At 40.8% G+C, this 115,343-nt stretch carries 104 protein-coding genes, 3 pseudogenes and 1 riboswitch (2 of these 108 running past the window's edge); of the genes and pseudogenes, 96 read left to right on the forward strand and 11 right to left on the reverse strand.

Annotated features, from left to right (window positions below):
* From V514_RS0100895 to V514_RS0100915, 5 genes are all read left to right on the forward strand, one after another.
* A protein-coding gene (locus V514_RS0100895; RefSeq protein ID WP_029497768.1) for a uracil-DNA glycosylase crosses the window boundary here: on the forward strand, positions 1-209 show its end. Its footprint begins 472 nt before the window's first position; only the last 209 of its 681 coding nucleotides appear in the window; the start codon falls outside the window, past its left edge; its stop codon occupies positions 207-209.
* 11 nt (positions 210-220) lie between these two features.
* Entirely contained in the window at positions 221-388 is a 168-nt protein-coding gene (locus V514_RS0100900) for a hypothetical protein (RefSeq protein ID WP_029497769.1), read from the forward strand.
* A gap of 4 nt (positions 389-392) precedes the next feature.
* Entirely contained in the window at positions 393-671 is a 279-nt protein-coding gene (locus tag V514_RS0100905; protein ID WP_029497770.1) for a YwdI family protein, read from the forward strand.
* Between the two features lie 17 nt (positions 672-688).
* Positions 689-1,072 carry a DUF423 domain-containing protein gene (locus V514_RS0100910; protein WP_029497771.1) on the forward strand — a complete coding sequence of 128 codons (384 nt, stop codon included), beginning with the start codon at positions 689-691 and terminating at the stop codon, positions 1,070-1,072.
* A gap of 206 nt (positions 1,073-1,278) precedes the next feature.
* Positions 1,279-2,028: an HAD hydrolase family protein gene (locus tag V514_RS0100915; protein WP_029497772.1), complete on the forward strand. Its 750-nt coding sequence runs from the start codon at positions 1,279-1,281 to the stop codon at positions 2,026-2,028.
* A 167-nt stretch (positions 2,029-2,195) separates the two neighbouring features.
* On the opposite strand, the gene hemQ is transcribed toward V514_RS0100915, so the two are convergent.
* Positions 2,196-2,960 carry a hydrogen peroxide-dependent heme synthase gene (hemQ, locus tag V514_RS0100920; protein ID WP_029497773.1) on the reverse strand — a complete coding sequence of 255 codons (765 nt, stop codon included), beginning with the start codon at positions 2,958-2,960 and terminating at the stop codon, positions 2,196-2,198.
* A gap of 154 nt (positions 2,961-3,114) precedes the next feature.
* Between hemQ and V514_RS0100925 the strand changes: the two genes are divergently transcribed.
* From V514_RS0100925 to abc-f, 5 genes and pseudogenes are all read left to right on the forward strand, one after another.
* A complete protein-coding gene (locus tag V514_RS0100925; RefSeq protein WP_029497774.1) occupies positions 3,115-3,948 on the forward strand; it encodes a lipoate--protein ligase family protein in 834 nt (277 codons plus the stop codon).
* 87 nt (positions 3,949-4,035) lie between these two features.
* Positions 4,036-4,254: pseudogene (locus V514_RS18645) on the forward strand (DUF1450 domain-containing protein); the annotation flags it as partial.
* A 184-nt stretch (positions 4,255-4,438) separates the two neighbouring features.
* Positions 4,439-5,737 (forward strand): HD domain-containing protein, encoded by a 1,299-nt coding sequence (locus V514_RS0100935; protein ID WP_029497776.1) that lies wholly within the window; start codon positions 4,439-4,441, stop codon positions 5,735-5,737.
* Positions 5,738-5,757: 20 nt separating this feature from the next.
* Complete coding sequence (locus V514_RS0100940) at positions 5,758-6,276, forward strand: YwgA family protein (protein ID WP_029497777.1); 519 nt, start codon at positions 5,758-5,760, stop codon at positions 6,274-6,276.
* Between the two features lie 274 nt (positions 6,277-6,550).
* Entirely contained in the window at positions 6,551-8,146 is a 1,596-nt protein-coding gene (gene abc-f / locus V514_RS0100945) for a ribosomal protection-like ABC-F family protein (RefSeq protein WP_029497778.1), read from the forward strand.
* A gap of 43 nt (positions 8,147-8,189) precedes the next feature.
* On the opposite strand, the gene V514_RS0100950 is transcribed toward abc-f, so the two are convergent.
* Positions 8,190-8,423, reverse strand: coding sequence for a 2-hydroxymuconate tautomerase (locus V514_RS0100950; protein WP_081714966.1), 234 nt, complete (start codon positions 8,421-8,423; stop codon positions 8,190-8,192).
* A 22-nt stretch (positions 8,424-8,445) separates the two neighbouring features.
* On the opposite strand from V514_RS0100950, the gene V514_RS0100955 reads away from it, so the two are divergent.
* On the forward strand, positions 8,446-8,946 hold the full coding sequence (locus tag V514_RS0100955) for a YwhD family protein (RefSeq protein WP_029497780.1): 501 nt from the start codon (positions 8,446-8,448) through the stop codon (positions 8,944-8,946).
* A gap of 231 nt (positions 8,947-9,177) precedes the next feature.
* Here V514_RS0100955 and V514_RS0100960 read toward each other — a convergent pair whose 3' ends face one another.
* Positions 9,178-10,275: a diguanylate cyclase gene (locus tag V514_RS0100960; protein WP_029497781.1), complete on the reverse strand. Its 1,098-nt coding sequence runs from the start codon at positions 10,273-10,275 to the stop codon at positions 9,178-9,180.
* Between the two features lie 149 nt (positions 10,276-10,424).
* On the opposite strand from V514_RS0100960, the gene V514_RS0100965 reads away from it, so the two are divergent.
* From V514_RS0100965 to V514_RS0101075, 23 genes are all read left to right on the forward strand, one after another.
* Positions 10,425-10,865 carry a DUF1934 domain-containing protein gene (locus V514_RS0100965; protein WP_029497782.1) on the forward strand — a complete coding sequence of 147 codons (441 nt, stop codon included), beginning with the start codon at positions 10,425-10,427 and terminating at the stop codon, positions 10,863-10,865.
* Entirely contained in the window at positions 10,865-12,532 is a 1,668-nt protein-coding gene (gene argS, locus V514_RS0100970) for an arginine--tRNA ligase (RefSeq protein WP_029497783.1), read from the forward strand. The genes V514_RS0100965 and argS overlap by 1 nt, the downstream gene beginning before the upstream one ends.
* Positions 12,533-12,664: 132 nt before the next feature.
* Positions 12,665-12,794: riboswitch (adenosylcobalamin (AdoCbl) riboswitch) on the forward strand.
* Between the two features lie 61 nt (positions 12,795-12,855).
* Entirely contained in the window at positions 12,856-13,818 is a 963-nt protein-coding gene (locus tag V514_RS0100975; RefSeq protein WP_029497784.1) for an ABC transporter substrate-binding protein, read from the forward strand.
* Positions 13,819-13,853: 35 nt separating this feature from the next.
* Complete coding sequence (locus tag V514_RS0100980; RefSeq protein WP_407636637.1) at positions 13,854-14,813, forward strand: FecCD family ABC transporter permease; 960 nt, start codon at positions 13,854-13,856, stop codon at positions 14,811-14,813.
* 2 nt (positions 14,814-14,815) lie between these two features.
* Entirely contained in the window at positions 14,816-16,282 is a 1,467-nt protein-coding gene (locus V514_RS0100985; RefSeq protein WP_029497786.1) for an adenosylcobinamide amidohydrolase, read from the forward strand.
* Positions 16,279-17,235 (forward strand): adenosylcobinamide-phosphate synthase CbiB, encoded by a 957-nt coding sequence (gene cbiB, locus V514_RS0100990; RefSeq protein ID WP_035944054.1) that lies wholly within the window; start codon positions 16,279-16,281, stop codon positions 17,233-17,235. Before V514_RS0100985 ends, cbiB begins: the two co-directional genes overlap by 4 nt.
* Positions 17,225-18,304 (forward strand): pyridoxal phosphate-dependent aminotransferase, encoded by a 1,080-nt coding sequence (locus tag V514_RS0100995; protein WP_029497788.1) that lies wholly within the window; start codon positions 17,225-17,227, stop codon positions 18,302-18,304. The genes cbiB and V514_RS0100995 overlap by 11 nt, the downstream gene beginning before the upstream one ends.
* Positions 18,277-18,858 (forward strand): bifunctional adenosylcobinamide kinase/adenosylcobinamide-phosphate guanylyltransferase, encoded by a 582-nt coding sequence (locus V514_RS0101000; protein WP_029497789.1) that lies wholly within the window; start codon positions 18,277-18,279, stop codon positions 18,856-18,858. Before V514_RS0100995 ends, V514_RS0101000 begins: the two co-directional genes overlap by 28 nt.
* Positions 18,839-19,609: an adenosylcobinamide-GDP ribazoletransferase gene (cobS, locus tag V514_RS0101005; protein WP_029497790.1), complete on the forward strand. Its 771-nt coding sequence runs from the start codon at positions 18,839-18,841 to the stop codon at positions 19,607-19,609. The genes V514_RS0101000 and cobS overlap by 20 nt, the downstream gene beginning before the upstream one ends.
* On the forward strand, positions 19,582-20,184 hold the full coding sequence (locus V514_RS0101010; protein ID WP_029497791.1) for a histidine phosphatase family protein: 603 nt from the start codon (positions 19,582-19,584) through the stop codon (positions 20,182-20,184). Before cobS ends, V514_RS0101010 begins: the two co-directional genes overlap by 28 nt.
* The gene (locus tag V514_RS0101015) at positions 20,127-20,519 is read left to right on the forward strand and encodes a bifunctional adenosylcobinamide kinase/adenosylcobinamide-phosphate guanylyltransferase (protein WP_029497792.1); all 393 of its coding nucleotides are present in this window, start codon (positions 20,127-20,129) and stop codon (positions 20,517-20,519) included. The genes V514_RS0101010 and V514_RS0101015 overlap by 58 nt, the downstream gene beginning before the upstream one ends.
* Entirely contained in the window at positions 20,519-21,109 is a 591-nt protein-coding gene (locus V514_RS0101020; protein WP_029497793.1) for a cob(I)yrinic acid a,c-diamide adenosyltransferase, read from the forward strand. Before V514_RS0101015 ends, V514_RS0101020 begins: the two co-directional genes overlap by 1 nt.
* Before the next feature lie 286 nt (positions 21,110-21,395).
* Positions 21,396-23,576 (forward strand): (Fe-S)-binding protein, encoded by a 2,181-nt coding sequence (locus tag V514_RS0101025; protein ID WP_029497794.1) that lies wholly within the window; start codon positions 21,396-21,398, stop codon positions 23,574-23,576.
* Positions 23,577-23,666: 90 nt separating this feature from the next.
* Positions 23,667-24,854, forward strand: coding sequence for an acetyl-CoA C-acetyltransferase (locus V514_RS0101030; RefSeq protein WP_029497795.1), 1,188 nt, complete (start codon positions 23,667-23,669; stop codon positions 24,852-24,854).
* 81 nt (positions 24,855-24,935) lie between these two features.
* Positions 24,936-26,093: an acyl-CoA dehydrogenase gene (locus V514_RS0101035; RefSeq protein WP_029497796.1), complete on the forward strand. Its 1,158-nt coding sequence runs from the start codon at positions 24,936-24,938 to the stop codon at positions 26,091-26,093.
* A 128-nt stretch (positions 26,094-26,221) separates the two neighbouring features.
* Entirely contained in the window at positions 26,222-29,446 is a 3,225-nt protein-coding gene (icmF, locus tag V514_RS0101040; RefSeq protein WP_035944056.1) for a fused isobutyryl-CoA mutase/GTPase IcmF, read from the forward strand.
* A gap of 302 nt (positions 29,447-29,748) precedes the next feature.
* On the forward strand, positions 29,749-30,297 hold the full coding sequence (gene rpoE, locus V514_RS0101045; RefSeq protein ID WP_235072996.1) for a DNA-directed RNA polymerase subunit delta: 549 nt from the start codon (positions 29,749-29,751) through the stop codon (positions 30,295-30,297).
* Between the two features lie 193 nt (positions 30,298-30,490).
* Positions 30,491-32,080, forward strand: a complete 1,590-nt coding sequence (locus tag V514_RS0101050; protein ID WP_029497799.1) for a CTP synthase — start codon at positions 30,491-30,493, stop codon at positions 32,078-32,080.
* Between the two features lie 217 nt (positions 32,081-32,297).
* On the forward strand, positions 32,298-33,773 hold the full coding sequence (locus V514_RS0101055; protein WP_029497800.1) for a DUF6583 family protein: 1,476 nt from the start codon (positions 32,298-32,300) through the stop codon (positions 33,771-33,773).
* A 188-nt stretch (positions 33,774-33,961) separates the two neighbouring features.
* A complete protein-coding gene (gene tnpB / locus V514_RS0101060) occupies positions 33,962-35,107 on the forward strand; it encodes an IS200/IS605 family element RNA-guided endonuclease TnpB (protein WP_029497801.1) in 1,146 nt (381 codons plus the stop codon).
* 127 nt (positions 35,108-35,234) lie between these two features.
* Positions 35,235-36,347, forward strand: a complete 1,113-nt coding sequence (locus V514_RS0101065; RefSeq protein ID WP_029497802.1) for an ABC transporter permease — start codon at positions 35,235-35,237, stop codon at positions 36,345-36,347.
* A complete protein-coding gene (locus V514_RS0101070; RefSeq protein ID WP_029497804.1) occupies positions 36,344-37,270 on the forward strand; it encodes an ABC transporter permease in 927 nt (308 codons plus the stop codon). Before V514_RS0101065 ends, V514_RS0101070 begins: the two co-directional genes overlap by 4 nt.
* Positions 37,267-37,929 (forward strand): ABC transporter ATP-binding protein, encoded by a 663-nt coding sequence (locus V514_RS0101075; protein WP_029497805.1) that lies wholly within the window; start codon positions 37,267-37,269, stop codon positions 37,927-37,929. The genes V514_RS0101070 and V514_RS0101075 overlap by 4 nt, the downstream gene beginning before the upstream one ends.
* Before the next feature lie 629 nt (positions 37,930-38,558).
* Here V514_RS0101075 and V514_RS0101080 read toward each other — a convergent pair.
* The gene (locus tag V514_RS0101080) at positions 38,559-39,083 is read right to left on the reverse strand and encodes a DUF2529 family protein (protein ID WP_029497806.1); all 525 of its coding nucleotides are present in this window, start codon (positions 39,081-39,083) and stop codon (positions 38,559-38,561) included.
* 94 nt (positions 39,084-39,177) lie between these two features.
* On the opposite strand from V514_RS0101080, the gene V514_RS0101085 reads away from it, so the two are divergent.
* The 34 genes from V514_RS0101085 (at position 39,178) to fabZ (ending at position 69,861) form a co-directional block, all read left to right on the forward strand.
* The gene (locus V514_RS0101085; protein ID WP_029497808.1) at positions 39,178-39,543 is read left to right on the forward strand and encodes a response regulator; all 366 of its coding nucleotides are present in this window, start codon (positions 39,178-39,180) and stop codon (positions 39,541-39,543) included.
* A gap of 91 nt (positions 39,544-39,634) precedes the next feature.
* Complete coding sequence (gene fba / locus V514_RS0101090; protein WP_029497809.1) at positions 39,635-40,489, forward strand: class II fructose-1,6-bisphosphate aldolase; 855 nt, start codon at positions 39,635-39,637, stop codon at positions 40,487-40,489.
* 44 nt (positions 40,490-40,533) lie between these two features.
* On the forward strand, positions 40,534-41,181 hold the full coding sequence (gene fsa / locus V514_RS0101095; protein ID WP_029497810.1) for a fructose-6-phosphate aldolase: 648 nt from the start codon (positions 40,534-40,536) through the stop codon (positions 41,179-41,181).
* 97 nt (positions 41,182-41,278) lie between these two features.
* Positions 41,279-42,538: a UDP-N-acetylglucosamine 1-carboxyvinyltransferase gene (locus tag V514_RS0101100; protein ID WP_029497811.1), complete on the forward strand. Its 1,260-nt coding sequence runs from the start codon at positions 41,279-41,281 to the stop codon at positions 42,536-42,538.
* 129 nt (positions 42,539-42,667) lie between these two features.
* Positions 42,668-43,636, forward strand: a complete 969-nt coding sequence (gene glpX, locus V514_RS0101105; protein ID WP_029497812.1) for a class II fructose-bisphosphatase — start codon at positions 42,668-42,670, stop codon at positions 43,634-43,636.
* A 192-nt stretch (positions 43,637-43,828) separates the two neighbouring features.
* The gene (gene rho, locus V514_RS0101110; RefSeq protein ID WP_029497813.1) at positions 43,829-45,112 is read left to right on the forward strand and encodes a transcription termination factor Rho; all 1,284 of its coding nucleotides are present in this window, start codon (positions 43,829-43,831) and stop codon (positions 45,110-45,112) included.
* 184 nt (positions 45,113-45,296) lie between these two features.
* On the forward strand, positions 45,297-45,497 hold the full coding sequence (gene rpmE / locus V514_RS0101115; protein WP_029497814.1) for a 50S ribosomal protein L31: 201 nt from the start codon (positions 45,297-45,299) through the stop codon (positions 45,495-45,497).
* A gap of 212 nt (positions 45,498-45,709) precedes the next feature.
* Entirely contained in the window at positions 45,710-46,312 is a 603-nt protein-coding gene (locus tag V514_RS0101120) for a thymidine kinase (protein ID WP_029497815.1), read from the forward strand.
* Between the two features lie 158 nt (positions 46,313-46,470).
* On the forward strand, positions 46,471-47,550 hold the full coding sequence (gene prfA, locus V514_RS0101125) for a peptide chain release factor 1 (RefSeq protein ID WP_029497817.1): 1,080 nt from the start codon (positions 46,471-46,473) through the stop codon (positions 47,548-47,550).
* Positions 47,534-48,397 (forward strand): peptide chain release factor N(5)-glutamine methyltransferase, encoded by an 864-nt coding sequence (gene prmC, locus V514_RS0101130; RefSeq protein ID WP_029497818.1) that lies wholly within the window; start codon positions 47,534-47,536, stop codon positions 48,395-48,397. The genes prfA and prmC overlap by 17 nt, the downstream gene beginning before the upstream one ends.
* 16 nt (positions 48,398-48,413) lie before the next feature.
* Complete coding sequence (locus tag V514_RS0101135; RefSeq protein ID WP_029497819.1) at positions 48,414-49,439, forward strand: L-threonylcarbamoyladenylate synthase; 1,026 nt, start codon at positions 48,414-48,416, stop codon at positions 49,437-49,439.
* 142 nt (positions 49,440-49,581) lie between these two features.
* The gene (locus V514_RS0101140) at positions 49,582-50,013 is read left to right on the forward strand and encodes a low molecular weight protein arginine phosphatase (protein WP_029497820.1); all 432 of its coding nucleotides are present in this window, start codon (positions 49,582-49,584) and stop codon (positions 50,011-50,013) included.
* A gap of 10 nt (positions 50,014-50,023) precedes the next feature.
* On the forward strand, positions 50,024-51,310 hold the full coding sequence (locus V514_RS0101145) for a methyl-accepting chemotaxis protein (RefSeq protein WP_029497821.1): 1,287 nt from the start codon (positions 50,024-50,026) through the stop codon (positions 51,308-51,310).
* A gap of 308 nt (positions 51,311-51,618) precedes the next feature.
* On the forward strand, positions 51,619-52,062 hold the full coding sequence (rpiB, locus tag V514_RS0101150; protein WP_029497822.1) for a ribose 5-phosphate isomerase B: 444 nt from the start codon (positions 51,619-51,621) through the stop codon (positions 52,060-52,062).
* A gap of 12 nt (positions 52,063-52,074) precedes the next feature.
* Positions 52,075-52,632, forward strand: coding sequence for a TIGR01440 family protein (locus V514_RS0101155; RefSeq protein ID WP_029497823.1), 558 nt, complete (start codon positions 52,075-52,077; stop codon positions 52,630-52,632).
* Between the two features lie 42 nt (positions 52,633-52,674).
* Positions 52,675-53,928 carry a serine hydroxymethyltransferase gene (glyA, locus tag V514_RS0101160; RefSeq protein ID WP_029497825.1) on the forward strand — a complete coding sequence of 418 codons (1,254 nt, stop codon included), beginning with the start codon at positions 52,675-52,677 and terminating at the stop codon, positions 53,926-53,928.
* A gap of 358 nt (positions 53,929-54,286) precedes the next feature.
* Positions 54,287-54,916 carry a uracil phosphoribosyltransferase gene (upp, locus tag V514_RS0101165; RefSeq protein ID WP_020189098.1) on the forward strand — a complete coding sequence of 210 codons (630 nt, stop codon included), beginning with the start codon at positions 54,287-54,289 and terminating at the stop codon, positions 54,914-54,916.
* 18 nt (positions 54,917-54,934) lie between these two features.
* Entirely contained in the window at positions 54,935-56,041 is a 1,107-nt protein-coding gene (gene wecB, locus V514_RS0101170; RefSeq protein ID WP_029497827.1) for a non-hydrolyzing UDP-N-acetylglucosamine 2-epimerase, read from the forward strand.
* Between the two features lie 485 nt (positions 56,042-56,526).
* On the forward strand, positions 56,527-56,898 hold the full coding sequence (locus V514_RS0101175; RefSeq protein WP_029497828.1) for an ATP synthase subunit I: 372 nt from the start codon (positions 56,527-56,529) through the stop codon (positions 56,896-56,898).
* 36 nt (positions 56,899-56,934) lie between these two features.
* Positions 56,935-57,648 (forward strand): F0F1 ATP synthase subunit A, encoded by a 714-nt coding sequence (gene atpB, locus V514_RS0101180; RefSeq protein WP_029497829.1) that lies wholly within the window; start codon positions 56,935-56,937, stop codon positions 57,646-57,648.
* A 75-nt stretch (positions 57,649-57,723) separates the two neighbouring features.
* Positions 57,724-57,945 carry a F0F1 ATP synthase subunit C gene (gene atpE, locus V514_RS0101185; protein WP_010287050.1) on the forward strand — a complete coding sequence of 74 codons (222 nt, stop codon included), beginning with the start codon at positions 57,724-57,726 and terminating at the stop codon, positions 57,943-57,945.
* A 207-nt stretch (positions 57,946-58,152) separates the two neighbouring features.
* Entirely contained in the window at positions 58,153-58,677 is a 525-nt protein-coding gene (locus V514_RS0101190; protein ID WP_029497830.1) for a F0F1 ATP synthase subunit B, read from the forward strand.
* A complete protein-coding gene (locus tag V514_RS0101195; RefSeq protein ID WP_029497831.1) occupies positions 58,674-59,210 on the forward strand; it encodes a F0F1 ATP synthase subunit delta in 537 nt (178 codons plus the stop codon). The genes V514_RS0101190 and V514_RS0101195 overlap by 4 nt, the downstream gene beginning before the upstream one ends.
* A gap of 29 nt (positions 59,211-59,239) precedes the next feature.
* On the forward strand, positions 59,240-60,760 hold the full coding sequence (atpA, locus tag V514_RS0101200; RefSeq protein ID WP_029497832.1) for a F0F1 ATP synthase subunit alpha: 1,521 nt from the start codon (positions 59,240-59,242) through the stop codon (positions 60,758-60,760).
* Between the two features lie 44 nt (positions 60,761-60,804).
* Complete coding sequence (atpG, locus tag V514_RS0101205) at positions 60,805-61,659, forward strand: ATP synthase F1 subunit gamma (protein ID WP_029497833.1); 855 nt, start codon at positions 60,805-60,807, stop codon at positions 61,657-61,659.
* 51 nt (positions 61,660-61,710) lie between these two features.
* The gene (gene atpD, locus V514_RS0101210; protein WP_029497834.1) at positions 61,711-63,135 is read left to right on the forward strand and encodes a F0F1 ATP synthase subunit beta; all 1,425 of its coding nucleotides are present in this window, start codon (positions 61,711-61,713) and stop codon (positions 63,133-63,135) included.
* Between the two features lie 25 nt (positions 63,136-63,160).
* Positions 63,161-63,568, forward strand: a complete 408-nt coding sequence (locus V514_RS0101215; RefSeq protein ID WP_029497835.1) for a F0F1 ATP synthase subunit epsilon — start codon at positions 63,161-63,163, stop codon at positions 63,566-63,568.
* Positions 63,569-64,160: 592 nt separating this feature from the next.
* Positions 64,161-64,409: a DUF1146 family protein gene (locus tag V514_RS0101220; protein ID WP_029497836.1), complete on the forward strand. Its 249-nt coding sequence runs from the start codon at positions 64,161-64,163 to the stop codon at positions 64,407-64,409.
* A gap of 312 nt (positions 64,410-64,721) precedes the next feature.
* A complete protein-coding gene (gene murA / locus V514_RS0101225; RefSeq protein ID WP_029497837.1) occupies positions 64,722-66,029 on the forward strand; it encodes a UDP-N-acetylglucosamine 1-carboxyvinyltransferase in 1,308 nt (435 codons plus the stop codon).
* 308 nt (positions 66,030-66,337) lie between these two features.
* Positions 66,338-67,351 carry a rod shape-determining protein MreB gene (gene mreB / locus V514_RS0101230; RefSeq protein ID WP_029497838.1) on the forward strand — a complete coding sequence of 338 codons (1,014 nt, stop codon included), beginning with the start codon at positions 66,338-66,340 and terminating at the stop codon, positions 67,349-67,351.
* Between the two features lie 19 nt (positions 67,352-67,370).
* Entirely contained in the window at positions 67,371-68,207 is an 837-nt protein-coding gene (locus V514_RS0101235) for a flagellar hook-basal body protein (RefSeq protein ID WP_029497839.1), read from the forward strand.
* A gap of 13 nt (positions 68,208-68,220) precedes the next feature.
* Positions 68,221-69,072, forward strand: coding sequence for a flagellar hook-basal body protein (locus V514_RS0101240; RefSeq protein WP_029497840.1), 852 nt, complete (start codon positions 68,221-68,223; stop codon positions 69,070-69,072).
* Between the two features lie 21 nt (positions 69,073-69,093).
* Positions 69,094-69,372: a DNA-directed RNA polymerase subunit beta gene (locus V514_RS0101245; RefSeq protein ID WP_029497842.1), complete on the forward strand. Its 279-nt coding sequence runs from the start codon at positions 69,094-69,096 to the stop codon at positions 69,370-69,372.
* Between the two features lie 54 nt (positions 69,373-69,426).
* Positions 69,427-69,861, forward strand: coding sequence for a 3-hydroxyacyl-ACP dehydratase FabZ (gene fabZ / locus V514_RS0101250; protein WP_029497843.1), 435 nt, complete (start codon positions 69,427-69,429; stop codon positions 69,859-69,861).
* A gap of 453 nt (positions 69,862-70,314) precedes the next feature.
* On the opposite strand, the gene V514_RS0101260 is transcribed toward fabZ, so the two are convergent.
* Positions 70,315-70,743, reverse strand: a complete 429-nt coding sequence (locus V514_RS0101260; RefSeq protein WP_029497847.1) for a YwpF family protein — start codon at positions 70,741-70,743, stop codon at positions 70,315-70,317.
* A 179-nt stretch (positions 70,744-70,922) separates the two neighbouring features.
* Between V514_RS0101260 and V514_RS0101265 the strand changes: the two genes are divergently transcribed.
* Positions 70,923-71,333, forward strand: coding sequence for a single-stranded DNA-binding protein (locus tag V514_RS0101265; RefSeq protein ID WP_035944094.1), 411 nt, complete (start codon positions 70,923-70,925; stop codon positions 71,331-71,333).
* Between the two features lie 39 nt (positions 71,334-71,372).
* Here V514_RS0101265 and V514_RS0101270 read toward each other — a convergent pair whose 3' ends face one another.
* Positions 71,373-74,138 carry a DEAD/DEAH box helicase gene (locus V514_RS0101270; protein WP_029497851.1) on the reverse strand — a complete coding sequence of 922 codons (2,766 nt, stop codon included), beginning with the start codon at positions 74,136-74,138 and terminating at the stop codon, positions 71,373-71,375.
* Complete coding sequence (locus V514_RS0101275; protein ID WP_029497852.1) at positions 74,135-75,706, reverse strand: SWIM zinc finger family protein; 1,572 nt, start codon at positions 75,704-75,706, stop codon at positions 74,135-74,137. The genes V514_RS0101270 and V514_RS0101275 overlap by 4 nt, the downstream gene beginning before the upstream one ends.
* Before the next feature lie 295 nt (positions 75,707-76,001).
* Here V514_RS0101275 and V514_RS18650 point away from each other — a divergent pair, with 295 nt between their 5' ends.
* From V514_RS18650 to V514_RS0101360, 18 genes and pseudogenes are all read left to right on the forward strand, one after another.
* On the forward strand, positions 76,002-76,448 hold the full coding sequence (locus V514_RS18650) for a hypothetical protein (protein WP_035944062.1): 447 nt from the start codon (positions 76,002-76,004) through the stop codon (positions 76,446-76,448).
* A gap of 93 nt (positions 76,449-76,541) precedes the next feature.
* Positions 76,542-76,664 (forward strand): annotated as a pseudogene (locus tag V514_RS20820) (helix-turn-helix domain-containing protein); the annotation flags it as partial.
* A 15-nt stretch (positions 76,665-76,679) separates the two neighbouring features.
* A pseudogene (locus tag V514_RS19570) lies at positions 76,680-77,045 on the forward strand (RNA-guided endonuclease InsQ/TnpB family protein); the annotation flags it as partial.
* A gap of 274 nt (positions 77,046-77,319) precedes the next feature.
* On the forward strand, positions 77,320-78,147 hold the full coding sequence (locus V514_RS0101290) for a flagellin N-terminal helical domain-containing protein (protein ID WP_029497854.1): 828 nt from the start codon (positions 77,320-77,322) through the stop codon (positions 78,145-78,147).
* Positions 78,148-78,525: 378 nt separating this feature from the next.
* Complete coding sequence (locus V514_RS0101295; RefSeq protein WP_029497855.1) at positions 78,526-79,344, forward strand: transporter substrate-binding domain-containing protein; 819 nt, start codon at positions 78,526-78,528, stop codon at positions 79,342-79,344.
* Positions 79,345-79,439: 95 nt separating this feature from the next.
* A complete protein-coding gene (locus V514_RS0101300) occupies positions 79,440-80,105 on the forward strand; it encodes an amino acid ABC transporter permease (RefSeq protein WP_029497856.1) in 666 nt (221 codons plus the stop codon).
* Positions 80,106-80,119: 14 nt separating this feature from the next.
* Positions 80,120-80,848, forward strand: coding sequence for an amino acid ABC transporter ATP-binding protein (locus V514_RS0101305; protein ID WP_029497857.1), 729 nt, complete (start codon positions 80,120-80,122; stop codon positions 80,846-80,848).
* Positions 80,849-81,039: 191 nt separating this feature from the next.
* Positions 81,040-82,206, forward strand: coding sequence for an aminotransferase class I/II-fold pyridoxal phosphate-dependent enzyme (locus tag V514_RS0101310; protein ID WP_029497859.1), 1,167 nt, complete (start codon positions 81,040-81,042; stop codon positions 82,204-82,206).
* A gap of 231 nt (positions 82,207-82,437) precedes the next feature.
* On the forward strand, positions 82,438-82,842 hold the full coding sequence (gene tnpA, locus V514_RS0101315; protein ID WP_029497860.1) for an IS200/IS605 family transposase: 405 nt from the start codon (positions 82,438-82,440) through the stop codon (positions 82,840-82,842).
* A 15-nt stretch (positions 82,843-82,857) separates the two neighbouring features.
* Complete coding sequence (gene tnpB / locus V514_RS0101320) at positions 82,858-83,994, forward strand: IS200/IS605 family element RNA-guided endonuclease TnpB (protein WP_029497861.1); 1,137 nt, start codon at positions 82,858-82,860, stop codon at positions 83,992-83,994.
* A gap of 235 nt (positions 83,995-84,229) precedes the next feature.
* A complete protein-coding gene (locus tag V514_RS0101325; RefSeq protein ID WP_029497862.1) occupies positions 84,230-84,943 on the forward strand; it encodes an IspD/TarI family cytidylyltransferase in 714 nt (237 codons plus the stop codon).
* Positions 84,943-85,968: a ribitol-5-phosphate dehydrogenase gene (locus V514_RS0101330; protein WP_029497863.1), complete on the forward strand. Its 1,026-nt coding sequence runs from the start codon at positions 84,943-84,945 to the stop codon at positions 85,966-85,968. The genes V514_RS0101325 and V514_RS0101330 overlap by 1 nt, the downstream gene beginning before the upstream one ends.
* On the forward strand, positions 85,956-87,089 hold the full coding sequence (locus V514_RS0101335) for a CDP-glycerol glycerophosphotransferase family protein (protein ID WP_029497864.1): 1,134 nt from the start codon (positions 85,956-85,958) through the stop codon (positions 87,087-87,089). The genes V514_RS0101330 and V514_RS0101335 overlap by 13 nt, the downstream gene beginning before the upstream one ends.
* A 31-nt stretch (positions 87,090-87,120) precedes the next feature.
* A complete protein-coding gene (locus V514_RS0101340) occupies positions 87,121-88,296 on the forward strand; it encodes a CDP-glycerol--glycerophosphate glycerophosphotransferase (RefSeq protein ID WP_029497865.1) in 1,176 nt (391 codons plus the stop codon).
* A 12-nt stretch (positions 88,297-88,308) separates the two neighbouring features.
* Positions 88,309-89,847 carry a glycosyltransferase gene (locus V514_RS0101345; protein ID WP_029497866.1) on the forward strand — a complete coding sequence of 513 codons (1,539 nt, stop codon included), beginning with the start codon at positions 88,309-88,311 and terminating at the stop codon, positions 89,845-89,847.
* A gap of 393 nt (positions 89,848-90,240) precedes the next feature.
* Complete coding sequence (locus V514_RS0101350; protein WP_029497867.1) at positions 90,241-90,810, forward strand: TetR/AcrR family transcriptional regulator; 570 nt, start codon at positions 90,241-90,243, stop codon at positions 90,808-90,810.
* A gap of 96 nt (positions 90,811-90,906) precedes the next feature.
* The gene (locus V514_RS0101355) at positions 90,907-94,017 is read left to right on the forward strand and encodes a YhgE/Pip domain-containing protein (protein WP_029497868.1); all 3,111 of its coding nucleotides are present in this window, start codon (positions 90,907-90,909) and stop codon (positions 94,015-94,017) included.
* A 139-nt stretch (positions 94,018-94,156) separates the two neighbouring features.
* Complete coding sequence (locus V514_RS0101360; RefSeq protein ID WP_029497870.1) at positions 94,157-94,984, forward strand: methyl-accepting chemotaxis protein; 828 nt, start codon at positions 94,157-94,159, stop codon at positions 94,982-94,984.
* Positions 94,985-95,034: 50 nt separating this feature from the next.
* Here V514_RS0101360 and tagD read toward each other — a convergent pair whose 3' ends face one another.
* The gene (gene tagD / locus V514_RS0101365; protein ID WP_029497875.1) at positions 95,035-95,424 is read right to left on the reverse strand and encodes a glycerol-3-phosphate cytidylyltransferase; all 390 of its coding nucleotides are present in this window, start codon (positions 95,422-95,424) and stop codon (positions 95,035-95,037) included.
* A gap of 7 nt (positions 95,425-95,431) precedes the next feature.
* Positions 95,432-96,589, reverse strand: coding sequence for a CDP-glycerol--glycerophosphate glycerophosphotransferase (locus tag V514_RS0101370; RefSeq protein WP_029497876.1), 1,158 nt, complete (start codon positions 96,587-96,589; stop codon positions 95,432-95,434).
* A 278-nt stretch (positions 96,590-96,867) separates the two neighbouring features.
* Here V514_RS0101370 and V514_RS0101375 point away from each other — a divergent pair, with 278 nt between their 5' ends.
* From V514_RS0101375 to V514_RS0101385, 3 genes are read left to right on the forward strand one after another with little or no spacing between them, the layout of a single operon-like run.
* Entirely contained in the window at positions 96,868-97,677 is an 810-nt protein-coding gene (locus tag V514_RS0101375) for an ABC transporter permease (RefSeq protein ID WP_029497877.1), read from the forward strand.
* 11 nt (positions 97,678-97,688) lie between these two features.
* The gene (gene tagH, locus V514_RS0101380) at positions 97,689-98,486 is read left to right on the forward strand and encodes a teichoic acids export ABC transporter ATP-binding subunit TagH (protein ID WP_029497878.1); all 798 of its coding nucleotides are present in this window, start codon (positions 97,689-97,691) and stop codon (positions 98,484-98,486) included.
* Between the two features lie 51 nt (positions 98,487-98,537).
* Entirely contained in the window at positions 98,538-100,082 is a 1,545-nt protein-coding gene (locus V514_RS0101385) for a glycosyltransferase (RefSeq protein WP_029497879.1), read from the forward strand.
* A gap of 114 nt (positions 100,083-100,196) precedes the next feature.
* On the opposite strand, the gene V514_RS0101390 is transcribed toward V514_RS0101385, so the two are convergent.
* Positions 100,197-100,751, reverse strand: coding sequence for a thioredoxin family protein (locus V514_RS0101390; RefSeq protein ID WP_029497880.1), 555 nt, complete (start codon positions 100,749-100,751; stop codon positions 100,197-100,199).
* Between the two features lie 119 nt (positions 100,752-100,870).
* On the opposite strand from V514_RS0101390, the gene V514_RS19575 reads away from it, so the two are divergent.
* From V514_RS19575 to V514_RS18670, 6 genes are all read left to right on the forward strand, one after another.
* On the forward strand, positions 100,871-102,397 hold the full coding sequence (locus tag V514_RS19575) for a glucosaminidase domain-containing protein (RefSeq protein WP_029497881.1): 1,527 nt from the start codon (positions 100,871-100,873) through the stop codon (positions 102,395-102,397).
* 343 nt (positions 102,398-102,740) lie between these two features.
* On the forward strand, positions 102,741-105,791 hold the full coding sequence (locus V514_RS19580; RefSeq protein ID WP_029497882.1) for a GW dipeptide domain-containing protein: 3,051 nt from the start codon (positions 102,741-102,743) through the stop codon (positions 105,789-105,791).
* A 360-nt stretch (positions 105,792-106,151) separates the two neighbouring features.
* Complete coding sequence (locus V514_RS0101405; RefSeq protein WP_029497883.1) at positions 106,152-107,690, forward strand: GW dipeptide domain-containing protein; 1,539 nt, start codon at positions 106,152-106,154, stop codon at positions 107,688-107,690.
* Between the two features lie 603 nt (positions 107,691-108,293).
* The gene (locus V514_RS0101410) at positions 108,294-111,407 is read left to right on the forward strand and encodes a hypothetical protein (RefSeq protein ID WP_029497884.1); all 3,114 of its coding nucleotides are present in this window, start codon (positions 108,294-108,296) and stop codon (positions 111,405-111,407) included.
* A gap of 181 nt (positions 111,408-111,588) precedes the next feature.
* Positions 111,589-114,072, forward strand: coding sequence for a hypothetical protein (locus V514_RS0101415; protein WP_029497885.1), 2,484 nt, complete (start codon positions 111,589-111,591; stop codon positions 114,070-114,072).
* Between the two features lie 187 nt (positions 114,073-114,259).
* Positions 114,260-114,634, forward strand: a complete 375-nt coding sequence (locus V514_RS18670; RefSeq protein WP_235072998.1) for a JAB domain-containing protein — start codon at positions 114,260-114,262, stop codon at positions 114,632-114,634.
* 49 nt (positions 114,635-114,683) lie between these two features.
* On the opposite strand, the gene istB is transcribed toward V514_RS18670, so the two are convergent.
* Positions 114,684-115,343 carry the 3' portion of an IS21-like element helper ATPase IstB gene (istB, locus tag V514_RS0101425; protein WP_029497886.1) on the reverse strand. The gene runs 105 nt beyond the window's last position, so the window shows 660 of its 765 coding nt (coding positions 106-765); its start codon lies beyond the right edge, outside the window; it ends in the stop codon at positions 114,684-114,686.

Below are 115,343 nucleotides of genomic sequence, written 5' to 3' on the forward strand. Positions count from 1 at the left end.
AGCCGATTATTTTCGTATTATGGGGACGTCCTGCACAGCAAAAAGAGCGCCTGATTGATATGTCGCGTCATGCGATTATTAAAGCGCCACATCCAAGTCCATTAAGTGCGCATCGAGGTTTTTTTGGAAGCCGACCATTTTCACAAATTAATGCGCAACTAGCCGCATGGGGTAAGGCACCAATCGATTTTGACTTAACGAAGCCATAGGAGGAAGTTCAATGAAACCTGATTGTTTTAAATGCCAATACTTTCAAATTACGTGGGATCAAGCGTCACCGCGCGCTTGCCGGGCATATGGCTTTAAATCGAGAGCAGTGCCGTCGGTTGTCGTTAAAAATTCTTCGGGTATGGATTGTTTAAAATTCGTACCAAAGCAGAAGGGGTAATTACATGATTTCATATGAAACGATTGTTGCAGAAATTCAAAAACACGCCAGCGCCGCAGTAGGTAGTGATGCCAAAATTCGCGAGGAGTTGGCGGCGATTCGTGCCTTATGTGATGTAGCATTAGGCTCAACTGCAGATGTGCCTGTACAGCCATTACCACAAGCCGTACAGCAACCTATCATGAAAGCGCCGCCTGTAGTCATGCAACAGGCGGCACCAACATTACCAACAAAAAAAATAAATGAAGAAGATGCGAATGGTGATTCATTGTTTGATTTTTAACTAAGGGGAGAATAATAATGAAAAAGAATATTATAATCGGTGCGGTACTTGGCTTTTTAGCCGTAGCACTTGGCGCGTTTGGCGCACATGCATTAGAAGATTTATTAGTGAAAAACGATTATCAAGCCGTTTGGGAAACCGGTGTACAATATCAAATGTTCCATGCGGTAGCCATTTTAGTAATCGGTGTATTAATGAGTAAAAATGTAATCGGCAATGTAAAATCATTACGCGTTGCTGCAACAGCGATGTTAATCGGTACGATTTTATTCTCTGGTAGCTTATATGTAATGGCTGTTACAAAAATTACAGTACTTGGTGCGATTACACCAATCGGCGGCGTAGCCTTTTTAATCGGTTGGGTTGCACTTATGATGGCTGCTAAACAGGTGAAAAATTAACGAACGAGGAAAGATTTAGACAAGCGTCTAAGTCTTTCTTTTTTTTATGTTTATGCCTTAAATTTATCGTATTTTCTATGAAAAATATTAAAATGACGTAATGATTCTCATGCTATTGTCGTTAATCGTATAAAAAACGCTTGTTTTCATTGTTCAAAGGGTAGTAATACACTAGGACAATTTTAATAAAGAAAGAAGTGGAGCTTATGCAGTTTGTCTTTAATTTAGACCAAACCATTTCTTACGATAACCAACCAGTCTCATTGAATTTACAATATATGTTTGATTTTTTGAAGGATAATGGTCACCAGTTAATTTTCACGTCAACTGGAGCAGTACGCAATATGTTGTTAAAGCTAGATCGACGCTTTCATAATGAGGCGATGATTGGCTTAGAAGGCGCGGTTATTTGTAAGGAAGGTGCGCTAGAGCAATTATCAACATTCAATCAAGCAGATTTTACAACAATACAACAATTAATTGAAAAATATGATGCGACGTTTCTAATGGAGAGCGAGTGGGACTACTGCTATACGGGAGGTCCTTACAATACGCTAGCTGCGGAAATTGATTCTGCAAAATTAGCGCAAAACGTCTCGTTAAAAAAAATTGACCCGATTTCACATATTACGATTTTAGCAGCAGATGGTCTTGAAAACTTACAGGCCGAGCTGTCGGAAAGTGGGTTTAATGTTCAGCTACAACAACAAGAACGTCGTTTAGCGATTACACCGAAGCGTATTAATAAATGGCATGCGCTACAAAGATTAGGTGTTTATGAAAAAGATTATGTAGCGATTGGCTCTGATTTAACGGACTTGGCTGTGCTTGAACATGCAGAATATGCATCGATGATTAATACGGATTATACGAAGTCGCGTTTGCCGAACGATGACAAGGTAGAAAAACATATTATTGATACGTGTTATGAGTTATCGAAGAAATATGCAATTTAAAAAAAGAGGCTGAGACAAAAGAAAAAATGTGGGGCGATTTTCAAAATCGCCTCACATTTTTTTGCTTTCAAGCGCATTAAATGATTCATTTAGACAAGAAAATTACGACTCAAATTTTATATTTTTCCTAAAAATCGAGTTATGTTCCAGCCTCTTTTTGTATACGCTTAAATGGCTAATAAGGCGCGTAATTTTTCTTCATTTAAAATATTCCCGACGAAGAACTCGCCGAAGTCCGCATAGCGCGCAGATACTTCATCAAAGCGCATTTCGTAAATTAATTTTTTGAATTGCAGTACGTCATTCGCGAATAATGTAACGCCCCATTCGTGGTCATCGAAGCCGATTGAACCAGAGATGATTTGTTTTACTTTCCCAGCATAGCTGCGACCAATCATACCGTGAGAGCGCATCATTGCTTGACGTGCTTCCATTTCTAGCATGTACCAATTTGCACCTTTTTCACGGCGTTTATCCATTGGGTAGAAGCAAATATGTTCCCAACGAGGTAACTCAGGGTAAAGGCGAGCGCGGACATGTTCATTTTGGTATGGGTCTTGTGCGGGTTCATCGCCCGCTTTTGCTTTTGCAAGATAGTTTGAAAGCTCAACAACAGACACGTAAGAATACGTTGGAATCGTGAAATCAGCAATTGCGAGTTTCGCAAATTTTGTTTCGATGTCGTTTAATTCGTCCATTGTTTCGCGTAATGTCATTAAAACGAAATCAGCTTTTTGGCCAACGATTGAATAAAATGCGTGTGAGCCCGTTTTTGCTTCATCGGCTTTATTTAATTCGGCAAGGAAGGCGATGAATTCATCGGTTGCTTCTTTGCGGAAGTCTTCGTCCATTTGTTTCCACATTGGCCAGTTCATTGCGCGAAAATCGTGCAATACGTACCAACCATCTAATGTTTGTGCTGCTTCAATCATGTTCTAACACTCCTTATTAATTGAGAATCTTCTTCCATGCAATTTTAGCACAACTTCTCGTATCCGTCCGTTGAACAGCTAACGACATTTTCAAAAAATGACGAATTCGTGTACACTAAATAAGGATTAGATTATGAGTACGGGAGCTAAGATTATGAACGAATTTTTAACGCGCAAAACATGGCGCTATATTGACCAATCTGTTAGTGGTATTGGTCGCTCACCATTAGAATCATTTGCGGCCGATGATACGTTATGTCATTTAATTGGTGCTGGCCTGTCGCCGGCGACCGTTCGCACATGGGTTCATAGTGCATCGGTTGTCATGGGCATTCAAGATCACCGTCTACCATTCGTGCAAGCAGGTATGGACTTATTAGAAGAGCGCGGCTATCATCCGATTGTACGCAACTCTGGTGGTTTAGCGGTTGTGTTAGATGAAGGTATTTTAAATATTTCGATTGTTGTCAGCGAAAAAGATGGTCACCTCGATATTAATGCGGGCTATGACATGATGGTTGAGTTGGTTAAAGCGCTGTTTCCGGAAATTGCGGAGCGTATTGAGGCGTATGAAATTGTCGGCTCGTATTGCCCGGGGTCGTATGATTTGAGCGTTGACGGTAAAAAATTTGCCGGTATCGCGCAGCGCCGCATTCGCGGTGGTATTGCCGTGCAAATTTATTTATCGGTTGAAGGAAGCGGCGGGGCACGTGCAGAATTAGTGCGGGACTTTTATGAGCGCTCATTGCAGCAAGAGCCAACGAAGTTTGATTATCCGAACGTACGCCCGGAAGTGATGGCGTCGCTTTCTGAAATTATCGGTGAGCCACTGAGCGTGCCAGGTGTGAATGCGCGCTTGCAACAATTTTTATACGCCCATTCAGAGGAAATGCGTATGGGGCCTTTCGTTGAAGATGAGATGGAACAATATACGTATTATTTAACGCGTGTCTTTGAGCGTAATAAAAAGTTATTGCTTGAATCGTAAATTTTTAGACACTTGAATGTCACTATGTATTTCCGCTACACTTAAGTGTATGCATTTATTTAAGAAGAAAGAGGGTTGCATTTCACAATGGCAAATGAATTTCGTGTTTGCGATGAATGTCAGGCCGTTAATTTAAAAACGTTAATTCCGAAATTAAAAGAAATCGATCCGGATGCAGAGATTGATATTAAATGCCACTCATACTGTGGGCCAGGTCTTCGTAAAACGTTTACGATTGTTAATAACCGTCCATGTGCGGCACATACAGAAGAAGAATTAATGCCGAAAATCATCAAAAAATTAAAATCACAAAAAAAGCTTCCGGAAGGTTTTGTCGATAAATGGACGCCGGTAGAAGCCGAAGAAAAATAAGTATTTTAGCAGGTTGCACAGTCGACCTGCTCTATTTTTTGCTCTAAAAAAGCAAGGACCAAAGCCATGTTGTGTCAAAAATGAGCGTGGTCGTACAATAGAAAGAGGGGGAATGCGTGTGAGTTATGCAACGAAAAAACTAGCAGAAGAAAAGGTGTTTAAAGACCCGGTACATCGCTATGTGCATGTGCGTGACCAAGTCATTTGGGATTTAGTCGCTACACGCGAATTTCAGCGTCTACGCCGAATTAAACAGCTTGGTACGACATATTTAGTGTTCCACGGGGCCGAACATAGTCGCTTTAGTCATTCATTAGGCGTCTATGAAATTACGCGCCGCGTTGTCGATGATGTCTTTGTTAATTATCCGGAATGGGATAAATCGGAGCGCCTTGTCGCATTGTGTGCCGCGTTACTTCACGACTTAGGGCATGGCCCATTTTCACATGCGTTCGAGCATGTTTTTAATTTAGATCATGAAGCGTATACGCGCGCAATTATTTTAGGCGATACTGAGGTCAATGCGGTACTGCGCCGCGTGTCCGAGGATTTTCCGCAAAAAGTGTCGGACGTCATTGAAAAAACGTATGACAATCAACAAGTCGTCAGTTTAATTTCAAGTCAAATTGATGCAGACCGTATGGATTATTTACAGCGTGATGCGTATTTTACCGGCGTTAGTTATGGTCATTTTGATATGGAGCGTATTTTACGTGTTATGCGCCCGCGCGAAGACCAAATCGTCATTAAATCGAGTGGGATGCATGCGGTAGAGGATTATATTATGAGTCGCTACCAAATGTATTGGCAAGTTTATTTCCACCCGGTATCGCGCAGCGCCGAAGTGATTTTACGCAAGACGCTTGAGCGTGCGCAAGAGCTTTATCGTGCTGGCTATATGTTTAACGTTGCACCGACGCCATTTCAATCATTTTTCGACGGCAATATTTCGCTCGAACAATATATTGAGCTTGATGAAAACATTATTATGACGTACTTCCATTTTTGGACGCACGAAGAAGATGCGATTTTGAGTGATTTAAGCAGTCGCTTTTTAAACCGTCGTTTATTTAAATATATCGAATATGATCCGGGAGCAGACTTTAAAAAAGTGTTGGAATTAGAGGAGCTTTATAAAAAAGCGGGGCTTAATGCCAACTATTATTTAGTTCACGATTCCACATCGGATTTACCATATGATTTTTATCGTCCTGGCGAAGAAGAAGGACGTTTACCGATTCATTTATTGCGCTCAAATGGAGAGCTATCTGAGCTATCTCGCAGCTCAGAAGTCGTTGAGGCGATTTCTGGGAAGCGTCGCTTTGATCATAAAATTTATTTTCCAGAGGACGTGTTATTGGAAAATGGCAAAAAGCGTATGCTGCGCAAACAAATATTAGAAGTGTTAAATCGATAGTGTAGAAAGGGGAGCGACTTGTGTTAGAAGAACATGCCAATGTCGTACGTTTTGTGTCGTTAGCTGGTGAAGTAACAGGCCGAAAAAAATTGCAGAAGATGGTGTATATCGCCAAAAAATTCGATTTTCCATTCCATGAAAAATATCATTTTCATATGTATGGCCCATATTCAGAAGAGTTGACGATGCGCGTCGAAGAATTATGCACGATGGGTTTTTTAACGGAGCGTAAAGAAGATAAAGGGTCGTATAAGCAGTATTGCTATGAAGTGACCGACAAAGGAAATACATTTAGCGACAGCTTTTGCAAGGAAGCGGCAGGACTGCCACAAATCATTGATGAGCTGAATACGCAAAGTGCGCGTTTTTTAGAATTAGTGTCGACATTACTCTATTTTGATGAACTAGCGCGCGACGAACAAATTATAAAAGTGCGCACAGTCAAAGCAAAATTAAACTTCACCGATGAAGAAATGACGCGCGCTTTCCAATTTATCGCACAACTAAATCCGTTTAAAAATAATGAAAACGGTGTATAATAACATTATCATGTAAACGAAAGGGATGAGGGTGGCCGATGAAGTAGTCTTATTTTTTAACGAACGAAGTGCACAAAACTTTGCGTGAAAAATAGGATTAGTCTGCCCAAATTCAATCTATACGGAGAAATGTCATCAGCATGGCTTTCTTATACAACCGCTAGAGTGGCGGAGTATGCCTGAAGCTCAGGAATCACTCTCTGACTAATCCTTCCAAAATTTTTTGGAGGGATTTTTGTGTTAGATGAAAAGTCCCTCTTTAGGAGGAACAAACATGACAGAACTATGTACAATGAATAACGTTTCATATAAAGAAATTTTAACGGATGTGAATGTTTCGATGAAAGCGGGCGGGCGCATTGGCATTGTCGGTGCAAATGGCGCCGGGAAATCGACATTACTTCAATTATTAGCAGAAAAGCTACAGCCGACAGATGGTCATATTGAATGGTTTAAAAGAGCGTCGACATTTTTTGTTGAGCAGGAGCAGCAGGTGTTTGAGCGTGCGATTTCAAAAGGTGCTAAAGCGACGTGGCACGTGCCTGAGCGCGCTTATGAGCAATTAAGTGGCGGTGAGAAATTGAAATTGCGTTTAGCCGAAGCATTCGCCGAAAAAGCACAATTATTATTATTAGATGAACCGACCAATCACTTGGATGCGGCGAGTCTAGCCTTGCTGACAAAACAGCTGAAACGCTACCGCGGAACGGTTGTTGTCGTGTCGCATAATCGTGCTTTTTTAAATGATGTCGTAAATGAAATTTGGCATATTGAACATGGTCAAATTGAGCGTTACAATGGCAACTACGAGGCCTATCGTACGCAATATGAGGCAAAGCTTCTGCGACAACAAAGAGAGTTTGACAAGCAGCAACAAGAAGTTGCGCGTATCGAACATCAGATGGCGACCATTACATCGTGGAGTGAGCGCGCTCATGCAGAGTCAACGAAGCATGAGTTTCCGAAGGAGTTTTACCGTGCCAAAGCTAAGCGTATGGATGCCCAAGTAAAATCGAAGCACCAGCGTTTAGAAAAAGAGCTTCAGAAGCATACGATTGAGCAACCGAAAAAAGACGATGCTGTGCAGTTTGAGTTTCAACAAAGCGAGGCGACCGGCAAACATTTACTAGAGCTCAAACATGTATCGAAAAAATTTGGTGAGCACGTTCTTTTTGATGATGTGAATGCGACGATTAGTTATGGCGACCGCATCGCACTAATCGGCAATAATGGTGCTGGCAAGACGACATTATTACGCATGTTGCTCGACCAAGAAAGCTATGACGGTGAAATTTGGCGCTCACCAGCAGCAAATATTGGCTATTTGACGCAACAAGTATTTGATTTACCGGAGGACAAGACGCCAAGCGAGCTGTTTGAACGTCCGACATTTAAAGAGCGCGGCCTCGTACAAACGCTGATGATTCACCTTGGCTTTACGAGTGAGCAGTGGCACGAGCCGATTGCGCTAATGAGTATGGGCGAGCGTGTGAAATGTAAATTGATGGAGCTTATTTTAGCACAGAAAAATGTCTTGATATTAGATGAGCCGACGAATCATTTAGATTTAGCATCACGCGAGCAGCTAGAAAAGGTGCTCGGTGATTACAACGGGACGATTATCGTCGTGTCGCATGATGCGTATTTTGTTGAAAAGACGACGACAATGCAGTTTACGATTGCGCAGCACAAACTTGTGACACCGCTGTTTGAAACTGAAACAGCAGCGGATAAAGAGCGAATGCAACTAGAGAATCGCCTGCAGGATGTGCTCGGGAAGCTGAGTTTTTTAACAGCGAAAGATGCACACTATGCGGCGCTTGATGAGGAGTTTCATGAATTGACGAAAAAATTACGCACATTAAAATAGAAAAAAGAGGCGCAATTATGCAGCCTCTTTTTGATTATTCACACTATTTATCAGACGCACGTACGCCACTGTTTGCATAATGTTCTTTTTTCATTTCTTCGATGATGATCGTAATGTTTTCTTTCGGCGCATTTACTGTACGTGAAATCGCATCTGTAACTTCTGTTACAAGTGCGCGCTTTTGGTCATCATTACGACCTTCAATCATTTTAATTGTTACTACAGGCATTTCTGACACTCCTCGTTTATAATGATATAGTGAATCTAAGTTAATCATATCAGAACGGAGGATTTTTGGAATGGCTGAAAAGAAAAAAATGGAATTCAATATTATAAAAAATGCACCTACGGATGGGCATAAAGGATACGGCATTGGTTCGCTATCATTAGAAAATGTGTCACCTGTTATTATCGATGTCGAAGAAGGGACAGCAACAGTTGATATCGGTGCGATGCACGCGCGCAGTGTTGTCGAAAAAGGTATTAAGTTTACAACAAATCGTGAGGACTCAGAAGGCGGTAAAAATTACTGGCTTGTGTGGGTGACAATCGAGCAGCAACCAGAAGGCGGCTATTATGCAGGTGTAACAGCATGTGAAATGGTCGTTAATCGTGAAAAACGCCGCGGTTATAAAATTTTAGCAGATCACGTGAATCGTATGGATAAATCGATGAAACGTAAAATCATCGTTGATAACATGGATGATAAATCAAAACATGTATTAGCTGATTTCTTAAAAGGTTTTGACGAGGCAATGTGGAATCGTAGCGACGAACAATTACGAAATGAGCTCGCATAAGTGACCAAAATAGGAAGTTCTTCAACGAAGGTTGAAAGTCCTCTTAAAACGAAGTACACTAAAAGATAAAGTCTAACAATAGACTTTGGACAGCAGTCTTGGAGTCATTGTGTTTACGTGGGCATTTGAAACCCTAAACCCAAGCCAGATGTCTCACATTAAGCACGACTAACAAGCAGAAAAAGCTTTCAATGCGCCTAACGGACAATGGCGAACATTGAAAGCTTTTTTTTAATTGATTTCATTTTTTGTAAGTTGATTAGTATGAATGATTGAATTCAATTTTTTTGAATGATCTTTTGATTGACGAATTTCATCTGCTAATCGCACGAGTGATTCTGGGGAAATCGCATTGTCTGGATAGTTGACGATGCTAAATGATACGGTCAGAGGCACTTCTTCAAAATTTGATAACATAAAGGTATGGTCGCGCAGGAGTATGCGCATTTCAGAAGCGTAGGCAAGCGCGTGCGCGGGCGCCGCATCGTAACAAATTAAATAAAATTCATCGCTGCTAACACGCGTTAAAAGACTATTATGATCGTTTGCATAGTCATTAAGCAACGTCGCCAGTTGCTTCAAAATTTCATCGCCATACAAATGCCCATGATAATGATTGATGGCGCGGAAACGGTCAACATCAATGAGAATGAGCGCGAAAGCTAAGCGATTATTCGTTAAACGATTGAGCTCTTCACGGAAAATTCGGTTGTTCGAGACACCAGTTAAATAGTCGGTGTCGGCGAATTTTTTAATTTCGCGTGTATAAGCAAATTGCTTTTTAAAAATATAGAGCACGCCATACGTTGTGTAAAAGGCAAAGACGTTCATAAGCATAGACAGCCAGTTAGACAGGTCATACCAATGGACGGGTGTTGCAATCATAATAAATAGTAAAAACTCTAACACACAAGGCCAAATATACGCATGGACATTTTTAGCAGTAATAGGACTTTTGATTGCAATGAGTGACATGACAACGCCAACAATCATTGTATTTAACCCAAAGAACATCGTTGTCACCGAAAAATCAGTTGACACCATGCGGAAGAGGCCCGCAATGAGTGCCGTCAGAATACCGGCTTGTGGACCGCCAATAATAATCGCCAATATTAAAACGGCAGCGCGTGCATCCCCAATAACGCCGTCGGACAATTTCAACGCTTCTGTCATGACCAACACGGCGATGATGCCTCCGCAAAATCCAACGAATAGGGGATAATATTGTCGATACGCTTTTTTAAAGCCGCCAAAAAATTCATATAAAAAATAAGCTAATACGATAAAGGTAAATAAAATCGAAAAGTTTATAATAAGGCTTAATATCATTTTTTTTCTCCTAGCTAATAGTGCTTCTATTATACACTAATTCTTTTCTAGTCGTTTAGCGGTCGGGAAATTTCTGTACATCCTTGAAAAAAACTTATATCTTAGCCTATAATAATAAGGTTATATTAATAAAGAGCGGAGGAGCTTTTGTGAGCAATCATACAACGCCCATTCGACTGAAATTTAAGACGACAATCAAACATCCGGGTGAATTACCTGAAATTATGGAGATTTTTGTCGATGGTTCTTATATGTTGAAAGACGGCAAAAAAGTATACATTCAATATGAAGAAATAATAAATGATAAAAAGATGCGTACAACATTACGTTTTGATGAAGCCGATGGTATTATTATGCGTAACGGTGACATGAAAATGCGTCTGCCGTTCATCAAAGGCCTTGACCAACGCGGTCATTATGAAGCTGATTTTGGGACGATGCCAATTGTTGTGCGCACACATCATATCGACAATAAACCACTTACAGAAGCAGTAACAGACGGTGCGCTTTCTGTGCGCTACGAATTAATCGTAGGCGGCGCTTCAGTCGGTGATTACACATTAGAATATAGCTATACGGAGGGAAAATAATGAACGCAGTAGAACAAGTGCAACAGTCAGTTAAAGAAGCTTTATTAAAAGCCATTACAAAAGCTGAACTAGTTGAAGATCCAAGTACTTTAAACATTCATTTAGAAACACCACGTAGTAAAGAAAACGGCGACTACGCAACAAACATTGCGATGCAAATGACAAAATTAGCGAAAAAGCCACCTCGCGACATTGCACAAGCGATTTTAGATAACTTAGATACAGCTGGTACAAATATCGAAAAAATCGATATTGCTGGTCCGGGCTTTATGAATATTACATTAGCAAAAGACTACTTAACAAAAGTTGTGACAACAGTACTTGACCAACAAGATGCATACGGTCGCTCAGTAGCTGGCGACCACGAAAAAGTGCAAGTTGAATTTGTGTCAGCGAACCCAACAGGTGACCTTCACTTAGGTCATGCGCGCGGTGCGTCAATTGGGGACTCATTATGTAATATTTTAGATGCAGCTGGCTATGATGTATCTCGCGAATATTACATTAATGATGCGGGTAATCAAATTACAAAACTCGCAAAATCATTAGAAGCACGCTATCGCCAAGCATTAGGCCAAGATGCTGATATGCCGGAAGATGGCTATCACGGGAAAGATATCGTTGTCATTGCCGAAACGTTATCACAACAATTCGGCGAAGCGATTTTAAATGAATCGGACGAAGAACGCTTTGAATTTTTCCGTTCACACGGATTAAAACATGAATTTGGTAAACTTCAAAAAGATTTAAAAGACTTCCGCGTTGATTTTGACGTATGGTTCTCTGAAACGTCTTTATATAAAGACGGTAAAGTCGAAGAAGCGATTCACACATTAAAAGAAAATGGTCACGTATACGAAGAGGATGGTGCTGTCTGGTTCCGTTCTACAACATTCGGGGATGATAAAGACCGTGTATTACGTAAAACAGACGGCTCATTCACATACTTAACACCAGATATCGCCTACCACGAAGATAAATTAAAACGTGGCTTCGATAAAATCATCAACATCTGGGGTGCAGACCACCACGGTTACATCCCTCGCATGAAAGCGGCGATTGAAGCGTTAGGCTACAACCGCGATATGCTTGAAGTAGAAGTAATCCAAATGGTTAACTTACTACGCGATGGCGAAAAAGTAAAAATGTCTAAACGTACAGGGAATGCTGTCACATTACGTGAATTAGTTGAAGAAGTAGGTCTAGATGCGGTACGCTACAACTTCGCAATGCGCGCTGGTGATACACACTTAGACTTCGATTTAGATTTAGCTGTGAAGCAATCAAACGAAAACCCTGTGTACTACGCACAATACGCACATGCTCGTATTTGCTCAATCTTACGTCAAGCAGAAGAAAAAGGCTTCGCACCTTCAACAGCGACACTTGAAACGTTATCAACAGAAAAAGATATCGACGTCTTGAAAAAAGTTGGGGACTTCCCACAAGTCGTAGCTGATGCAGCACGCGCTCGCGCACCACACCGCATCACAAATTATGTCCAAGAATTAGCAGCAACATTCCATAGCTTCTACAATGCTGAAAAAGTATTAGATGCTGATAACCAAGAGCGTTCTGCAGCTCGTCTTGCGATGATTACAGCAGTCGCTCAAACAATTAAAAACGCCCTTAAATTAGTTGGCGTAGCTGCTCCAGAAAAAATGTAATTCCAATAATTTGTTCAAGTCGAAATCGTTTGATGCGATTTCGGCTTTTTGTATGTAAAAAGAAGGATTCCATGCTTGAAATGCCTAACTATTCCGAATACACTTTCTTAACGCTTTGAAGTTTTGTATAATAAGGGACAATTGAAAAAGAAAAATAGGGGAAATGAGTGTGAATCTCATACGGTCCCGCCACTGTAATGGAGCAATCCAAAGTCAGGTTACCTATTTTATCTTTGAATGTGCTACGAGGATAGTCAACTTTTTAGTGGGCTTCTGTATGTACAGAAGTCTTTTTTATCGTAGCAACGAAAGGGGAATGGACAATGAAAAAGTGGATGTCATGGGGCTCTGCAGTAGCAGTCTCTGCCATGTTATTGTCGGGATGTGGAACAACTGCAGACCAGACGAATGAAAAAGATAAAACAACACAATCAGCGCAGCAAAATGCGTATCCAATGAACGTGAAGGATGCAACAGGGAAAGAAGTAGAAATTAAGCAGGAACCTTCTAAAATTATTACGTTGTCACCGAGCATTACCGAGACATTATTTGCGCTTGGGTTAGGCGATAAAGTAGAAGGTGTAACGTCGAACGATGATTATCCGAAAGAGGCAACGGAAAAGCCCAAAGTCGGTGATATGAATCCGAACATTGAAAAAATTATTTCATTAGAACCTGATTTTGTCATGATTGATGAATCATCAATGAGCACAGCGGAAGCGGGTTTAGCACAACTTCGCGATGCTGGTATTACGGTATTTGTCGTACCAACAGCGAATTCATTCGATGAAACGTATGCGAGCATCGAATTAATCGGGAAAGTAACGAATAAAGAAGATGAAGCGAAAAAAATCGTTGCCGATATGAACGCGAAAATTGCGGACGTCCAACAAAAAATTAACGATTCAAACGTCAAAGAACGCTCTGTGTTTGTTGAAACATCAGATGCCCCCGATATTTATACAGCAGGTAACAATTCATATATGCAAGAAATGTTTGATTTAATTGGCGCAAACAATATTGCGAAAGATGGCGGCGAAAATTGGTATAAAATCGATGCAGAAGCGATTGTAAAAGGCAACCCAGATGTGATTATTGTGAAATATGATTATGTACCAAATATCGTCAATAAAATTAAAAAACGTGATGGCTTTGATACGATTACAGCGGTAAAAGAAAACCAAATTGTCCAAGTAGATGACAACTTAACGAGTCGTACAGGTCCACGTTTAGCAGATGGTTTAGAAGAAATTGCCAAAGCCATTTATCCAGAGGCTTTTAAATAATGAAAAAACATGTTGTCGGGTATAGCGTATCAATCATGTTACTGTTTGTAGCAGCATGGTTTGCGATTAGCGTTGGTTCGGTGAAAGTTCCGCTATCGGTACTGTGGAATCCATCATCAGCTGATGCCGCCTCGGCAAATATTATATGGAAAATCCGCGTGCCACGTGTGATTTTGGCCGGTCTTGTAGGGGCAGCACTTGCTATGGCGGGTGCTGCCTTTCAAGGTTTACTAAAAAATCCGCTGGCCGATCCATATACGCTCGGGGTTTCTTCTGGGGCATCAGTCGGCGCGGTGATGACGATTTTCTTCGGCATTTCAACATCATCACTTGGACTCTATACTTTACCGATTTTTAGTATGCTTGGCGCAATGGCGGCGATGGTGCTAGTGCTGAGTTTTGCACGTTTAGTCGACCGCTCGATGAAAATGGAAACGTTAATTTTAACTGGGATTATTGTGAGTGCTTTTTTAAGCTCCGTTATTTCACTAATGATTGCGCTAACGGGTGATGAGCTACGCCAAATTTTAAATTGGTTGATGGGTAGTGTATCGATGCGCGGCTGGCCGTATATTAAAATGATCTGGCCATTTTTAGTCATCGGTGGACTTATGCTATGGATGAATCGTAAAGAGCTAAATGCGTTACTATTCGGTGAAGAGCGCGCGCATTACTTAGGGGTAAATGTCAAGCGCAGTAAATGGATGATTTTAGTCGGCGGCTCGATTTTAACGGGCTGTGCAGTGGCAGTATCCGGGACGATTGGCTTTGTTGGGCTTGTCGTGCCGCATATGACGCGTTTATTATTTGGCGCCGACCATCGCCATTTGTTGCCATTATCGATTATTAACGGTGCGACATTGTTAATTGTTTGTGATTTAGTTGCGCGAACGATTATTGCACCATCGGAGTTACCAATTGGCGTTATTACATCGTTTATCGGTGCGCCAGTATTTGCATATATCTTCTTTAGACAACGTAGAAAGGGGCGGTAGCAATGTTAGAAGTTCGCAGCTTAACAGGTGGCTATGACAAGAAAGAAATCGTGCACGATGTTAGTTTTTCATTAAAAAAGGGGCATATGCTTGGCATTTTAGGACCAAATGGTAGCGGTAAATCGACACTGCTTAAAATGATTAGTGGCATTTTACCGGTAACAGCGGGTGAGATTTTAATTGATGAAATGCCGCGACACAGTTATAAACAAAAAGAATTAGCGCGTAAGATGGCCGTGTTGCCGCAGCTACATGCGCATGCTTTTTCACATACCGTATCTGAAACGGTCGCGCTTGGACGTTATCCACATCAAAGTGGTTTGTTTTCACAGTGGTCTACTGATGATGAGCGTGCGTCAACCGAGGCGATGCAACAAACGGGCGTTGCGAAATATTGCGAACACGAGCTCGAATATTTATCGGGCGGTGAGCAACAGCGAACGTTTATCGCACAGGCGCTTGCACAGCAGGCGGAGCTTTTATTATTAGATGAACCAACAAATCATTTAGATTTAGAACATCAACGTCAAATTATGGATATGTTAAAGCACGAGGTGGAAGAACGTCAGCTAACGGTTGTATCGATTTTCCACGATATGAATTTAGCGGCACTGTATTGTGATGAATTGCTATTACTTGAAAATGGTCGTGTGCGTGCCTGTGGTGAGCCGGCAGAAGTGTTGACCGAAGATGAAATTGCTGAAGTTTACCATACGGCCGTTGCACGTTTTGCGCATCCACAACTTGCGACGCCACAAATGGCTCTATTGCCTGATACGGTTGTAGCCGACAATTGTGTAACGCTTGAGCAGTTTACAGTGAAATCACAGTATGTTCATTTGCACACCGATAAACCGCTACGTACGTTGTCAGCGGCGCTACATAATCCGGGCTTTGGCTGGTTTCGTCATTTTTTAAACCGGACGGTCGATGAACATTATATGAGCGACGATGCGCATACAGAGATGAAAAATTATATTGCTAATGAGCAATTGCCAATCGAACAAACGGTGGCGATGATGACCGCTGTAGATGTGCAACATGCGGTCATTCGCCGCTATACAAACGACGAGCATGAAATTTTCGTCATGGTCACAGCGGGTGTCGGTAATGCAGTCGATGCGGCGCGTGGGCATTTACATGCAGAACCACAACGCGTTGGAACGATTAATTTATGGGCCATTATTAACGGCGAGCTGAGTGATGAATCATTTATGCAAGCGATGATGACGACGATTGAAGCAAAGGTCAAGGCCATGCAAGATGGCGAGATTTACGATACGCATACCGGCACAATTGCGACCGGGACATCGACCGATAGCGTGTTGATTGCGGCAACACAGAGTGGGCGAAAATATGAATATGCCGGGACGATTACCGCTATTGGGAAGTTGATTGGGCGCGGTGTTTATGAAACAATGCTCATTGCACTCGATGATTACAAACGCGCGAAAGGGTGGATTCAATGATTTTGAACCACCTAATTGCTTGTACAATTGGCGTCCTAATCGACCGATTATACGGTGAGCCGCGCTATATTAAACACCCGGTTATTGTCATTGGCAACTTGATTGCATGGTTTACGAAAAAGTTAAATCATGGCAAACAGCGTAAAGCAAAAGGCGCAGTTGCGGCAGTGGCGACGATTGCGATTACCGGTGTGCTCGTCTTGTTACTCGTCTATATGAGCTATGCGGTACATCGCTATTTAGGCGTCGCCGTCGAAAGCTTACTTATTGCACTTGGATTAGCGCAAAAAAGTTTAAAACAAGCCGCGCGCGATGTACATGACCCGCTTGTCGCTGGCGATTTAGATGAGGCGCGTACAAAGCTTGGCTGGATTGTTGGGCGCGATACCGAACAGCTAGATGAGGCAAATATTACGCGTGGCGTTGTTGAAACGGTTTCTGAAAATACGAGCGACGGCGTGACAGCACCGCTATTTTACGCACTATTATTTGGTGCGACAGGTTTATGGGTGTATAAGGCCATTAACACACTTGATTCAATGATTGCGTACAAAAATGAGCAATACGGCGAGTTTGGTTTTGTAGCAGCAAAAATCGATGACGTGGCAAACGTTGTTCCGAGTCGTATTACTGGCTTGCTAATCTTGTTAGTAACAAAAAATCGTTACGGTTTACCGTTTAAAGAAAGATTTCAGAAGTGGCGCGTCGATGCGAAAAAACATCCAAGTCCCAATAGTGGATACTTAGAAGCAGCGACTGCTTATCAACTCGGCATCCAACTTGGTGGTTTAAATTATTACGGTGGTATCGCGTCACATCGCCAAGAAATGGGCGAACCACATCAGACATTATCTGCAAAACATATCGATGATGCAATCATACAAATGCAACGCGCCACGATTGCTTTTTTAGTCATCGGTCTTATTATAGGAGGGCTGTTCATTGTTGCCTAATCACGGAGCAAATCCATTACAACTTTATAAAGCAATGCAGTTACAAGCGCCGGAGACCATCATTGATTTTAGCGAAAATGTTAATCATTTACCGTTTCCGCTAACATTAGATGTCGAGTCGTTATTGCCGGTTATTACGGCGTATCCACATCCAGATGGCGAGCCATTTTTAAGCGCTGTCGCTACGTATCATGGCGTTGAAAAAGACGAGATTTTACTCGGTAATGGTGCGGCTGAAATTTTTGCGCTACTTGGCAATTTATTGGCGAATAAACGCGCGCTCATCGTCCATCCAACATTTTCTGAATACGAGGCAACGCTTGCACCGCATCATGTGGCGTTTGAACATGTTGTCGTCGATGATATCGCGACATATGCGCTACCGATGCAAACATTGCGCGAAAAAATTCCGTACGTGTCGGCCATTTATTTATGCACACCAAACAATCCAACAGGTGTCTTACCACCACGTGAAGATTTACAGCAAATCATTGAGTGGGCACAGGCAACTGCGACACTTGTTGTGCTTGATGAAGCCTTTTTAGATTGGATTGACGAAGAGCCATCATTTATTACCGAAGCACCGAATTATGACCATGTCATTGTCGTGCGTTCGATGACAAAAATGTATAAAATGCCGGGTTTACGGCTTGGTTATGCAGTAGCAAATGCAACACTAATTCAGGAATTAACACGTTTTGCGGCGCATTGGCATATTAATGGTGTCGCGAGTGTTGTGGGCGCAAAAATGCTTATATTACATAATTATCGAGAGAAATCCATTCGTGAAGTAGCGGTTTCACGTGAAACAACACAAGCGTTTTTACGTGCGCAAGGATGCATGACGACAGCTAGCCAAACGAATTACATTAGTTTTCAGCTAGCACAGCCGCATGAAAGTGATGCTTTTTACCGCTTCATGTTAGCGCGCGGGCTCGTATTACGTCATTCAAAAAATTTCCGCGGTATGGACGGCGATTGGTTCCGCATTGGCATGAAGGCGCGTGCACAAATGGAATCCTTTGAACAGGGGATGATGGCATGGCAACAACACCGCTTATCTTTATAACAGGTGGCGTGCGTAGTGGTAAAAGTCATTTTGCCGAACAATTGACGAAGCAATTATGTAGTGACGGGCAGCAATTAGTTTATATTGCGACCGGTGTGGCCTTTGATGATGAAATGGCGCGGCGCATTGCGCATCATAAAAAACTTCGTGCAGGCGATGGCTGGCAAACAATTGAACATCCAACTGATTTTTCGACGTTACGACAACGGCTACCGGCTCATGCGGTCGTGCTGTGGGACTGCGCAACAACATGGCTTGGTAATGAGTGCTATGACGATGCGGCTTGGCAATCTCCGCAGCGTTTACGTGTACGTATTGATGCGATGAAACAAGCTATTGACGATATGCGGCACGCACAAATACCGCTTGTGATCGTGTCGAATGAAATGCTTGATGCACCGATTCCATCGTTTGAGGAAACAACTGTGTACACACGCACGTTAGGGGAATTGCATCAATGGTTTGTTCAGCAGGCGACGATTGCGATTGAGATGGAGTACGGCTATAAAAAAATATGGAAGGGAGCAGCGCATTTTGAAAAACAGTTTATCTAGCATCTTGCTGGCTTTTCAATTTTTTACGGTCGTGCCAGTAAACAAAACGATTGATATGAATCACAAAACAATCACCGGTATGTTTCAATTTTTACCGTGGCTAGGGGCATTAATGGGCGCTGTTGTGGCGCTTATTTTTGAAGGCTTACAAGTAACCGACAGCAGTCCGTTATTAATTGGCTTTCTTGTTGTGATGGCGTTTATTATTTGGACAGGTGGCCTTCATTTAGATGGATTTACCGATATGGGCGATGCCTATTTTTCGTATCGCGACTTAAAGAAACGCCAGCAAATTTTAGAAGACCCACGCGTCGGCGCATTTGGTGCGATGGCCTTATTATTTTTAGTATTAACGAAAATCGTCTTTTTAACCGAACTCGTAACACAGAATATTTTAGCGAGCTATTGGCTCATTTTCGTGCCATTTTTAGCGCGCTCAGCACTCGGTTTTTACCTCGTTTGGACGAAGCCATCAAAAGATACCGGCATCGGATTTTTTTTCCGTACGCATATTCATTTAAAGCATTATTTATTGTTTACGACATTATCATTACTCATTGGTACCGCACTCATTGCCTACTGGGCACAGACGTGGATTCCAGTCGCACTTGTTGGACTTGTGTTAGTGGCAGTTGTCGTCTATAAATTGTGGACGAAGAAAAATTTTGGCGGGGCATCGGGCGATTTATATGGTGCTTTTATCGAAGGAACGGAGGCGCTATTATGGATCACGCTGTTGTGCTTGAGCTAATGCGTCATGCCAAAACACCAGGCAACGCGGCACATCGTTATGTTGGCTGGACCGATGAATCAATTATCGAAGCGCCGCTACCGGTCATAGATGCGCGCGCTGAACATGTGATTTGCAGTGATTTAACGCGTACAATCGAAACGGCGGCACATTATTTTCCACAAGCTACACCACAATGTATCGCCGCATTTCGCGAAAGTCATTTCGGCGATTTTGAAATGAAAACGTATGAACAACTAAAAGAAATCCCGGCGTACCGTGCATGGATTGATGCGCCGGAAAATGTGGCGCCACCACATGGTGAAACGCTAACCATTCTTTACAAGCGCGTACAAACGGCTATGACACAACTAGCTGCTAGGCGTCACCAATATGCGGTACTGCATGGTGGTACAATTCGCGCGCTACTCGTACAATTTGCGCCGCAGCCAAGTGCATTTTGGGACTGGCATGTGGGGCATGACACGCGCTTTGTTTTAACATGGAATTCACGCCAAGCTTTTGAGGAGGGACAGCGATGCACATCGTTATCGGTGGAGCCTTTAACGGCAAGCGAGCATATGTCAAACAACTAATTGACGCGGTGTGGTATGAACAGCAGCTACCAGAAAGCGTGCAAGGAAATATCGTCATTGCCGGCTTAGAAGGACTTTTACGTGCGCATCTCGAAGAAGAAGAGGAGCAAGTGGCGGCTATTTTTGCTGAAAAGCTCCGCGACTTGAATGCACAAAGCGATGAACTCATCGTCATTTTAACGGATATGGGTCGCGGCGTTGTACCGCTTGAAAAGGAACAACGCCAGCTGCGCGATACATGTGGGCGCCTCTATCAATTGCTGTTTAACGAGGCAACAACGATTACGCGCATTTGGTACGGCTTGCCGGAAATTTTAAAAAAGGGGATGGAATAATGAATATTTATACACGTACAGGCGATAAGGGGAAAACGAGTATTATTGGAGGACGCGTTGATAAAGATGATTTTCGCGTTGAAGCATATGGCACAATCGATGAATTAAATGCGATTGTCGGCAAAGCGATGACCGAGCTAGATGCCGAAAAATTTGATGATATTTTATACGATTTAGAAAAAATTCAAAATGAGTTATTTGATGGCGGTGGCGATTTAGCAAATGTTATGAAAGAGCGCCATTATAAATTAGCAGATGAACCAATCGAAGAAATGGAAGCGCGCATTGACGTTTTAATGAACGAAGCACCAGAGTTACAAAAATTCGTGTTACCTGGTGGTTCGCCAGCAGCAGCGACACTGCATATTGCGCGTACTGTAGCGCGTCGTGCGGAGCGTTTAACAGTGACATTACTGAAAAATGCCGAAGAGGGTGACGTTTCACCTGTTGTTCAACGTTATTTAAACCGTTTATCCGATTATTTATTTGCAGCGGCACTTGTCGTAAATGCACGATTAGGTGTACCAAATAATGAGTATGTTCGTAGCGCAAATGTCTTTAAAACTAGTAAGAAAAAGGACGGAAAGTAATCTTACATGTAGATGTCAGTGAACATCTATCTATAAAAGTAAAAAATGTTTTGTAGTAAAATATTCCAATAAAACCATTAAAAAGATATAAGCTATTGTCATTAGGGCGTAGCTTATATCTTTTTTTAATATTGTTTTTAAAGAAAAATATGTATTTTTACGAAAAAATAAAACATATTGCGGAAAATTATTGACTGAGTGATGATTCATAAAGTAGAATATTGTTAATTCCAAATGTAACCAAATACTATACAAAAAGGAAAATCAGTCTTTAGGGGGGAAAGGCATGAGTCCATTATTAATTGCGAACTGGATCTTGGCGATTTTAGTCATCGCTTATGGTGTGTATTTATTTGCATACTTGATCAAGACGCGAATCGACTTCATTAAGATGGGTAGAAAAGAAGAGTTTGACAACGATGTGAAGGCACGCCTAAATAAAATTTGGGTGTTCGTATTTGGACAAAAGAAACTGTTAAAAGATAAGAAGAGTGGTATTCTTCACGTCATGATGTTCTATGGTTTCCTTTTAGTTCAATTCGGTGCAATCGATTTTATTTGGAAAGGGTTAGCGCCGGGTTCACATCTACCTCTTGGACCGTTATATCCGTATTTTACGTTCTTCCAAGAGCTTGTTACATTAATGATTTTAGTATCGGTAATCGGCGCATTTTACCGTCGATACGTTGAGAAGCTTGTCCGTTTAAAACGTGGCCTAAAAGCAGGTCTTGTGCTAATTTTTATCGGTGCACTAATGGTTTCAGTATTAGTAGGTAACGGTATGGGACTAATTTGGCACGGGGAAACAGCTTGGGTATGGTCAGAGCCAGTTGCATCTGCAATTGCCGCAATATTCTCATTTTTACCAGAGGCAGCAGCTATTACAGTGTTCTACATCATGTGGTGGGTTCACTTATTAGTACTGCTAACGTTCCTCGTGTACGTACCGCAATCAAAGCACGCACACTTAATCGCAGGTCCGGTAAACGTTTATGTCAATCCATTAACGCCTGCTGGTAAATTAAAACCAATCGATTTCAGTGCATTTGAAGAAGATGACGAAGAAGGCGATGGCGACGAAGAAATGGCGTCATTCGGTGTTGGTAAAATTACCGATTTCACCGATTTACAGTTGGTCGATTTATATGCTTGCGTAGAGTGTGGTCGTTGTACAAATATGTGTCCGGCAACAGGTACAGGTAAAATGCTGTCACCGATGGACTTAATGACGAAACTCCGCGATCATTTAACGTTTACAGGGGCGGTACAAACACATCAAAAACCGTGGGTACCAAGTTTTGTATTTAACAATGCAAAAGGCAATCAATTAGCAGCTGCAGCAGGTGCTGAAGGTGCAGTGATTGATGATATTTACAGCCCATCATTAATCGGCGATGTTATCACAGAAGAAGAAATTTGGGCATGTACAACGTGCCGTAACTGTGAAGACCAATGTCCGGTAATGAATGAGCATGTAGAAAAAATTATCGACCTACGTCGTTACTTAACGATGACGGAAGGTAAAGTAAACTCGGATGCACAGCGCGCGATGAACAATATCGAGCGTCAAGGGAATCCGTGGGGTATTAACCGTAAGCAAAAAGAAGATTGGCGCGAAGCTCGTCCAGAACTTCACATCCCAACGGTGAAGGAAGCTCAAAAGGCTGGCGAAGAGTTTGAGTATTTATTCTGGGTAGGCTCAATGGGCTCATTCGATAATCGTTCACAAAAAATCGCGTTATCATTTGCCCACCTATTAAACGAAGCAGGCGTGAAGTTTGCGATTTTAGGTAACAAAGAGAAAAACTCTGGTGATACACCGCGTCGCTTAGGTAATGAGTTCTTATACCAAGAGCTTGTTGAAGCGAACATTAAAGAGTTTGATAAAGCAGAAGTGAAGAAGATTATTACAATCGATCCTCACGCGTACAACACGTTTAAAAACGAGTACTCTGACTTCGGCTGGAGCGGTGAAGTTTATCACCATACAGAGTTCTTATTCAAATTATTACAAGAAGGTCGCATTAAGCCACAACATGCGGTAAATGAAAAAATCGTCTTCCACGATTCATGTTACTTAGGCCGTTACAACAACGTCTATGATGCACCGCGTGAAATTTTAAAAGCAATTCCAGGTGTTGAGCTTGTTGAAATGGAACGTAACCGCGACGAAGCAATGTGCTGTGGCGCTGGTGGTGGTCTGATGTGGATGGAAGAACATGTCGGCAACCGTATTAACGTAGCGCGTACAGAGCAAGCACTCGCAACAAACCCAACAGTGATTTCAGCTGGCTGTCCATATTGCTTAACAATGTTATCAGATGGTACGAAAGCGAAAGAAGTAGAAGATACAGTTAGCACATACGATGTAGCTGAGTTACTTGAGAAATCAATTTTTGGTGACGCACCGACTGTTGTAGAAGAAGCTGCTACAGAAGCATCGGAAGAAGCAGTCGTAACAAATTAATGAGGAATAAAAACGTGAACTCTCACGTTTTTATTCTATTCGTTTCATGATTTAGGTCCAACTTTATTCTAAGTAAAGAGGTGTTGAACAGTGAAATCAGTGATTGTAGCAGGAGCAAGAACACCATTCGGTAAATTCGGAGGTGCGCTCAGTAGTTTAACGGCGAGCGACTTAGGTAGTATCGCCATTAAAGGCGCACTTGAGCAAACGAATATTCAACCAGAAGAAGTTGGCGAAGTGATTATTGGGACGGTGCTTCAAGCCGGACAAGGTCAAATTCCGTCACGACAAGCAGCGCACAAAGCGGGCATTCCGTATGCTGTCAAGACCGAGACGATCAATAAGGTATGCGCTTCAGGGCTACGCAGTATTACGTTAGCGGACCAGCTGATTCGTTTAGGTGATGAGCGTATTATCGTCGCAGGTGGTATGGAGTCGATGTCGAATGCGCCGTATTATTTAGCGCAAGGTCGCTGGGGTTTACGCATGGGGGACGGCAAGCTAGTTGATGGCGTGCTTCATGATGGCTTAACGTGTGCGTTCCACCCAGAGCATGTGCATATGGGTGTTTACGGCAATGACACAGCCGATAAGTTTGAGATTACGCGTGAACAGCAAGATGCATTTGCAGCGCGCAGTCAGCAGCTAGCGGTGAAGTCGATTGAAGCAGGTATTTTCGCTGAGGAAATCGTGCCGGTCACGATTCCACAGCGTAAAGGTGAGCCAATTGTTGTTGATACCGATGAAGCACCGCGTCACGGTACGACAGCAGAATCGCTTGCGAAGCTGAAACCAGCGTTTGGTAAAGATGGTACGGTCACAGCCGGCAATGCACCAGGCATTAATGACGGTGCAGCAGCCGTTGTAGTCGTGGCAGAGGATGAAGCGCAAGCACGCGGTTTAGAGCCGCTCGCAACGATTATTGGCCATGCGGAAATTGCGGTTGAACCAGAGCGTTTCCCAGAAACACCAGGCTTGATTATTGAAACGATTCTTGAAAAGACCGGTAAGAAGTTAGAGGATATTGCGTTATTTGAATTAAACGAAGCCTTCTCAGTCGTGGCACTCACAGCGAATAAACTTGCTGGGCTCGATGCCGAAAAAGTCAATGTCAATGGAGGAGCGGTAGCGCTGGGGCATCCAATTGGCGCTAGTGGGGCGCGTATCGTGCTGACATTAGCAAAAGAATTAAAACGTCGCGGTGGCGGTATCGGCATCGCAGCGATTTGTTCTGGTGGCGGACAAGGCGACGCCATCATGATTGAGGTAACACCATAAAATTGTGTTCGAGCTTGCGTTGAAGTTTAAAGTTAGGACACGCTGCAAAATTGAGTCATTTACAAATAGGGGGAAAACAACATGCAATTCAAATTATCAGATGAACACGAAATGTTACGTAAGATGGTACGCGACTTCGCTGTAAACGAAGTGGCACCAACAGCAGCAGAGCGCGACGAAGAGGCACGTTTTGATCGCGAGATTTTCGATAAGATGGCAGAGCTTGGCTTAACAGGTATTCCATGGCCTGAAGAGTACGGTGGCGCTGGTATGGACTTTTTAGCTTATTGTATCGCAGTGGAAGAGTTAGCACGCGTTTGTGGCTCAACAGCTGTAACATTATCAGCTCATACTTCATTAGCAGGTTGGCCTGTTTTTAAATTTGGTACTGAAGAGCAAAAGCAAAAATATTTACGCCCGATGGCTGAAGGCGCAAAAATCGGTGCTTATTGCTTAACAGAATCAGGTTCAGGTAGTGACGCAGGTGGTATGAAAACAATCGCAACGAAAGATGGCGATGACTACATCTTAAACGGTTCAAAAATCTTCATCACAAACGGTGGCGTAGCAGATATTTATATCGTAATCGCGCTATTAGATCCAAAAGATCGTCGCAGTACAACAGCATTTATCGTGGAATCTGATTTCGAAGGCTTCAAAGTAGGTAAAGAAGAGCACAAAATGGGTATCCGCGCTTCAGCTACAACAGAAATCATTTTCGAAAACTGCCGCGTGCCAAAAGAAAACATTCTTGGTGCTGAAGGTGAAGGTTTCAAAGTAGCAATGAAAACATTAGATGGCGGCCGTAACGGTATCGCAGCACAAGCTGTAGGTATCGCACAAGGCGCACTTGATGCAGCAGTAGAATATGCAGCTCAACGTGTTCAATTCGGTAAACCAATTTCTGCAAACCAAGGCATTAGCTTTAAATTAGCAGATATGGCAACTTCGATTGAAGCTTCTCGTTTATTAACATACCAAGCAGCGTGGTTAGAAACAGAAGGTCTACCATACGGTCAAGCGTCAGCAATGGCGAAATTGATGGCTGGTGACACAGCAATGAACGTAACGACTGAAGCGGTTCAAGTATTCGGTGGTTATGGCTATACGAAAGAATATCCAGTGGAACGCTTCATGCGTGATGCAAAAATCACACAAATTTATGAAGGTACACAAGAAATTCAACGTATGGTTATCGCGCGTGGTTTAGAAAATACGCGTCCATTACAAAAAGCATAATCCAGCAAGCATGATTTATTTTAAAGAGGTTTCCGGTTGTTTGTATTCGATCCTATAGAGAGCATTTTCTATAAAGAGAGGACACAGGCTATGGGGGCCTCTTTTTTTACAGAGGGGGAGTTCTAATTATGGAAGCAACAGTTTATAAAGCAAAGAATCCATTGCGTTTTGTGACAGCATCAAGTTTATTCGATGGGCATGACGCCACAATTAATATTATGCGCCGTATTTTACAAGCAAGCGGTGCAGAAGTGATTCATCTCGGCCATAATCGATCTGTAGAAGAAATTGTTGACGCGGCTATTCAAGAAGATGCGCAAGGGATTGCAGTATCATCTTACCAAGGTGGTCACGTCGAATATTTTAAATATATTTATGATTTATTGCAGGAAAAAGGAGCACCACATATTCAAATTTTTGGCGGCGGTGGCGGTGTTATTTTACCGTCTGAAGCGAAGGAACTTCAAGCATACGGTGTGAATCACTTATTCTCACCAGAAGATGGTCGTACACTTGGACTTCAAGGCATGATTAATTTAATGCTTGAACATAGTGATTTTAAAACGGTGGAACAAGAAGATATCGCCTTACTTGATGCCATTTCACCGGATAATCAACCAGCGCTCGCGAAGGCGATTACGATTGCTGAAAATAAAGCGTCAGATGCTTTTATTGCGGAGGCGCGAAAACGTTCAAAACAGACACCTGTTTTAGGGATTACAGGTACAGGTGGTGCTGGTAAGAGCTCTCTCACAGACGAGTTAATTCGTCGCTTCTTACAAGAACTACCGGATGTGCGCATTGCGATTGTGTCGATTGACCCGACAAAGCAAAAAACAGGTGGCGCGCTACTAGGTGACCGTATTCGTATGAATTCGATTTTTAACAACCGTATTTATATGCGTTCGCTGGCGACGCGTGACTCGCATTCAGAAATCTCAGACAATCTCGATGATGTACTAGATGTAGTGAAGGCAGCTGGTTTTGATTTAATCATCGTCGAAACGAGTGGTATTGGTCAGGGCGATGCGGCGATTACGAAAGTGTCGGACTTATCGATGTATGTCATGACGAGCGAGTTTGGTGCACCAACGCAACTTGAAAAAATCGATATGATTGATTTTGCGGATTTAGTTGTCATTAATAAATTTGAACGAAAAGGTTCAGAAGATGCGATGACGCACGTGAAGAAGCAATATCAACGTAGCCACAATCGCTTTAATGAATCACCAGATACGATGCCGGTATACGGCACGATTGCGAGCCAGTTTAACGATAAAGGTACGAACTCATTGTTTGCGGCGCTGCTCCATGTGTTACGTGACAAGGCGAGCGTTAACTGGGAAACGTCGTATAGTGAGTTTGTGAAAACGCAAAAAGACCATGTCATTATTCCAAATGACCGTCGCTATTACTTACGCGAAATTACCGATACAGTGCGCGGCTATAAAAAGACGACGGCACAACAAGTTGATATTGCGCGTAAAATCTTCCAGTTAGAAGGGGCACTGTCACTCGTTGATGACGAAGCGACAATTGCCGTACTGACAGACAAACTGAAAGCGCTTCAAATTGAATTAACACCACAATCAAAGAAAATTTTAGATAACTGGGAAGCATTAAAGGAAAGCTACTCAGGTGATGTGATGGTTACAAAAGTACGCGACAAAGAAATCCGTACAATTTTAGTGAGCGAATCGTTATCAGGGACAAAAATTCCAAAAGTTGTACTACCAAAAATGAAAGACTACGGCGAAATTTTACAGTTTGCGTATAGCGAAAATGTACCAGGCTCTTTCCCATATACGGCTGGTGTGTTCCCGTTCAAACGCCAAGGAGAAGATCCGAAGCGTCAATTCGCAGGAGAAGGAACACCAGAACGTACGAATAAACGCTTCCATTACTTATCAGCAGGGGATGATGCAAAACGTCTATCAACTGCTTTTGACTCTGTAACATTATACGGGGAAGATCCAAATGAGCGCCCAGATATTTACGGGAAAATTGGTGAATCAGGCGTTAGTGTTTGTACGCTTGATGATATGAAAAAGCTTTATGCGGGCTTTGATTTATGCGCACCTTCAACATCTGTGTCGATGACGATTAACGGACCAGCGCCGATTATTTTAGCGATGTTTTTAAATACGGCGATTGACCAGCAAGTAGCAGTGAAAGAGGCGGAGCTTGGGCGTGTGCTAACAGCTGAGGAGTATACGGCAGTAAAAGCAGAAACACTGCATGTTGTGCGTGGTACGGTACAAGCGGATATTTTAAAAGAGGACCAAGGGCAAAATACGTGTATTTTCTCAACGGAATTTGCGTTGCGTATGATGGGGGATATTCAACAATACTTCATCGATTATGACGTGCGTAATTACTACTCTGTATCGATTTCTGGCTACCATATCGCCGAAGCGGGTGCGAATCCAATTTCGCAATTAGCATTTACGTTATCGAATGGCTTCACATTTGTCGAATATTATTTAAGCCGCGGCATGAATATCGATGATTTCGCGCCAAACTTATCGTTCTTCTTCTCGAACGGTTTGGACCCAGAATATACGGTAATTGGCCGCGTAGCACGCCGCATTTGGGCAGTAGCGATGCGTGATAAATACGGCGCGAATGAGCGTAGTCAAAAATTAAAGTATCACGTTCAAACGTCGGGCCGTAGCTTACATGCACAGGAAATTGACTTTAACGATATTCGTACGACATTACAAGCACTAATGGCGCTGCAAGATCAATGTAATTCATTGCATACGAATGCCTACGATGAAGCGATTACAACACCGACTGAAGAGTCTGTTCGCCGCGCAATGGCGATTCAATTAATTATTACGAAAGAGCATGGGTTATCGAAAAATGAAAATCCATTGCAAGGGTCGTACATTATTGACGAGCTAACAAACTTAGTCGAAGAAGCGGTGCTTGCAGAATTTGACCGTATTGATGACCGCGGCGGTGTACTTGGTGCGATGGAAACGCAATATCAACGTGCGAAAATCCAAGAAGAATCGATGTACTATGAGCATTTAAAACATTCGGGTGAGCTGCCAATTATCGGCGTGAATACGTACTTAAATCCGAATGCGAATGATGAGGAATTATTCGATAATATGGAAATTGCGCGTGCTTCTACCGATGAAAAAACGATGCAAATTACAAATTTACGTAAGTTCCAAGCACAGCATGAAAGCAAGTCTGCTGAAATGTTAAAACGCTTACAAGATGTCGCAAAAACAGGCGATAATATTTTTGACGAGCTGATGGAAACGGTAAAATATGCAAGTTTAGGTCAAATTACGAATGCGCTATATGAAGTAGGCGGGAAATATCGCCGAAATATGTAGTGAAAAGAAGGTTCATAGACGCGTTTTTACGGTTTTTTCTGTATAATATAGGGAAAAGTTATGCTGAGGAGTACCAAGGTATATGGAGAGAATCATTCACTATTTAATAATAATCATTTGCGCTATCGCGACATATTTGTTGTATAATAAACAATTGGGCGCTATTCCACTTTTGATTTTAGCCCTATATTTATTTTACTACGTTTATCGCAGTGTCAAACGTCAGAAAAAAGACAATTGAATGTGGCGTAAGAGGGCACAATATGTATATAATAATTAGTATGTTTAAGTAGAGAAAGGACGTGCACGAATTGAACCTTCGTGAATTAACATCAGAACAATTAACTCAAGAATCATTAATTAATTTAGCACATAGCATTTTAGTTGAAAAAGGCCAACCGATTCCATTCAGCGAAATCATTGGTCAAATTATTGCTTTAGGCGCGCGTACAGAAGCTCAAGTCAAAGAAGCTATCGTACAATTTTATACAGATATGAACATCGATGGTCGTTTCTTAGTATTAGGCGAAAGCCGCTGGGGTTTACGTGAATGGTACGCAATTGACCAAGTTGAAGAAGAAACTGCTCCAACTGTAAAAGTTCACGAACGCGAAGACGAAGAAGTCGATTTAGAAATCGACAAAGATGAAGACGACGAAGAATTAGTGTTAGAAGATAACGAAAATGACTTTGACGCTTCAGCAAATGACAACATCGATCGCGATTTAGATGATGATGAAGAGGACGACGAATTAGCTGGCCTTGACGTTGTTGAAGAAGACATGGAATTAGAAGATGACGATTTAGAATTTGATGAAGAAGAAGAGCACGAAGAAGACGACAAGCTTTAATCGTTTTTTGACTCTACACTCTTGACATTAAAACTTAAAACGTTTAACCTTTTACTTGGGCTCCTTAAAAAAGGAGAATGACCGTGTAAATTCACGCTCCCCCTGCAAGTAGTTGCGGGCGGAGCGTTTTTTTGTTTTTTCTAAAGGGATTGGTAGCACTTTAGAAAGAAAGAATGACTTAGGAGGAACTATTTTGACTAAATATATTTTCGTAACAGGCGGCGTTGTGTCATCACTTGGTAAAGGGATTACAGCAGCATCACTTGGTCGTTTACTAAAAAACCGTGGCTTAGAAGTCACAACCCAAAAATTTGACCCATACATTAATATTGACCCAGGTACAATGAGCCCGTACCAACATGGTGAAGTATTCGTAACAGATGACGGTGCAGAAACAGACTTAGACTTAGGTCACTACGAGCGCTTTATCGATATTAATTTAGGAAAACACTCAACGGTAACATCTGGTCGCGTGTACTCTTCTGTTCTGAAAAAAGAACGTCGCGGTGACTACAATGGTGGTACCGTACAAGTGATTCCACATATTACAAATGAAATTAAAGAACGCATCCAACGCGCTGGCCGCGAAACAAATGCCGATATCGTAATTACAGAAATCGGTGGTACAGTTGGGGATATCGAATCATTACCGTTCTTAGAAGCAATCCGCCAATTAAAACGCGACCTAGGTAGCAACAATGTCTTGTACTTACACTGTACACTTGTGCCATACATCGCAGCATCAGGCGAGTTAAAAACAAAACCAACACAACACTCTGTAAAAGAATTACGTTCATTAGGCATTCAACCAAACATTCTTGTAGTCCGTTCAGATCGTCCTGTTCCACAAGGAATGAAAGATAAAATCGCATTATTCTGTGATGTAGACCCACATGAAGTCGTGGAATGTGTCGATGCGGAAAGTTTATATGATATTCCGTTAGCGCTACAAGCACAAGATTTAGATTCAATCGTGTTAGACCACTTCGGTATCGAAGCACCTGCAGCGGATATGACAGACTGGAAAGCATTAGTCGACCGCGTGAAACACTTATCAAAAACAACAAAAATCGCGCTTGTAGGGAAATATGTGGAGCTACAAGATGCGTATATCTCAGTAGCTGAAGCATTAAAACACGCAGGTTATGCACATGATACAGATATCGATATCGACTGGATCAATGCGGAAAACGTAACGGCTGAAAACGTCCAACAATTACTTGGCGACGTGGACGGTATTTTAGTACCAGGTGGCTTTGGTGATCGCGGCGTTGAAGGGAAAATTGAAGCCATTAAATTTGCGCGTGAAAACAATGTACCATTCTTAGGTATTTGTTTAGGGATGCAAATGGCGGCCGTTGAATTTGCACGAAATGTTCTAGGCTTAGAAGGCGCGCATTCAACGGAGTTGGCTGAAACGCAATACCCAATCATCGACTTATTACCAGACCAAGAAGACGTAGAAGACCTTGGTGGTACATTACGTCTTGGCTTATACCCATGTAAATTAAAAGAAGGCTCTCGTGCACGCGAAATCTACGCAGAAGATTTAGTATACGAACGTCACCGTCACCGTTATGAATTCAATAACGAATACCGCGAAGCAATGGAAGCAGCTGGTCTTGTCTTCTCAGGCTTATCACCAGATGGCCGTTTAGCAGAAATCATTGAGCTACCAGAAAAAGACTTCTTCGTGGCGGCACAATTCCACCCAGAATTCGTGTCACGTCCACAACGTCCACAACCGTTATTCCGTGACTTCATTGGTGCTTCTGTAAAATAATTACGGTTTATACGAGCAGAAATCGTCATTATGGCGATTTCTGCTTTTTTTGCATACCTACTGTAAAAAATCACCATATGAACTTTTTAATAACATTTCATCGTTATTTCACAAATTATAGTGAATAAGTGTTAAAGAAATGCGGGAAATACAGACCATAGAGAGAAGGGCGTAGTTCCTATATAATGGAATTATAGAAAATTAAAGGAGTGTGTGGATGAAGAAAAAAATAGGTATTGTCGTAGGTGTGCTCGTATTATTAGTAGCGGCAGCAGGTGGCATTTATTATTACATGACGAATACACCAAAAAACAAATATTTACTAAGTGAAAAACAGTCAATTGAATCGTGGAACACGTATTTCGCAGATCGTTATAGCAATGAGCTTAAATTACAAGAAGCGATGCGAGAAGAGCCATATCGTAGTTCGGTGACATTTAGTGCAGGTGCATCGGATACATTGTTATCAATGTTAGGTATTCCATCAGCGATTGTTGATTCGACGAGCATTACGCTAAATATGGGCCACGATGAAAAAGCACAGCAATCTGAGGTATCATTAGCACCGACTTTTGCAGGCACAGAAATCGATAAATTTGAGTGGACAGCAGATAAAGACGCGCAGTATATTAAGACGCCTCTATTCACCGACAAGTTAATGGTAAAAAATGCGGACATGAAAAAGGTGTATGAACGCTTCACAGGCGAATCAGTACCAGAAGATTTTGACCCGAATATGGTCAATTTAAATAAACTGATGGAAGCAAACTTTACACAACAACAACTAGAAGAGATGCAAGAACGCTATTTAAAAGTGGCAATTGAATCATTAGAAGATGAGCAATTTAAAAAAGGTAGCGAGACAACGGCTATTTTTGGCAACAATGAAAAATTAGCGACGGTTACGATGACATTAAATAATGATGACCTGCATAAGGTGCTTAAAAATATGGTCGCAGAAATGAAAAAAGATGAAGCGATTAAAAATTGGTACAATTCATCCATGTCAACGTACGATACACAGTCATATGAGGAGACATTAGATAATCTTTTAGAAGATGTTAAATCAGAAAACTTTGGGACAGTCGTTGCGAAAAACTATATGGATGGCAAAGAAATTTTAAAACGTGATATTACGTGGAAATCAGATACAGCCAATGATGGGATTCATGTGATGATTGCTGAAAAAATCGATCAAGACGTTCAATTAGACGTAGTTGTACAAGATCTTGATAGTACGGTATTTGCACGCTTAGAAGGTACATCAAAAGGTGCTGGAAATGTTGTCGATAATTATAAATTGACGCTTGGCGAAAACGATATGCCGTTTACGATTGCGATGAAAAATGATGAAAAAGTAAATGGTGATGAGCGTACAAACAATGTCGATTTCATAGTAGAAGATGACAGTGGCGAATTATATCAAGCAACGTATAAAAATACGATGGTTACAGATTTAAAAAATAATAAGCAAACATCACGTGGTAGCATCGCCTTTGATGTGATCGAGGGTGAAAATGTAACAATCAACATCGACTCAACAACGACTGTGAAACAAAAATTAGACGTTAAAAGAGATGGTGCTGTGGACTTAAATAAAATGTCTGATGAAGAATTTGAACAACTACAACAGTCGATTATGACAAATGTACAACTATTAGTAGATCAATTAAATTTAGCAAATAGCTTTTAATGAATAACAAGAAGGGTGGTGCTTTTATGACAATGTTGAAAGCGTACCACTCTTTTTTATTATTTTTTCGCAGAAGACACCCTCCTCAACGCGTGGAGCGAGTAGGGGGGGGATGAAGGCGGTGCTTAAAAGTGGATAACGAACATTTGTTTGTGTTAAACTGAATGACAAACAAGGAGGTGTTCGCCATGATCTACAAAGCATATCCGTTCTGTCTCTATCCGAATAAAGACCAACAAGCGATGATTCATCAAACGCACGGCCATTGCCGTTTTGTCTATAATCATTTCCTGGAATTATGGAATACAACATACAAAGAAGAAGGAAAAGGCTTAAATCGTTCGAGTATGTCTAAACTGCTGACAAAACTGAAAAAACAAGATGAGACAGCCTGGTTACGCAACGTAGATAGTGTGGCTTTACAAACTTCCTGTGAACATTTGATGGATGCATTCGGGCGTTTTTTCAAGAAACAAAATAACTATCCGCGTTTCAAAAGCAAGAAAAACTTGGTGCAAAGCTATACGACCAAAAATACGAATGACAATATTGCGATTGTCGGTAACAAAATCAAGTTACCGAAACTAGGACGCGTCAAATTCAAACAAACACGTGCGCTCGAAGGACGGATGATGCGCGCAACGATTCATTTTCATGCGAGTGGTCGTTTCTCGGTGTCCATTATGTGTGAGGTCCCCAAATTTCAACCCTTGCCAAAAACCCATGAAGCGATTGGCATTGATTTAGGCATCACCGATTTCGTGATTCTTTCGGACGGACGTAAAGTGGATAACCAACGCTTTACGGCTAAGATGGAACAGAAGTTAAAGCGTGAGCAACGAAAACTTTCGCGTCGTTACGAACAAGCGAAAAAAGACAACCGGGCTTTACGAGACTGCATGAATTACCAAAAACAACGTCGAAAAGTCGCGCGTTTACGTGAAAAAGTCGCGTTTTGGCGCGAAGATTTTTTACACAAGTTCACGACGGCGTTCATTCGCCAGTACGATGTCATTTGTGTCGAAGATTTAAACACAAAAGGCATGCTGAAAAATCATAAATTAGCGAAAGCCATTAGCGATGTATCCTGGTCCTCGTTTGTGCAAAAACTGACCTATAAAGCAAAATGGTATGGCCGAGAGCTCGTGAAAATCAATCGTTTCTTCCCATCAAGCCAGTTGTGCCATGTATGTGGGCATCATGATGGCAAGAAAGCCTTAGAAATCCGCGAATGGGTATGTCCAGCATGCCACACGACACTTGACCGCGATGTCAATGCGAGTCGTAACATTTTAATAGAAGGATTACGTCTTTTTGAAACGACCAAACCGTAGGGACTACGGGGTTCGCCTACTAATAGAAGTGAAGCCGCTGTTTCGAGCAAGCAGGAACAAGCATGCACTGTTCGTAGGAATCCGCACTTCAAGCGAGCTCGTGAAAACATTAAGTGGGGGTAGTTCAATGCAAAAGTGGTACATCATTCCATATTTAGTGCTCGCGTGTGGCGTCATCCTTGGCGCTATCGTCGTCGTGCAGCAGCAATCCACTACGCCAGCAATGACGATTGGCATTGTTGATAACGATAACACGACCGAAACACGCATGATTTTAAAATCAGTACAGCAAGGGGAGAGCTTTGCGAAAGGCTTTACTTTAAAAGGATACGATGAAACGTTAGCAGAGCAAGCGCTACGTGACAAAAAAATCGATGGCTATATCGTGCTAAAAGAGGGCATGACGCGTGCTTTTTATAATAATGGTTCGCTGCCAATCGATGTTGTGACGTATGACAAAGACTCGCTACAAGGACTTCTTATTAACCAATTAACGCTATCTGTATATGACCGGCTAATGGTGTCGGAGGCAGGCATTTTAACGTATGGGCATTTTTACAGTGAGGCATCAGACGAGAAAATTATTGCGATGATGCTCGATTTATTAGCGAATGGCTTGAATCGTGAAGCAATTTTCGAGAAGCATCAAGTCGAGACAATACCATTTGCCGATTATTATGTTGTCGCTGGCTATGTGCTTGTCACGTTAGGCTTCTTTTTAGCACTGTTGACAATTTTTCATATGAATATGCCGACTGCACTGCGCGACCGTTTACGCATGTATCCGTTCGCAGAGGAAAAGCTTCTACTCGCGCGCTATAGCCTTGCGACAATTTATACGTGGGGCTTTGCGCTACTAATGATAGCGGCGCTTTATGTATTACTACAGCCAGCGTTTGAGCTGTACAATGTACACTATTTACTCATCACGATTACGAGCTTTGTGCTAGTTATGGCCTTACTTTATGTAGTGATTGATGTCGCGTTGTCTGGCAAGCTACGCATTATCGCAAAAATCATAGCCACACTCCTCATTGTGTTTGGCTCAGGTGCAGTGATTCCGACGATGTACTTCCAGCGCACATGGTTTTATAACAATCCATTTGCACAATTGTTTGATGCACTCGTCCAGTTATTTATGACGAACTATGTCATGGATTATGCGTGGTCGATTTGGCTTAGCATCGGGACATTGATTATTTTACTTGGCGTAGTACTTGGAAGGAGGGCGCGTGGATGAAGCCATTTTTTCAATTGATTGTCATTAAAAACTGGCGTACGTATGCAAGCTTAATGGTGCTCTTTTTACTGTTTGGCGGCGGCATGAACATCATCGTAGCCGAGCAAAATCGTCTGCTTGAATTACCAATTGCCGTACAAGATTTGGATAATAGTCAGTTGTCTAAGCAATTCGTAGCGGAATTAAAAAAACAGCCGCGCTTTCATGTGCAGGAGTTAGTAGTGTCAGAGCGCTATCCTGAAGATGAAGTCGCAAAGCAGCGCGCCGCAGCGGTTGTTGTAATTCCGAAAGACTATGCGAAACGCTTAACGGAGCGCCGCACAAGTGGTCTACTAACGCTCTATGTCCAGCACAATATCGTCGGTGATATTGTCACAGAAAGCATTAGTAAAGCCGCCTATAAACAGCAGCTACCATTTATCGTTGCTACGCATTTAAAAGACAAAGAAGTGTCGCTAGACGATGTGTTGGCACAATACAAAAAAGTTGAGCCAGCGGGGCAGTTAACGATGCGCTCGTTAACTGCCGCTTCACCGCAATCACTAGGGCTCGCAGCGATTGTTGTTGTGATGCTAGTGCTTGGTGTGACACAGGTCGGACTCAATCGCGCGCTTTGCCAGCCAGCCGCATTAGCACGCATACTCGTTTATGAAGCGAATTATCGTAAATTTTATGCGGTGTATATACTCGCACATAGTGTCGTACTCGTTAGCGGAGCGCTCTGTGTGATGCTGTTGACGGGCTTAGCATTGTCAGGAGTAGCGCTACTCACATTATTTGTCGCCGCCATATTATTTGAAATTGGCGTTGTGCTACTACTAATTCATGTGCGTACGTGGAGTCATCAGCTCTTTATGGCACTCATTTGGGCATTGACGTTAGCGGTAGTTATCGTTGTTTTACAGTTAGGAGGAGTTGGATGATTACGCTACAACAGTTAACAAAACGTTACCGAAAAAAGGAAGTGTATGACGCTATTTCACTTGAAATTCCAGCTGGTGGTATGACGCTTTTTATCGGTCAAAATGGTATCGGCAAATCGACGCTGTTAAAAATGATTGCCGGAATTGAACAGCCAGATGCGGGTGTCATTTTATACGACGGCGCACAGTGGACGGCTTCTGAGCGCAAAAAGCATATCGGCTATGTACCACAGGAAATGGCGCTGTGGGAACATATGACCATTGATGAAAATATAAAATTTTTTAAAGGCTTATTAAAGGACACGATTGGTGATGAGCGCATCACGTATTATTTAGAAAAGTTAGCGATTGCGCATGAACGACAGACAATCGTGAAAAAACTATCCGGTGGCACGCAGCGCAAAGTGAATTTATTAATTGGCTTGCTCGCAAAGCCAACGATTTTAATTTTAGATGAGCCAACAGTCGGCATCGATTTGAAATCACGTACGGAAATTCAGCAAGTGCTCCGCGAATTATCGGCGACATGCACCGTGTTACTCACGACGCACTTAGTCGATGAAATCGAAGCGTTCACTGACAACATCGTGTTGATCGGCGATGACGCATTTTATCGTCAGCTACTTGAAGACAAGCACATCGCGTATACGAAACTTTAAAATGGAGGAGAGCTTTGGCTCCCTCCATTTTTGTGAGAGCTCTCACGCCAAGAAGCGGGGTTTGGATACAACATAATTAAAAATATGTGCCACTTTCACAAATGCTTACTAGTTGTGTAGCGCATATGCAACATATTTAAGAAAACATGACATTTATCGCAAAATGACGCGACTCAAAAAGGGACAAAAAGAGCCGGAAATAGCCAAAAATGGGTCGGATTTGGCGCTCTGACGGGCATTTTTTGTACACATTTTAAGCGGAAAGTCATTTTTCACCGAAAAAGGCATGTCATTTATTCAAAAATACTGTTGAAGGTTTCCAACGGACAATTTCAACCCAAAACAGCCACTTTTGGGACAAAAACCGACCGCTTTAGGGCACTTTACGACAAGCTTTTGTTAAAAATGGCGTTGTCAACGCACAAAAGAATACGCTAAAGTAGCACAATTTTTTTGCATCTAGCAACGTTTAACGAGCTTTTTATTAAAACTGTACGTGATTTGACCTAGCTGTGTCGCTTAGTCGAAAATATGTCGTATCGAAAACACGCTTCTTGAGCTCATGAGCGATTTCTGAGAGCTCTCAGAAATTAGCGCACAAAAAAACCGCACGGCGGCGGCTTCATTGATTATGCTTCATCATTGAATAACATATCGTCATATAAAACTTTAATTGCTTCGTAAACATAGAGCGCTGCAAGAACATGCGGCACGACAATACGTTCACCAACATCATTTGGAATAATGCCTTGTTTGATTTTTAGCGATACATAGACGTATGCAAGGTCCGCCATTGCTCCAGCATCGGCTTCTTTCTCGCTTGTGATGACCGCAAATGGAATAAATTGCTCATATAATTTTTGTGCAAGCGCTAGTGCATCGGCATCATCGGCATGGCGCGTCACGATCAGCACGCGGTCCATATCGGTAATCGCCGCGTCATCTGTCCATGGCGTCATTTTAGCGAATGGCTCCTCGGCGTGCGCTGCGTTATATTCAAGTGCTTTCATCTCGCCAAAGCACGCAAAATACACGACCCCATCCGTAACACCTGCTTGTGCAAATAAGCGCGCAGCTTCCTCAATTGTTTCTTCTTGGTCGGAAGCAATACGTTGCAATAAGCCGCTTAATTGCGTTGTTAACATTTTCAACATTTAATTTCACCTCATGTTGCTCATTATAAGGATTTTTTTGAATAATTGTAAAGGAAAGATATGATACTATGAAGGAAAGGGAGAGGGTTAGGACATGAAAAAAATTTTAATCGTCGATGATCAGCCAGGAATTCGTATTTTATTACAGGAAGTGTTAAAAAACGAAGGCTATGCGATTCAAACAGCAGGCAGTGGGGTTGAGGCCGTTGAGATATTAAAAAATGAAGATTTTGATGCGCTTTTAACCGATATGAAATTGCCGGGAATGAATGGCGTTGAAATTATTCAACATGTCGTCGATCTCGATAAAAAACCGGTCATCATGATGATGACTGCATACGGGGAAAAAGAGCTTGTCGACAAAGCGAAAAGCCTTGGTACAGCGCATTTTTTCAAGAAGCCATTTGAGATTATGGACGTGCGGAAAACGATTAATGAATTGTTAAAAGATAACGACTAAAAGTAGTAAATTGTGTCGCTTTTTGATATGATTGTACTGTTTAAGAATAATAAATAAATTATGCTTGAATTCATGAAGGAGGATTCATATTATGGCTTTGGTTTCTATGAAAGAAATGCTAGAAAAAGCAAAAGAAGGTAAATACGCAGTAGGACAATTCAACATTAACAACCTTGAATATATCCAAGCGATTCTACAAGCTGCTGAAGAAGAAAAATCTCCAGTAATCTTAGGTGTGTCTGAAGGCGCAGGTAAATACATGGGCGGTTTTATTGCTGTCGTTTATATGGTAAAAGGTTTAATCGAAAGCTATAAAATTACCGTACCAGTAGCAATTCACCTTGACCACGGTTCAAGCTTTGAAAAATGTAAAGAAGCGGTTGATGCTGGTTTCACATCAGTAATGATTGATGCCTCACATTACCCATTCGAAGAAAACATCGAAATCACTTCTAACGTTGTAGAATACGCACATGCTAATGGCGTATCTGTCGAAGCAGAACTTGGTACAGTAGGTGGCGACGAAGATGGCGTTATCGGCGGTATTATGTACGCAGACCCTGAAGAATGCCGTAAAATGGTTGAAGCAACAGCAATCGATTGCCTAGCTCCAGCTTTAGGTTCAGTTCATGGTCCTTACCACGGTGAGCCGAACTTAGGGTTCAAAGAAATGAAAGAAATTTCTGAGTTAGCAGATTTACCATTAGTATTACACGGTGGTTCAGGTATTCCATTAAAAGATATCCAAAAAGCGATCTCTTTAGGTACTGCTAAAATCAACGTCAACACTGAAAACCAAATCGCTCAAACTGCAGTCATCCGTGAAGTTTTAGACAACGACAAAAAAGTCTACGATCCACGTAAATATATGGGTCCTGGCCGTGAAGCGATCAAAGAAACTGTTATCGGCAAAATTCGTGACTTCGGTAGTAACCAACAAGCGTAATAACATATAACTAGGTGTTTAAAAATTAGGAGGAACATTCCACAATGAAATTTTTCATCGATACAGCAAACTTTGAAGAAATCAAAGAAGCGTATGCATGGGGCATCCTTTCAGGTGTAACAACAAACCCATCATTAGTAGCAAAAGAGAAAAATATCTCTTTCCACGACCGTTTAAAAGAAATCGCTGAATTAGTTGACGGTTCAGTATCAGGCGAAGTGATTTCTTTAGATGCAGAAGGTATGATTAAAGAAGGTTTAGAGCTTTCTAAAATCCACGCAAACATCACTGTAAAACTTCCAATGACAGAAGCTGGTCTTACAGCTTGTGCGGCGTTAACGAAAGAAGGCATTAAAACAAACGTCACATTAATCTTCTCTGCAAACCAAGCATTAATGGCAGCTCGCGCTGGTGCAACATATGTATCACCATTCATCGGCCGTCTTGATGACATTGGTGTTGATGGCGTTGAATTAATCCGCGAAATCGCTGAAATCTTTGCGATTCATGAAATCGATACACAAATCATTGCGGCATCAATCCGTCACCCTCAACATGTGACGCAAGCAGCTCTTGCGGGTGCGCATATTTCAACAACACCTTACAAAGTATTAAAACAATTATTTAAACACCCACTTACTGACAAAGGAATCGAAGGATTCATGAAAGACTGGGCTAACAAAGATAAATAATTTGTTCCAATAATGGATAACTCATTAGTCCTGAAGCTGCGCGCTTTTTTGTGTGCGGTTTCGGGACAAATTTGTATTTAAGGAGATTCTGACTTCTATGGACGTATTTAAAGTAAATGGAGGCAACCGCTTAAAAGGAACGATTAAAGTGAGTGGTGCCAAAAATAGTGCAGTAGCTTTAATTCCAGCAACAATTTTAGCAGATTCAAAGGTAACGATTGAAGGCCTACCAGAGATTTTAGACGTCTGGACGTTAAAATCATTATTAGAAGAAATCGGCGGCGACGTGACATTCGAACATGGCGATATGACCGTTGACCCAACAAATATGATTGATATGCCGCTACCAAATGGCAACGTCAAAAAGCTACGCGCGTCATATTACTTGATGGGTGCTATGCTTGGTCGCTTTAAAAAGGCAGTCATTGGTTTGCCGGGTGGCTGCTATCTAGGTCCGCGCCCAATCGATCAGCATATTAAAGGTTTTGAGGCGCTTGGTGCGACTGTGACAAATGAGCACGGAGCGATTTATTTACGCGCTGAAAAATTAACCGGTGCGAAAATTTATTTAGACGTTTCAAGCGTTGGTGCGACCATTAATATTATGTTTGCGGCTGTGCTAGCAGAAGGACAAACTGTTATCGAAAATGCCGCAAAAGAGCCCGAGATTATTGATGTGGCAACATTGCTTACGAGCATGGGCGCGCGCATTAAAGGGGCCGGAACAAACGTCATTCGTATCGATGGTGTCGAGCGTTTAAGCGGGACAACGCATACGATTATTCCAGACCGTATCGAAGCAGGTACATACATGCTAATGGCCGCTGCGGTTGGTGATGGGGTTGTGATTGATAATGTCATTCCGATGCATGTGGATTCATTAACAGCAAAAATGCGTGAAATGGGCATTGAAATCATTGAAGGTGAGGAAAGCATCACGATTCCGAAGGTTGAACAGATGAAAGCGGTCGATATTAAAACGCTTGTTTATCCAGGGTTTCCAACGGATTTACAGCAACCTTTTGCGACGCTATTGACGCAAGCGACAGGTATGGCTGTGATTACCGATACGATTTATTCAGCGCGCTTTAAACATATTGCTGAATTAAATCGCATGGGCGCAAGTGGCAAAGTAGAAGGGCGTACATCGATTATTACAGGGCCAACTGCATTAACCGGTGCAACAGTTACTGCTACAGATTTACGTGCCGGCGCGGCGCTTGTTATCGCTGGTTTAATCGCGCAAGGTGAAACAATTATTCATGATATTTATCACATTGAACGTGGCTATAGCGATATTGTAGCGAAATTAACGGCTATTGGAGCAGATATTCGCAAAGTTGAAATCGATGATTAATGAAATTTTTTTTCATTTCGTAACATTGCGAAAAAGTACATGAATTGACTATAAACTGTGCTACAATAGATTTGGTTTTTAAACCACACCCACTCGAGGCAGAGTGGCAAACGGGAGGAACAGTAAAACATGAAACGTAGTTTATCAATGGAAGTAGTACGTGTAACAGAAGCAGCAGCAATCGCATCAGCTCGATGGATGGGCCGTGGACTTAAAATGGAAGCAGACGACGCAGCTACAACTGCAATGCGCCAAGTATTCGATTCAATTCCTATGGACGCAACTGTCGTAATCGGTGAAGGTGAAATGGACGAAGCGCCAATGCTTTACATCGGTGAAAAATTAGGTTCTGATAAAAACGGTCCTCAAGTAGATATCGCAGTAGATCCACTTGAAGGAACAAACATCGTAGCAGCAGGTAGCGGTAATGCTTTAACAGTATTAGCAATTGCAGACCGTGGTAACTTACTTCATGCACCTGATATGTACATGGAAAAAATCGCAGTTGGTCCTGAAGCAGCTGGCTTAGTAAGTATCGATGCCTCTGTAGCAGACAACTTAAAAGCGGTAGCTAAAGCGAAAAACAAAAATGTAGAAGACGTTGTCGCGACATTATTAAAACGTGAACGTCACCAAGGTATCGTAGACGAAATTCGTGCAGCAGGCGCTCGCATTAAATTCATCAATGATGGTGACGTAGCAGCAGCTATTAACACTGCATTTGACGAAACTGGCGTTGATATTATGTTCGGTACTGGTGGAGCACCAGAAGGCGTTATCGCAGCAGTAGCACTTAAATGCTTAGGCGGCGACTTCCAAGGTCGTTTAGTACCATCTAACGACGAAGAAATCGCTCGTTGCGAAAAAATGGGTATCGCAGTAAATACTGTGTTAAACATGAGTGATCTTGTAAAAGGTGACGACGCAATCTTTGCAGCAACTGGTGTAACAGATGGTGAGCTTTTAAAAGGTGTTCAATTTAAAGGCGGCCACTGTACAACAGAATCAGTTGTTATGCGCGCTAAATCAGGTACTGTTCGCTTCGTAGAAGGACGTCACCGTTTAGATAAAAAACCTAATCTTTTCATGAAAGACTAATTGAAACTTTATATAGTATAACGATGAGGCTATCCTAGTTGGATAGCCTCTTTTTTGTCGACAATAAATGGAGATGGTTCCTTTTTCGCTGTGTAAATCGTATAATAAGAAAGTATATGTACAACTAAAATTTACCAAAACTATACACATTTCGATAAATGAAAAATTCAACGTAAGAGTGGTGTACTCCAGATGACTAATTTAACAATGTCACAGCTTGAAAATATGACGCTAAAAGAACTATATGCGCTAGCACGGGAATACAAAGTGTCGTATTATAGCAAGCTCACAAAAAAAGAATTAATTGTCGCGATTTTAAAAGTGCGCGCAGAACGCGAAGGCTATTTCTATATGGATGGCGTATTGGAAATCATTCAGCAAGAGGGCTTTGGTTTTTTACGTCCTATCAACTATTCGCCTAGCTCGGAAGATATTTATATTTCAGCGTCACAAATTCGTCGTTTTAGCTTGCGCAATGGTGACAAGGTGGCCGGGAAAGTCCGTCCGCCAAAAGAAAATGAACGCTATTATGGCTTATTGCATGTAGATGCGGTCAATGGTGAGGACCCGGAAACCGCGAAAGAACGCGTCCATTTCCCCGCATTAACGCCGCTATATCCTGAGCGTCAAATTAAGCTTGAAACGACAACAAATAAACTTTCGACGCGTATTATGGATTTAGTAGCGCCTGTTGGCTTTGGGCAACGTGGCTTGATTGTTGCGCCGCCAAAAGCTGGTAAAACATCGCTCTTAAAAGAAATTGCCAATGCCGTAACGGAATTGCATCCAGAATCAGAGCTTATTGTGTTATTAATTGATGAGCGTCCTGAGGAAGTAACCGATATTGAACGTTCGGTAAAGGCAGATGTCGTATCGTCAACGTTTGATGAATTGCCAGAAAATCACGTGAAAGTAGCGGAACTTGTATTAGAACGTGCGATGCGCCTCGTTGAGCATAAGCGCGATGTGATTATTTTAATGGATTCGATTACGCGTTTAGCGCGCGCCTACAATTTAACGGTGCCGCCAAGTGGTCGTACATTATCAGGTGGTATTGACCCAGCAGCGTTCCACCGTCCAAAGCGTTTCTTCGGTGCCGCGCGTAATATCGAAGATGGCGGTAGCTTAACGATTTTAGCAACAGCACTTGTTGATACGGGCTCACGTATGGATGAGGTCATCTATGAAGAATTTAAAGGAACGGGCAACATGGAGCTCCATTTAGATCGTTCATTAGCAGAGCGCCGCGTGTTCCCAGCAATCGATATTCGCCGTTCAGGTACGCGTAAGGAAGAGTTGTTACTTGAAAAAGGGCAGTTAGATAAACTATGGGCCATTCGTAAAACATTCTCCGATTCATCAGACTTTACCGAAAAGTTTTTACGCAAATTACGGACGACAAAAAACAACGCAGAGTTTTTTGAATCACTGAACAATAAATCAAAAGAGCAACGCGGTGGCCGCGGTTTACTGTAAGAGGTTATTTTAATGTATTTCCTCGTTGAAAAAAATTGATTGCATTTAGATAACAGATTTGTTATTATGATTTCATAATGCAAATATTGTGTGTTGCATATACGGCGTTTCAATGGGTCGTGTAAGGCAACCGTATATAATAACTCTGTTCCAGATGGTTCAGGGCGAGAGGAGAACGCTAACTATGAAACAAGGTATTCACCCAGATTTCAAACAAGCAACTGTAACATGCTCATGCGGTAACGAATTTACTGTAGGTTCTGTAAAAGAAACTATCAACGTTGAGTTCTGTAACGAATGTCACCCATTCTACACAGGTCGTCAAAAATTCGCATCTGCTGATGGTCGTGTTGACCGCTTCAACAAAAAATACAACCTTAAATAATCATTGTTTAAGTAGAAATTATGCCTGCTATGCACATGTTGCGTAGCAGGTATTTTTCTTGCCTGCGATACGAAAATCGTGTAGTATGAATTGCGTTATTACTTAAAGATTTTCGTTCGTACATAACAAATAATTATTAAAAAAAGAGCAGTACGTCAGCTCTTTTTTGTTATGATAAAGAGTAGATATTTTTAGGAAGGAGCCTATTCACCATGTACGTTATGTCACAAAATGGCTGGGTTGAAGTAATTTGCGGCAGTATGTTCTCTGGAAAATCGGAAGAACTGATCCGCCGTGTGCGCCGCGCCCAATTTGCGAAACAAAAGATTGCGGTCTTTAAGCCAAAAATCGATAATCGCTATAGTGAGGAAGCGGTCGTAAGTCACAACGGTACGACAGTGATTGCACATCCAATTGAAAAAACAGAGGAAATGTGGTCTTATATCGATGATGAGTATGACTTAATCGCCATTGATGAAGCCCAATTTTTCGGAGAAGATATTATCGAAACGGTTCAACAACTTGCTGACCATGGCTACCGCGTTATTTTAGCGGGTTTAGACCAAGATTTTAAAGGTGTGCCGTTTGGTCCGATGCCATTTTTAATGGCCATCGCCGAACAAGTTACGAAACTACAAGCTGTTTGTAGCGTTTGTGGCTCGCCTGCAAGCCGCACACAACGCCTTATTAATGGCGAACCAGCGAAGGCGGATGACCCGGTCATTTTAGTAGGAGCTTCAGAAGCTTACGAACCGCGTTGTCGCCATCATCATTATGTGCCAGTAGGGGCAACACAGTTAGACGAAGTAAATTAATGATTCACGAAGACACTTTCGTAGTAAAATGAAGAGAGTGCAATTTTTGAAAAGAGTAGCATGTGTTACTCTTTTTCTTTATACTAATTGAGGAAGTAATTTAACTTTAATACACACTAAACAATAGATAGCTAACAGAAAGGACTAGGTGAAAGTATATGTTTGATCGCCTACAAGCAGTAGAAGACCGTTATGAACGTTTAAACGAGCTTCTTAGTGACCCAGATATCGTATCTGACTCAAAAAAATTAGCGCAATTTTCAAAGGAACAATCAGATATTCAAGAAACTGTAACCGTTTATCGCGAATACAAATCAATTAAAGAACAAATTCAAGATGCCAAAGATTTAATTGATATGGAAGATGACGCTGAAATGAAGGAAATGGCACAAGAAGAATTAAAAGAACTTGAAGTACAAATTCCTGATTTAGAAGAAAAAATGAAAATTTTATTAATCCCGAAAGACCCGAATGATGGTAAAAACATTATCATGGAAATTCGCGGGGCAGCGGGTGGTGATGAGGCCGCATTATTCGCGAACTCATTATTCCGTATGTATAGCAAATACGCAGAAGCACAAGGCTGGAAAACAGAAATCGTATCAGCTAACCCAACAGAGCTTGGCGGCTACAAAGAAATTGTCATTATGATTTCAGGTAGCGACGTATACTCTAAATTAAAATATGAAAGTGGCGCGCACCGCGTACAACGTGTTCCGGAAACAGAATCACAAGGTCGCGTTCACACGTCTACCTCAACAGTTGTTGTCATGCCAGAAGCTGCTGAAGTAGAACTTGATTTGAATGAAAAAGATATTCGCGTTGATATTTATCACGCATCAGGTGCTGGCGGTCAGCACGTCAACAAAACGGCATCAGCTGTTCGTATGACGCATATTCCAACAGGCGTGGTCGTAGCGATGCAAGATGAGCGTTCACAACTTAAAAACCGTGAAAAAGCGATTAAAATCCTTCGCGCACGTGTTTACGATAAATTACAACAAGAAGAACAATCAAAATACGATGCAGAACGTAAATCAGCTGTTGGTACAGGTGACCGTTCAGAACGTATCCGTACGTACAACTATCCACAAAACCGCGTGACGGATCACCGTATCGGTTTAACAATCCAAAAATTAGACCAAATTATCGACGGTAAATTAGACGATGTTATCGACGCATTAATTATGGAAGAACAAGCTAAAAAATTGGATGCTCTAAATGAACAACGATTCTAAGCGAGTTTTTGAGGCCCTTGATTGGGCTTCTTCTATTTTAGAAGAGGCAAATTGTGAAACGCGTGCCGCACAGCTATTAATGCAGTATGTGCTAGATGTCGATTATACGCATTTAGTCATCGGCATGCGACATGAATTATCGTCTGCAGCACGTGAGCAATTTGAAGCGGCGGTACATGAACATATCGCTGGTATGCCGGTCCAGTACATTACGCATCATGAGGAATTTTATGGTCGTTCATTTTATGTCGATGAACACGTCTTAATTCCACGTCCCGAAACAGAAGAGCTTGTACATTATGCATTACAGCGTATGCGCGCGTTATTTGAACAGGATGATCTTGCCGTAGCAGATATCGGAACCGGTAGTGGCGCGATTGCGATTTCGATGAAAAAGGAATGCGCAAAGTTACGCGTAACCGCAACGGATATTTCAGCTGCAGCACTTGCTGTAGCGCGTCGCAATGCGAGCGAGCTGCAGGCAGATATACGCTTTTTAGAAGGCGATTTAACGGCGCCAATTGCCGGTGAAAAATGGGATGTTGTCCTATCAAATCCACCATATATTGCAGAATCTGAAGTCGATGTCATGGATGATTCAGTTATCAAACATGAACCACATACGGCGTTATTTGCAGATGAAGAAGGCTTGATGTTGTATCGTAAATTAGCCGAAAGCTTGCCACCAATCATGAATCGACCAGCACTGATTGGTGTCGAAATCGGCTATTTACAAGGCAATGCCGTCGCAAACTTTTTCCGCAAGCATTTCGATGATGCAAAAGTCGAAGTTGTGAAGGATATGTTTGGTCAGGACCGGATGGTATTTTGCGAATTAACTAACTAAGTGAGGAATCAACAACATGGAAACAAAACGACTAATCGTAGATGGCGTAATAGAGGACCCTGCTTTTGATGAAGCAGTGGCCTTATTAAAAGCAGGTCAGGTTGTCGCATTTCCGACTGAAACCGTATATGGTCTTGGTGGAATCGCGACAAATGATGAGGCAGTGAAGGCGATTTATGCAGCGAAGGGGCGTCCATCGGATAATCCATTAATCGTGCATATTGGGAACTTTGAGCAACTAGAGCGTTATGTAGATAACATTTCTGAAAAGGCGAAAAAATGCATGGCTGCGTTTTGGCCGGGACCACTAACGGTTATTTGCCATGTGAAGCCAGGAACGTTATCACAAAAAGTAACAGCGGGTCTTGATACGGTCGGGATTCGTATGCCAGATCATCCTGTTGCCCTGCGATTATTACGACAATTGGATGAACCTGTGGCTGCGCCAAGTGCCAACACAAGTGGTAAGCCAAGTCCGACAGAGGGCGTTCATGTTGAGGAAGACTTAGCCGGTCGTATACCACTTATTTTAGATGGCGGTGCGACGGGTATTGGCGTCGAATCAACGGTGATCGATTTAACACTTGAGACACCGACGATTTTACGTCCCGGTGGTATTACGAAAGAAATGTTTGAAGCGGTCATTGGCCCGGTCAATGAACCAACGCATATTGAACAACAAGCAGGTGCACCAAAAGCGCCTGGTATGAAATATACACACTACGCACCAGATGCACCAGTGTTCCAAATCGCAAACGATGTGGCGACTGTGCGCGAGGCATTAACTACACTTCATGCGCAGGGCAAAAAGGTCGCTTTGTTAGCACCAGATACTTTTAGTACACTTGCAGCAGATTGGTTCTTTACGTTTGGCGATGGCTCGCATGAACAAATGGCCGCGCATTTATATGATGCCTTGCGCGCGTGTAATGCGACCGAAGCAGATATTGTTCTCGCAACCGTAACCGATAAAAACGATGTTGGGGCAGCGATTATGAACCGTCTCGAAAAATCAGCTGGTGGGCATTGGTACAAAATATAGGACATTATATATGTTAAAAATAAGAAGGCACTATGGCAGAAGTTTGATGTTCTGGCGATAGCACCTTCTTTTTTGTGATTTTCGACTTAAAATAGCTTATAATCAATATAATTACATGAAATAGAGAAAGGTGGAAAAAAGCATGAATATTTATTTCATTTGTACAGGAAATACATGTCGCAGTCCGATGGCAGCTGCAATCTTAGCAACGAAAAAAATGGACGATATTACAGTGAAATCAGCCGGCATTTTTGCGCTGCCTGGTGGCGTGATGTCTACAGGGACAACACAAGTATTGCAGGAGCAAGATATGTGGATGCCGCATGAAACGTCTACGGTGACCGAAGAAAATTTAGCATGGGCCGATTTGATTTTAACGATGACAGTGTCGCATAAAAATGGCTTACTGCAAGCGTATCCACATGTGGCCGACAAAACATTCTCATTAAAGGAATACGCATTAGATCGTGATGGCGATGTCAGTGACCCTTATGGTGGCTCGACGGCTGTTTATCGCAAAACATTTGACGAGTTGTCGCAACTTATTGAATTAGCAGTTCAAAAATGGCGTTAAGGGAGGAAGAATGATGGAAAAGCGTGTGAAATTTGGCTTGCGAAAAAAGTTAATCGTCTTTGTGGTGGCATTAGCCATCGTTACATACAGCGTTAGTTTTCTCTTTATCGAATATGTGCAACCGATGTTTTTCCCTGAAACAAATCGTAAAGTGTTTGAAATCGTTACGTATTTATTAGGTATTATTTGGTCAGGTATTTTAGCGGCTATTTTAGGCATCGTACTTGTACGCCCGTTGCAACAGCTTGAAGAAGTTGCCAATGCCGCCGCGCGTGGTGAAATTGGCCGCGATATTGACATACCACAAACGAATGATGAAATGCAGTCGCTCGCAAACGCCTTCCAAACGATGCTTGTCAATCTACGTTTGATGGTGGCACGTATTGAAGAAAATTTTGAAGCGACGAATACAAGTATGCAAAAACTATCATCTGGGACACAAGAAGCAACGATGCAAACGGATGCCATTGCTAAAACGATTTCTGATATTTCAGCCGGTGCCGAGCAGTCTTCAGATGCGGTACAACTTACAGCGAATTCATTAGAAGATGTTAGTGATATTACGACTGCCGTGAGCACGCATGTCGACGCATCGCACGCGACGTCGCAGTTGATGGTGAAAGAATTATCAACTGCTACTGAACAAATTAACTTGCTTGTTGGCGGCGTCAAAAATATGGTCGAGAGCAATCGCCAATCGCTTGATGAAATTTTACAGCTTGAACAAAATGCTTCTGAAATTGAAAATATTATTCAACTTGTTAGCTCAATTGCTGACCAAACGAATTTATTAGCGCTTAATGCTTCTATTGAAGCGGCGCGTGCCGGCGAACATGGGAAAGGTTTTGCTGTTGTGGCCGAGGAAGTGCGGAAGTTGGCCGATGGTAGCTCAGAAGCCGCGCATAATATTACGCAGCTAATTCATAAAATGCAAGGTGACGTCAAAACGGTCGTCACTTCGATGCATGAACAAGTGACGACAACGGAAAAAGAGGTTGTGCGTGTAACGGCGACGACCGAAGCAGTTGATGGGATGACGGCGATGATTCATGAAGTAGCGAAATCGGTGACTGAAATTTCGCATCTCGCAGATCGCCAGCGCAATATGCTTGAACAAACAGCAGCACAATCACAAGAAGTGGCGGCAATCGCAAGAGAAACATCCGCTGGTACAAGGGATGTTCAACAGGCGACTGAAAAACAAGTGCAAGCTATTGAGGAAATGACTCGTTTGATGCAAGATGTCAATTATCAAACGCGCGAACTTTACGAAGTCATCGCAAAATTCCATCGTTAGCATAAAATAGAAGTGCTCGTTTACGAACGAATTTAACGCAGTCATGTAAGATGATTCTGTATTTGATACAGAATCATCTTTTTTAGGTTGTATAACCGGCAAATACTTGATAAAATACGAATTATCCAAGTCTATTAATCGCATATCATGTCAATTTCATTTTAAAATACATATATTCACTTATTTAATAACTTAAATGTTCGTTTTTCAATGAAAATTTATTCCTAAAATTCAGTTTATAAAGATGTTATTCTATTCAGATAAGTGGTACACTGATTTTGACTAAGATTAAGAAATGAGGGATAACTGTGAAAATTGCAATCGCATCTGATCACGGTGGTAACAACTTACGTAAAGAAATTAAAGGACTTTTAGAAGCAAAAGGTTATGAATATACAGACTTTGGACCAAAAGAGGACGGTTCTGTTGATTATCCTGACTTTGCAAAACCAGTAGCTGAAGGTGTAGCTAGCGGTGAATTTGATAAAGGAATTTTAATTTGTGGCACTGGTATCGGCATGTCTATCGCAGCGAACAAAGTAAAAGGCGTACGCTGTGCATTAGTACATGACACATTCTCAGCGAAAGCAACTCGTTGTCATAATGACTCAAATGTTATCGCAATGGGCGAACGTGTTATCGGACCAGGTTTAGCATTAGACATCGTTGATATTTGGTTATCAACAGATTTTGAAGGCGGTCGTCACGAGCGTCGTGTTAGCAAAATTACTGAAATTGAAGCTGAAAACTAAGAGGTGACAAGCATGACTCTACAACAAATCGAAACTGAACTTCAAACTTTACTCGATGAATTTGTAGAACAGGCACCGCTTAAAAAAGGTCAACTGTTCGTCATCGGGTGTTCTACATCTGAAGTGAAAGGTGAAAAAATTGGTACGGCTGGTGGTATGGAAATTGCAGAAGCATTATTTAAACCACTCCAAGCCTTCGCTAACAAGCACGAGATTTACCTAGCTTTCCAAGGCTGTGAACATTTAAATCGCGCCATCACACTTGAGCGCGCGGCTGCGGAAAAATATGGCTATGAAGAGGTAGCGGTCGTTCCTGTTCGCGAAGCAGGCGGTTCTATGTCAACGTACGCGTATCGTCATTTGGAAGATGCGGTTGTCGTTGAGGAAGTACAAGCACACGCTGGCATTGATATTGGGCAAACGCTCATCGGTATGCATTTAAAACGCGTGGCTGTTCCGATTCGTACATCGATTCAAAAAATTGGCGAAGCGAATGTCACAGCAGCGAAGACTCGCCCGAAATTAATCGGCGGCGAACGCGCAGTATATACGTTAGCAACATCTAAATAAGGTGTTCATATAAATCAAAAAGATTTTAGGGGGAAAAGAGTAATGGCAAAACTTGCAGCACAAGAAAATTTACAAGCACAAGATTCAGCAGTATTCGAAGCGATGGAAAAAGAGTTTGCGCGTCAACAAGCAAACATCGAGTTAATCGCATCTGAAAACATCGTTTCAGAAGCGGTTATTGAAGCTCAAGGTTCAGTACTTACAAACAAATACGCAGAAGGTTATCCAGGTAAACGTTACTATGGCGGCTGTGAATTTGTTGATGTCGTGGAAGATATTGCGCGCGATCGTGCAAAACAATTATTCGGTGCAGAACATGTAAACGTACAACCACACTCTGGCGCACAAGCGAACATGGCTGTGTACTTCACTGTTTTAGAACCAGGCGATACAGTGCTTGGTATGAACCTTGCTCATGGTGGTCACTTAACACATGGTAGCCCAGTCAACTTCTCTGGCGTTCAATACAACTTCGTTGAATACGGTGTAACAAAAGATACGAACGTAATCGATTACGAAGATGTTCGTGCAAAAGCATTAGAACACAAACCAAAATTAATCGTTGCTGGCGCTAGTGCGTACCCTCGTCAAATCGACTTTGCGAAATTCCGTGAAATCGCTGATGAAGTTGGCGCATTATTCATGGTGGATATGGCACACATCGCTGGTCTTGTAGCAGCAGGTCTACATCCAAATCCAGTACCACATGCTGACTTCGTGACAACAACAACGCATAAAACATTACGCGGTCCACGTGGTGGTATGATCTTAACTTCAGAAGAATGGGCTAAGAAAATTGATAAATCAATCTTCCCTGGTATTCAAGGTGGTCCATTAATGCACGTAATCGCTGGTAAAGCAGTTGCTTTCGGTGAAGCATTACAACCTGAATTCAAAGCATACGCACAACAAGTAATTAACAATGCAAAAGTGCTTGGCGAATCATTGCAAGCTGAAGGCATCGACCTTGTTTCTGGCGGTACTGACAACCACTTACTTCTATTAGATGTACGTTCTTTAGGCTTAACTGGTAAAGTAGCGGAAGCATTACTTGATGAAGTAAATATTACGGCAAACAAAAATGGTATTCCGTATGACCCAGAAAAACCATTCGTAACTTCAGGCGTACGTATCGGTACTCCAGCAATCACTTCTCGTGGCTTTGTTGAAGAAGATATGAAAGAAATTGCTGCATTAATCGCAGCCGTTCTTAAAAACCCAGAAGATGAAGCAGTAAAAGCAGATGCGCAAGCACGCGTAAAAGCATTAACTGATAAATACCCAATCTACGCTTAATAATAAAAAGACTATGACTTCAATTAAAGTGACGTGCAATCGCATGTTTCTTTGACATGCGCTCCGATAGGGGATAGCAGTAGTCATAGTCTTTTTTTGCACCGTTGTGTTTAATTATGTTTTTTAGTGAAATTATGAGAACAGGGTGTGCGCAAATATTCTAGGAAATGTAAGTTTCTTCTATTTAAATATGCAATCTTGTGAGAACTGTTTTTTGGTGAATTGTGTGAAGCAATACAGCAACTTCAAAAAAAATAGGCGTATTCTCATAAAAAAGATTTTCCGCTTAAATGACATAAAAGAAAATGCTTTTTCTGCTATAATAGATAAGATAATTATTTATAGGGAGTGTTTCACATTGGGTAAAGTATACGTTTTTGATCATCCATTAATTCAACACAAATTAACTTTCATTCGCGACAAAAATACAGGTACAAAAGAATTCCGCGAATTAGTAGACGAAGTCGCTACATTGATGGCTTTTGAAATTACGCGCGATATGCCACTTGAAGAAGTAGAAACAGAAACACCAGTTGTTACTGCTAAAACAAAAGTACTAGCTGGTAAGAAAATGGCCATCGTACCAATTCTACGTGCAGGCTTAGGTATGGTAGATGGTATGTTAAAACTAATTCCGGCTGCAAAAGTCGCTCATATTGGTTTATACCGCGACCCAGAAACATTACAACCAGTAGAATACTATGCAAAATTCCCAGCAGATATTGAAGAACGTGATTTCTACGTTGTTGACCCAATGTTAGCAACAGGTGGTTCTGCAATTGAAGCAATCAATTCACTTAAAAAACGCGGTGCTACAAGCATTAAATTTATGTGTCTAATCGCAGCTCCAGAAGGTGTAGAAGCATTACAAAAAGCGCACCCAGACGTTGATATTTACATCGCGGCAAAAGACGAAAAATTAAATGACCACGGCTACATCGTTCCAGGTTTAGGTGATGCAGGGGACCGTTTATTTGGTACAAAATAATTTGAGGACGGTGTAGAAATGTCGAAGTGGAAAGTCATGACAGTATTTGGGACGAGGCCAGAAGCGATTAAAATGGCGCCGCTCGTACTAGAGCTGAAAAAGCACGAAGAAATCGACACAATCGTGACGGTGACAGCACAGCATCGAGAAATGCTTGACCAAGTGCTTGAAACGTTTAAGATTACGCCTGATTACGATCTCAATATCATGAAAGCACGTCAAACGCTCATCGATGTCACAACGCGTGGCTTAGAAGGCTTGGATGCAATTATGAAAGAAGCTCGTCCAGACATCGTGCTTGTACATGGAGATACGTCGACGACATTTGTCGCAAGTCTTGCTGCATTTTACAACCAAATTCCAATTGGTCATGTAGAGGCTGGACTTCGTACGGGCAATAAATATTCGCCATATCCTGAGGAGATGAATCGTCAGCTTACAGGTGTGATGGCCGATATTCATTTTGCACCAACTGAACAAGCAAAACAAAATCTTCTTCGTGAGAATAAGCAAGAGGGCGCAATCGTCGTGACCGGGAATACCGCTATCGATGCCTTAAAGACAACGGTAGACGATTCGTATACGCATCCAATTTTAGATAAGATAGCAGGGGGGCGCATGATTTTATTAACGGCACATCGTCGTGAAAATCTTGGCGAACCAATGCGTCATATTTTCGGTGCTATTAAACGCTTGCTACACGATCATGCAGATGTGGAAGTTGTGTACCCAATTCATATGAACCCTGTCGTGCGCGAAATCGCAAACGACGTGCTAGGGGGGGAGAGCAGGGTGCACCTAATCGAACCACTAGATGTGTTTGACTTCCATAACTTTGCTGCCAAATCCTTTATGATTATGACGGATTCTGGTGGCGTGCAAGAAGAGGCACCTTCGCTTGCGAAGCCGGTACTCGTGTTACGAGATACGACGGAACGGCCAGAAGGGATCTCGGCGGGAACGCTGAAACTTGCGGGGACTAATGAGGAACAAATTTATCAATTAGCAACAGATTTGCTTACAGATGAGGCGGCTTATAAAAAAATGGCGCATGCGTCAAATCCATATGGTGATGGACACGCGTCAGAACGTATTGTAAAAGCGCTAATTACTTTCTTACAATAATAGTTAGTGAAAAGGACTGTACGTTCTCTCTTTTCAATGTATCGAAAAAGCTCGTTCATGTGTTTCGAAAACGTTGACATAACAACGTTTCTCAAATTTTACACAAATTTGTCAACAAATCGACAAAAGTTATTTGCTTGTGAAGTTTTTCACTCTAAGCAATTGACATGAAATATTCACTATTGTATGCTAACAAAGGGTTAAAATTGGTTAAGCTTATTATGCCTCTACTATAACTTTTATTAGAAAAGGCGCCAATATGTGGGAATGCATATTTTTGAGTAAAAAATACGATTATTCGCATATTTATTGGCGTTTCTTTAGACGATTTAGGAATGTAAAGGGTTTCGTAAAAAGCTTATCTCTCACATATAGGGAGCTTGTATCCCTCCCGCATTTGTAGTTTAACGCTACTTATCCGGTAATTACCGGTGGTCAGCTAGTACTTCCATCATTCGAAAAAAGATTCAGGAGATTAAAGGCCAATGGTAGAAATGCATCTCATTTATAGAAGGATTAAAAAGTATATTCTTTTGTTTCTTCTCGTATGCGCGTTAGGCTGGGGTTTTACGACATATCAACAAGTATTCGCTGGTCTCGCATTAGGTGCGCTTTGCGGTCTATTTAATTTTTGGAATCTGATCCGGAAAATGGAAAGCTTTGGTCGTAAAGTAGAAAAGGGTCAAAAAGTTCGTTCTTTAGGAACCCTTATTCGCTTCGCTTCTGCTGTGTTAGGTGTTGCGCTTGCGCTCACATATCCGCAGTACATTAGTGTTGGCGGCACGATCATTGGATTAATGATTCCGTACGTTCTGCTTTTAGTGGACAGGATCGTATTTCACTTAAAAAACCAATAAGCTCGGCGCATTCGAAAGAGAGGTGAACACACAAAAATGAATCACTTAAATCCGTATTTTGAGTTCATGGGATTAGGTTTCAACCCAGCTAACTTAATGATGATTACAATCACTTGTTTAATCGTCTTACTAATCGCTGTATTAGCGACACGTAAGTTAGCAATGAAACCAACTGGTATGCAAAACTTTATGGAGTGGTTAATGGACTTCGTAAGAGGCATTATCGGCAGCAACATGGACTGGAAAACAGGTGGTAAATTCCACATTTTAGGTATCACGTTGATTATGTTTATCTTCGTATCTAATATGTTAGGTTTACCATTCTCAATTCAAGTTGATGGATACTTATGGTGGAAATCACCTACAGCCGATCCAGCAATCACATTGACATTTGCAGTCATGATCATTGTTCTTTCTAACTACTACGGTATTAAAGCACAAGGTTTAGGCGGCTATGCAAAAACATTCTTCACACCGATGTGGTGGTTATTCCCAATCAAATTGATCGAGGAATTTGCAAACACATTAACATTAGGTCTTCGACTTTATGGTAACATCTACGCAGGTGAGGTTCTTTTAGGCTTACTTGCAGGTCTTGCGGGCATGTGGGGCGGAGCTGGTATTATCGCAGCTATCATTCCAACATTAGCATGGCAAGGTTTCTCTATCTTCATCGGTACGATCCAATCGTACATTTTCGTTATGTTAACAATGGTTTATATTTCTCACAAAGTGAGCAAGGACCATTAGTATAAAATTGTCTAGGAAACTAGGCAGCTGACAACCAAAAAAAATTTTATTATTTCCAAGGAGGAAAACATTACAATGGCAGGTTTAGGTTTAATCGCAGCAGCAATCGCAGTTGGTTTAGGTGCACTTGGTGCAGGTATTGGTAACGGTCTTATCGTAGGTCGTACAGTAGAAGGTATCGCTCGTCAACCAGAATTAAAAGGTCTATTACAAACAACAATGTTCATCGGTGTCGCTTTAGTAGAGGCCCTTCCAATCATCGCGGTAGTAATCGCATTCATCGTAATGAACAAATAATTTCTATTACGATAAAAATGGCGAAGTATAGCTTCGCCATTCCTTTATGTTTTACAAATAACCTGCTAAGCTACAAGGTTTCTAGCGATAGTTTAAGCGTAGCTTATTGATTTAACTATTAGTAGAACAGTGTGTTTTACTTTTTATAAGTAAGATTTGTGTGAGTAACAATGAATTTTATAAGCTCTTGAAGGGAGTGAAACAATCGTGTTTCTAGATCATCTAGTACTAGGAGCTGCCGGACACCAAGGTGTGAACTGGGGTGACATCGCGTTCACTTTAATCATGTTCATTATCTTAATGGCAATCCTGAAAAAAGTAGCATGGGGTCCTTTAATGGGTATCATGCAAAAACGTGAAGAACAAGTCGCAAACGATTTAGACGAAGCTGCAAAGAATCGTCAAGAATCTCAACAACTTTTAGAAGAACAACGTAGCCTTTTAAACAAATCTCAAAACGAAGCACAAGCGATTGTTGAAAACGCTAAGAAACAAGCTGAAATGCAAAAAGAAGAGATTGTTTCTGCAGCTAAAAATGAAGCTGTGCGTTTACAAGAATCTGCTAAACGTGATATCGAAGCAGAACGTGAAAAAGCTATCGCTGCAGTACGCGAAGAAGTGGTATCACTTTCAGTACTTGCTGCTTCTAAAGTTCTTTCTAAAGAAGTATCTGAACAAGATAATCGTGCTCTTATCGAAGAAACGATTGCGAAGGCAGGGGAAGCTCGATGAGTCAATCACCAGCAGCTAAACGCTATGCCGAAGCACTTTTTCAGTTAGCGAACTCTACGAATTCTGTTGCAGCAGTTACTGCTGACGTAACAGAAATCAAAAAAGTTTTAGGCGAAAATAAAGAACTTATGATTCTTTTAGATTCTCCTAAAATCCCAACTACACAAAAGCGTCAACTGTTTGATACAGTTTTCGCTGGTGCAGAACAAATCGTGCTTAACGCACTTAAAGTAATCCTTGATAAGGGTCGTATCCATGAGTTACCAGCAATCATTAGCGAGTACATGACACTTGCTTACAATGCATCTGGTGCTGCGGAAGCTGTTGTTTATTCAACAACTACCCTATCAGAAGATGAACTTAACCGTATTTCAACTACTTTTGCGAAAAAAGTTGGTAAAAATACGCTTCATATTACAAACGTAATTGAACCATCATTACTTGGTGGTATCAAAGTACAAGTCGGCAATTTAATTTATGACAGCACTATTGCTACTAAATTAGAAGGCTTAAAACGAACATTAATCGGTTAATCCGAAAACAATTTTGAGAGGTGACAAACGTGGGCATCAAAGCTGAAGAAATCAGTGTACTTATTAAACAGCAGATGGAAAATTACCAATCTGAAATGCAAGTAAGCGAAGTAGGTACAATCATCACTGTTGGTGACGGTATCGCTCGTGTTCACGGTCTTGATAACGTTATGTCAGGCGAACTTTTAGAGTTCTCTACAGGCGTTCTTGGTATGGCACAAAACTTAGAAGCTAATAACGTAGGTATCGTTATTCTAGGTCCAAGTGATGGTATCAAAGAAGGCGACGAAGTAAAACGTACAGGCCGTATTATGGAAGTACCAGTTGGTGAAGAACTAATTGGTCGTGTTGTAAACACATTAGGTTTACCAGTTGATGGATTAGGTCCAATCAACACAACAAAAACTCGTCCTATCGAAAGTCCAGCTTTCGGTGTAATGGCTCGTAAGTCAGTAGACCAACCATTACAAACAGGTATCAAAGCAATCGATGCATTAGTTCCAATTGGCCGTGGTCAACGTGAATTAATCATCGGTGACCGTCAAGTAGGTAAAACATCTGTAGCAGTTGACTCAATCATCAACCAAGCTGACCAAGATGTAATTTGTATCTACGTTGCAATCGGTCAAAAAGAATCTACAGTTCGTAACTTAGTAGAAACTTTACGTGCACATGGTGCATTAGATTACACAATCGTTCTTACTGCGTCAGCATCTTCTCCATCTCCAATGTTATACCTAGCTCCTTATGCTGGTGTATCAATGGCTGAAGAATTAATGCTACAAGGTAAAGACGTATTAATCGTATATGATGATCTTTCTAAACAAGCGGCATCTTACCGTGAACTTTCATTATTATTACGTCGTCCTCCAGGTCGTGAAGCTTACCCTGGTGATGTATTCTACCTACACTCTCGTTTATTAGAACGTGCAGCTCGTCTTAACGAAAACTACGGCGGTGGTTCAATCACAGCTCTTCCATTCGTTGAAACTCAAGCTGGTGATATCGGTGCTTACATTCCAACAAACGTAATCTCAATCACAGATGGTCAAATCTTCTTACAATCTAACTTATTCAACTCTGGTGTACGCCCAGCGATCAACCCAGGTCTTTCTGTATCTCGTGTTGGTGGTTCTGCGCAAATCAAAGCAATGAAAAAAGTTGCCGGTACTTTACGTCTTGACTTAGCTCGTTTCCGCGAACTTGAGTCATTCGCACAATTCGGTTCAGATTTAGATGAAGCGACAGCTCGTAGCTTAGAACGTGGTAAACGTACTGTTGAAGTTTTAAAACAAGACTTAAACAAACCAATCCCAGTTCAAAAACAAGTTGCAATCATCTACGCATTAACTAAAGGATTCTTAGATGACATTCCGGTACAAGATATCGTACGTTTCGAAAAAGAATTCAACTTATGGTTAGATGCTAACGATGCAGGCCACAAAAACATTTTAGGTCAAATCAAAGATACGAAAGGTCTTCCAGCAGACGAAGATATGAAAGCTACTATTGAAGCATTCAAAAAAACTTTCGCTCGTTCAGCTGAATAATCTTTCTTGTGACTAACTTAAAATAATAAGGTGGTGAAATATCAATGGCAACATTACGTGAGGTCAAACAACGTATTAACTCTACGAAGTCTACTTCGAAGATCACGCAAGCGATGCATTTAGTATCATCTTCTAAGATGGCACGTGCAGAGCGTAACGCGAAAAAATACGTTCCATATATGAATAAAATTCAAGACGTAGTAGCTGCAATCGCTAATGGTACAGCTGCTTCTCACCCAATGTTAGTAGAACGCCCAGTTAAGAAGACTGCTTACATCGTAATCGCTTCTGACCGTGGCCTTGCTGGTGCTTTCAACACGAATTCAATTCGTAAAGCAATCACTGCAATGGAGGACCGTAACCAATCGAAAGATCAAGCGGTTATCTTCGCAGTAGGTCGTATGGCATCAGAGTTCTTCACGAAACAAGGTTATAACGTAGTCGATTCTGAAATCGGTTTACCAGACCAACCTGCTTTCGCTGACATTAAACGTATTGCTCGTACTGCTGTTGGTATGTTCACAGATGGTCAAATTGATGAAGTAGTAATGTGTTACGCGCATTTCGAAAATGCTGTGTCACAAGTGTTCATGGAACGCAAATTACTACCAATCACTGATATCGCACCAGCTACTACAAATGCTTCTTACGAATTCGAGCCATCAGGCGAAGAAATCTTAGAAGTATTACTTCCACAATATGCGGAAAGCTTAGTATACGGTGCATTATTAGATGCGAAAGCTAGTGAACATGCTGCACGTATGACAGCAATGAAAAACGCAACAGACAACGCAAAAGAATTAATTAATGACTTAACAGTATTGTATAACCGTGCGCGTCAAGCGGCGATTACGCAAGAAATTACAGAAATCGTTGCAGGTGCAGCTGCCTTAGAATAGGCTTTCACCTTGCATTGATCCCTGTAGATTTTGATAGGAGGGAAACGCATAATGAACACAGGACACGTTCTTCAAATTATGGGTGCCGTAGTCGACGTACAATTCGGCGAAGGTACACTACCAGAAATTTATAACGCGCTAACTGTAGAAATTAAAAAACCTAACGAAGAACCTACTATTCTTACATTAGAAGTAGCTCTTCATTTAGGTGACAACGCTGTCCGCACGATCGCAATGGCATCAACTGATGGCTTACGTCGTGGTGCAGTCGTAACTGACTCAGGTGCTGCAATCTCAGTACCAGTAGGTGAAGAAACTCTAGGCCGCGTATTTAACGTACTAGGCGATCCAATCGATTTAGAAGCAGGTAAAGAACCAGTACCAGCTTCAGTTCGTCGCGATCCAATTCACCGCGAAGCTCCAAAATTCGATGAATTATCTACTTCTGTAGAAATTCTTGAAACAGGTATTAAAGTAGTCGATTTATTAGCTCCTTACATCAAAGGTGGTAAAGTCGGTCTATTCGGTGGTGCCGGTGTAGGTAAAACCGTTTTAATCCAAGAATTAATCAACAACATCGCCAAAGGTCACGGCGGTATCTCAGTATTCGCTGGTGTTGGTGAACGTACTCGTGAAGGTAATGACCTTTACTACGAAATGACTGACGCAGGCGTAATTACTAAAACTGCAATGGTATTCGGTCAAATGAATGAGCCACCAGGTGCTCGTATGCGTGTAGCACTTTCTGGTCTTACAATGGCTGAATACTTCCGTGATGAAATGGGACAAGACGTACTTCTATTCATAGATAACATCTTCCGTTTCACTCAAGCGGGTTCTGAGGTTTCTGCATTATTAGGTCGTATGCCTTCTGCTGTAGGTTACCAACCAACTCTTGCAACTGAAATGGGTAAATTACAAGAACGTATCACTTCTACTAACAAAGGTTCTGTTACTTCTATTCAAGCGGTATATGTACCAGCCGATGACTACACTGACCCGGCTCCAGCTACAACATTCGCTCACTTAGACTCAACAACTAACCTTGAACGTAAATTATCTGAAATGGGTATCTACCCTGCGGTTGACCCATTAGCATCAACTTCTCGTGCATTAGCACCTGAAATCGTTGGTCAAGAACATTACGACGTAGCGCGTAAAGTTCAATCAACATTACAACGTTACAACGAGTTACAAGATATCATCGCTATCTTAGGTATGGATGAATTATCTGATGATGATAAAGTATTAGTTGGCCGCGCACGCCGTATCCAATTCTTCTTATCTCAAAACTTCCACGTAGCAGAACAATTCACTGGTCAAAAAGGTTCTCTTGTTCCAGTAAAAGATACTATTCAAGGTTTCAAAGAAATTCTTGAAGGTAAATACGATAAATTCCCTGAAGAAGCTTTCCACTTAGTTGGCGGCATCGACGACGTTATCGAAAAAGCTAAAGGCTTAGGCGTAACACTTTAATCAAAGGGACTAGGAGGAAGAAAATATGAAGACCACTGTAGTCAACATTGTCACTCCTGACGGTCCAGTATACGATTCAGCAGCTGCAATGGTAAGCGTTCGTGCTACTTCTGGGGAAATGGGTATCTTACCAGGACACATTCCTACTGTAGCACCACTTGCTATTGGTATTGTACGCGTGAAAACTGCGGACAATAAGACTGAATTAGTAGCAGTTACTGGCGGTTTTGTAGAAATCCGCCCTGAACAAGTTACAATTCTATCTCCTTCTGCTGAAGTTGCCGAAGATATTGACCTTGCTCGTGCGAAAGAAGCACTTAAACGTGCAGAACAACGCCTACAAGCGAAAAAAGACGGCATCGATGTTAAGCGCGCCGAGTTAGCTCTTAACCGCGCGATTAATCGTATCAACGTTAAAGAGGGTAACATTTAAGCTCTGTGCTTACTATATAAAACGAGTAGATTTCCGGCCGGGATCTACTCGTTTTTTTAATTGCAAAGATACGGCGATTTTAGCGGATATGCATAGCTCTAAAAAGCCATATTGAAAAAGGATGGTCGCTGTTGACTCATATGGCAAGTCATTGTTTTGGACGCTGTTAGCCAGACACGATTACGCGATACGGACGTAAAGAGCTAAGCTATGATAACGTCAAAGCTGTCGTGTTAAACGTGCATATAAATAAGAAGAAAGCCTATTTTTCTAAGTAAACAGTCTTAAACATCGACTCATTAAGAATGCTGAAAATGAATTATATCGAACAACCCTTTTCAGTAAATAATGAAATTCTATTTATGTATGAAAATGGATAGTATGAAAAAATTTCTCGTTTCACTTTTTCTGAAAAGAAAGTGGCGTAATATTGTTATCTATGCGAGCCTTTCCGTCGAAAAATCGACACAAATAAACTAGAATATAATAATAGAAGAAACACCAAAAAAACTCGACTAAGTCTTAAGGCGGAAGTAGTCGAGTTTCTATATTTTTTAAATAGGTATTCGTAATGAAAGGAAGGTTAATTTTAATGGGTGAAGTGTCTACATTGATTGGGCAAAACGCACTGTTTAGTTTATTGTCACATATCTTTTTTATGGGAATCACATTTTATGGATTGCAAAGTTTAATGTATAGCCAAATTTTTAAAAAAAATCATGTTTTCCAAACGCAACTTATTTTAGTATTACTTAGTATTGCAATTGGAGGGGCGGCATCGAGGGTTTTCCTGGAATTTACAGGGTGGGCTAGACAACTAAGTTATTTATTTTCTTCGTAATTTTTTGCGTTCTTATAATAGAAATCCACGTGAAAAATTTTTTCATCCCAGATAAATGAGTATTGTTAATAGGACGTGAATAATTTACTATTTCCCAGGGAATAATATGATGGAAGTAGGCATGCGTAATAGATTTATGTTAAAATTTATTATGGCTAATTGAATTTAGTGTTTTGGATGCTTGTCAATCCTTAGAAAACCATGTATTATTATATGTGTTTTGCTACTAATAATTGACAACAGACATTAATAATTAACAATGAATAGATGATGAAAATTTTTTTGATATAAATACATTCGGAGGGACAAAAAGTGGAAAAAATCGTTGTAAAAGGCGGCAATGTTTTAAACGGTACAGTACGAGTAGAAGGCGCTAAAAACGCTGTACTACCAGTGCTTGCTGCAACATTACTGGCATCAGAAGGACAAAACGTAATCAAAAATGTACCAAACTTATCAGACGTGTATACAATCGATGAAGTGTTAAAAAGTTTAAATGCAGATTTAACATACGATCCAAAAACAAATATCGTCAATATCGATGCATCACGCGACATTAACTCGGAGGCACAATTTGAGTTTGTGCGCAAAATGCGTGCGTCAATCCTAGTAATGGGTCCACTATTAGCTCGTAACGGCTTTGCTCGCGTAGCAATGCCAGGCGGCTGTGCAATTGGCTCTCGTCCAATCGACATCCACTTAAAAGGCTTCGAACAAATGGGCGCAACGATTACAATGGGACATGGCTATGTAGAAGCAACTACAGATGGTCGTTTAAAAGGCGCTAAAATCTATATGGATTTCCCTTCAGTTGGCGCAACTGAAAACTTAATGACAGCAGCAGCGCTGGCAGAAGGTACAACAGTCATTGAAAATGCAGCGCGCGAACCAGAAATCGTCGACCTTGCAAACTTTATCAATGAAATGGGTGGTAAAGTAGTCGGTGCAGGTACAGATAAAATTCGTATCGAAGGTGTAGAAACATTATACGGTACAACACATAGCATCATTCCTGACCGTATTGAAGCTGGTACATTCATGGTAGCAGCAGCAATCACAGGTGGCGATGTGATCGTTGAAAATGCAGAAGTTGAGCATATGACAGCTTTAGTAGCGAAAATGCGTGAAATGGGCGTTGAAATTATAGAACTTGAAGATGGTGGCGTTCGCGTTCGCGCAACACATCCATTAAAAGCGACAGATGTAAAAACAATCCCACATCCAGGTTTCCCAACAGATATGCAATCGCAAATGATGTCATTAATGTTAGTGGCGCAAGGCAGCAGCATGGTAACAGAAACAGTATTCGAAAATCGTTTCATGCACGTTGAAGAATTCCGTCGTATGAATGCAAATGCAAAAATCGATGGTCGTTCAGTTGTCATTGAAGGTCCTACGCAATTACAAGGCGCAGAAGTAGCAGCAACTGACTTACGTGCAGCAGCGGCTCTTATCCTTGCAGGTCTTGTAGCAGAGGGTGTAACACGCGTTTCTGAATTAAAACACTTAGATCGTGGTTATGTAGATTTCCACGGCAAATTAAAAGCATTAGGTGCAGATATTGAACGTATCGACACTGAAACAGAAACAACAGACGCAAAAGAACTTCAAAAGGCTTAGTATTGCTATTATTTGATTTTATTTTAATGGTCTGAGAAGGATTGAAAGAGAGTAGGGTTATTCCTGCTCTCTTTTTCATATGGCTTAAGTCTTGAGAGGTGTACCTACACATAATATGAGGGGGATATATTAGGGCTAATGCCTTATTGTAGTGTGATCGTTTTCGTAGAGAAGGCTCACAAATTTCACTAAATATACTCTATATTCGTCTTTATTTCCTATGTTACACTTAAAGAAGGTACATATGAAATTTACGCTTTTTTCACTAAATATCTACTATATAACGACATGGAAGGGGAAACATGGGGATGTTTTCAAATGATATCGGAATTGATTTAGGGACGGCGAACGTATTAGTTTATGTAAAAGGACAAGGGGTCGTATTAAATGAACCTTCTGTAGTGGCATTGGATCAAAAATCAAAAAAAGTGTTAGCTGTCGGCGAAGAAGCCAGGCTGATGGTTGGGCGCACACCCGGCAGCATCATTGCGGTGCGACCGTTAGAAGACGGTGTCATTGCAGATTTTGATACAACAGAAGCGATGCTGACGCATTTTATTAGCTCATTAAATTTAGGGGGTCGCTGGTCAAAGCGCCCACGTATTTTAATTTGCTGTCCGTCAGATGTGACGTCAGTTGAGCAAAAAGCTATTCGTGAGGCGGCGCAAAAAGCTGGCGGCGCAAATATTTTTTTAGAAGAAGAGCCTAAAGTAGCAGCAGTCGGTGCAGGAATGGACATTTTCCAACCATATGGCAATATGGTTATTGATATTGGTGGAGGAACATCGGATATTGCTGTGTTATCACTCGGCGGCGTTGTCACGGCACAATCGCTAAAAGTTGCAGGAAATACATTCGATGTAGATATTGCAGAATATGTAAAAAAACATCATAAATTATTAATTGGTGAACATACGGCAGAGCGTATTAAAATCGAAGTAGGTACGGTAGTAAAAGGGCTTCGCCAAGAAGAAACTGATATTCGCGGACGTGATATGATTAACGGTTTACCACGTTCAGTAACCATTACGTCTGATGAAATATATGAGGCATTAAAAGAATCTGTACATCAAATTGTACAAGGAGCTAAAAATGTCCTTGAAAAAACACCACCAGAATTGTCAGCGGATATTATTGACCGCGGTGTGATGCTGACAGGCGGTGGCGCATTATTGTATGGTTTAGCACAATTATTAACAGATGAATTACTCGTGCCGGTATTCGTTGCCGAAAATGCGATGAGTTGCGTAGCAGATGGTACGGGAATTTTACTAGAAAATATAGATAAAATAGCAACTAGCAAAAAATTGGTTGGAGTATAAGAAGGAGTGACTTGGAACGATGTTTAAAGGGGTTTACACAGCTACAACAGGAATGATTGCACAACAACGTCGCACAGAAATGTTATCAAATAACATTGCGAATGCATCGACCCCTGGTTATAAAGCAGATCAATCAACCGTGCGTGCATTTCCGAATATGTTGTTATCAGCAATCGAAAAAAATGGCAAGGCCAATTTACAAAATGGTTTTAATCCAATGGCAGCACAAAAAATCGGTACAATCGGGACTGGCGTTTATATGCAGGAGACGATTCCGGATTATACGCAAGGCCAATTAGTCGAAACAGGTCTAAAATCAGATGTCGCATTAGTTGATGAATATTTACCAGTTCGAGGCGATGATGACCGTACAGGTGGGCTATATTTCCGTCTACAAACAGACGGCGCAGAAGCGTATACTAGAAATGGGAACTTTACCGTTGATAGCGAAGGCTCGCTTGTGACAACAGGTGGCAACTATGTGTTGTCAACAACAGGTGAACCAATTCAAGTGACATCCGATGATTATACGATTACCGAAGATGGTCGTGTGTTAGAAAATAATGAACTTATTGCGCAACTTGACGTCGCCTATGTAGAGGACCCTGATACGTTAATTAAACAAGATAATGGGTTATACTATAGTGAGGACGGTAATGACTTAGCATCAGCTTATGATGATAATGACGTTGCTTTCTCGATGCGACAAGGATATATCGAACAATCGAATGTTGATGCAGGTTCTACGATGACGGAAATGATGTCAGCCTATCGCTCATTTGAAGCGAATCAAAAGATGTTGCAAGCTTATGACCGTAGTATGGATAAAGCGGTTAATGAGATTGGAAAGGTATAGGGGGCAGACATAAATGGTTAATCGCACGATGTTTTCAGCAGCAAACACGATGTCGCAATTACAATCGAAACTTGATATTATTGGGAATAACTTGGCGAATACAAATACGTCAGGATATAAAGCTAAGAATGCTACATTTGGTGAGTTATTATATCAACAATTTAACAACGATAAAGCCGACAATGCGCCTCGTCAGACCGCTTTAGGTGTTCGTATTGGGGTTGGTGCACAAATCGCACAAACACAGCTCGTAACGAAGCAAGGAAGCCTACAAACGACGGATCGCTTTTTAGATTTTGCGTTTACCGATGAAAATCTTTTCTTTAATGTACAAATGAACAACCATCAACTAAATGGCGAACCAGAACAAATCGTCTGGACGCGACAAGGGGACTTCCAATTATCAGTAAATGATGATGGTACGTCCAACTTAGTTGATGAAAATGGTAGCTATGTGCTTGATGCAGATGGCAATCCAATTCAGTTCCGCGGTGAATTAGAGGACGTTCGCATGGACAATAATGGCGTCATGCAAGTAGCGTATAAAGATGGCGGAACGGAACGAATTGCATTTGGCGTAACGAAAATCAATCGTCCAGAAGTTTTATCACATTTATCAGGCACGTATTTTACATTGCCTGAAAATGCTGTAGATTTAGATTTAAATATTGACGAGATATTAGAAGATTTAGTTGGCAATAATCGTAATCAAATTGCGCTTGAAAATGGCATGTTAGAACAATCAAATGTTGATATGTCGAAAGAGATGAGCGATTTAATGCAGACACAACGCTCGTATCAATTTAATGCTCGTACCGTTTCGATGGCGGACCAAATGATGGGACTTGTTAATAGCATTCGATAACAGAATAAAGGAGTTATTTGAATGACAGAAGAAACAAAACAGACGCGTATGCAAAAACGTCAAAATCGCAACGTAAAAAAAGAACAACCACAAGACGTATTGACGGAACAACCTATCGTCACAATGAATTTTACATCGTGGATTTTGCGTATTATTATCGTCGTTGTATTATTTTTAATCGTCGCGATTATTGGCGCGATGATTGGCTACGGCGGCATTGGTAATGGCAATCCCGTACAAGTGTTAAATCCAGCAACATGGTCGCACATCTTTGATATCATGAATGGTAAAACAGAGTAGTTATGGTATACTATTAGTATCAGGTAATAATTTTTACTAGGAGGATACTAATCTATGTTAAACGCAACAGAAATTCAAGCAATTTTACCGCATCGCTACCCATTTTTACTCGTAGATCGCATTACGGAAATGGAAGAGGGTGTACGCGCTGTCGGTTTAAAAAATGTCTCCGTTAACGAACCATTTTTCCAAGGGCATTTCCCGGGTTATCCAGTTATGCCAGGTGTGTTAATCGTTGAGGCACTTGCGCAAGTAGGTGGCGTTGCGCTACTTTCTAAAGATGAATTTAAAGGGCATTTAGCCTTTTTAACAGGAATTGATAATGCGCGTTTCAAACGCCAAGTAACTCCTGGGGACCAATTAAAAATGGAAGTTGAATTTACGAGACTTCGCCGCCAAATGGGGAAAGGTCACGCTGTTGCGACAGTTGACGGGGAACTCGTTTGTGAATGTGATATTTTATTTGCAATTGGACCAAAAGCAGATTAAAAAGCGAAAAACACTTTCAGCGTATAAAAACGTTGGAAGTGTTTTTTTGATGGGCAAAAAAACAAACGTATTCATACGAACAAAAGGAAAGCCATTGAATGAAATGATAGATGCATACGTATCAGCAAGCAGTTAAAGAAAAGGCGTTATCATGAGCATGTCTTGTAAAGGCAAGCCCGCTGATAACGCCATCATGGAAACGTTTTATGTTGAAGGGATTTTGACAACGTTAAACGACCTTTCCTCAGTTGTGTACCGAAAAAAGATAGTTAAACAAGAATTTGACGGCGACTTTTCGGGGAATAGCATGAGCGGAAGACCCCGCAGTGAGCTTGCGAGCGAGGAGGCTTCCATCATGCCCTAGGAAAGCGTCCGTCAAATTCAGCTAAAAAGAACTGTCTTTTTCACTGTCCCATTTTTGTGAGTCAATTCCCTAGGGCTAGCCTTCTTTTTTTACGCCTTAATGCGTGGACGACGTTTCATATCGCGTGCAAAATGCGTTAGTAATTCTTCGCCGGTAAGGCCGCTGTTTACTAGATGAGCAAGTAGCAATTCCGCATACTGCTGTCGATTTTGCGTTTTTAGCGTCCCTTTAAAGAGAATCGACATCCGGCCATCGCTCGTTTTTTCCATGCCCTGTACGAGAACGCGGAACGAAGCGGGCTCATTGTCTGGGTATGAAATGACCGCACGTGCTTCTAAAATCGTGTCGGTACCAATATACATTTGGAAATCATCGCCATAGCTTGCATCAACAAAAATTTCGAGCACCCATGATTGATGGCTGCTTTCTTGATTAATAATAATGCCATCTTCTAACGGATATTTTTTAAAACCATCGTGTTGAAACACTTCAAAAGACATCAGCTTAAACGTTTTCATATGATTCATCGCCTTTCGTGTAGAGAGTATTAGTAAAAGTATACCATATGCGATATTTGAGAAAACAATATCGATTAACGGCTAAAAGGGGGGCGTATTTAAGAAATCAATTGTCAAAGTGTATTATTTCTCAGTTATGGCGATTACGATATTTAGCACAATGCCTGTATAGTAAGCGCATGGAGGTGATTCAACTGAATCAAGTTGCGTGTGTTGGCCGTACAACAAAGGATTTGGAAGTACGCTATGTTGGCGAAAAACAGCAGCCCGTAGCGCGTTTTACGCTTGCTGTAAATCGTCATTTTAAAAATAACCAAGGAATGATTGAAGCAGATTTTTTAACATGTACAATTTGGGGCAAAGCGGCGGAAAATATGCAAAAATATTGCGGCAAAGGCTCGCTTGTAAGTATTACTGGGCGCCTGCAAAGCAGCTCGTATATTAACAAGCAAGAAGAGCGCGTCTATACGACGGAAATTATTGTGACGGATGTGCGTTTTTTATCATCGAAAAAAACTGCCACAGGTGCACTATTACCAGATGCCGAGCTACTGTCACATTTTACAGCGCCTGGCGATGTACTCGTTTAAAAAAAGAGGCTCCTTGTCATAACAGGGAGCCTCTAACTATTAAAATGAAAAACTTAATAAATCTTGCAGTTCTTTATCATTTAATTCCGTAATCCAATTGCTCGATTGAATCAATTGTTCCGATAATGCTTGCTTTTCGGTTAATAAGGCATCGATTTTTTCTTCGATTGTACCAGTTGTCATAAACTTATGCACGTGGACAAATTGCGTTTGACCGATGCGGTATGCGCGGTCTGTTGCTTGATTTTCAACGGCTGGATTCCACCAACGATCGGCATGTAGTACATGACTCGCGGCTGTTAAGTTTAATCCTGTACCGCCAGCTTTTAGCGATAGAATAAAAATAGGGAAGTCGCCGCGTTGGAAAGCTTCGACAAAGTGGTCGCGCTGTTGTTTTGGCATGCTTCCTGTTAGGAATGGCACATCGATATCATAAAGTTCTGAGAAGCAGTGTTGCATTAAGTGACCCATGCCAATGTATTGCGTAAAGATTAAGCATTGCTCGCCATTTTGAACGATTTCTGCACCGAGTGATACGAGACGTTCCAACTTTTCTGAGCGATGAATCATCTCTTCAGCATTATCAAATGGTTCTTTCAAATAAAGTGCAGGGTGATTACACAATTGCTTTAATTTGCCGAGCATTTTTAAAATTAAGCCTTTGCGCTCAAAGCCTGACAATGTTTCAAGTTTATGCAATGTTTCTTGAATATAACTTTCATACAGTACGGCTTGTTCTTCAGTTAATGGGCAATATTCACGTTGCTCAATTTTATCTGGTAAGTTAAGGCGTAGCTCAGGGTCCTGTTTTGTACGGCGCAATAAGAATGGTTGAATTTTACGGCGCAGCTGCTCTTTCACTTCATCGCTCTGGTCGCGTTCAATGGGTGCGATAAATTGCTCTTGGAAGCGTGAAAAACTTCCGAGATACCCTTTGTAAATAAAGTCGAAAATAGCCCATAATTCAGAAAGGCGGTTTTCAACTGGTGTCCCTGTTAACGCAATGTGATGTGCACCGCGTAAGCGACGGATTGCTTTTGATTGTTTCGTATTCATATTTTTAATATTTTGCGCTTCATCTAGCGTGACATTTGCCCAAGCTATATCTTCCAACATATCGATGTCTTGCGTTACGGTACCATATGTTGTCAAAATAATTTGGATATTGTCGCGTTCGATTGTTTGCAACAAGTCTTGTTCTTTTAAACGTTTTGCCCCGTAATGTAAATACGTATTAAGCGATGGTGCAAAGCGTTCCAATTCTTTTTGCCAGTTGCCAAGTACCGATGTTGGACAAATGATTAACGTTGGCTCAGTAGCATTTTCATAGACGTGCAATAAATAGGAAATGAGTTGAATCGTTTTGCCAAGCCCCATATCATCGGCGAGTACGGCACCAAATTTTTGCTCGCGCATAAAGACAAGCCAATCAAAGCCGATTTGTTGGTACGGTCGCAATTCTGCCTGTAATGTTTTCGGCAACGGAATTTCTGGTAGCCCTTGCTTATCGACAATTTTTTGCATGTAATCTTTTAATGAACGCTGCAATTCAAACTGCAACACAGGGTCATCTAAATAGTCCTCTTCTTCGATTTCAAGCGGAATTGTCATCTCTTGCCCAATATCTTTAAACAATAAATCGCGCACAGTCCAATTTTCATGTTCTGCTTTTTCCATCAGTTGACGAATTTCTTGCATCCAGGCAGCATCGACACGAATCCATTCTGTACCCGCGCGGATAAATTCGCGATTTTCAGCGACCATTTTTTCAAAATCGTCAATGCTAATGTCATGTCCATCGAGTGACAGCTTCCAATTGAACGTTAAAATTTCATCTAAACCGGCTGCAGATTTATAGTTAGATGCACTAGACGCACTCGCTTGTACTTTCATACGCGATTCCTTTAATTCTTTCAACCAACCGGGTAACACAATTTCAAAACCGAGCGCTTGTAAATAAATAAAGTCACTGCGCAAAAATTCACGTACATCGGCATCTGCTAATGTGACATGAAGGAAGCGTTCTTTTGATAAATTTTCACCGTATGGTTTTGCTTGCAGTAATTTCAGCATTTGTGCCTGGAGGTTATATACTTGCGTGCTATAGTCCGCCCACTTACTCGGTATTGCACGTTCAATCGTCAGCGCTTGTTTACTCGTAGGAACAGCCCAATAGCTTGCTGATTTTTTCGCACGTAACACCGTTTCAAGCGTCCATTCACTCGCACCTTCTTCAGGTTCACTCAGACGTAACGCAACAACAAGCGTATCATCAATTTGTTTGTCTTGAAGTGGCCAACCACCATCTCTGAATAATGGCATAAGCGCTTCTAAATCATCAAAGCGCAAGCCTTCATCAACGAGTTTTTGCGTTAATGCAAGCTCCAGCAGATGGTTAATTTCTTTATCGTCAAGCGTTACGTTAAGCTGGTCGCCTTCTACTTTTACATGGTCCCAAAGTGAGTCGCTGTACCAATAGTTACCGGCGCGTTTTGCCGCATCTAATACATCTTGGTCATGCAGTCTTTTGCCAACATAGCTTGCAAATGGGTGAAGTTGCTTAGGTGAAAAGAGCTCAATCATTTCTAATGGTGATAATAAAATGGAATCTTCAGTTGTATTTGCTGTTAAACCAAAAAAGCCACGCTCATAACGGAAATATAAAAATGGTACCCAATCCTCTGCTTTTAGTGCTGTACCAGATGAAGCATCATATGCTGATAGGGAATATACATGATTAAATTCGGCAATCTCTACCATAAATGACTTTAAAAACGTTTCGGGCACATGCTTTGTCATTGTCATAGCATTAAGTTTCCTTTCTCGATCTCTTCTTGTAAGGCGCGCAAACGCTTATAACTTTGTTTTAACGTCGTTACATAATCATTCCAAAATTCATTTTTTGCCGATTTTTTCGCGGCCGTTTTCATCTTTTTCCATACGCGTACAGCTTGTTTGTAATGCTGGCGCGATTTTTGATTCACTTCATTCATTGCGAGCGTATGATAGAGTGGCAACAACGCCTCTGGTTTTTGGTCCAACATATCACGCAAGCCGCATAGTTCTAAGTAGCTAAGTGATGAAGGGAAGCGTTGATGCAGCGCAGACCATTCGATATAGCGCTGTTTTTTAATCAAATAATGCGAATACGGCTGAATGCCATACATACCTGATGAGGCAAATAATAATTCATTCTCATCATCGCTTAAGTTTACTTGTTTGCATAACTCGTTAAATTCACTGACAAACGTAGAGCGATAGCGCGTTGCTAGCCATTCATTAATAAAGGAATCGATGTGAATAAGCATCGCGCGAACAATCATCGAAAGCATCTCGTCATAGCCATTGCGATTAGCAAAATGAGCTAAGTCTATCCAGACAAGCAGTTGCTTCGATTCAATGGACTCAAGCATTTTTGTAAAATCATCACGCTTATCGAGCATAATATAAAACATCGCATATACTGCATTACTGTCGACATCATTTGCAATATGACGCTCACGTTGAAGTGTTAGAAGTTCTGTTTCGCGTGCGCGCTTATCTTGGAACATTGATTCCCAAAATAACGTATAAATATTTAAACGCTCATCAAAATAGCCTTCTTGATGTAGTAAGAAGTAGTTTACGACTTGTTGCAAACTTTCATAAAATGGATCCAGCGCAAAAAGGCGCGATTTATTCGCACATTGGCGAATAAATTCTTTGATTTTTTCGGCTTCGTGTTCAATAAAATTAATATAAAATGAGCGAGAAGCTTCTGCTGCGGTGTTCAAATGTTTCCACGTATGCGATAAAAGCGAAATATGCGTAAATAATTGATACATACTACTCCACTCACGTTCAAGTGGCGTATAGCGGAAAATTTGTTGCTGCATATCTGAAAAAATACTTTCTAATAAATAGGGATTCAGTTTTTGCTGGTTGTATAAGTTTTGGCGATACACTTGCTGTACAAGTTTTAACCAAGCTTCAGGTGTCCGTTCTTCATTTAATAGACGTAGCTGGACACTTTTTTTATTGCGGAAGTCTTCTAGCCATTGCGATAAAGAGTCAACATATTGATAGAGTGTAAACATGGCCGCTAATTGATGGCGGCATGGCTTGTTCGTTGGGCAGTCGCATGACAATTTGTCCTCGTTTACGACAATCGTTACGGTTGGTGTGCCAGCATCTTGCACTGCAAATTGCATGCGTCCTAATTCCGCACGAAAACTACGTAATTTCACATAATTATGACGTGCTAAAAAAGCTGCACGTCGAACTGTTTCCTCATGTTGTTCATTTGAGGAATCGAGTTCAAGGCTAAGCTCTAGCATTTTATTGCGTAAAAAATCTTCATATAAATGAGCGATTTCTGAAACGTTTGTATTCATATTTATATCCCGTCCTCAAAAAAAATCTTTCTCTCCATTATATGCCGATTCATGTAATGCGTAAATGTTTTCGATTGAAACAACATTTCTTCTAGTCAAAATGTTGTATTTAAATCATAATATGTGTGAAAAGCTGTAAATGGTGGTATTATATAAGTAGTCGGAATATTGCGATAAGACAGCGCGTTACGTTCCTCATGATTCTTCCTCGGTTCTTATTGCAAACTCGACCGATTAATAGGACTCCGTTAGCGTTAAGGATTATGAATTTCCTTGTTAAAAGGAGGGGAACGTCATGTTACAAATCCGTCGAATCGAACCGTTTTATACAAAACGCGTAGGGGATCGTTTAAAACTCGTGTTTGCTTATCAATATTTCTCTGTATTAAAAGATGACGAGTTGTTTAACTTTATTCCAGTCGAAGGAAAAGAGATTATCATTAACCTCAAGACGCTACAGGTCGAAAACCTATCTGATGTTTTCGTATTTCAACGTGGTAGCCGTTTCATCCGCCTACCGTTATATCAATTACTGCTTGTCTCAAACATTCATGATCATCTTCAAAAAATCTTGGATGACTTAGAATTGAAAAAAGAGCAGAAAGAGGCGCGTGCAGCAGCTCATTCCGAATTTGAAGTACTGTTTACAGAAATGGAAGACCAAAACCGTCTCAATTTAATTGACGTAGCGCTCGATCGTCGGGATAAAGGTTTATTTGATGAATTAACCAACATGCGTTAAAGGAGTAATAAAAAAGTAGACAAAAAAATAGACAAATGGGTATATATGTATAAGATGATATCTCGTTAAAATCAGGTAAAAGGATGCTAAGAAATGAAGCGGGCTTATAAGCTGGAAATAAAACCAACTGACCGGCAAAGTGAAAAACTTATCAGAACCTTTGGCGTTTGTCGTTATGTCTATAACATGTATATTGCAACGAATCGTTTCAATTACGAAGAAGGTAGAAACTACCAGAAGAACATTGTGAATGTATTGGTAAAAACCAAACCAACATTCATTACATTAGAAGATTTAAATGTTCGAGGTATGATGAAAAACAGACATTTATCAAAAGCGATTGCAAAACAAGGATTCTTCCATTTTAGAACAAAATTACAGATGAAATGTGAAGAGTATGGAATTGAATTACGACTTGTGAATCGTTTTTATACTAGTTCTAAGTTATGTAGCTGTTGTGGGCATAAAAAGGTAGATTTAACACTGAAAAATAGGGTTTATGAATGTGTAAACTGCCATGCAGTGCTAGACCGAGATTTAAACGCTTCTATCAATTTAAAACAAGCTACACAATATGAATTGTTAGTGTCCGTTTAAATGAATAGAGTACGGTGGGCTACATCGGAATTGAAGCCTGTGGAGAGTGATACGAAACGTTAGTAGGGATACGTGCCGAGGACGCATTCTAAGAAGCAGGAAAAAGCTAGATGTATACTTTTGTATATGTTTTTAGTAGCAGCGGGTCGACATTTTAAAACGTCACAGTAGTCAATAACAGGCATCTATGTTGAGCTAAACACAGGTGCCTGCTTTTTTTGTCGAAAAAAAAGTTGCTATACCGATAATAATAGTAGAGGGGGGGGAACGCTTTATGAGGATTGGTGCATGGCATAGTCAAGGAATGAATATATGGGGCAATATGAATCGTCAATGGAATGCAGCGTCGAAAGCACTTGAGCGATTATCGACAGGTTACCGTATTAATCGTGCGGGTGATGACCCAGCTGGACTCGCAATTTCTGAAAAAATGCGCGCACAAATTAATGGACTCAATATGGCATCAAAGAACATACAGGACGGTATATCGATGGTTCAAACAGCAGAAGGGGCGCTTAATGAAACACATTCAATGTTACAACGTATGCGTGAACTATCGGTGCAATCTGCTAACGATACGTTGACAGATGATGACCGCGCATTAATTGAAGTGGAATTTCAGGAGCTTAAAAAAGAAGTGACGCGCATTTCTACCGATACAGAATTTAATACACGCAAATTGTTAAATGGTGATAACGCAACAACGCCGTTAAAAATTCAAGTTGGTGCAAATGCTGGGCAAACGATTGATTTGACGATGAACGATATGAGTGCCGATGCGATTGGACTTACAGATGCCTCGATTGCGACACGTGACGAGGCAGAATCGGCGCTGTCCACATTAGATGAAGCTATTAAAAAAGTTTCAATGGAACGTGCGCAAATGGGTGCCTATCAAAATCGCATGGAGCATGCCTACAATGTCAACGTGAATACGGCTGAAAATCTGACTGCGGCAGAATCGCGTATTCGTGATGCAGACATTGCGAAGGAAATGATGAATTTCACAAAGGCGAGTATATTACAGCAGGCAGCACAGTATGCGATGGCGATGCATATGCAAACAGCGCAAGGGATGCTGCAACTGTTAAAAATGAATTAGTGGACAGAAAAATGCTTTTGGAAGTGACTATTTTTGCAAAAGTATTTTTTAATTGCATATTGTGTACGAATAAAATAAGATAAAAGTGTATAAATATACATTGGAAAGTATTTTATTTAACTAATAACAGTAAAAAGTTCAAAAAAATGGCGTTAAAACAACGTTTGATAGCGAGAAATGCCAAAATCAATGTGCATATATATGCTGTTATATATGCGTATTTTATTCATAAAGTCTGTATATTACTTAAGAATATTGAATAATATACTCATTTAGATGTAATAATGTTAATTTTTATGTAGACAAATGAATAAAAATAAACTATAATTTATTTATAATAAATATTCGAAAACAAATTCCGAGAGGGGATAGCAAAACATGAAAAAATGGTTAGCAGCATTCTTATTAGTCGTCGTGACTGCAGCACTTGCAGCTTGCGGTAGTAGCGATGATGAAAAAAGTGGTTCATCAACAGTAGATAAAGTAAAAGAACAAAAAACATTAGTAATTGGTACAAATGCAGGTTATTATCCGTTTGAAATGTTCGATAAAGAAGGCGAAATGATTGGTTACGATGTAGACGTAGCAAATGCAATTGCCGAAAAAATGGGTGCAAAATTAGAAGTAAAACAACTTGGTTTTGATTCATTAATTCCAGCATTACAAGCAAATAAAGTAGATTTAGTCTTAGCAGGTATGACAATTACAGACGAACGTAAAAATGCAGTAGACTTTGCGGACTCATACTATACAACTGGTCAAGCAATCATGGTAGAAAAAGGTAGCACAGCAAAAACACTTGCAGATATCGATAAAAAGGGTAATAAAATCGCTGTTCAAATTGGGACAACTGGTGCGATCGTTGCAAAAGAAAAAGTAAAAAATGCAACAGTTCAAGAATTTGAAGATTTCCCAACAGCAGCACTTGCAGCACAACAAGGTAAAGTAGCTGGCGTTATTTATGACGAACCAGCGATTCAAGTTTATGCTTTGGAAAACAAAGGCAAAGTTAAAAAATTCGACGAGCTATTAGCAACAGATGAATTAGGTATCGCAGTGAAAAAAGGCGATGAAGAGACGCTTAAATTCATCAATGATTTCTTAAAAGAATACAAAGGCTCTGAACAAGAAAAAGAACTAAAAGCAAAATGGTTTGATAGCAATGACTGGTTAAACTCTGTAGACCAACCGAAATAACAGCACGACCGTATTACCGTTTCACCCAATACAAAGAGGCGAAGGGTTTAGACCCAGCCTCTTTCTTTTCGTTTTATTATTAGGAGGTTAATGTAATGTTAAATTATGATTTTGACTGGAGTGTAGTGGCCGACAACTGGGATGTCCTCATGTACGGCGCATGGCTCACAATTAAAATCTCAGCTATTGCCCTGTTGCTGAGCTTACCAATCGGTATTATTTTTGGTCTAGGACGTATTGCGAAAAACCCTGTCATTCGCTTTATTTCTGGGGCTTATGTAGAAATTATGCGTGGTGTACCACTATTAGTTTTATTAATGTGGATTTTCTTCGGTTTAGGACAAGTGTTAAACTTAGATACTTATTGGGCTTCAATTATCGGTTTAGCAACGTTTAATGGTGCATTCTTAGCGGAAATTTTCCGTGCGGGTGTGCAAGCTGTACCAAAAGGCCAAATGGAAGCGGCGCGTGCGAGTGGGATGACACATCTTCAAGCAATGCGCTTCATCATCTTACCGCAAGCTGTACGTCGTATTATGCCGCCATCTGCTTCGCAATTTATTATGTTAATTAAAGACTCATCTTTAGTGTCCGTAATCGGTGGTATCGATTTAACATTACGCGCGAAGAGTCTTGTTGCGAGTTCATTCCGTGCGCTTGAAGTATGGACAGCAGTAGCAGTTATTTACTTCGTTATTACATTCGCTTTATCCTTAATTATTCGTTACTTCGAAAAACGTATGATGGATAAAGAGCAGTAGGAGGGCAATTATTTATGATTTCAATTAAAAACGTCAATAAAAGCTATGGTGATCACCATGTGCTTACAGATATTCATTTAGAAGTACCAAAATCAAACGTAGTGGCATTAATTGGTCCAAGTGGTGCTGGTAAATCAACGCTTATTCGTACGATTAATGCACTTGAAACAATCGATAGTGGCGAAATTATTGTTAATGGTATTTCGATCCACGACAAAAAAACAAACATCAATAAGGCACGTACAAATATTGGCTTCGTATTCCAAAGCTTTAATCTATATCCTTTCAAAACGGCACTTGAAAATGTCACAATGGCGCCAATGAAAGTAAAGGGTCTATCGAAGGAAGCGGCGGAAAAACGCGGGAAGGAATTATTAACTCAGCTTGGCTTAGGTGATAAATTCGACGCGTACCCAGGTCGTCTATCAGGTGGTCAGCAGCAGCGTGTCGCGATTGCGCGTGCGGTTGCGATGGACCCAGAAGTTATGCTATTTGATGAACCAACATCAGCGCTTGACCCAGAGATGGTAAAAGAAGTGCTTGATGCGATTCGTAGCTTAGCAAATGATGGTATGACAATGGTCGTTGTCACGCATGAGATGGGCTTTGCAAAGGAAATTTGTAACGATATCGTCTTTATGGCGGAAGGTAAAATTGTTGAAGTAGCACCACCATCAGAATTCTTTACAGCACCAAAAACAGAGCGTGCACAAGAATTTTTAAAAGCAGTATTAAATCATTAATCTATGAAAAAAGGGTACTGCTTACTAGCAGGCCTTTTTTTGTGGCTTAAATTTGGCATTTAGAACAATGCAACTTGACAGAATGAAGTATTTGTATTTCTCTTTACGTCATATAACTGTATAATAAGTACAAATTCAAAAATGTGTGTAAAAACACATTATTTATAAGAAAAAGAAGGAATGATTGACTTATGTCATTAACATTAAATACCGAAGCAACACAACTTCGTATCTCTGGAATTCGTGAATTTTCAAATCAACTAATAGATTATCCAAATGCACTAAATTTAACAATTGGCCAACCTGATTTTCCAACACCTGAAGCAGTGAAGCAAGCCGGTATCCGAGCGATTGAGGAAAACAAAACATCGTATTCACCGAATGCCGGTTTGCTTGAATTGCGTCAAGTGACGGCGGCGTATTTCAATGAGCGCTATCATTGTAATTACAATGAACATGAAGTGCTCGTAACAAATGGTGCAACACAAGCGATTGATGCTGTACTGCGCACAATTATTGAGCCGGGCGATGAAATTATTGTGTCTGCACCAATGTATGCAGGTTATGTGCCGATGATTGAGTATGCAAAAGCAAAACCTGTATTATTAGATATTACCGAAACAAATTTTGAACCTGAAGTTGAAGCATTAAAAGCATTGATTACACCAAAAACAAAAGCGATTTTCTTTAACTTCCCATCAAATCCAACGGGGGCGACAGTTAGTCCACAACGTATGGATGAGTTGGCGGCATTTTTAGCGGAGCAAGCTATTTATTTAATCTCCGATGAAATTTATAGCGAAATCACTTTTGAAGGGGAATACCGTTCATTTGGTAGCTACCCAGCATTAAAAGACAAGCTATTTTTAATTTCAGGCTTATCAAAATCACATTCAATGACAGGCTGGCGCATTGGCTTTATTTTAGCACCACAAGCATTGACGGATATTACGGTGAAAGTAAATGCCTTTAATATTTTATGTGCAGCAGTGCCGAGCCAATATGCGGCAATTGAAGCGTTAACAAGTTCAAAAGATGCACCAATTGCAATGACCGCATCTTACAAAGAGCGCCGAGACTATATTTATAGTCGCTTAGTAGACATGGGGCTTGAAGTGCATAAACCAAACGGTGCATTTTACATTTTCCCTTCTATTAAACAATTTGGCATGACGTCCCATGAATTTGCGACGCGTTTATTAAAAGAAGCGGACGTTTGCGTTGTACCGGGTGCTGTATTTGCGGCAGAAGGTTATTTACGCATCACGTATGCTTATGCATTTGAAACATTAGTCGAAGCAATGGACCGTATGCAAGCGTTTGTAGCAAAAGTGCGTGATGAACAAGCAACAAAATAGTTAGCGCAACCCTAGTAGCTACTTAGACGTTCTAAATGTGAAGAAAACGCCTTCAAAATGTATTTCAACTGTATAACAATACGGATGTTTCTATCAAAGGTGAGCAGAGGACGCCCACCTCAAGGAGTGTAGCGAGTAGGTGGGTGGTGAATGCTACAAGGCATTAAGTTTTGACTGTAAATCAGCTTTATTGTATAATCAGTGTTATAAACAAGAAAGGCTGATACAACAATGATTTTAGATAGTAATAATCATTCAGTGTTCTCATTGCACTATCACTTAGTTTTAGTCGTCAAATACCGAAAAAAAGTATTTAATGATGAGAAATCAAATTACTCAAAAAATATTTTTGAAAGAATAGGAAGCAACTACAACATATCTTTAATCGAATGGCACCATGATAAAGACCATGTTCACATTTTATTTAAAGCACACCCTAATACCGAACTTTCAAAATTCATCAATGCGTATAAATCCGCAAGCTCACGATTAATAAAACGAGATTTTCCAGAAATCAAACAGCAATTATGGCAAGGAATGTTTTGGTCTAAAAGTTACTGTCTCATAACAACTGGCGGTGCATCGATAGAAACGATTAAAAAATATATTCAGTCTCAAGGACAAAATAATGATTAGAAAGAGGTGACTGTTATGCCACATAAAGCGTATAAATTCCGTATCTACCCAAATAAAGACCAGCAAGCGCTTATTCATCAAACACATGGACATTGTCGTTTTGTCTATAACCATTTCCTTGAACGTTGGAATACTTCTTATGAAGAAGAAGGAAAAGGGTTGAATCGTTCCATCATGTCTAAAATGCTCACAAAGATGAAAAAACAAGATGATACGGCATGGTTACGCAATGTAGATAGTGTGGCGTTACAAGCCTCTTATGAAAATTTAATGGATGCTTTTAAACGTTTTTTCAAAGGACAAAATAAGTATCCTCGTTTCAAAAGTAAAAAGAACCTTGTTCAAAGCTATACAACGAAGAACAGCCATAACTGTATTGCGATTATCGGCAATACAATCAAATTACCAAAATTAGGACTGATGAAATTTGCGAAGTCGCGTGACATCGAAGGCCGTATACTGAAAGCAACAATCAAATATAATGCAAGTGGCAAATTCTACGTGTCGCTTTTGTGTGAAGTACCCGACTTCAAGCCTTTGCCTAAAACAAACCAATCTGTTGGGATAGATTTAGGCATCACTGACTTCGCGATTCTTTCCGATGGGCGTAAAGTGGATAACCAACGCTTTACAGCCAAAATGGAGCAGAAGTTAAAACGTGAGCAGCGCAAATTATCCCGTCGCTACGAGCAAGCGAAAAAAGAGGGTCGTGATTTACGTGCGTGCATGAACTATCAAAAGCAACGTCGTAGAGTGGCTCGTTTGCGTGAGCGTGTCGCGTTTCAACGAGAAGATTTTTTGAATAAACTGTCAACGGAATTGATTCGTCACTATGACGTCATCTGTCTTGAAGACTTAAATACAAAAGGTATGATGAAAAATCATAAGTTGGCAAAAGCAATAGCGGATGTGTCATGGTCTGAATTTGTGACCAAGCTGAAATATAAAGCGCAATGGCTCGATAGAAAAATTGTCGAAATCGATAGATTCTACCCATCGAGCCAAATTTGTCATGTATGTGGTCATCGAGATGGCAAGAAAACATTGGATATTCGTCAATGGACTTGTCCATCTTGTGGTACGTTATTAGACCGCGATATTAACGCAAGTAAGAATATACTAACTGGAGGATTAAGAATCTTACGTCAATAAATGTAAGAGCCGCGGGAATTGCGGTGCTAGCCTACTAAAAAAGTGAAGCCACTGTTTCAAGTAAATAGAAATAAGCAAGCACTGTTCGTAGGAATCTCCCACTTCAAGCAACGTTCGAAGAACGGCTAAGTGGGGGTAGTTCAAGTTTTTGAAAGGTATTTATGATATTCTTACTTTTAGAGATAAATTCCAAAAATAATAATAAATTAATTTTATAATCAACGAGGTGCTATACATGATTTATGCAGGTATTTTAGCAGGTGGTAAAGGGACTCGTATGGGTAACGTACCAATGCCTAAACAATTTTTAACATTAAATGATAAAGCAATCATCATTCATACATTAGAGAAATTCATTTTAAATAACCGTATCGATAAAATTTTTATCGCGGTTCCAAAAGATTGGGTTCAATACACAAAAGATCTTGTGAAAAAACATCAATTAGACTTACCAAAAGTGGCGGTTATTCAAGGTGGCACAGACCGTAATGACACAATCATGAATGTCATTGCAGCAATCGATAGCGCGAATGGTTTAAGCGACGACGATATTTTAATTACACATGATGCTGTACGTCCATTCTTAACACATCGCATCATCGAACAAAACATCGATGCAGGTCTTGAATTTGCTTCTGTCGATACCGTAATCGAAGCAATCGATACAATCGTTGAATCACAAGATGGTGAATTCATTACGCAAATCCCAGTGCGTAGTCATATGTTCCAAGGCCAAACGCCGCAAACATTCAACATTAAAAAGCTACAAGAGCTTTACAATAGCCTATCTCAAGATGAAAAAGAAATTTTAACAGATGCATGTAAAATCTTCGCAATCAAAGGTGAGAAAGTTAAATTAGTACGTGGTGAAAGCTATAATATTAAAGTAACAACGCCATACGATTTAAACGTGGCGAATTCAATTTTAAAAGGAAGTTTAGATAAATAATGATTAACCAAATTTATCGATTAGTATCTGCCCGTCAGATCGAAGTAACTTATAAGGACCGTGCAATCTCATCTGACCACGTCGTTGTACGTCCAACTCACCTTTCAATTTGTGCTGCGGACCAACGTTACTACACAGGAACACGTGGCGAAGAAGCGATGAAGAAAAAATTACCAATGGCATTGATTCACGAAGGTGTCGGCGAAGTAGCTTACGACCCAACAGGTGAATATGCGGTTGGCACAAAAGTTGTGATGGTACCAAATACGCCAACAGAAGAAGATCCATATGTGGCTGAAAACTATTTACGTTCTAGTAAATTCCGTTCTTCAGGTTATGATGGTTTTATGCAAGATTATGTATTTTTAAATCGCGATCGTTTAGTCGTATTACCAGACGATATGAATATGGAAGTAGCAGCATTTACGGAATTAGTAACAATCGCTACCCATTCAATCGCACGCTTTGAACGTAAAGCAATTAAACGTCGCGGCACATTTGGTGTTTGGGGCGATGGGAACTTAGGTTTCATCACATGTTTATTATTAAAATACATGTATCCAGACTGCAAAGTGACAATCTTCGGTAAAACACAATACAAATTAGATCACTTCTCATTCGTTGATGAAAAAATCTTCATTAATGAAATTCCAGAGGACTATATGGTAGATCACGCATTTGAATGTGCTGGTGGTAAAGGTAGTCAATACGCTATCGACCAAATGATTGACCACGTAAACCCAGAAGCAACACTTTGCTTACTTGGTGTAAGTGAATACCCGGTAGAAATCAATACGCGCATGGTCCTTGAAAAAGGCTTAACACTTGTTGGTTCAAGCCGCAGTGGTGCTGTTGATTTCCAAAAAACAGTGGATCTTTATAAAGCACATCCAGAAATTCCTGAGTACTTATCTACATTAGTTGGATACACACAAGAAGTGACATCTGTTAAAGATATTATTACAGCCTTCGAAAGTGACTTATCTAGCTCATGGGGTAAGAGCGTCATGTTATGGAAAATCTAAAAAAGACAATCCAATATACTATCCAGAGAATCTATAAAGCTATTTATAGATTCTTCTATTTCGTTTTAGAGCAAAAATCAGTAGATGACAAAAAAATTGTCGTCTACACCTATCGCTCTAATCAGCTAGAAGGTAATTTAAAGGCAGTTGTACGTGAAATACGAGCAAAGCATCCAGATATGCACATTGAAATACGCAAAGCACCAAAGCAAATGAGCCTCGCTTTATTTAAAGAGTTGCCAGCGATTGCAAACGCAAAAATGGTGTTATTAGACGATTATTTTTTACCGGTTTATCTTATAAATCCGCGTAAAGAAACAAAATTTGTGCAATTATGGCACGCTGCAGGTGCATTTAAAAAATTCGGGTATAGTACGAAGGATACGAAATTTGGACCATCATCAAAATATTTACGTATCGTGCCTGTCCATATGCATTATTCACACGTCTATGTATCTTCAAAAGCTGTTGTACCGTATTATGCGGAGGCGTTTAATATGCCACAAAACCAAGTATATCCACTTGGTATTCCACGTACGGATTTACTTGGTGAAGAAGTCGTGCCGAATGAGGCGCTAACACCTATTCAAAGGAGCCGCTGCAAAGTATTAATTGCACCGACGTATCGTGCGAAAGATGGGCAAAGTGAATCGAATCTCGATTGGCTAGCAGTCCTCGAACAAATCGCACCGCAATTAGCACCACATATTCAGCTCATCGTCATGCCACACCCTTATTCAAATCGGGAGCAGTGGCAGGCGCTGACGCAGTTTGAGAACATTTTGCTCGACTATCAATACCCATTAAATGAATGGATGCCGATCGCAGACGCTTTTATTACGGATTACTCATCGGCCATTTTTGAATACGCGTTATTTGAACGACCACTTGCACATTACGTACCAGATTTAGCGCAATACACGTCAAGTAGGGGTCTTTACCGTCCACTTGAAGATATTTCTGACGGGACGATTTTGCAACAACAGCAAGCGCTCGTTTCATGGATTAATAATCGCACGACGAATGAATATTATGATACATCACGTATGGTGAGCTTTAATTTCAGTCATACAAAAAACGTATCACAAAAAATCGTACAACATCTATTTGAATCCGATTAAGGATGATTTTGTTTCGAAAAGAGGTATACAGATGGCAACAAAAAAGAAAAAGAAAGAACCATTTAAGAAAAAGTTAGACCGCAAATTTAAAAAAGAAATTTTCCAAGCGATGTACAAAGGCTTCTCAATGCTACCCATCCAAAAAAACAAAATTTCGATTCTTTCCGATAGTCGTAAAGATTTAAGCGACAACTTTCAAATGGTTTATGATGAACTTCAACGCAGGGAAGCATATGACTATTATTTCTTATTAAAACCAAGCGTTAAAAAACGTAAACGCTACATTGAAATTATTCAATTAGCGTACAATATCGCAACATCAAAAGTTGTGATGTTAGATGATTTTTATCCGATGATTTATCCACTAAAAATCCGCAAAGGAGCCGATTTAATTCAAGTTTGGCATGCGGTTGGCGCGTTTAAAACATTCGGCTTTAGCCGTATGGGTAAACCAGGTGGTCCGAAACCGACATCGTTGTCACATAAAAACTACACGAAAGCGATTGTCAGCTCACAATACGTAGCACCGTTCTACGCAGAGGGCTTTGGTATCGATGAATCAAAAGTTGTGGCAACAGGCGTGCCGCGTACCGATGTATTTTTCGATGAACAATATAAAGCGGATAAAAAAGCGATGATGTACGGCAAGTATCCTGATTTAGAAGGTAAGCATGTGACATTATACGCACCGACATTCCGTGGTAATGGTCAAACAAGTGCGCATTTCCCGCATGAAATGCTTGATTTTGATAAGCTGTATGCGTCACTTGGCGATAATGATGTGTTTTTAATTAAAATGCATCCATTCGTGAAAAAGAAATTTAAAATTCCGGTAGAATATCGCGATAAAATTAAAGATTTTACGAAATACCCTTCTATAAATGATATTTTATTTATTACCGATATTTTAATTACAGACTACTCATCTGTTTGCTTTGAGTTTGCATTATTAAATAAACCGATGATTTTCTTCTGCTTTGATTTAGAAGAATATGTGGCATCTCGTGATTTCTATGTGTCATACGATGAGTTCACACCAGGAGATGTCGTGCGTAATACAGACGAGCTTGTTGCTTCAATGAATAAGCATCGTGCAGACGAAGTAGTTGATTTAACGGAATTCACCGATAAATTCTTCGATGACTTAGATGGTAAGTCTACGGAACGTGTAGCACAGCTCGTTATTGATTGTATGAACCGCAAGTAGGAGTGATTGGCGATGGCAAAACGCACAGTATTTATGGTTGTTTGGGATGTAGATGTGAATAAAGGTGGCATTAATAGTGTCATGTTCCGCCGTACGCATCTGTTTAATAATGAACGCTATCGTAGTGCGATTGTGACATTAGATGATAAACCGTATGGCTACGCCGCAATTGAACGTACATTACATGAAGATGGTCGCGTTGATAGCGAGGCGCCAATTATTAATGTATACGATTATTACCGCAAGAAAATGACGCGCGATAAAAATGTCAGTTATGAGGACCGCGAGCATTACGAAGAGCTTCATAAACGCGAAGAAAAAGGCTATAAAATACAAGATGATGAGCATGCGACATTGTATTTTTTAAATGGCCAGTTCGTTAAGCATAAAAAGTGGGATACAAATGGACAACTTGCAAGCATTGATTATTATTATTCAAATACGCGTGTCATCGCTTATACAGAAGAGTACCATCCAGACGGTTACTTAATTCGTAAATCGACCTATCATCCGAAAAATGGTGGGCTGAATCAAATTTTACATTATACATCGGATGGGCATTGCTATTTAGCGCGCTGGTTTAATTCAGAGACAGGGAAGCAGCAACGTATTGTCTTGTTTAGTCCAGATACAAAAGAAGCGGTGGCATTTGATAACAACAATGAATTTCACACGTACTTTTTAGAAGAATTGGCACGTGCTGAACAAGCAAAGCCGTATTTTATTTGTGATGGCCCAGGCTCTGCCTTTAAAATTCAACAAGTATCGAAGGATTTGGCCTACCGTATTTATGCGATTCATACGACTGTCTATGAAGAACCATTTACGCGTGGAAGCCAGCTGAAGGAAAATCATCAACGCCTATTTGCGAATAAAGAAGCAAATGTCCCTGTTGTTGTGCTAACTGAACATCAAAAGGCCGATTTAGAAGCGGATTTTGGCGATAATTTTGACTATCATGTCATTTCACATGCGATGAATGTACGCCAACTTTCAGTAGAGAAAAAGCCGTTTGTGGCGTCGATTGTTAGCCGACTAGCGAGTGAAAAACGCATAGATTTAGCGATTAAAGCGTTTAAAATGGTCGTACGTGAGGAACCAGATGCTATGTTAAATATTTATGGGGCCGGAGATCAACAAGAAACGCTGCAGAAATTAATTCGCCGCTTGAAATTAACGAATCATGTCTTTTTAAAAGGTTATACGACACATGCAGACGATGTTTTTGCAGAATCTCAATTTACCATCATTACATCGCGTTATGAAGGGCAATCGCTTGTGGCGTTAGAAGCGTATGCGAATAAAACAACGGTTGTAACGTTTAACATTAACTATTTAGTAGAAGAAATGTATGATAATCCAGAAATTGCATCGGTTGTGGCAGATGAGGATATTGAGGCATTATCGGATGCGATGATCGCGTTATTTAAAGAACCAGAGCGCGCAAAAGCGATGGGTGAGGCAGGGTATCAACTTGTGCAAACGCATTATAGCTCTGATGAACAATATAAAAAATGGGATGCCCTATTTACTTCAATGCGCTCGGAATAAAAACGGGTAATAGCTAAATAACGTGTGCAAAGTGTGGAAAAATCATTTTTTCACACTTTTTTTAGCGCATTTCTCAACGTTTAGCCATGCTATTGAGGGAAGGAATCACTTCATGATAAGCTACAGCTAGAAGAAGTTTCACCAGCTTCTTCGACCTTAACCCATTCACTTTTTCGAAAAAGAGCGCACATCCCGGCGCTTTTTTTCATTTGTCGGATCTGAACATGCACATTATTAAAAACACTAGCCTCTTCAAACAATCAGTGTTGTTTAAAGGGGATTTTTTTTGGAAAGCAGTTGAGTTTTCTCAAAAAAGTGATACAATAAATGACTAGATGACCGAAATGGGTTTCTGGTCATTTTTAGAATATACGAAGAAAAGAGTTGAGCGATATGGATCGCCGTACAGAAATTATCGAAGCAGCACGTCAATCATTCACGTTATTTGGCTATAAAGCGACGACAATGGATCAAATCGCCAAACTAGCAAAAGTAGGAAAGGGAACGATTTACACGTTTTTTAAAAATAAAGATGTGTTATTCGAACATATCGCCTTGCAAATGGTTGCAGAGATGAAGCGAGAAGTCGAAAATATAATTGAACCTGAATTACCGTTTACAAAAAATGCCCATCACGTTTTAATGAAGATTTTAGAATTTCGTGAAATGCATAAGCTATATGCGAAGTTGATTGAAGAAGAAAAATCGATGAACACGCCTGAAGTTCATGCGATGATGAAAAAGATTGAAGATGCGCTGCTATCGTTCTTAGAAGAGCGAATCGATATTGCGGTGGCGAAAGGTGAACTGGTCGCAGCAGATACGCGCTTAGTCGCATATTTATTGTTAAAGGCTTACTTGGCAGTGGCAGTAGAATGGTCAGAGTATCATGAAAATGAGCTGACAGAGAAGCAAATCATTGATCTTTTCCAAAGTACGATTTTTAGAGGGTTAACACCTTAATCTTATTTTTTGCTCAAAAATGACCGATTGAAGAATTTGGTCAATTAGTATTTTCGGATGAAGGATAGAACAAATAAATGAAGGAAGGTCACATGCATGTTTAAGGAAGAGTGGAAGCATATATTTTCAAATAAAATGTTAATGATTTCATTAACAGCTATTTTATTTGTACCAATTATTTATGCAGGCATGTTCCTATGGTCGTTTTGGGATCCTTATGGCAAATTAGATAAAGTACCGGTTGCCATCGTCAATCAAGATAATGGCGCAACGGTAGAAGGCAAAAAGTTAACAGTCGGTGACGATTTAGTCGATGAATTGCTGAAAGATAAAAGTTTAAATTTCCATGAGGTAACGAAGGAACAAGCACAGCAGGGATTAGATGATCGAAAATATTATATGTCGATTGAGATTCCTAAAAATTTTAGTGAAAATGCAGGAACGTTATTAGATGAACAACCTGAAAAAATGTCACTAACGTATAAACAAAACCAAGGATTAAACTTCTTAGCATCGCAAGTTACAAGCTCAGCGATGGAAAAAATTCGTACGAAGGTCAATACAAAAGTGGCTGAAACGTACTCAGAGCAATTATTCGAGACGATTAAAAAGATGGGCGACGGCTACGGCGATGCTGCAGACGGCGCGAAAAAATTAAAAAGTGGCTCTAAAAAATTAGCAGACGGTACAGCGGATTTACAACATGGGATTCTTCAAGTAAAAGACGGTGCTATTCAACTAAATGATGGCGCAACATCGGCAAAGACAGGTGCAACGGATCTACATACCGGCATTGTGTCAGCAAAAGATGGATCGCTTCAACTTGATACGGGGATTGGCTCAGCGAAAGATGGTTCAACGCAACTCACAAATGGTATTAATTCCGCAAAAGATGGCTCGAAAAAGTTAGCAGATGGTGCAACATCCGCGAAAGATGGTTCATCGCAATTACATGCAGGAATTAATTCGGCAGCGGATGGCTCCGAACAATTGACAGCGGGAGCTGCATCTGCGAAAGATGGTTCAAAACAACTTGCAAGTGGCATTGTATCGGCAGCGGATGGTTCTGAACAATTGAAAGCAGGAGCTGCATCTGCGAAAGATGGTTCAAAACAACTTGCAAGCGGCATTGTATCGGCAGCGGATGGCTCTGAACAATTGAAAGCGGGAGCTGCATCGGCAAAGACAGGTGCGAAAGAATTACAAGATGGCATTGTCACAGCGAAAAAAGGGGCCGATGATTTAGCGGCCGGTGCTACGCAATTCCAACAAGAAGGTACAGCTGTATTAGCTTCAAGTATTGCGAAGCAAAAAGACAATATTACAGCATTAAATGACGGTGCGCAGCAAGTTTCAGGTGGTTTACAAGAGCTGAATACGAGCGTACCACAACTTGCGACAGCGGCTAGTAATTTATCTGCATTACTTGGAAATAATGACGCGGAACAACCCGCGGCAACAACAAAAGCAGTAGAAGCGGCGACAACTGCTTCTGATGAGGCGTCAGCTAAAGCGGCGGTAGCTTCTCAAAGCGCTAATCAATTAGTCGAAACAATTCAAAACGATACAACGTTATCAGATGAACAAAAAGCGACATTATTAGCAGCAGCACAAGCAACGCAGCAAGCAACAACAGATGCAGAAACGGCTGCAACAACCGCTGCACAGGCACAAAAAACAGTCGCAAAAACAGCGGCTGCTCCAGATGCCAATGCGCAAGCACAGGCATTGGCAAAAAGCGTAGCAGATGGCTTAACTAATAAAGTACAACCAGGTGTTGACCAGTTAGCAACAGGAGCTACTTCATTAGCAGATGGCACACAACAACTTGCAGAGGGCTGGGATCAATCCATTGCGAGCACGAAGCAGTTAGATGAAAAAGCACAAACGCTCGCAACGGGCGCCACATCACTTGATGAAGGGCTTATGAAATTAAAAAGTGGTGCAACTGATTTAACAAAAGGTTTAGGTACACTCGAAGCAGGAGCGACTGATTTAAATAGTGGCTTAGGTCAATTACAAATAGGCTCAAGTGACTTAACAAAAGGCTTAGGCACACTCGAAGCAGGAGCGACTGATTTAAATAGTGGCATGGGTCAATTACAAACGGGTTCAAGTGACTTAACAAAAGGTTTAGGCACACTCGAGGCAGGAGCGACCGATTTAACGAGTGGCATGGGCCAATTGCAAACAGGCTCAAGTGACCTAACAAAAGGCTTAGGCACACTCGAAGCGGGTGCGACGGACTTAGACGGTGGCTTAGGTCAACTACAAACAGGCGCAAGTAGCTTGCAGTCGGGTATGACACAATTAGCAGATGGTTCTAGCTCACTTGTTTCAGGACTTGGTCAATTAGATACAGGTTCTAACTCATTAGTCACTGGTTTAGGCGATTTACAAAAAGGTACAGGTGACTTAACAGATGGGTCAACTGAACTTGCAGATGGCTCAACAAAATTATTAGATGGTCAACAAGAGTTAACAGATGGCTCAAAAGAGTTACAAACAAAACTAGCGGATGCACATGATGAGGCATCTGATGTAGAAGTAACGGATGATACGTACAATATGGAAGCCGAACCAGTAACACTTGATAAAAAAGAGCAAAATGCGGTAGAAAACTATGGTACAGGTTTTGCGCCGTACTTCATGTCAATGGGGCTATTAGTCGGTGCATTAGTAATTACCGTTATTTTCAATGTGACGCATCCATCAATACAACCAACAAGTGCACGTGCCTGGTATTGGAGTAAAACATCTGTGTTACTCGTGCTGGGCTTCTTCCAAGCAATCATTATCGTAACAATCGTCAAATTATTGTTAGGCTTGCAGACAGAAAATCTCTTTGCCGTCTACTTGATGGCGCTCGTCGCAAGTTACACGTTCATTGCGCTTGTACAAATGCTCGTATCGATCTTCAATGATGTTGGTCGTTATATTATGCTTGTATTTATGGTCATGCAATTAACGTCAAGTGCGGGAACATTCCCGCTTGAAATGTTGCCAAGCTTCTTCCAAAAATTAAATGTGTTCATGCCAATGACGTATTCAATTCAAGGATTTAAAGCAGCGATTTCAACAGGTGATATGCCATTCTTCTGGCAAAATATCGGAATTTTAGTTGTCGTCGCAGTAGGCGCTTTCTTTATTACATTTATGTACTTTGTATTGGTATTCAAGAAACGTCATAGTGCGGTAGAACAATAATTTATAATAGAGTGAGTCCATTATATTAGGTATTCACTCTATTTTTTTGCGATAAAATAGTCTTTTGTAATTTATTTTTGTAAAATATTTGGAAATGTGTTTTACTTTAGTTATAGATGGGTAAAGGGAGGACTTAAATATGAATCAAATTGACGCATTAGTATTGGCTGCACCATATATTCATCAAATTTTACGTGGAGAAGCGATTGTTGCAGTTGCAGATAAAAAAAGCGACACGATTGTTAAATATTTCGCAGGTCGTAATGTAGATTCAGGCTATGTGGATGGGCAGACGGTAAATCCACAAGATAATAATGTTTATACCGCATTTAGTGGACGTAATGCGGACGTGTATATCGACAAAAACGTTTACGGTGTTGCGATTAATGCTTTTGCATTTCCAGTACGCGAAGGACATGAAGTAGTCGGTGCATTAGCGATTGGTTTACCAGTAGAGCGCGAGGAAAAAATTAAAGGCTATTTAGAGCAAATTAATAAGATTGTGTCCAATCTTCAAGACAATGTGCACACGATTGCATCGCACTCAGAAGAGCTTGCGGCATCGAGTGAAGAAGTTGCCACACAAGCAGAGCATGCACTTGAAAATGCGGCGCAAACGAATGCGATTACGGGCATGATTAAAGATGTGTCGCGTCAGACGAATTTACTTGGCTTAAATGCGTCAATTGAAGCGGCGCGTGCAGGACAATACGGTGCTGGCTTTAATATTGTGGCACAAGAAGTCCGCAACCTTTCAGAACAAACGGCAAAATCAACGGTTCAAATTGAAACAGTTATTCAACGAGTGCAACAGGATTTGTCAAAACTGCAAGCAAATATCGAGCAAATTTCAACAGCTTCTGAAGAGGAAGCAACACTTGTCCAAAACTTTAGTCATGTAATTGAAGATTTACACCGTTTAAATGATGAGCTGACGAATTTCTTTAAAGACTCAGCAGTGATGTAACTAAAAAAGCACTCAACTTCAAGTTGAGTGCTTTTTTCCTCTTTTTAATTTTAATGCTCGCTTAAATCTGATTTGACTTTCGTTGTAGAAATACCTTCTGTGCGTGGGAGATAAATAACTTCGCAATAATCTTTCAAGAAGTCAAATTCACCTTCCCAGTCATGACCCATGACGAACGTATCGACGTTATATGTTTGAACGTCTGATATTTTTTGTTCCCAGTTTTCTTCTGGAATGACGAGGTCCACATAACGGATGGCCTCTAAAATCTGTTTGCGTTGCTCAAATGGGTAATACGCTTGCTTATGTTTCATCGCATTGAACTCATCTGTAGAAATAGCGACAATCAACTTGTCACCGAGGGCTTTCGCACGACGCAAAAGATTAATATGTCCGACATGTAGTAAATCGAATGTTCCGTATGTAAGAACGGTCTTCATTTACAAATCACTCCTCATTCAGTAAGTAGTCTACAAGCTTTCTTGCGGTATGACCGTCTGAATAGCAATTCCACTTCGCAGCAAATTGCTCAACCTGCGGCAAATCAAAATCCATATGCAAAATCGTATGTACAAGCTCGTCATCACTATCGACGACAGGACCAGGTACAACTTGGTCATATGAATCCCAGAAGCCGCGGCTCATCTGGTACTGTTCTAAATCGTACGGATAAAAAATTTGTGGCTTACCAAGCAGTGCAAATTCGTATGGAATCGACGAATAATCACTCACCAAATAATCGGTCACAAGTAACAAATCGTTTACCGACAATTTGTTTGCTACATTGATAATATATGGGTGACGGAAGGCATTTAAATCATGCGCGACCGCTGGATGCAATTTAATCACTAATCGGTAGTCATCGCCAAGCTGCGATGCAATTTTGACGAAATCAAGCGGGATTTGTTGCTGCGTTAGCTCGTTGTCGCGGAAGGTTGGTGCGTAGAGCACAACCTTTTTACCACGTAGCTCAGGATAAGTAGCATACACTTTATCCGTTGTTTCACTCATTGCTTTCTCATCAAAGAAGAAATCAGTACGTGGAATTCCTGTGTGTAAAAACGCATTGCTCTCTTTTTGGAATGCTCTTGCAAAAATTTGGGCCATAAACGGTGAACCAACGACAATCTTATCCATTTCCTCGTACACTTTTGAAATGCGGTTTATTGCTTTTGGTGTACGGTAGGTCAAGCTTGGGTCAACCATGCCAAATTTCTTTACGGCACCAGCCGCATGCCAGAGTTGAATGACTTCCACTTCGTCGTTAAAATGACAGACACTAAGAAGTGCGGCATAGTTGTCGATTAAGACAGTGCGCGCAGTAGCTAATCGTTTCAAGCCGCGTAAATAGTCAACGGGCTTTGTCGGCTTAAATGAAACAATTTCGCGTACGCCAGCGTCTTTAAAAGACGTTTTACATTTGCCAGTTTTTAAGACAACGACATCGCGATAGCCTCGTCGACCGAGTTCTTTTGTCACGTATTCGGCATTGTCACCGAAGTCGCATAAAAAGACGATGTTGTTCGTTTTTTTAGACAGCTTAAATGTGTTAAAAAAGATTTTATTGACGATTAAAAAGAGGGTAATGATCCATTCTTTTCTCATACAGTCACCTGTTTTCTAGATAGAATTGAAAACCCTATCGCTTATTATAGCGCAAAATGGTGTTCGATTGAACAAGAGCTTTTCCCTAACAATGAAGCAGAAAAAGGAAATATGACTTTGAATGAAGCATATTACAGTGAAAAGGGCATAGGTTTCAACAAGACAAAAGATATAGAGGATTCGGCGAAATTCTCTGTTTTCGTAAGTTTCAACGAATGTTCTATGGTATACTATTGTGTGGATTATTAACCGAATTTCGTGGAATTGAGGAACACTACATGAAAGATTTAATCAAAATTGTAAAAGAGCAAATTAGCTCCTTTTACTTGATTCAGCGTTTGGCGAAGTTCCAAATGCGAATCGATAACAACAACAACTATTTAGGTGTTGCATGGGAAGTATTAAACCCAGCCATTCAAATGGTTATGTACTGGTTTGTATTCGGCTATGCGATGAATCGTAATGAACCAATCGATGGCATGCCATATGTATTATGGATGCTCGCGGGTATTTCATTCTGGTTCTTTATTAATAAAGCAATTTTAGATGGTTCGAAGTCGATTTACCAGAAATACAACACCGTCGCTAAAATGAGTTTCCCATTATCGGCCATTCCTAGTTATATTATTACAAGCAAATTTTATAGTCATCTTGTGTTACTTGGCGCAATCATGATTGTTTTCTGGTTTTCTGGTGAATTCCCAACAGTATTTTACATTCAGCTGTTATTTTTCGTACCACTAAGCTATTTATTAGCCTTTTCAATTACGCTGTTAATGTCAACATTGACGGTTGTCGTGCGTGATTTGCAGATGCTTATCCAATCGGCATTACAAGCGATGTTCTTTATCTCACCAATTCTTTGGGATCGTTCAGACAAATTTCCCGATTGGTTAGTCGGCATTTTACAGCTTAACCCGTTTTACTATTTAGCGAATGGTTATCGTTCAGCATTATTCGGCAATGAATGGTATTTCATCACGCATTGGGAATTAACATTGTACAATTTAGCACTCGTTTTCGTGTTCCTCTATTTAGGCGCGAAAGCACACTTTAAGTTCAGAACACGTTTCTCTGACTTCATTTAGGGGGATATACGGTGGTAAAAACAGTTATTTTAAAAAATGTGACGAAAACGTATTCGATGTATGAATCAAAGTCCGAACAACTCACCGACCTACTTCTTCCATTTAAAAAGAAGAAAGGGCGCAAATTTGATGCGATTGAAGGCATTACGTTTTCAGTAGAAGAGGGCGATATTGTTGGCCTTGTCGGCATCAATGGTTCTGGGAAATCAACATTATCGAATATTATTGGCGGGCTCACACCGGCATCTTCTGGCGAGGTTATTGTCGAAGGTGATGTGAGTGTTATCGCCATTAAATCGGGCCTTTCAAACAATTTAACCGGTAAAGAAAATATCGAGTTTAAATGTTTATTGATGGGCTACAGCAAAGAAAAAATTGAAGAAGTTATGCCGGATATTATTGAATTTTCGGAGCTAGGAGATTTTATTAATCAGCCAGTGAAGCAATATTCAAGTGGTATGAAAGCAAAACTAGGCTTTGCGATTAGCGTTACAGCCGATCCAGATGTGATCGTTATTGACGAGGCATTGTCTGTCGGTGACCAAACGTTTACAGATAAATCATTAGCAAAAATGATGGAATATAAAAAGCGTGGCAAAACGATTTTCTTCGTCAGCCACAACACAAAACAAGTCGAGAACTTCTGTACGAAAATCGCTTGGATTGAAGGTGGACATTTGCGCGAATTTGGCCCAACTAATACGGTCATGAAAAACTACCGCGCGTTTGTACGCAAATACAATAAGTTATCGGAAAAAGAACAGAAGGCCTTTCGTGATAGCCTTGCCGCAGGACGAAAGCATGACTAAACAACGGGCTGTCAATTTAATGGCAGCTCTTTTTAATTGGGGGAACGAACGATGCGAAAAACAATTTTCCTAACCGTATGGAGCTTATCGGTGAAGCCATCAGGCATGAATCGCTCGATTTTTAAACAGGCGCAGCAATTTTTAAAGCATGGCTATAATCCGGTTATTTTAACGATGGATTTTTCATTGGATTATCGACAAATTGAGCGTGAGTTAAAGGCATATGGTTTTATTCCAGATGACGTGCCTGTATTAAACGTTTATGATTATTACCGCGAAAAATTTAATGAACAATCGATGTCTAGTGTGCAAAAAGCGTACTACGAAAATAGCATTAAAAAATTTGAAGAGGGCTATTGGGTAGAGGATGACGGTGATACGGCGCGCTACTTCGTCAACGGTGTCTATACGAAATACAAGCGCTGGGATAAAAATGGTCAGCTGATGATTGTCGATGAATTTGATGATAATCGCGTTCGCATAAGTCGCCGCGAGTTTCATCCGGAAGGTTTTCTAGCGCGCGAAACGCTTTATCATCCAGCAAATAATAAACGCAATCAGGAGCGTTATTTTACGCGTAGTGGTTTTTGCTATTTAACGATTTGGTACAACAATGAAACGGATCGTCAGCAATCGGCCTTTTTATTTGACCCAGCGTATTCAAAAGCGATGGTCTTTCCGGCAGTGAAACAATTGCAAACGGAATGGATTCATGAGCTTGTAAAATTAGAAGCGGTGAAGCCAATTATTATCGCTGAACAACCATCGACTGTTGACCGTGTTAGCAATATCGAAGGCGATGAGGCGAGCCGCATTTATATGCGTCATACGAGCCATGTCGAAAGTTTTGAGCCACTCGTAATGGCAAAAGACGCGGATATGTTATTACGTGTCATGCCAAAAGGTTACCCAATTGTCGTGACGACTCATGCACAGCGCCGTCATTTAGAACAGCATATTGGCGATCGTGAAAACATTTTCGTCATGCCAGACTATTTTGAATCAACTGCAGTAGATGTGGCGCGCGATATGAAAAAATTTGTGTCGGTATCATCGTATGATGCGAGTCATTGTACGAGCGAATTAATCGAGGCATTCGCACAGGTTGTTGAAAAGGAACCAGCAGCGACGCTCGAACTTTACGGCAAATTAACGAAAGCACGCAAAGATGCGATGAACAAGCAAATTGCAAAGTTAAACTTAAAAGATGCGGTGAAAGTGCATGGCTATAAGCTGAATATCGATGAAGTATTAGCGAGCGGCGTTGCAAATGTTATCGTGTCGCAAACGGACGGACAAGCATCAAGTATTGGTGAGGCTTTTGCTAATGGCACGCCGGTTATTGCCTACGATGTAGCATTTGGTGCGGCCGAAGCGATTAAAGATGGTCAAGCTGGCTTCCTTGTTGAGGCGCATAATGTCGATGCGTTAGCACAAGCAATGATGGCGATGTTTGATGAAGAGAAGGCAAAAGAAATGGGCGTTATCGCGAAAAAAGAAGCGGAAGCGCGTTACACAGCAGAAACGTACAGTAAAAATTGGCTGGCATTACTTGACCATATTGAAGAACATATGCCAAGAGAGCCGTTAATTTAAAAGAGGCTGTTACGAAACATTAAAAAACCGGAACCGCGCCACCGCGCGATTCCGGTTTTTCTTATGCTCATCTGAGAGGGTGTTGTTACACGTATGTCCCAGCCTCTTTTTCATTTACAACGCTGCTAAAATGACGCGTTTCATATCTTCATATACCCATGACCAGCATTGTGGTTCGGCGATATATTTTTGCTGCAAGCCGCCATAGAGCGCTTTTTCCGCTTCGGCATAATGCGCATCTTCTTTTGGTGGAAGCTCTGCGCGCCCATTCACTACGAGCAGTTGAAGCTCCGGCGCACGAGGGCCCCATTTTGCGACAACATCGCCAGCGCCGTTTAGAATTAAATAAATCGGAATGGCGCGCCCACCATTTGTTAAGTAACGGTCGATTAACGCGGTATCTGCATCGCGAAATGCCGCGCGCATGTCAATGCCCGCAGCCTCAGCAAGTTTTAGCATAATTGGGTTGTTCAGCATCGCATCACCGCACCAATTTTCAGTAATCGCTAAAATTTTGTACCCTGCTAAACGCGCCGCAAAGCCGTCCTCTGGCACATTAAATTGCTCGTAAATCGCTTCTGTTCCTTCCTTTAAAAAAGGTACATCCATCTGTGCGATATAGTCATGCATTGGCAGTGCTTCGTCAAAATACTGTTGTTCTGTTTTCATTGTCATTCCTCCTTGTAGTCTTATTGTGCCTGAATTCTAGCAATTTTTACAACTAGAAAACCTCGAAAATCAGACGATATGTATAGTAGGAAATACAGGAAAGAAGGGAATCCTTATTGATGAAGTCATGGTTACTTGCGCTAAGTTTAGCTGTATGCTGTATGGCAGTTTTAGGAACGACGGCTAATGCGAAAGAGAAAAAAACAAATCAAATTGCACAGCTCACAAGCAGTAATGTATTTATTTATAAAAAAGCGGATGCCAAGGCGGCAAAATCAAAGGCCGGAAAGCGCGCGGATGTGTCGTATTATGTGCGCCGCTATAATGGGCAATTTTACCGCATCGAACAAGGTTCAAAAACGATTGGTTGGGTGAAAAAAGCGGATCTTAAGCTGTCAAATCGCAAAACGATTTCGTTAAAGCCGCAAGTGAAATATATTATTGGGCTACAACACGCGTATGCGATGCCGCTTGGGCGCGAGTCAGAAGTCGTCTATGATTTATCGCAATACGTCGCGAAAAAAATGACGATGGTTCAGCAGGAAACGATTGGCGACACCAATTGGTATAAAGGGAAGATGGGCGGCAAATATGTGTGGTTCCCAGAAGATGCGGTGACGATGTATGGCTATGCGGCGGTCGATTTACATAAGGCATCATCGATTTCAGCGAAGGAAATGCGTGCCTTTTTATTGTCAAAAGGGAAGACGCCAGATAATATTTTATATAAGCTCGCACCTTCATTTATTGAAGCGCAAAAAGATACCGGCATTAACGCGCAATTTATGCTAGCACATGCCATTTTAGAAACAGGCTGGGGTAACTCGGTTATTGCACAATATAAAAATAACTTTTTCGGTTATCAAGCGTATGATTCTTGCCCGGTGACGTGCGCGAAATATTTTCCAACGGGCACAAAGGGATTAGACTACTACGCGTATAAGATCCATACGAATTATTTGGCGAAAAATGGTTTGTATTATAATGGTCCGTCAGCGCTCGGTATGAATGTGCGCTATGCGTCAGACCGTACATGGGCACAAAAAATTGCCAATTTGATGGAGCAAATGAAGCCTTATAATGAAGCGGAATATAAAAAGAAAAAGGCGACGACGATGGCGCTGAAGCCACCGTCAGAGTATGATCACGTCATTCCAACGAAAAAACAACAGCCGATTCATTTTAAGGCGATGCCAGACGACATGATGGCAACGACGACAGTAGCAACAACTGTTTATGCGATGCCATATACATATGCGCGCGCACTTGGTAGCTATGCGCCGAAAAAGAAAGTTGAACTCGTAGCGTATCATAGTGATGTACGCGATGTGTCGATTAGCCCAACAAAAACGGCGCGCTGGTATCGTATTGATTACAAAGGGACACAAGGTTGGGTGCGCAGCGATAAATTATCGACGCCAACACTGGGCTTTATTACACAAACGACGACGGCGCATTCAAATGCGGGGTCTAAATATTCGAAAGTATCGAATGCACTCGCTTATTCACCGCTCGAATTTGTTATGAAAAACAACAAAAAAGTGTCGAAAATCGATAGTAAGAAAGCAAAATGGTATAAAGTATATCTCCCAGAAGCACCGAAAAAAGCGGTGTGGGTAAAATCAACTTTTATTAAAACGTATTAAAATGCGACATAGACGGATGCTTAAAATGCCTAGTTTTGAACAAAAAATGCCCCTTAGAACCCCGAAAACGTTCAAAAAGGGGCTTTTTTCGGCCGAAAAATCGTGTCAAGCATATTATTTATCGGACATTTTAACGAATAAGTGTCAAAAAAACGCAAATAGTTAGCGAATGGCGCATATTATCGAATATGTCGTATAGCCAAACCCGACTTTTGGCGTTTTGAGTGATTTCTGAACGGTGATTTTAAAAAATAATTTTAAAAATTTACATAATATTGGAACACAACTAAATCATTTAGCATGGTATAGTGGAATGAATGAGTAAATGAAAGGTGGAAGTTTTATGAATGGATTGAAATTTTGGAAGCCGGCTGCAGCGACCTGTCTCGCGGCGACATTAATGACGACACCACTTGCATCGGCGCCAGTAGCACAGGCTGAGACGCAGCAAGTAGCGACAACAAACGTGAGCTTCGTCGCAACGGCGAAATCTGAGAAGTCACCGATTTATAAAAATGCTGGTGATAAAAAAACGTTAATGCTTGCTGGGAAAGACTATACCGATGAAATTTTTTATGTGCGTAAAAAAGCAGTCGTTGCAGGAACGACATACTATCAAATTACGCGTAGTACATCAGATAAAACGCCAGCAATTGGTTGGGTGAAAGAAAAAAGTTTGAAGCTATCGTCATTTAGTTACGTAAAAAATGATGCGACTGCGAAAAAATTGAATGGTACGGGTGCAGCCTATACAAGACCGGGTGGCGAGGCGCGTAATAGGATGTTTAAAAATTTAACAGCGCATAAAAATAAACCCTTTACGCCGCAATCAACAGCAAAAGTAGGCAATGAAACGTGGTACCTCGGCAAAATTGATACATATACAGTGTGGCTTCATGCATCGAGTGTTGGAGCAACAACAAAGCCACCGACAGAGGAAAAGCCTGATGCGAGTGCGGAAGCTGTAAGTTATGTGGCGAACGCAAAATCGGCAAAATCGCCCATTTATAAACAAGCGGGCGATAAAAAAGCGCTAACGCTCGCTGGTAAAACGTATACGAATGAAACATTTTATGTGTATAACAAAAAGGTTGTCAATGGGACGAGCTATTTTGAGATTACACGTAAAAAGGACGGCGAGGCAATCGGCTGGGTGAAAGAAAAGAGCTTGAAGCTACAAACGCTGAAAGTTATGCCAAATAGTACGAAAACGTTTTATCTAAAGGGAACAGGGAAAGGCTATACGCGCCCAGCAGGAGTATCGCGTAATGTGCTGTATAATTCGTTAGCGAGTTATAAAGGGACGGCCTTTAAAACGACATCGAAAGTGAAGATTGGCAAGACGAATTGGTATACGGCGAAAATTGGGGGCAATGTCGTATGGTTGAAGTCGAGTGATATGACGACGAAAAAACCGACGACAACGCCAGATCCTGAGCCGGAAAATCCAGATACAGTCGTTATTGTGGAGGAAGCGATTTCTGCGGTGGCGAGCATTACGAAAAGCTCGGCGAAAGCGATTCCTTCATTAAAAGAGCCGACAAAAACAGTGGCGATTGATGCTGATACTATTCATGTGACGCAGTTTATCGAGAAAAAGGCGACGATTGATGAAGAAGTGTATTATGAGTTTGCTGATATTGGCTTTGTGCATGAGGATGATGTCAAAGTCGCGAGCTATAGCGATGAGCAGGACATGGATGAAACGCGCACATTAAAAGGGACGGGTCGCGGTTATTCAGTGCCAGGTGCGACAAAAGCAAGTGAAGCGGTACTGTCAACACTTGCAGCATTAGCGAATACGGATTTCCGCGTTGAACGTGCTGCGAAAGTGGACGGCAAGCTATGGTATTTCGGCAAAACGGTAAATGACGTCGAAATTTGGACGGCAGCGTCGAATACAACGGACAAACAAGCGCCAGCACCAGAAAAGCCAACGTATGAAAATGTCAGTTTACAAGCGACGGTGTTAAGTGGCACGGTACCAATTTATGCCGATGTTGAAAATCTCGCCAATGTGCGTAATATGTCATCAGCTGAAAAAGCACAAACGTATGCGGTGGCGCGTAAGGCGGTCACGTCAGATGGCGCGGTGTATTATGAGTTAAGCTATAGCGGCGAAGTCATTGGCTGGGTAGCGGAAAAGCAATTGTCGCTAAGTGAGCCAACGACCGAGGTGGCGTCGCTTTTTTTAACAGGTCAGGGGAAGGCATATAGTGAAGCGGGCGCAAAGGGGAGCGTCGTTTATAGCTCCTTAGAAAAGTATCGTACCGATGGCTTTATTGTGAAAACATCGCGCACGATTAATAATATTGTTTATTATAACGGCATCATTGACGGCAAAATGGTATGGGTAGCAGCATCACAGTTAGCAAATCCATATTATGTTGAAAATTTGCGTAAAACATCGACGATTTCACAAGCTGAAATGGAAGCGTATTTAGTGAAGAAAAAAGGGACGGCCATTAAAACGAACGCGCTGTATAAAGCAATCCCGACGTTTTTAGCGGTGCAGGACAAGTACGGCATCAATGCGCAGTTTATGCTCGCACATGCGATTTGGGAAACAGGCTGGGGAAGCTCGGAAATTTTCCAATATAAAAACAATGGGTTTGGTTATCAAGCGTATGATTCATGTGCAAAAACATGTGCTATCTATTTCCCAACGATGAATGATGGCGTCGAATATTATGCCGACCAAATTTATAATAAGTATTTAAAAGAAGGTGCGATTTATAATAATGGCACGACACCAGCGGGGATGAACGTCAAATATGCGACCGATAAAAACTGGGGTAGTAGTATTTCACGTTTAATGAATGAAATGAAGGCGTATGATGCGGCGTATTACAACAAACAGCAAGCATCAACGAATGATCCGGCGCGTATTACGGCGCAGTATGATCATATTATTCCGGCGGATCAGCCACAGCCGGCGTCATTCCGCACGATTAATGGCGTAGCGACGGTTAATGCGGCGACGAAACTGTATACGATTCCGTATGCGCAAGTGGCACGTGAGTTTGCGGCGGTGAAGGCTGGCGATCAGCTGAACATTGTCGCCTATCATGAAGATGTGCGTGATACGGCGACGTCGCGCTGGTTCCGCGTTGATTATAATGGCGCGCAAGCATGGGTGCAATCGGCATCTGTAGCGATTCCGGGCATTGCGGCGGCTGTGAAGGACAATACGATTATTTGGAGCGAAGCGGGAACGCCAACTGCCTTATCAATCGGAACTTTAAGTAAAAATACACATATCAATGTCATTTTAGATGGTAATGGAAAAAGAGTTGAAACAAAAGATACAGCTGGTGCAACATTTATTAGTGTTCAATTACCTAATTCAGCGAAAATTGGCTGGATTAAGGAAACGGAGCTACGTTTGTTCTAGGTGACACTTTACGGGAGATACGCGAGAATTCGTGTATCTCTTTTTTTATTTATAGTAATTAAGAATTTTAAAAAAGGAATATTGAATATTAAAAGGTAAATTAAGGTTAATTTTAGTAGTTATTCAGAAATAGCAAAAAATGAAAAATCGCAGGAAAAGGAATAAAGGCTTGGAATAGTCAAAAGATGATGTAGTTATAATTACTTATTACACTATACAATGTATGTGATTATGTATGTGTCTAAAGTATATATTTTTGTTGAAAAGGGTTCTAATAATCTAAAAAATATAGGTCTAAATTAAGTGTCAGCGTGATATATTAAAACGCGGAGAGAAAATTCAAAGGTGGTACAACAGAATATGACACAAACTTGGAAGATGCTAGCGGCTATGGGGATAGCTACAACGATCATGACATCGCCAGTTGCGATGAATGGGCAAAACGTGCAGGTTGCTCAAGCGGCGACAACGACGTCGATTACTTATATGGGGCAGATTGATGATCCGAAGACCGCGATTTATGATGGCCCTGGCGGTGAAAAATTTGATACGGTTGATACGCTGTATTCAAAAAATAGTTTTTACATACATAAGAAAGCGACCGTAAATGGTGTGACGTACTATCGTATTTCGCGCAATGAAAATCCGACATACGGTGCGATTGGCTGGGTCAAAGCGTCTAACATTCACGTCAAAAAAATGACCGAGCAAAAAAATGTTTCAAAAGCATATCCGATGAATGGAAAAGGCAATGCGTATTCACGTCCGGATGGTGGTGAGCGCAATATTTGGCATTCATTAAAGGATTATAAAAATCGGCAGTTTTATCCGCAGCGCACCGTAAAAGTTGGTTCTGCTACGTGGTATTACGGCAAGGTCGGCGAGCGCAATGCGTGGATTTCAACAGCGAGCTTAACGGAAAATGTTGATACAGCAGGTGGTGTGACGACGCCGGCGAAGAAGGTCAGCTATATGGGCATGCTACATAGTAAAAAGAATGTCATCTATAAAACAGCAGGTGGTGCGAAACTGCAAACGGCTGGGGAACTGTATACGGAAAATCAATTTTACGTCCATCAAAAGAAAATCGTGGATGGTGTGACGTACTACCGCATCTCGCGTCATGAAGGCGCGGCGGGTGAATTTGTTGGCTGGGTCAAAGCAGCGGCGATTGATTTAGTATCCTTAAAAACACATGCCAATGTGACCGAAAGCTTTAAGTTGACGGGGACGGGCAATGCTTACTCGCGCCCGGCCGGTGGTAAGCGCAATATGTGGCATTCATTAGCAAGCTATAAAAATGATCACTTCCGTGCGCAACAGACAGTCGAAGTCGATGGTACGCTATGGTACTACGGCAAAGTCGGCGAGCGCAATGTGTGGATAGCCGCCTCAAGTGTCACGGATTCGATTAAGCAAGCAGGCAATCCAACGTCAAAAACGACTGCGGTGAGCTATGTCGGTCAAGTGAAATCAACGAAAACACCGCTCTATCGTGTGGCAGGGAAGACGAGCACGAAGTTTTTAGCAGGCGCAAGCTATACAAACGAAACGTACTATATATATAAGAAGATAGTCGTAAATGGTACGACGTATTATGAGCTTCGCCGCAGCCAGTCGGGTGACATTATTGGTTGGGTGAAAGATAAGAGTGTCTCAAAACAATCATTGAAGTTTGTGACGAATACGACGAGTAGCTTCTTGATCGATGGGACCGGGAAAGGTTATACACGTCCGAACGGCAAAACGCGCAATACATTGTATCCGACGATGAAACCATTTGCCGGGGATACATTTAAGCCAACATCGACCGCGCTTATTAGCAAGGAGCTATGGTATGTCGGGCAGATTGGTTCAAAGACGGGCTGGTTAAAGGCGACACAACTAACGATTAAATAATGACAAGAGATTGGTAAATTTGCCAATCTCTTTTTTGTTTTTAGGTAGCAAGAAAGATGCTACAGGAACATTTACTAGGTAAATCGCCCAATTCGACAAAATGCGCGCAGGACGAATATGTCGACAAAAGCGCTTGCATAAATGTAATAATTGTAACATTACACCCTTATAAGATGTTAAAATATGTAAAAGAATGTTGATATTAACCAAACTTAAATAACTATATAATAGGAAGAAACTCTATACAAAATGCATGAGAATGGGGCTTTGATTGTTACAAAATCGTATAAATCGCTTAAAATAGACAATTCTGTGACATGAAAGGACGTAAAAACAATACTTTAAACTCAAACAAATCAAATTAATTGCATATATTTGATAAAGATAATATTTTTTTATTCTATAGAAGTTTTATAAAGATAAAAATTTGATTGTATTAACAATCTAGTGATATTCTACTTGCTAAGTAGAATTATTTGGTAGAAAAAAAGGTGGAAATTCTCCTATGATTGGACGATAATTAGGCTAAGCATGATTAGTTGATACACTTTTCGCAGGAAGCGAGATGACTAATCATATCTAATTAAGGGAGGATTTTCATTCATGGGAAAACACAAAATCGTTAAATCTGCAGCAGCAGTAGCTCTTACTGCATCTGTAGTAGCAACAGCAGTAGCACCAGGTGCATCAGCTGCTTCATACAAAACAAACTCTAAGGACCAATTAGTTTACACTAAATCAGGTAAACTAGTAAAAGGTTGGAAAGTATTCGGCGGCAAACTTTACAAAAACGGTAAATTAGCTCCAGCTAAAAAATACAAAATCATCGGTACTGGCGCTGCTCAACAATTATTCTACGGCCCAACACTTAAAAAAGGTTACAAAACTGCTAACAGCAAAACTTTACTATTCAAAGATGGTAAATTAGCAGATGGCTGGAAACAAGCTGGTAAAGGCGAACGCTTATACAAAAACGGTAAATTAGATAAAGGCTACACAGTATTCAACGATGTTGAAGGCGAAAAATTCCTTTACCAAAACGGTTACCTTAAAAAAGGTCTTAAAACTGCAACTCGCGGCGGCGAAACAAACTTATTCAAAGATGGTAAATTAGCTCAAGGCCTAGTACAATTCCCAGCTGAAACTGGTAAATTCTACAACAACGGTAAATTAGCTCAAGGTACTATCGGCGGTAAAGAATACAAAGACGGTGTTGTAGTAGTAGCAGAAGCTAACTACACTGCAAAATCAATCAACGCTACAACAGTTGAAGTAACATTCGAAACAGCGATCGATACTTCAGACGTTAAAGCTGAAAACTTCGCTATCGAAGGTTTAACAGTATCTAACGCAGTAGCAAAACAATCTGATTCTAAAACAGTTATCTTAACTACTTCTGCACAAGAAGCTGGTAAAGAATACTCAGTAGCATACAAAGGTGCAACAGCTGCTAAATTCACAGCAATCAACACTACTGTACCAACAGCTATCGCTTCTACAACAATCAAACCTTACCAAACTTCACAACAAGCTAAAATCGGTACTCAAGTAACTGTAAAAGCTACTGTAACTGTTGCTGAAGGCCAATCTAAAGCTGGTATCCCTGTAACTTTCGTTATCGATAACAATAAAGACGTTGCAGGTACTACAACTGGTAACCAAGGTAAAGACCAAACTGTTGAAGTTAAAACTGACGAAAACGGTGTAGCTTCTTATACTTACACTCAATACGTAGATTCAACTGACTCAGTAACTGCTTATGCTACTGGTGCTCCAACTCAACGTACATCAACATTCGTATACTGGGGTATCGCGCAACCATTAACAGTAGCTGATGTAACTACTGAATCAACTTTAGCTAACAACGGCAAAAAAGTTTACAAAGTAACTGGTGAAAGAAACGCAGAATATAGCGTAACATTTGCTGAAAACTATAATGTAACTCCTGAAAAAGTTGATAACAAAGCTAAAATCAACGATGAGCCTGTATCACCATTCCAATCTTCAATCTCAGGTGAAGCAGTAGCTTCTAAAGTTGTAAAAATCAAAACAAACGACAAAGGTGAAGCTACTTTCTCAGTAACTGGTGCTAACACTTCAGTAACTCCTGTAGTATTCAAAGAATCAATTTTACCAGTTGATCGTTTAAACCCTGCTGAATTACAAGCAACAGCTTCAACTGTTAAATTCGAAAATATCAAAACTGTAGGTTTAACTAACGAAGCACAAGGTACTCAAAAAGCTTCAGCAGCTAAAGCAGGTACAACATTCGAGAAAATGAAAGAAAACCAAGGTGGCCGTACTTACGTATCTACTTTAACTGATAAAGACGGTAAAACTGCAGCTGCAGGCACTACAGTTTACTTAACATTCGATAAAGGCGCTACTACTAACCCAGTATCAGCAGCTAACTTACACGTATTCGACGCTAAAGGCAATGCTGTAACAGCTGACGCTAACGGTGTTTACACTCTTAAAACTGATAAAGATGGTAAAGTTGTATACGCATTATCAAGCGCAACTCAAAACAGCTATGCAACACCAGTTGTATTCTTAAACAACGGTACATCTACAGGCTTAGCTCTTGATGAAGCTGATACTAACACTAAAGGCGAAATCACTTACTTCGGCGATGCTACTGTAGCTAAAGCGGAACTTAAAGTGAACAAACAAGATGCTGCTAACGGTTTAACAGTGAAATACGCGAAAGACGTAACAGTTAACTACCAAACAGTTGACCAAAACGGTTTCGAGTACGCTCCTGAAAAAGAAACTAAAGTAGCATTCAACTTCACTACTACATTCGGTGAATTAACTGCTGGTAGCGTTGTTGTTGCAACTGGTAACACAAACAACAAAGCATTAGAATTCACTACAAACCCTCAAGGTGAAATCGAATTCAAACTAGGTACTGACGTAGATACTACAGCTACTGTAACTGCATCAGGTAACACAGTAGTTGCGAACAATGCAACAGCTAAAGTTGTATTCGAATACGTAGGTGCAGCTCCAACTGCTTCAGTAACAGAAGCTGAAAAAGATGCTGTAAACCGTTCTGGTTCAGCTGCAGAAGTTAAAACTGCATTAGCAGCAAACGAATCATTCAAATCTTTAAGCACTGAAGCACAAGATAAATTCGCTAAAGAAGTTTACGAAGCATTAAAAGCTGGTAACCCATACACTGTAGCTTCATTAAACATCGCTTTAACAAAAGCAATGAACGATGACAAACCTGTAACTCCATCAGCAACAGCAAAAGCTTACACTGACGCAGTAGCAGCTATCCCAGCTCTTAAAGAAGACAAATCTAACAAAGCTGACGTAGCAGCAGCAATCGCTAAAGCTGAAGAAGCAGCAAAAGCATTAACAGCAGCTGACAAAGCAACTACTGCTGTAAAAGATGCTGACGCTAAATTAGCAGCAGCTAAAGAATCAGTAAAAGAAGAAACTCCAGAAGGTGACAAAGTGAAAGTAGCAGACTTACTAGCAGCTAAAAAAGCAACTATCGATACTGATAAAGTAACAGATAGCGTAACATTATCATTCTTAAAAACTGACTTACCTGCATCATTTGAAGGTAAAAAAGTTTATGCTGTAGTTAAAGGTGAAAAAGTAGAAATTAAATTAAGCGCTTTAGCACCAACAAAATACTACAACAAATTTGACTCTAAATTCACTCAAGCAGATGTAGAAGCAGCAGAATTAATCGCTGAATAATTTGAAGCTTAAATAAATATATAGAGATAGCGCTTAGCTATCTCTATATTATATGTTTTTTTATGGGTATAAATATCTAGTTTGTATCTAAAAAAAGAATAAAACATATCTATATTATCAAAAGATAATCAGGATATATTAAATTTAAAAAAACCTTAATTAGGAAAGGAAGTACTAAGAAATGAATTTCAAAACTCCATTTAAAGTATTAACTACTGCCGCATTAATCGGTACATTATCATTATCAGCAGTAGCACCAGGTGCAGCATCTGCAGCTGAAAAAACAGCGAAAACTGTTCAAACAAAAGCTGAATTAGCAGCAAGCCATATTGTATTAGAAGATGCAAAAGGCAACCTAATCACTTTAGATTACAACACTTATTTAGAAGCAAAATCAGTAGGTATTGATCTTGGCGCAGAGCCAATTTCAATCAAAGTAGGAGATAAATTCTACAACCTTAATGATTTCTTAGAAGCAAAATCAGTATCAAATAATAATTTAGAAGAAGCTGTTAAATTATTAGATAAGAATGACTTAAGTCAAGATATCACTCCTGCAGAAGGAACTATTGAAGATGGTAAATTAGTAGTTGTCCCTGGAGACGAAGATTTCACAGTAACTGAAATTGCTGCGATTAACTCTAAACAAGTTAAAGTTACATTCTCTAAATCAATTCCAGCTAAACAATTATTAACAAGCGTATCTGCAGGTACTGTTGATACTGATGCAATTAAAGTAAATCGTGCAGTAACAGTAGCAGCACCAGATGATATAAATAAAAACGTTACTACGGTAACTGGTGAAGTAAGTAAAGATGGTAAATCTATCATTTTAACTGCTTCAGGTGCAACATATTTTGACGGTGCATATGCAGTAACTGTTTCTGATAAAGTTGAAGATAAAACAGGTAAAAAACTAACAGCATTCGCAGGCACAGTGAAAGTTGAAGATACAGTGGCACCAACAGTAGAATCAGTAGAATTCGATCCTACTTCAGGTAAGATTGTTTTCACTACATCTGAACCAGTAGCATTACCAACTACTCTACGTATTAATGGGACACCAGTAACTGGTTTATTAGCTGTAGCAAATTCAAATAATACAAAATTTGAATTTGCTAAACCTGAATCAGTAAAAGCTGGCGAAGAAGCAACAGTTTACTTAGCTGGTTCTAAGGATTATGCTGGTAACATTCTTGAAGCTTTCAATGGTAAAGTAACAATTGCTGATGACCAATCAACATTACAAGTAGCGGAAGTTAAGCAAGTATCATCTAACAAAGCTGCTATCGTATTCAATAAACCATTAAAATCTTCTACATTAGCAGATACTGACATTACAGCATTAATCGATGGTAAAGCACTAACAGCTACTACAAATGTAACTTATACTGTTGATTCTACAGATGTTACAGGTAAAACTGTTATCGCTACATTCAACCCTAGTACAACTAACATTGCAGCGGCACCAACATACTTCTATGGTACAGGAACTACTAAAGAAATTACTTTCGTAGTAGCTGATAAATCAATCGAAGATGTATACGGTCAAAAAATTGCTACAACTACAAAAACTGTAACTTTAAATAAAGATGTAACTGGTCCAACTGCAGTTTCTGCGACTTTAGACCGTGATGGTAAAGGTATTACTATCCAATTAGACGAAGCTTTAGCAGGTAGCGCAGGCAATGCAGTAACACTTGAAGCAGTACGCATTAATGGTGTAGCTGGTGATTTAGTTAGTGTTTCAGGAACTCCAGAAGCTTTAAAATACTCAGCCAAATTAGTAGCTGATGAAAAAGGCCAATTAACACAAATTAAAGTTACTAAAGGCTTAGCGGCAGCTCTAGAAACAATTCCATCAGGAACTGTACAAGTTCGTTTAGCAGCATCAGCTATCACAGATGTTCATACAAATGCTTCAAAAGCAATTTCACAAACAGTTACTGTAAATGCTTCAACAAAAGACTTAGAAGTAGTTTCAAATGGTATTTCAACACCAGCTACTAATCACTTCACTGTTGAGTATAACCAAGCTGTAACAGCGGCATCAGCTCTTAATAAAGCAAACTACACTTTAGATGGTAAAGCTCTTCCAGAAGGAACTGATATTTACTTTGATTCAGCAACTCCAGAGAAAAAAGTACACATCGTTTTACCAACTGGCTCAATCAATATTGGTTCAACATCAACAGGTACATCTGCACAACTTGCAGTAGCAAATGTTAAAACTGAATCAGGTAAAACAGTAAAATCTACATCTGGTACAGTAACTATTAAAGATAACACTTCAGCTACAGTTAAATCTGTATCAGTTGTTGGTAACATTGTATACGTTAAATTTGATGAAAAATTAGCAGCTTATACATCTGCAACAGCTTTAAATGATTTTGCTATCACTGTAGATAATGAAGCATTATCATTAGGTACAGAAGGTACAGGCGGTACAGCAGGTAAAGCAGAAGCAGCTCTTGTTTCTGGACAAGAAGATACAGTAGCAATTACTATTACTCCAGCGGTAGCAACTTCTCCAGTACCTGCAGATTATGTTGCATCTAACTGGAATAATGCTAAGAAAATTGAAGTATCTTATAAAGGTACTAACTTAACAGATGCTAACGTATTCCAAGTTGCTAAATCAGTAGCTCCAGTAGCAAACAAATAATCAACTCCTCCTCCCTTAAAGACGGACGGAATGATTAAATAATAAAAGAATCTCTTTTCCCCCTAGCTTTTCGGAGTTAGGGGTTTTTCTTTGCGTTTTAATCGAAAATACAAGTATATATTATAACTTTGAATACGAGCTCATTCTCTTAATAAGGGAATGGGCTTTTTACATTGGAGGAGATTGTGTGAGTGAATCGAAAAAGAGAATTACATTAGTGGATGTGGTGTTAGAGCGTAAGGGTTCGATGTTGTTTGAAGGTCGAAAAGTAAAGATTCCGAATGATGCAGCTAACATCCTCCGAGATTTCATAGGCGATTCGGATCGTGAGAAGTTTGTCGTGTTGTGTTTGAATGTGAAGAACGAACCAACAGCGATACAAGTAGTACATACAGGTTCGCTAAATGCTTCGATTGTGCATCCGAGAGATGTTTTTAAGGTAGCGGTGCTTTCTAATTCTGCAAGTGTAGTCGTTGCTCACAATCATCCATCAGGAAACCCAACAGCGAGTGTGGAGGACATTCGAGTGACGAAACGATTAGTCGAAGCAGGCTGTCAATAACGCCTCTAAATTCTCCGATAATATCGGGATAAAATTCCCCATTATAGAGTTAAGTAGTTAAATGATTAGCTGGGAATATCCCAGCTTTTTTCTTTTCTTTCATACGGTAAGATTCACCTTTAATATTAAATGTTACTGAATGATGTAATAGGCGATCTAGGATCGCTGTAGCTAAAATATCATCTCCAAAAACGTGGCCCCATTCAATGTAAGACTTGTTAGAGGTTAGAATCATTGAACCTTTTTCATAACGTTTTGAAACAATCTGAAAAAAGGTATTAGCTGCTAGCTCGTCAAATGGGAAATAACCAATTTCGTCAATAATTAAAACATCTGGCTTGCTTAATCTTTTAATCAAATAATGCAGTGTATTTCTGCTATCAGAGATTTTACACTGGGCCATAAAATCATCTGCTGTTATAAAACGTACGGAATATCCTTTTGTTAATGCTTCAACTCCGAAGCCGATGGCTAGATGCGTTTTACCGACACCAGGAGGTCCTAATAATATGCAGTTTTCTCCATTCCCGATATATCGACATGTTAAGATCTCTTTAACACGTTGTTCACTAATACTAGGTTGTAATGAAAAATCAAAATCAGCTAAGTTTTTCACATAAGGAAACTTTGCTTGAGAAACTCGTTTGGCTAGTAATTGTGATTCTTTGTACGTCCACTCAGCTTCTATCACCTGATTTAAGAATTCGAA

Origin of the sequence: Kurthia huakuii LAM0618, from assembly GCF_000505545.1 — a bacterium.
Taxonomy (GTDB): Bacteria; Bacillota; Bacilli; order Bacillales_A; family Planococcaceae; genus Kurthia; species Kurthia huakuii.

What these genes read in the sequence shown, in the direction of transcription:
- V514_RS0100900 (WP_029497769.1), top strand. Translation starts at nt 221, where the DNA reads ATGAAACCTGATTGTTTTAAATGCCAATACTTTCAAATTACGTGGGAT.
- V514_RS0100905 (WP_029497770.1), top strand. Translation starts at nt 393, where the DNA reads ATGATTTCATATGAAACGATTGTTGCAGAAATTCAAAAACACGCCAGC.
- V514_RS0100910 (WP_029497771.1), top strand. Translation starts at nt 689, where the DNA reads ATGAAAAAGAATATTATAATCGGTGCGGTACTTGGCTTTTTAGCCGTA.
- V514_RS0100915 (WP_029497772.1), top strand. Translation starts at nt 1,279, where the DNA reads ATGCAGTTTGTCTTTAATTTAGACCAAACCATTTCTTACGATAACCAA.
- hemQ (WP_029497773.1), bottom strand. Translation starts at nt 2,960, where the DNA reads ATGATTGAAGCAGCACAAACATTAGATGGTTGGTACGTATTGCACGAT.
- V514_RS0100925 (WP_029497774.1), top strand. Translation starts at nt 3,115, where the DNA reads ATGAACGAATTTTTAACGCGCAAAACATGGCGCTATATTGACCAATCT.
- abc-f (WP_029497778.1), top strand. Translation starts at nt 6,551, where the DNA reads ATGACAGAACTATGTACAATGAATAACGTTTCATATAAAGAAATTTTA.
- V514_RS0100950 (WP_081714966.1), bottom strand. Translation starts at nt 8,423, where the DNA reads ATGATTAACTTAGATTCACTATATCATTATAAACGAGGAGTGTCAGAA.
- V514_RS0100955 (WP_029497780.1), top strand. Translation starts at nt 8,446, where the DNA reads ATGGCTGAAAAGAAAAAAATGGAATTCAATATTATAAAAAATGCACCT.
- V514_RS0100960 (WP_029497781.1), bottom strand. Translation starts at nt 10,275, where the DNA reads ATGATATTAAGCCTTATTATAAACTTTTCGATTTTATTTACCTTTATC.
- argS (WP_029497783.1), top strand. Translation starts at nt 10,865, where the DNA reads ATGAACGCAGTAGAACAAGTGCAACAGTCAGTTAAAGAAGCTTTATTA.
- V514_RS0100975 (WP_029497784.1), top strand. Translation starts at nt 12,856, where the DNA reads ATGAAAAAGTGGATGTCATGGGGCTCTGCAGTAGCAGTCTCTGCCATG.
- V514_RS0100980 (WP_407636637.1), top strand. Translation starts at nt 13,854, where the DNA reads ATGTTACTGTTTGTAGCAGCATGGTTTGCGATTAGCGTTGGTTCGGTG.
- V514_RS0100985 (WP_029497786.1), top strand. Translation starts at nt 14,816, where the DNA reads ATGTTAGAAGTTCGCAGCTTAACAGGTGGCTATGACAAGAAAGAAATC.
- cbiB (WP_035944054.1), top strand. Translation starts at nt 16,279, where the DNA reads ATGATTTTGAACCACCTAATTGCTTGTACAATTGGCGTCCTAATCGAC.
- V514_RS0101000 (WP_029497789.1), top strand. Translation starts at nt 18,277, where the DNA reads ATGGCAACAACACCGCTTATCTTTATAACAGGTGGCGTGCGTAGTGGT.
- V514_RS0101010 (WP_029497791.1), top strand. Translation starts at nt 19,582, where the DNA reads ATGGATCACGCTGTTGTGCTTGAGCTAATGCGTCATGCCAAAACACCA.
- V514_RS0101015 (WP_029497792.1), top strand. Translation starts at nt 20,127, where the DNA reads ATGCACATCGTTATCGGTGGAGCCTTTAACGGCAAGCGAGCATATGTC.
- V514_RS0101020 (WP_029497793.1), top strand. Translation starts at nt 20,519, where the DNA reads ATGAATATTTATACACGTACAGGCGATAAGGGGAAAACGAGTATTATT.
- V514_RS0101025 (WP_029497794.1), top strand. Translation starts at nt 21,396, where the DNA reads ATGAGTCCATTATTAATTGCGAACTGGATCTTGGCGATTTTAGTCATC.
- V514_RS0101035 (WP_029497796.1), top strand. Translation starts at nt 24,936, where the DNA reads ATGCAATTCAAATTATCAGATGAACACGAAATGTTACGTAAGATGGTA.
- icmF (WP_035944056.1), top strand. Translation starts at nt 26,222, where the DNA reads ATGGAAGCAACAGTTTATAAAGCAAAGAATCCATTGCGTTTTGTGACA.
- V514_RS0101055 (WP_029497800.1), top strand. Translation starts at nt 32,298, where the DNA reads ATGAAGAAAAAAATAGGTATTGTCGTAGGTGTGCTCGTATTATTAGTA.
- tnpB (WP_029497801.1), top strand. Translation starts at nt 33,962, where the DNA reads ATGATCTACAAAGCATATCCGTTCTGTCTCTATCCGAATAAAGACCAA.
- V514_RS0101065 (WP_029497802.1), top strand. Translation starts at nt 35,235, where the DNA reads ATGCAAAAGTGGTACATCATTCCATATTTAGTGCTCGCGTGTGGCGTC.
- V514_RS0101070 (WP_029497804.1), top strand. Translation starts at nt 36,344, where the DNA reads ATGAAGCCATTTTTTCAATTGATTGTCATTAAAAACTGGCGTACGTAT.
- V514_RS0101075 (WP_029497805.1), top strand. Translation starts at nt 37,267, where the DNA reads ATGATTACGCTACAACAGTTAACAAAACGTTACCGAAAAAAGGAAGTG.
- V514_RS0101080 (WP_029497806.1), bottom strand. Translation starts at nt 39,083, where the DNA reads ATGTTGAAAATGTTAACAACGCAATTAAGCGGCTTATTGCAACGTATT.
- V514_RS0101085 (WP_029497808.1), top strand. Translation starts at nt 39,178, where the DNA reads ATGAAAAAAATTTTAATCGTCGATGATCAGCCAGGAATTCGTATTTTA.
- fba (WP_029497809.1), top strand. Translation starts at nt 39,635, where the DNA reads ATGGCTTTGGTTTCTATGAAAGAAATGCTAGAAAAAGCAAAAGAAGGT.
- fsa (WP_029497810.1), top strand. Translation starts at nt 40,534, where the DNA reads ATGAAATTTTTCATCGATACAGCAAACTTTGAAGAAATCAAAGAAGCG.
- V514_RS0101100 (WP_029497811.1), top strand. Translation starts at nt 41,279, where the DNA reads ATGGACGTATTTAAAGTAAATGGAGGCAACCGCTTAAAAGGAACGATT.
- glpX (WP_029497812.1), top strand. Translation starts at nt 42,668, where the DNA reads ATGAAACGTAGTTTATCAATGGAAGTAGTACGTGTAACAGAAGCAGCA.
- rho (WP_029497813.1), top strand. Translation starts at nt 43,829, where the DNA reads ATGACTAATTTAACAATGTCACAGCTTGAAAATATGACGCTAAAAGAA.
- rpmE (WP_029497814.1), top strand. Translation starts at nt 45,297, where the DNA reads ATGAAACAAGGTATTCACCCAGATTTCAAACAAGCAACTGTAACATGC.
- V514_RS0101120 (WP_029497815.1), top strand. Translation starts at nt 45,710, where the DNA reads ATGTACGTTATGTCACAAAATGGCTGGGTTGAAGTAATTTGCGGCAGT.
- prfA (WP_029497817.1), top strand. Translation starts at nt 46,471, where the DNA reads ATGTTTGATCGCCTACAAGCAGTAGAAGACCGTTATGAACGTTTAAAC.
- prmC (WP_029497818.1), top strand. Translation starts at nt 47,534, where the DNA reads ATGAACAACGATTCTAAGCGAGTTTTTGAGGCCCTTGATTGGGCTTCT.
- V514_RS0101135 (WP_029497819.1), top strand. Translation starts at nt 48,414, where the DNA reads ATGGAAACAAAACGACTAATCGTAGATGGCGTAATAGAGGACCCTGCT.
- V514_RS0101140 (WP_029497820.1), top strand. Translation starts at nt 49,582, where the DNA reads ATGAATATTTATTTCATTTGTACAGGAAATACATGTCGCAGTCCGATG.
- V514_RS0101145 (WP_029497821.1), top strand. Translation starts at nt 50,024, where the DNA reads ATGATGGAAAAGCGTGTGAAATTTGGCTTGCGAAAAAAGTTAATCGTC.
- V514_RS0101155 (WP_029497823.1), top strand. Translation starts at nt 52,075, where the DNA reads ATGACTCTACAACAAATCGAAACTGAACTTCAAACTTTACTCGATGAA.
- glyA (WP_029497825.1), top strand. Translation starts at nt 52,675, where the DNA reads ATGGCAAAACTTGCAGCACAAGAAAATTTACAAGCACAAGATTCAGCA.
- wecB (WP_029497827.1), top strand. Translation starts at nt 54,935, where the DNA reads ATGTCGAAGTGGAAAGTCATGACAGTATTTGGGACGAGGCCAGAAGCG.
- V514_RS0101175 (WP_029497828.1), top strand. Translation starts at nt 56,527, where the DNA reads ATGGTAGAAATGCATCTCATTTATAGAAGGATTAAAAAGTATATTCTT.
- atpB (WP_029497829.1), top strand. Translation starts at nt 56,935, where the DNA reads ATGAATCACTTAAATCCGTATTTTGAGTTCATGGGATTAGGTTTCAAC.
- atpE (WP_010287050.1), top strand. Translation starts at nt 57,724, where the DNA reads ATGGCAGGTTTAGGTTTAATCGCAGCAGCAATCGCAGTTGGTTTAGGT.
- V514_RS0101195 (WP_029497831.1), top strand. Translation starts at nt 58,674, where the DNA reads ATGAGTCAATCACCAGCAGCTAAACGCTATGCCGAAGCACTTTTTCAG.
- atpG (WP_029497833.1), top strand. Translation starts at nt 60,805, where the DNA reads ATGGCAACATTACGTGAGGTCAAACAACGTATTAACTCTACGAAGTCT.
- atpD (WP_029497834.1), top strand. Translation starts at nt 61,711, where the DNA reads ATGAACACAGGACACGTTCTTCAAATTATGGGTGCCGTAGTCGACGTA.
- V514_RS0101215 (WP_029497835.1), top strand. Translation starts at nt 63,161, where the DNA reads ATGAAGACCACTGTAGTCAACATTGTCACTCCTGACGGTCCAGTATAC.
- V514_RS0101220 (WP_029497836.1), top strand. Translation starts at nt 64,161, where the DNA reads ATGGGTGAAGTGTCTACATTGATTGGGCAAAACGCACTGTTTAGTTTA.
- mreB (WP_029497838.1), top strand. Translation starts at nt 66,338, where the DNA reads ATGTTTTCAAATGATATCGGAATTGATTTAGGGACGGCGAACGTATTA.
- V514_RS0101235 (WP_029497839.1), top strand. Translation starts at nt 67,371, where the DNA reads ATGTTTAAAGGGGTTTACACAGCTACAACAGGAATGATTGCACAACAA.
- V514_RS0101240 (WP_029497840.1), top strand. Translation starts at nt 68,221, where the DNA reads ATGGTTAATCGCACGATGTTTTCAGCAGCAAACACGATGTCGCAATTA.
- V514_RS0101245 (WP_029497842.1), top strand. Translation starts at nt 69,094, where the DNA reads ATGACAGAAGAAACAAAACAGACGCGTATGCAAAAACGTCAAAATCGC.
- fabZ (WP_029497843.1), top strand. Translation starts at nt 69,427, where the DNA reads ATGTTAAACGCAACAGAAATTCAAGCAATTTTACCGCATCGCTACCCA.
- V514_RS0101260 (WP_029497847.1), bottom strand. Translation starts at nt 70,743, where the DNA reads ATGAAAACGTTTAAGCTGATGTCTTTTGAAGTGTTTCAACACGATGGT.
- V514_RS0101265 (WP_035944094.1), top strand. Translation starts at nt 70,923, where the DNA reads ATGGAGGTGATTCAACTGAATCAAGTTGCGTGTGTTGGCCGTACAACA.
- V514_RS0101270 (WP_029497851.1), bottom strand. Translation starts at nt 74,138, where the DNA reads ATGACAATGACAAAGCATGTGCCCGAAACGTTTTTAAAGTCATTTATG.
- V514_RS0101275 (WP_029497852.1), bottom strand. Translation starts at nt 75,706, where the DNA reads ATGAATACAAACGTTTCAGAAATCGCTCATTTATATGAAGATTTTTTA.
- V514_RS18650 (WP_035944062.1), top strand. Translation starts at nt 76,002, where the DNA reads ATGTTACAAATCCGTCGAATCGAACCGTTTTATACAAAACGCGTAGGG.
- V514_RS0101290 (WP_029497854.1), top strand. Translation starts at nt 77,320, where the DNA reads ATGAGGATTGGTGCATGGCATAGTCAAGGAATGAATATATGGGGCAAT.
- V514_RS0101295 (WP_029497855.1), top strand. Translation starts at nt 78,526, where the DNA reads ATGAAAAAATGGTTAGCAGCATTCTTATTAGTCGTCGTGACTGCAGCA.
- V514_RS0101300 (WP_029497856.1), top strand. Translation starts at nt 79,440, where the DNA reads ATGTTAAATTATGATTTTGACTGGAGTGTAGTGGCCGACAACTGGGAT.
- V514_RS0101305 (WP_029497857.1), top strand. Translation starts at nt 80,120, where the DNA reads ATGATTTCAATTAAAAACGTCAATAAAAGCTATGGTGATCACCATGTG.
- V514_RS0101310 (WP_029497859.1), top strand. Translation starts at nt 81,040, where the DNA reads ATGTCATTAACATTAAATACCGAAGCAACACAACTTCGTATCTCTGGA.
- tnpA (WP_029497860.1), top strand. Translation starts at nt 82,438, where the DNA reads ATGATTTTAGATAGTAATAATCATTCAGTGTTCTCATTGCACTATCAC.
- tnpB (WP_029497861.1), top strand. Translation starts at nt 82,858, where the DNA reads ATGCCACATAAAGCGTATAAATTCCGTATCTACCCAAATAAAGACCAG.
- V514_RS0101325 (WP_029497862.1), top strand. Translation starts at nt 84,230, where the DNA reads ATGATTTATGCAGGTATTTTAGCAGGTGGTAAAGGGACTCGTATGGGT.
- V514_RS0101330 (WP_029497863.1), top strand. Translation starts at nt 84,943, where the DNA reads ATGATTAACCAAATTTATCGATTAGTATCTGCCCGTCAGATCGAAGTA.
- V514_RS0101335 (WP_029497864.1), top strand. Translation starts at nt 85,956, where the DNA reads ATGGAAAATCTAAAAAAGACAATCCAATATACTATCCAGAGAATCTAT.
- V514_RS0101340 (WP_029497865.1), top strand. Translation starts at nt 87,121, where the DNA reads ATGGCAACAAAAAAGAAAAAGAAAGAACCATTTAAGAAAAAGTTAGAC.
- V514_RS0101345 (WP_029497866.1), top strand. Translation starts at nt 88,309, where the DNA reads ATGGCAAAACGCACAGTATTTATGGTTGTTTGGGATGTAGATGTGAAT.
- V514_RS0101350 (WP_029497867.1), top strand. Translation starts at nt 90,241, where the DNA reads ATGGATCGCCGTACAGAAATTATCGAAGCAGCACGTCAATCATTCACG.
- V514_RS0101355 (WP_029497868.1), top strand. Translation starts at nt 90,907, where the DNA reads ATGTTTAAGGAAGAGTGGAAGCATATATTTTCAAATAAAATGTTAATG.
- V514_RS0101360 (WP_029497870.1), top strand. Translation starts at nt 94,157, where the DNA reads ATGAATCAAATTGACGCATTAGTATTGGCTGCACCATATATTCATCAA.
- tagD (WP_029497875.1), bottom strand. Translation starts at nt 95,424, where the DNA reads ATGAAGACCGTTCTTACATACGGAACATTCGATTTACTACATGTCGGA.
- V514_RS0101370 (WP_029497876.1), bottom strand. Translation starts at nt 96,589, where the DNA reads ATGAGAAAAGAATGGATCATTACCCTCTTTTTAATCGTCAATAAAATC.
- V514_RS0101375 (WP_029497877.1), top strand. Translation starts at nt 96,868, where the DNA reads ATGAAAGATTTAATCAAAATTGTAAAAGAGCAAATTAGCTCCTTTTAC.
- V514_RS0101385 (WP_029497879.1), top strand. Translation starts at nt 98,538, where the DNA reads ATGCGAAAAACAATTTTCCTAACCGTATGGAGCTTATCGGTGAAGCCA.
- V514_RS0101390 (WP_029497880.1), bottom strand. Translation starts at nt 100,751, where the DNA reads ATGAAAACAGAACAACAGTATTTTGACGAAGCACTGCCAATGCATGAC.
- V514_RS19575 (WP_029497881.1), top strand. Translation starts at nt 100,871, where the DNA reads ATGAAGTCATGGTTACTTGCGCTAAGTTTAGCTGTATGCTGTATGGCA.
- V514_RS19580 (WP_029497882.1), top strand. Translation starts at nt 102,741, where the DNA reads ATGAATGGATTGAAATTTTGGAAGCCGGCTGCAGCGACCTGTCTCGCG.
- V514_RS0101405 (WP_029497883.1), top strand. Translation starts at nt 106,152, where the DNA reads ATGACACAAACTTGGAAGATGCTAGCGGCTATGGGGATAGCTACAACG.
- V514_RS0101410 (WP_029497884.1), top strand. Translation starts at nt 108,294, where the DNA reads ATGGGAAAACACAAAATCGTTAAATCTGCAGCAGCAGTAGCTCTTACT.
- V514_RS0101415 (WP_029497885.1), top strand. Translation starts at nt 111,589, where the DNA reads ATGAATTTCAAAACTCCATTTAAAGTATTAACTACTGCCGCATTAATC.